This is a genomic window from Christiangramia sediminicola (genome assembly GCF_031344135.1).
Classification (GTDB): Bacteria; Bacteroidota; Bacteroidia; order Flavobacteriales; family Flavobacteriaceae; genus Christiangramia; species Christiangramia sediminicola.
In genome coordinates this window covers 461,373-576,715 of the sequence record NZ_JAVJIU010000002.1, presented here as the reverse complement: position 1 = coordinate 576,715, position 115,343 = coordinate 461,373, and the positions used below count along the sequence as shown (strand labels likewise).

Below are 115,343 nucleotides of genomic sequence, written 5' to 3'. Positions count from 1 at the left end.
GAATACAGGGGGGAATTTCAAACGGAATGGATATCTATTTCAAAGTGGCTTTTAAACCTGTAGCTACCCTAATGCAGAAACAGCAAACTATCAATTCTAAAGGTGAAGAAGTCGAGATGCAAGGTAAGGGTAGACATGATCCTTGTGTAGTTCCCAGAGCAGTGCCTATCGTAGAATCTATGGCAGCGTTGGTGCTAGCCGACTTTTACCTTCAGAATAAATCATCGAAAATCTAATATTTAGAAAAACTTAAACATGAAGAAACTTGCACTGCATTGGCAGATATTATTAGGAATGGCAGCCGGGGTTGTTTTTGCCCTTATCATGACTAATTTTAGTTGGGGAGCAGATTTTGTTAGCGACTGGATAAAACCATTTGGAAACATTTTCATCAATGCCCTTAAATTGATCGCAGTGCCATTGATCCTGGCATCTCTTATTAAAGGGATTTCAGATTTGAAAGACATTTCCAAGCTTTCAAAAATGGGAACCAGGACCATCGCAACCTACATCATTACAACCGTCATTGCTGTTAGCATTGGGTTAGTGATGGTGAACCTTATTGCTCCAGGAAAGGCAATTTCTGAAGATACCAGATCAGAACTTATTGCCAGTTATGAAGGAGACGCCAATGTTAGGATCTCCGATGCTCAGAAACAAAAAGATGCTGGTCCGCTTCAAGCCCTTGAAGACCTTGTGCCAAGTAATATTATTGGTGCAGCTGGCGATAATGGGAATATGCTACAGGTTATTTTCTTCGCTATATTCTTCGGAATTGGTTTGATCCTGATACCTGAAAAAACAGCCAAACCTGTAAAAGACTTTTTTGATGGCTTTAATGAAGTTATTCTAAAAATGATCGATCTTATAATGCTTACAGCGCCATACGGGGTATTTGCCTTACTTGCTGCACTTGTTGTGGAATCACCAAGCGCCGACCTTTTTGCTGCGTTAGCAATGTATGCTCTAACGGTACTAATAGGTTTAGCCCTTATGATAGGAGTTTATATTCTTCTGGTATGGGTTTTTACCAAGAACAAACCATCTTTCTTTATCAACGGGATTTCTCCGGCACAATTACTTGCATTTTCAACGAGTTCGAGTGCTGCTACCTTACCGGTAACTATGGAAAGAGTAGAGGAGCATATGGGAGTTCATAAGGAAGTTACCAGTTTTGTACTTCCAATAGGGGCAACTATTAATATGGATGGAACCAGTTTATACCAGGCAGTTGCAGCGGTATTTATTGCGCAGGCCTTTGGGATGGATCTAACTATTGGTGCACAGTTAGGAATTATTGCTACGGCTACTTTGGCTTCTATTGGTTCTGCAGCTGTACCTGGAGCAGGAATGGTGATGCTGGTTATAGTACTAGCACAGGCAGGTATTCCAGAAGCGGGACTTGCGCTTATTTTTGCTGTAGACCGTCCACTTGATATGTGCAGAACTACTGTGAATGTAACTGGTGATGCTGCTGTTTGCCTTATGGTAGCAAAATCTGTAGATATGATGGGCCCTCCAAACGTGAAAGACTGGGATGATAATTATCACCCGGAAACAGAAACCGTTTCAGAAAAGGCTTAATCCAAAAACTTAGATCTGAGTTCGGGAGTAGGGATCATGCATTGTTCCTTTTTCCCGAACCATTTATATCTATTATTTGCGATGAAATCGTATACACCGTCGCGAAGTCCTTCAGGCAAAAAAAGAAAGTTCTTTAAAAGAGAATAACCACCAGACATTTCTCTTGAGATTTCAAGGGCCGCGGTAGATTTTCTGTAATAAGCAACTCCCGGATCTATCATTATGATAGAATCCAGTTCTTCAGGGTTCAGTCCGCGTTCTTTTAAAAGCTTTTTACCAATTTCGCTTTGAAGGGAAGCAAACCTGAAGACATCTTTCTTATCATGCTTTATAATTCGCTGAATAGCGTCGTTGCAAAGATTACAAACCCCATCGAATAGAACGATCTTTTTATTTTCAGGTAAGTTATTCATAGACTATTTTTTAGCGGACTGTACAAGTTCTAATTGCTCTAAGCCAACAGAGGTAGTAAACATACCGTAATTTACAATTGCTTTACCTTTTTCTATAGTATCTATAGAACCTACAGCTTTACCATCTTCCAATCTAACCCTGTCCCCAACCTTTAGATTAGCTTTAGGTTTATTGGCTTCCTGTTTTTTTATCTGCTCTTCTTTCTTTTTCTCTTCTTTTTTCTTTTCCCTAATCGGTTTGATCTTCTTCTGAACCTCCTGTTTTAATTGTCTTTCCTGAGCCTTTTTACGCTTCTGCTCTTTAGCAGATTCTTTCTTCCGCTTGGAATTTTCAATTTCAACAAGCTTTAAAAACTCACCGATAAGTTCTTTTTTCTTCTTATTACTGAAGTATTTTTCACTTAGATCATTCACTTTCTGCCCTAAATAAATAAGACGCTGATTAGAGTCATATAACTCCTGATAATTCTCCAGTTTCAACTGGATTTTAGAATTGATTTCTTCCAGCTTTTCCTGTTGCGCAGCAGCTTTTTCTTCCTTGGTTTTTAAAGAATCTGTTGTTTTTCTCAGCACAGATCTTTCCTTTTGAAGTTTAGCAATACTGCGATCAAAACGAATTTTACCTCTTTCAACTTTCTTTTTAGACCTGTTGATCAGACTATATGGAATTCCGTTCTTCTGAGCAACTTCAAAGGTAAATGAACTTCCAGCCTCTCCAACCTGAAGTTTATAGATAGGTTCAAGCGTTTTATTATCGAACATCATGTTCGCATTGCTCATTTCTGGCAGTTCATTAGCAAGTTTTTTCAAATTTGCATAATGCGTGGTTAGAATACCATAAGAACCTTTTTCGTAAAATACTTCTAGAAATGTTTCAGCCAGTGCACCTCCTAATTCCGGGTCACTACCTGTTCCGAATTCATCAATAAGGAAAAGAGTTTTATCATCACACTTTCTAAGAAAGTAATTCATATTCTTTAGCCTGTAGCTATAGGTGCTCAAGTGATTTTCGATAGACTGGTTATCGCCTATATCGGTAAGTACTTTATTAAAAATACACATGCGGCTATATTCATGAACCGGAATAAGAATTCCGCTCTGCAACATCACCTGAAGCAAACCAACGGTTTTAAGCGTAATACTTTTTCCACCGGCATTAGGTCCTGAAATAACCATGATCCTGTTATCTGGCATCAATTCAATGCTCTGTGGGAATGTTTTCTCACCTTTCTTTTTATTGCTTAAATAGAGTAGAGGGTGATAGGCTTCCTGAATATGTAATTCACGTTCCTTCGTGATTTTTGGTTTAACTCCGTTGATCTTTTCAGCATATTTAGATTTTGCTGCGATCACATCCATATCACTAAGCAGATCCTGATAATCTATCAGAATTTCGCGATAGGGCCTGGTAAATTCGGTTAGCGCTTTTAATATCCTCTTAACCTCTTCCTTTTCTTCATACTCAAGATTATTAAGCTCTCTGGTAAACTGGTAAGTAGCTTCCGGCTGGATATAAACAATACTTCCTGTTTTAGAATTCCCCATGATTCCGCCTTTCACCTTTCGGCGATGCATGGAACTAACTGCAAGCACTCTTACATTTTCAACAACACTTTCCCTGATCTCATCTAAATAACCATAGGACTGGTAAGTGCTAAGAGCTGAATTAAAACTGGAGTTGATCTTTCCTTTTACTGAATTTATAGATCTTCTTAGATTCTGAAGAAGTGGAGAGGCATCATCTTTCATCTCTCCAAACCTGTCTATTACACCATTGATCTTATCAGTAAGTGTTAGATCAAATTCTATATGCGCTACAGTTTCAGATAACGCCGGATAATGTTCTCTGAATTTTTTGAAATATTTCAAATGAGAATTCACCGTTTCGGTAATGGAAGCCATTTTTCTGAAACCTCCAATTTCGATTACCGAACCTTCAATACCAAGCATTTTTATTTCCTGCTGAATAGAATCGAAACCGTGATTTGGAACAGGCTGATCTACTGTCTTAGAATCGAAATATTCTTTGGTCTGGTTGAGACCAAAAACTGTTTTTTTATAATTTGGATAAGGTTGAATACTAAGAGCTTTTTCTTTTCCCTGTCCCGTGATGCATAGATCGCTAATTTGATCACATACAACCGGAAACTCAAGATCATCAAGACTCCTTGAACTAATTTTTATCATATCAATTTTTCCCTACTTTTGAGGCGCTACAAAGTTACTTAATTCTCATGAACGTAAGAATACATCAAAGCTGGAAAAAGGAATTAGAACCTGAATTCGTAAAAGACTATTTCCGAAACCTTATAGATTTTGTAAAAACTGAATATTCTGAGGATAAATGTTTTCCTCCGGGATCAGAAATCTTTGCCGCATTTGATCATTCTACTTTTGAAGATACCAAGGTCGTGATTCTTGGTCAGGATCCTTATCACGGCGTTGGCCAGGCAAATGGGTTGTGCTTTTCAGTTAAGGATGGGATTTCATTTCCGCCTTCTTTGATCAATATTTTCAAGGAAATCGAAACAGACCTTAATAAACCGATTCCATCTACCGGAAACCTGGAAAGGTGGGCAGACCAGGGAGTATTACTATTAAACGCCACTTTAACTGTTAGAGCTCATCAGGCTGGATCACATCAAAAGAAAGGTTGGGAAACCTTTACCGATTCTGTTATCAAAATGATCTCAGACGAAAAAGAAAATCTTGTATTTATGCTTTGGGGTGGATACGCCAAGAAAAAATCAAAATTGATCGATTCTTCAAAACATTTAATTCTAACAACTGGGCATCCATCACCGTTAAGTGCCAATAGAGGATATTGGTTCGGTAATAAACATTTTAGTAAAGCAAATGAATATTTGCAGAAAAACGGAAAATTAAAAATTGACTGGTAATAAAAAAACCGACTATTACTATAGTCGGTTTTAATTTGAAAATTTTTAGATCTTAAAATCTATATCCCAGGTTAACCATGATCTGGCCAGTAAAAGTAGGGGAATCATTATTGAAAAGATTTCTTCCAAAACCTCCACTAAAATCTGCTTTAAAACCACCAGAGGAGATCAGCTTACCACCAATACCAAAACCTAAAGCAAAATCTGTGTACTTCATTTCATTTTGCTCTACCAGTTCATCTCCAATATAATAGAATTCTTCACCATAGTCACCATGTGAAAGCATTCCAAAAGCATGTACATAAAATCCACGAGCATAATTAGAGCTGAAAAAATGCTTGTATTTACCGGTTACAGCAAGATCTCTAGAGAATTCATCTGCAATCTCTTCATTGAATTGAACCCATAATTCAGTACTCCAACTTGAATCTTCATTTATATTACGTTCGTAACTTAAATCAAAGGCTCCAACAGCAATAAGGGTTAATGCGTTTATGCTTAATTCATTCTTGCCAAAATTTTCGTCTATGAGGAAACCTGTTTCTTTATCTCTTTCTCCATCCTCGTCTTCCTGTTGTGCCTGGATATTAAAGCAGAATAACAAGATAAACATGGGTAGTAATAATTTTTTCATGATGTAATAGTTTTTTGATTTGACGATCAAAAATATATTAATCCATTTAAAAACTATCGTTTAGAGCTAAAAATTATAGGGTGATTTGGGCTGAAAAATATATCTTCTAAAAGAGATGTTTTATAAGTGTTTGATTTACAGATCCAAGATAATTTTACTGAAAAGAAAATTTTAAAATTTTACCAAGATATTTTTTTAAAAAATTTCTATGAATTGAAATTTAGGCATAAAAAAAGCCGGTTTATAAACCGGCTTGAGTATTTAATTGGATTTATAGCATGCTGACTGTGGAAGATCCACCTATAAAGAGTTTATTTTCTAACACCCATAAATTACCTTTTTTGTCAAATGTAACTGCACTTGGATAAACCAGGTTTTCTGCAACTGTTTTTACGAAATTCCCTTCAGTATCATAAGCCGAAATTGTTCCTCCTCCCATAGGAATTTCCTCAACAAATGCCGACAGGAAACTGTTAGCATCAAATTCGACTATATAAAGCAACCCATCTGGACCCATTACAACATCAATTACAGAAGTTAATCCGCTGATAAGAACATTACATTCTGGAGAACCTTCAACTTCAGAACATACCATATTTATGCCGTCTGTAGGCATTTTCCAAACTCTGGAAATTCCAACCGGAAGTACTCCCGGAGTAGCACCTGATAATTCTCCAACATAAATGAATCCATCATCTGCAATTGCCACAGATGTTGGTACAGGCTGTACATAACAGGTGATGTTACTATCTCCATCTGTGGTTTGAAAAAACTCCATCCATTCACCTTCGTCATTCAAAGGAGGAGTTAATATTGCCTTCCAGTCAACATCACCCTCTGTAGTGGCCTGAAGAACTGTATTCCCGGCAGCATCTGCAACGAGAACTGTTTCGCCATCAAAAGCGGTGAGTTTATAAGGATTATTTTGTGGTCCTGCAGAAAATACAACCTGACCATTCTCGGTAAATTCTTCTTCACATTGCTGATTTTTCCATTGAGGACCTTCAAAAGCATCGGGATCGTTATCTCTTTCAAATTTTGCCAGATCTGCGACCATTCTCACTTTACCATTAGAAGCTCTGTATAATTCACCTTCCTGGGCCAGATCTACTCCTGCCGTGGTGAAGAAGGCGTTTCCTGCTCCAAGGGATTCTATACCGTTAATATCAGTATTTGTATTGAGATCTATGATTTTAGTGATCTCTCCATTTTTAATAAGTTGAATACTGCGATCACCTGAAAATTCATTTACACCTACCATGATACTTCCATCTGGAGTAGCTGAAATGTCGTAAACCAGACCTCCAGGAAATTCATAAGGAACTGCATAAGCATTTTTTCCCTTGAGGTCTGCCACTTCTAAAGGAATCTCGGAAGATTCTTTTTCACAAGCTGCAGTGAATACCGCTAGAAAACTAAGAATTAATAGTCTGGAGACTAAATGATTGGTTGAATTAGTTTTTGTTCTCATGTTTTAAATTTTAACTGGTTAATAAATGATTTATTGATATTTATTTAATTCTTCATTGATTTAAGCTGCCCCAGGAAACTCATGTTCTGATATTCATTTTTACGGAAAGAGGTTTTTTTCTGCTGAATGGATTGAGCGGTGAGTAAAACATCATTTTTTGATTTCTTTTTATCGGTATATCGCAATTCGGTTATAAGACCTTCAGAAAATTGTTCGACCAGTCTGTGGTCAATTTCTGGAATATTCAATTCCATAGGCCCGGAAAGCTTGAACAGATTGCTCATTTTTACTGGAGCTTCAGTAGTATGATACACCTGAACTATAAATTTATCGCTTTCAATTTCCAATCCTTTACAGTTATATCCTATAATCGTTTTTTCAGGAATCTCCCGAACTTTTAAATCATCATTGTTTTCAATGGCTTTAGGCTGTTTAATAGGATGGATTTGAAGGATTTTATTTGTATCTGTATGAACGAACATCACCATAGCATTTAGATTGATATCGAAAACCATGGTTGCGTCGTTAATACTCCCAGATTCTTTATTTTCAACACTGACGCCCTGATAATTACTATTGTTTTTAAGAAGGAATACAAGGTCTTGAGGATCTCCTTTTTGATTTGGCATTAGCATCTTTAAGCGGTATTGCCAATCGAAATCATAAGATTCCGGTAGATCTTCACTTCCCAAATCGCTATTCTTCAAATTTTCAGTCATCGTTTTTACCTCCGCGTGCGATGTCCCTTGCGATTCTGCCGTTTCATAATCGCTATTTTGTGTAGTATTACTTGAAGTTCCAGGTGGATTAGCATCGGCTCCAGCCATAATAAGATCCTGGAATGGCATTTTAACTTCAACAGCTTTTGGAATATTAACTTCTACTGGCTGATATTTAAAATCATAGGAACCTGATTTAATTCCTTCAGGAGTTTTGACATTTATTATGGCTTTAGATAATCTGTTTTTTTCATCAAATAAGACATAGCTGCCCGAATAATCAGGATCTGTATAATTAAATCGTAAACCTTCACTCGTATCACTTTCTATATAATCCTGATTTCTAAAGTGCTCGGGGCGATAAATAAAGGCCCATTCCACGATCATAAAAGTATTCAGGCTCATTCCCTGAGCTTTTGCTTTTTCTGTAGCCGCTAGCATTGGGCCAGATGGTAGCTGAAGTAGCGACATGCTCATAGCTGGCATCATAAAAGACATAGCGTCAGATCTCATTAGCCCGGTTTTTTCCCATCTATTGTTTGAATCATTGAAAGCATATTGAAAACCCTCACTATCTGTATACATTTCAGAATTTTTCTCTGGAGAGATTCCTCGCATGGCCAGATGATCAGCATCGAAAAAGAAAGAACTTCCTGCATTATTATTTTCGGCGGTTGTCACAACCACATCCATGGAATAGAAATCCCTTTTAGCTGGAGTGTTGATATGCATTGCCGTAGTATCGTAATCAATTGTACCCGAATTTTTCTTTATAGGACTTGGTGAGGATACCCCTTCGAAATTTCTATTTTTTGAATTATTGGCAAGGCTATCAAATGCTGCTTCCGTCATCTGTTCAGCCTTCTTTTCGGTCTTTTTCAGAAGAACTTTTTCAGCTGCATTCTCTGCCTTGTTCTTTAACTTCTTCAGTAATTGCGCTTCAGCATTTTGTCCTAATCCGATTAAAACAAAAAAAAGTAGTAAAATCTTGATTTTCATAAGAATACAATTAACCCGGGGAGAATTAAAAAACGATAAACAGGTTCATTTCAGACACTTAATGCCTTGGGGAATCATATAGTTCAGTTTACTGCTTCATAATAACTCTGAAGAGTTATTACAAGAAATTTAGCTACAAAATTATCCAGTAAGCTAAATTTGTAGTACTTTAAATACCTGATTATTAGTAAAATAGAAAGATACAGCTATCTTTAAACCCATAATTGTACAAAACGGACAACTGTTATAAATCACAAGATCATGATTTCAAATTTCGCAAAACCTATTGATTATCCTATTCCAGAACAGTTAGTAGAATTTGTTTTATATAGCATTTATGGTAAATCTGAAAATAAATTGAATGTTGTATATCCTATGTTCGCCAATGGTTTTCCCTTAATTGTCTGGGCTGAGGACATTCCTGAAATAATTACAGATTCGTTTAAAAGATTGCCAGAAAGTAAACTTAATATCGCAGGACAGATCTATAACAGTAATATATCTGTGGCTTTTAATGATCAATTTTTGGATGCCATTGGTGTTATTCTATCACCGGCTGCACCTTATTATCTTTTTCATCAATCAGCACAGATATTCTTGAATCGTTGGACAGGGCTTGATAAAGTTTCACCTATAAAAGCTGATAAACTAATTTCTAATACTGAAAATGCTGAAATTACCAGAGACAAACTGGAACGTATTTATGATTACCTGATCCAATTGGAAAAAAACAGGCTTGAGCCAATTCCATGGCTTGATAGATCACTCCGTAGAATTTTGGAAAGCCAGGGAGTTATCGAGATAAGAGAAATTATTGAAAAGGAAGAAATAAGTGAACGGCATTTTAGGCGAAAATTTCAGGAGATTATAGGAATGCCACCAAAATATTACTGCAAAGTGATACAGATTACTTCCGTTTTTCAGCTTCTCCAGCAAAAAGAAACAAGTGAAAATCTTACCCAGGTAGCTTTAGATTGCGGATACTTTGACCAATCTCATTTTATTAAGGACTTTAAAAAATATATTGGACTTAGTCCTAACAACTTTCTGAATAGTGAATATTCATTTATATCCACATATCTCGGAGCTCATTAAAAACTAACATATTAGATATTTGCAATAATTTTTTCTGAAGAAATTTTCTCTTCAATTAGATCCAGATCTAATAATTGCTCCTGGACTTCAGTTACATCTTCCTCACTGATCTGTTCCTGACTCCATCGGGTTAAATCAAGCCACTTTCTAATATCCTCCAGTTTCTGTCCGTATCTTTCAGATAGCTCAACATCAATATTTTTCTGAACTTTTAAATCTTTAGTTTCCTCATTTAACACAGAAAGCATTTTATGAAGAGATTCGGTTTTTGAATTTAATGCTTCTTCATTGGCAGCAATTACAAAGCATGGCCATGGAGTAGGGCAGTCGGCAATTAATCTGAAAGTTTTGTTATCTACCAGAGGTTTGGTTGTAAAATGTTCCCACATAAAATATTGAGCATCATCATTTTTCAAAGCTTCAATAGCTCCGTCAAGGTTATTGATGATTTCAAATTTCAGATCATTAATATTCCAGTTAAGATGCTTTGCGTTTACATATGCCATTAAATGAGAACCGCTACCCATTCGGCTTATAGCAGCCTTAGTATTTTTAAGATCCTGAATATTCTTATATGGAGACGCAGCATCTACATGAATTCCCCAGATTAACGGACTCGCTATATAGGTCTGAATGATTTTACTTTTATTGCCATTGATGATATCACGAATAATACCTTCGGTTAATATAACGGCTGCATCGATCTCTCCAGCACGTAATGCTTTACACATGGCTCCAGTACCTTCAGGAAATTCTTTCCAGGTCACTTCAACTCCTTCTTCCTGAAACTTATTCTTTTCGATACAACGATGCCATGGAAGATTAAAATGTTCTGGTACACCACCAACTATTATCTTTTTCATGATTTATGCTTTTTCTTCAGGTAATTGTAGATCTCGTATTGTGAACGAATTTCTTTCTCTCCTTTTTTTCTTTCAACGTAGGTATTCGATTCTTCCGGATCCTGAATTCTTGCCTTTACATTGTCCCTTAACTGGATGTTCAGTATTTCCTTGAATTCCTTTTTAATATCTTCATCAAGAACAGGGGAAATCACTTCAATTCTACGATCCAGGTTTCTATTCATCCAGTCTGCACTTCCATAAAACATCAATTCATCTCCGCCATTTTCGAAAATATAAATTCTTCCATGTTCAAGAAACCTATCAACTACACTTGTGATATAAATATTCTCACTTAATCCCTTAACTCCTGGAATTAAACATGTGAAACCTCTTATAAGCATTCGTATCTCAACTCCAGCATCACTAGCTTTATAGAGCAGATCTATCATTTCTTCATCTTCGAGGCTATTCATTTTAGCTGTGATCTTAGCCTTCTTGCCTTCACGTGCATTTTCGATTTCATTGTAAATTAGCTTTACAAATTCCTGCCTGGTAGAAAATGGAGAAATTAGAAGGTTCTTTTCTCTAGGAATGATCAATTCGCCCTCAAGTACTTTAAATAGTCTGTGCAGCTCCTTAGTAATATTCTTATTCGCCGTAAATATGGCATGATCACAATAAATTGCAGAGGTTTCCGCATTAAAATTACCAGTGCCTATATATGCATATTTTACATTCTCATCACCTTCCTGCCTGGAAATAAGCATGATCTTGGAATGTACCTTTACTTTAGGATAGCTATAAATAACATTTGCACCCTTTTCTTCAAATTTTCGTCCCCAGCTAATATTGTTTTTCTCATCAAATCTCGCTTTGGCTTCAACGAATACAGTGACGCGCTTTCCATTATCTAGAGCTTTCATCAATGAACTAGTCAGTTCAGATTCATCGGCTACACGATATAAAGAAATACTGATCTCAGTAACTTTTTCATCATTTGCGGCCATCTCAACAAATCTTTCTACATAAGAGAAAGACATATATGGAAAATGAAGGGATTGATCTTTCTTTGCAATATCCTCAAAATAATTTTTACTCTTATCCAGAGTATTATGGGGCAGTGCAGGTAATTTCTTGAAATGTAAATCTTTATTATTCGTAGGATCAGGGAAAGAAAAGAAATCCTTGAAATTATGATACTGACCACCAGGCATCATATCTATTTTGCCAAGTTTCAGAAGTTTTCTGACTTTCTTCTGAATATCCTTAGGCATTTCAGCATCATACAATAATCTTGTAGGCTGACCGTCTGTACGCTGTTTTAAGGATGTATATATCTTTTCAGCCAGCACACCTTCATAAATGTCATCTATATATAATTCTGCATCGCGAGATAATTTGATCTCGTAAATACCGGTAATATCGTTTTCAGGAAAGATCTTAAAAGCTTCGTGCCTAATAATTTCATCGAGATATGTAATACTGTGCTCGTCTGTCACATCGTCAATCATTACGAATCTTCCGCAATGTTCAACCGGAATATTTACAACACCTAATTTGTTTTCATTTTGAAAAGTGACCAGAAAGTAGAGAACAGAGTTTTCAAGAAATAGTTCATTTTCTTTCTTAAGATCCAGCATTATGGGCTTTATATGCTTTTCAATCTTCTCATTGAAATATGAATCGGCAAATTTTCTATGCGCCTTACTATAATGTTCAGCATCCAGAATATGAATTCCATTTATAGCAAGCTCTGGAATAATTTCTTTGTTGTATATATCACCGAAAGCGTCCTGCTGGTTTTTAACTTCCTGTATGATCTGTTTTGTGATCTTGGATGGACGAAGTGCTAGTTTCTTACGGATACTTTTCTTCACCCGTTTCATCTGGCGGAGTTGCGATACCCGAACTCTAAAATACTCATCAAGATTTGAAGAAAAAATGGCCAGAAACTTCATCCTCTCATAAAGAGGATTTAATTTATCTGTGGCCTCCTGAAGAACCCTCTCATTAAAACTCAACCAGTTTAGATCTCTATGTCTAAAGCGGTCTTTATTAGGTTGCTGCATGGAATGTAAATTGTTTGATCAAAAATACAAAGTAGACCATGCTTTGCTTTTAATATATTGTTAAATAAGCAGCCTAACCAGCGATCTTATCTAATGTATAAATAATAAGCTTATCCATCATTTCAGATGCATTCTCCAAAAATTCTCCTGTTGCACGATTCGCCAATACCAGGTTCATTGAAGCGGCATTATGACCCAGTAATTTTGATATTCCGTAAATACCTGAGGTTTCCATTTCAAGATTGGTAACCTTATGACCATTGAAGTTAAAGGCGGCAATCTTATTATTCATTTCAGGATCTGGAACTTCAGCCCTTAAAATTCTTCCCTGAGGTCCGTAAAAACCAACATTAGTACCTGTAAGTCCCTTAATAGTAGAATCTGAACTTAATTTTTCAATTAACTCCTTGCCTCCCTCAACAACATAAGGCAAAGCCTTCTTAGGAGACCAATCGGTTTGATCTACAAAGGCTTCAGCAATATCTTTTCTCAGGAAAGAATCATCTTTATAATAATGCATTAGTCCATCAAAGCCTAAAGCATATTCACTAACAATAAAACTTCCAATTGGAATTTCTTCGCGTATAGAACCAGTGGTACCTATCCTGATAATATCAAGACGGCTTAAGTCTTCCTTGATCTTCTTTTGCTTCAGATCTATATTAACCAATGCATCCAGCTCAGTGAGGGCTATATCTATATTATCTGTACCCATTCCAGTAGACATTACGGTAATTCTTTTCCCTTTATAAATACCGGTGTGCGTACAGAATTCACGCTTTTGTTTTTTTACTTCTATGGAATCAAAATGAACACTTATTTTAGATACCCTTGCAGGATCTCCAACAGTGATAACGGTATTGGCTAACTCTTCAGGCAGAAGGCCTAAGTGATATATAGAACCATCCTCATTAAGGATCAATTCTGAAGCTTTTAAACTCATTCTATAATTTTAATAATCGGTGTGTTTCAGATTCATAAAGAAAATCATACATTTTAGCTCCGCCAAAGATTTCTCCATTTTTCAATTCCCGGTAAAAGTTCTTTTTTCCCTGAACCGCCTGTTCACCTTTTTCAGTAAGTACGATTCTATCATCTTTTATTTCGTAAAAGATAGAAAGCTTGTCAAGTAACCTTTGCATCTGTGAATCGCTATATCCGTAATAGCCCTGATACTGCAACGCATAACCTAATAAATGATTAGAACTTTTTATATTATGACCTTCTATTAGTCTAAGAACATTTCTTTCCAGAGAATTGATACCGGTAATACTATTTGGAAATCTTTCTATATGTGCTCTAACACAACTGGATAAGTATTCAAAATTTGTATTTACCTTGATTTGTGGCTTCAATTTTAAAGGATTATCGCCACAATAAAGTTCCCAGATAAGTACAGCGGTTTCAATATCTTCAGTATTTAGCTGAATACTATTCTTATAATGATTCTCTAATTCTTTCAGACTTAATTGAGAAAGTGGTTGAAATTCTTTTTCTCCCTGTAGTTTCTTGCTACAAACCAGTGAAATTGGAATTTCCCTGTTCTTATCAGCAAGTATACTAATGGCCGCAAGCATATTTATGTGGCAAAAAAGATCAAATTCAAACCAAAGCACTACATGATCATAATTCTTTAAAAACTTTAAACGCTTTATTTCATTTATAAACCGCTCCTCGTAATTCTCTGCAGAAATATTATAGGTCTTTTGAAGAAATTTTTTTCGCAACTTGTAGAAGTCTGCATTGATATCTTTTTGCGTGGGACCCTCACAAAGTAATTCTCTCCATATGATAAGTACACCGGGCAAATTCAATTCCTGCATTTGCTCAGCTAGGCTATCACCATTTACTATGTGAAGGGTTCTTTTTTCCATTTTAAAGCATAAAAAAGCGTGTAAGATTAACCTCCAACACGCTTTACGTTATATCCTTCTTTCTTTAAGATCTGCATAATTTTTTCTCTGTCGTCTCCCTGGATGATGATCTCACCATCCTTAGTAGATCCTCCAACACCACACTTCTTCTTCAGCAGTTTACCTAAGGCTATTAGATCTTCATCCGGACCTTCGTAACCTTTGATGATCGTTACAGTTTTACCGCCACGACCTTTATTGCTGAAATGAGCTTCTAGCTGCTGGTCTTTAGGAGCAAGTTCTTCCTGGGATCCTCCTTCAGTATATTCAGATTCGTCAAAATCATCATTGGTGGAAAAAACGAAACCTCCCAGATCTTCGAGACCTAATTTCTTTTTTGCCATAATATTTATTTTGCAAGGCCTATCTCAACCAAACGCTGGTGAAGAAATTCACCTGCAGTGATGTCTTCATATTGTTTTGGGTGATCCTCATCGATACATTCTTCTAAACAATCTAATTTCATCTCACTTCTAGGATGCATAAAGAAAGGAATAGAATATCTTGGTTTTCCCCATTGCTCCTTTGGTGGGTTGGTCACTCGGTGTATTGTAGATCTTAATTTGTTATTAGTATGTCTTTCTAACATATCTCCAACATTGATCACTAATTCATCTTCTTGTGGTATGGCATCAATCCATTCACCATCTTTTCTTAATACCTGAAGTCCTCCGGTAGATGCACCCATTAAAAGCGTAATAAGGTTAATATCTCCATGAGCTCCCGCTCTAACTGCTCCTTTTGGTTCCTCCTGAATAGGAGGGTAGTGGATTGGTCTTAAAATACTATTTCCATTACTGGCCCAATGATCAAAATAATGCTCATCAAGACCAATATACAATGCCAAAGCTCTCAAAACATAAATTCCTGTTTTCTCAAGCATTCTATAGGCTTCCATTCCGGTATGGTTAAAATCTTTCAACTCTTCAACCTGAACGTTTTCTGGATATTCTTCTGTAAGATTAGCATCTTCAGAAGGCTCCTGACCAAAATGCCAAAATTCCTTAAGATCTCCTTCTTTTTTACCTTTAGCATGTTCCTTTCCAAAGGAGATATATCCTCTTTGACCGGCTAGGCCATCGATTTCATATTTCTGCTTTGTTTCAACAGGTAGGTCAAAAAACGATTTTACTTCTTTGTATAGTTCTTCAACAAGTTCATCACTAAGAAAGTGATTCTTTAATGCTACGAATCCAATCTCTTCGTATGCTTTTCCTATCTCGTTTACAAACTTCTCTTTGCGCTTTGGGTCTTCCGATAAAAAGTCGGCCAGATTTACGCTAGGTATATTATTCATTGCCATTTTTTAGCAGTATTATGTTATAAGGTAACAGGCAAAGTTAAGTAAAATTAAGGGATATGCCGTTCGTTTATATTTTTCTTAGCATATAGAAATTTAGTTACATTTGAGATATAAAATTATTTTATGCTCTCGAATACCACCAGATCCTCAGGAATAGAATACAATAGAAATGGCTTATCTAATGATGTTTTACTAGACCTTTACAGGTCTATGCTGAAACCCAGAATGATAGAAGAAAAGATGCTCATTCTATTAAGACAGGGAAAGATCTCAAAATGGTTTAGCGGAATAGGTCAGGAGGCGATTTCTGTTGGAGTTACGAAGGCATTAGAAAATGATGAATATATTCTTCCCATGCATCGTAATCTTGGAGTTTTTACCAGCAGGGAAATTCCTTTAAATCGACTTTTTTCACAATGGCAGGGAAAGGCGTCTGGCTTTACTAAAGGACGAGATCGAAGTTTTCATTTTGGGACGCAGGAATATAAGATCGTTGGAATGATCTCTCACTTAGGGCCGCAGTTAGGAGTGGCAGATGGTATTGCCTTGGCACATAAACTTAGAAATGAAAAGAAGCTAACAGCCGTATTTTCTGGAGAAGGAGGAACAAGCGAAGGAGATTTTCATGAAGCACTGAATATAGCATCTGTATGGGATCTGCCGGTTATTTTTTGTATTGAGAATAACGGTTACGGTCTATCCACACCAACTTCTGAACAATATCGTTGTGGAGATCTGGCTGATCGCGGTGTTGGTTACGGAATGGAATCTCACATAATTGATGGAAATAATATTACCGAAGTATTTTCAAAGGTTTCCAGGATCGCAGAAAGTGTTAGACAGAATCCCCGCCCGGTATTGATAGAATTCAAGACCTTCAGAATGCGAGGGCATGAAGAAGCAAGTGGAACCAAGTATGTACCCCAGGAATTGATGGATGAGTGGCAATTAAAAGATCCAATCCTGAATTTTGAAGGATATTTGATAGAGCAGGAAATACTAACTTCAGATTTAAAAGAAACTTACAGATCTGAAATTCTTGCCGAAATTGATGAAAATCTACAAATGGCTTTTGCAGAAGAACCGATTACTTCTAATTCAACTCAAGAATTAAATGACGTCTTCGAAGGATTTGAATATCAGGAAATTAGCCCCTCTTCAAATAATGGGAATATAAGATTCATCGATGCAATTTCGCAGGCTCTGAAAACTTCAGTTCAAAGACATGAAAACCTGGTTCTTATGGGTCAGGATATTGCAGATTATGGAGGTGTTTTCAAAATAACTGAAGGATTTGTAGAAGAATTCGGTAAGGATAGAATACGAAATACTCCTATATGTGAATCTGCAGTAGTCGGGGCTGCTATGGGGCTTTCTATAAATGGTATGAAAGCTATGGTAGAAATGCAATTCAGTGATTTTGTAAGCTCCGGATTTAATCCAATCGTGAATTATTTGGCCAAGGTCAAATACAGATGGAATCAAAATGCTGATGTGGTTCTAAGAATGCCTTGCGGTGGTGGAGTAGGTGCAGGTCCTTTTCATAGCCAGACGAATGAGGCATGGTTTACAAAAGTCCCTGGTTTAAAAGTGATTTATCCGGCATTTCCTTACGATGCAAAAGGATTACTTAATACCGCGTTCAATGATCCTAACCCAGTTCTGTTTTTTGAACACAAAGGATTATATAGAAGCATAAGGCAGGATGTTCCTGTAGATTATTATACCCTTCCATTTGGTGAAGCATCTTTAATTAAAGAAGGTGAAGAAGTAAGTATTATTACCTATGGTGCAGGAGTTCATTGGGCTCTGGATACATTAGCTGAAATGGAATATGATAAAGCAGATCTTATAGATCTAAGGAGTTTACAACCTTTAGATCTAGATAAAATATGCCAATCTGTTACCAAGACCGGGAAATGTATTATTCTAACTGAAGACTCTCAATTTGGTAGCTTTGCTTCTGAAATTGCCGCACAGATCTCTGAAAATTGTTTCGAAAGCCTGGATGCGCCGGTAATAAGAGTTGGAAGTATGGAAACGCCTATACCTTTTGCGGAAAATCTGGAAAAACAGTACTTACCTCAAGAAAGATTTCGGGAAAAATTAAAAGATTTAATAGAATATTAATAAGGCTATCTAAATTGCTTGAACTAATTAAGAATCCTTAACAAATCCACTGTTAAATTATTAATAATCTTTTGTTGAGGGAATACCCCTGCTGTAATTTAGAGTTAACTAATCAATTAATTCTATAAATTATGGTACGTTTAATCGTTATTTTTCTGATTATCGCAATCGTTGCTGCAATCTTCGGATTCGGTGGAGTTGCGGATGGTGCGGCAGATATTGCTAAGATCATTTTTTACATCTTCCTTGTATTATTAGTGATCTCGCTATTAAGTCGACTTTTCAGAAGATAATAAAAAGGACAATTCATATATCCAATGTGTTATTATGTAGCTCATAGTGCACATTGGATTTTTAGTTTAAAACAAATCTACAATGAAAAAGTATTTAATTTTATTTGCCGTTGCCGCTATTATGGCTGCTTGCGGTGGAACCAGTAAAGTGGCTAAAGAAGCCAGAAAAACTTTTGATGGTGACTGGACCTTAACTAGTATTACATATCCAAATAATCCTGGAGACTTTAATGTTACTCTTTTCAATGAAGCCTCTGCTTCATGTTTTGAAAATAGCACCTGGGATTTTGTTTCCAACAACAATCGTGGTACATATACTGTTAGCGGAGTAGGTTGTGACGGAGAAACCAACTATTTCATCTGGTCTATTGATGAAGAAAACACTCCTGCTGGAGTTTATGATTTCTTACTAAAACCGACTAATGATAGTTACAAATCTACAACTGGTAATCAGGGATTCAGACTTAATTTAAAAAGTTTAACTGATACTAATATGGTTTGGGAACAAACAGTAAGTCTTGACGGTTCTCCATTTACCATAAGAATGAATTTTTCTAAATAATAATTAAATTAAACAGAATAGCTATGAATACAGTTTTTAATAAAATGTTCGCAATATTAGTGGTATCCAGCTTATTATTTGGTTGTGAAGCAACTAGAAATGCGAATAATAAGCAAAAAGGTGCCGTAATTGGTGCAACCGGTGGAGCCGTTATTGGTGGTGTTATTGGTAATAACACTGGTGATGGTAATACTGCCTTAGGATCCATTATTGGTGGAGTTGTTGGTGGTGCTGCAGGTGCGATCATTGGTGACAGAATGGATAAACAAGCCAAGAAGATCGAAGAAGAAATTCCGGGAGCTGAAGTTGAAAGAGTTGGTGAAGGTATCAACGTAACTTTTGATGAAAGTAGTGGTGTTTATTTTGACACTGAGAAATATAACATCAATGCTAAATCGCAAACTACTTTAAATAAACTTGCTGATATCTTTAAAGAATACCCACAATCTAACATACTGGTAGAAGGTCATACCGATAATACTGGTAGTGATAGTTATAACTTGACTTTGTCTAAGAACAGAGCACAGGCGGTTACAGGATACCTGGTAGATAATGGAATTGACAGAGGTAGATTTACTACTAAGTGGTATGGTGAATCTCAACCAAAATATGATAACTCTACTGCAGACGGACGTTCTAAGAACCGTAGGGTAGAACTTGCTATTGTTGCCAATGAAGAACTTAAAGAACAGGCAAAACAGGAAGCTGAACAACAGAACAATGAGAACTAGTTTATTTTTATAAATAAAGTTTTTGAAGAATCCCGGGAGATATTCCGGGATTTTTTTGTCTATTTAAGTAACTTCAAATCGTGCTAAACACCCAGATCGCAATTATTGGCGGTGGACTTGCAGGTCTAACTGCAGCCATTCATCTTTCCCAAAAAGGTTTGAAAGTAATCCTTTTTGAAAAAGATGAATTTCCTCATCACAAGGTCTGCGGAGAATATTTATCCAGGGAAATATTACCATATCTCGAGTCTCTATCTATTGATCTTAAAAAATTAAATGCTCCGGTAATTAACAGGATGAAGTTTTCATCTGTTAAGGGTAAGATCGTTGAATCTGAAATGCAACTTGGAGGATTAGGAATTAGTAGGTATAACCTTGATAATCTTCTTTATGAAGAAGCTAAGAGCTCTGGCTGCGAAATAATTCATTCTAATGTTACAGCAGTCGTTTTCAAGGAAGGTCATTTCAATATTACTGCATCTGATTCGACTGAAGTAAGAGCTGAATTTGTTTTGGGTGCCTTTGGTAAACGATCTAATATTGATAAGATTCTAAATCGGGAATTTATTCAGGAGCAATCAGGTTGGCTTGCAGTAAAAGCTCATTACAAGATTAAACCAGAATTATACCCTATTAATCTTGTATCTCTGCACAATTTTAAAGGAGGATATTGTGGTTTATCAAGAACTGAAATGGATACGGTTAATGTATGTTACCTTGCTACCTATAAAAGCTTTAAGAAACACAAAAATACCGAAGAATATAAGTCCAAGGTTTTAATGAAAAACCCGAAACTCAAAGAATTTTTTCAAAATGCAAGGCTGGAATTTGAAAAAGAACTCGCCATCGCTCAGATCTCATTCGATAAAAAATCTTTGATTGAAAATCATGTTTTAATGATAGGAGATTCTGCCGGGCTAATTCATCCTCTTTGTGGGAATGGTATGGCCATGGCTATTCATAGTGCCAAAATTGCTTCAGAAAATCTTATCAGCTTTTACGAAGAAACCGATCTTACCAGAAGTGATATTGAAGATCAATATATATTAGAATGGAATCAAAATTTCAGAACCAGGATCAAAGCAGGAAGGATTCTACAAAAGATTTTGCTGAATCAGTCCTTGGCAGATTTCTCTCAAAAGATCATTCGTAGGTTTCCAGGCATATTACCTTATATTATCAAGAAAACTCACGGAAACCAGATCTATGTTTAGAATAGATACTTCAAAACGCACAGATGAGAGCGAGATCATGGATGATTTCGAGCTTCAAGGAAGGGAACTGGATAGAACCTTGAAGGATCTGGAGAATATTAATTCATGGCTGGGCGGAAATCAAATTACCATAAATGGAATTAAAAAGCTATTACCCGATACTAAAGCTACAATTCGTATTGTAGATATCGGTTGCGGTAACGGCGCTATTCTTAGAAAAATTTCAGACTGGGCGAAATCTAATTCTTATAATTTTGAACTGATCGGCGTAGATGCAAATCCTTATGCTATTGAAATCGCCAGGAACCTTTCAATAGAATATAAAAATGTCGAATTTCAGGAATTGAATATTTTCAGCGAAGTATTCAAGGATATGAAATTTGATGTTATCCTTTGTACTTTAACCCTACATCATTTTAAGGATAGACAGATTGTAGAGTTATTAAATCAATTAATAGATCAGGCGGAATATGGAGTAGTGATCAATGATCTTCATAGAACAAGAATGGCTTATATCCTTTTTCAGGCATTTTGTGCAGTATTTGTCAGTAATGAAATTGCCAGAAAAGATGGATTGATCTCCATTTTACGAGGTTTTAAAAAAGATGATATTATCGAATTTGCCAGGAAGATTAAGGGCTCTCATGAAGTATCATGGAAATGGGCATTTAGATATCAATGGATCATAAGACAGAATAATAATTTATGAGTGTACATATTACCAGAGTTGAAAAGGAACTACCAGAGTATTCAAGAGAAACAAAAGATGTGCTGCCATTGGTTGAAAACTGGCTGGAAGATCAGGATGATAGGTTTCGAAGAAAGATCCTTAAGATATTTGAAGGAGCAGGAGTAGATAAACGCTATTCTATAATGTCTCCCGAGGATGTTTTCACCGCGACGTCTTTTGAGGATAAGAACAATATTTATGTACGGGAAGTAAAAAAATTAGGAAAGAATGTACTTGATAAATCTTTAAAAAGTGCAGGCTGGGAGGAAGGATCTTTAGATTATATTATCACAGTTAGCTGCACGGGAATCATGATCCCATCGTTGGATGCATATCTTATCAATGCATTAGGATTAAGGCAGGATATTACTCGCCTTCCGGTAACGGAAATGGGGTGCGCGGCTGGAATCTCAGGAATGATCTATGCTTATAAATTTTTAAAGAACAATCCCGGAAAACGTGCTGCTGTCGTAGCAGTAGAAAGCCCAACTGCTACATTTCAATTGAATGATTTTAGTATGGCTAATATGGTAAGCGCTGCTATTTTTGGTGATGGAGCTGCCTGCGTATTATTGTCTTCTGAAGAAAACGCAACCGGCCCAAAAATTATTGGTGAAGATATGTATCATTTTTTCGATGCGACTCATATGATGGGGTTTGATCTTACAAACCATGGATTGCAAATGATCCTTGACCCTGCAGTGCCTGAAACAATATCTAATCATTTCCCGCAGATTATACATCCATTTCTTGAAAAGTATAATTCATCAATTGAAAAAGTAGATCACTTAATTTTTCATCCTGGAGGCAGAAAAATTGTGCAGACGGTTTCTGATCTTTTTGGTAACTTAGGAAAGAATATAGACGATACTCGGGAAGTTTTGAGACTTTACGGAAATATGAGTAGTGCTACCGTCCTTTATGTACTTGAAAGGTTTTTGCATAGAGATATCGATAAAGGAGAACAGGGAGTAATGCTAAGTTTTGGACCCGGGTTTTCGGCGCAGCGAATTTTAATTGAATGGTAATGGATTTTCAAGGAAAAGATTATTGGGCTTTAATCTTAGGCGGTAGCAGCGGCTTGGGTTATGCCAGCGCGAAAAAACTGGCTAAACACGGAATGAATATTATCATAATTCATCGTGATCGTAGAAGTGAAATTCCTGATATTGAAGAAGCCTTTGACGAAATTAGAGAATCCGGAGTGCACTTTGAAAGTTTTAATGCTGACGCCGTTAAACGAGAAAGTAGGGAAGATCTAATTGAAAAGATAAAGAGTATTCTTGGTGGAAAAGGTAAAATAAGAACATTGCTACATAGCATTGCCAAAGGGAATCTAAAACCTATGATTGGTGAAGATAGCCTTTTGGAAAATCTGGATTTTCAATTAACTATAGATGCCATGGCCTTGAGTCTTTACGATTGGACACAGGCTGTATTTAAAAATGACTTGTTTACCAAGGACGCAAGGGTGATTTCTTTCACCAGCGATGGTAATAAAAAGGCCTGGAAAAATTACGCGGCTGTTTCTGCCGCCAAAGTTACTCTTGAAGCGATTACACGAAGCATGGCCCTTGAATTTGCGAAATATGGTATTAGGGCAAATTGTATTCAGGCAGGGATAACGGTTACAAGATCATTCCAGATGATCCCGGGAAATGAAACCTTAAGAGTTCATGCTCTTAAGCATAATCCATTCCGTAGACTTACAGTTCCAGATGATGTGGCAAATGCCGTCTATCTGTTAAGCAAAGATGAAGCTAGTTGGATCACAGGAACTATAATTCCGGTAAATGGAGGTGAGCATTTAATGTAATTATACTGCCTTGAATAAAGAATCTATTTTAGAACTACTTCCTTATACTTCTCCATTTTTATTTGTAGACAGGATCCTGGACGTTGATGAAGATAAAATTTCAGGTGAATATACTTTCTCACCAGATCTTGAATTTTATAAAGGTCATTTTAAAAATAATCCTGTCACTCCTGGTGTGATTCTAACCGAATGTATGGCTCAGATAGGTTTAGTAAGCCTGGGAATTTATTTAATGGATAATTCAAATGATATCTCAGGCACCTTAAATGTAGCGCTAACTTCTTCAGACATTGAATACTTGAAACCTGTTTATCCAGGCGAAAAGGTGACTGTACATTCTGAAAAACAATATTTCAGATTTAACAAGCTAAAATGTAATGTGGAAATGAGAGACTCTGAAGCAAATCTGGTATGTAAAGGAGTGATTGCCGGAATGATCATTAAAAATTAATAATTCGTGGAGAGAAGAGTAGTTATTACCGGAATGGGAGTTACTGCACCAAATGGTGTTGATATTTCCAGTTTCGAAAAATCACTCAGAAACGGAAAAAGTGGTATTCGTTATTTCAAGCAACTTGACGAATTAAATTTTAGTTGCCAGATAGGAGGAAAGCCTGAGATTTCAGAGGAACTTTTGAATAAATATTTCACTCCACTACAATTACGAGGATTGAATAGTAGTGGAATTATTTACGGTGTTATCGCTGGTACTGATGCATGGAAAGATGCCGGATTAAAAATTGAACAAAATGATTATCCAGATTGGGATAGCGGGATCATATTCGGAACTGGCATTCTTGGGGTAGACAAGTTTAGGGAAGCAATCCATCTTATTGATGAGGGTAAAACCAGAAGACTGGGTAGCACTAGTGTATTACAAACCATGGCCAGCGGTATTAGTGCCTATTTAGGTGGAATTTTAGGATGTGGCAATCAGGTTACCACAAACTCCTCTGCTTGTACAACAGGAACTGAAGCTTTGCTAATGGGATATGACCGTATAAAAGCTGGAAAAGCAAAACGTATGCTGGTAGGTAGTTGTGGAGATCATGGCCCTTATATTTGGGGCGGTTTTGACGCCATGCGTATTCTTCCGAATAAATATAATGATGAGCCTGAAAAAGCATCCAGACCTATGAGTGCATCTGCCAGCGGATTTATTCCCGGTAGTGGTGCAGGAGCTTTAGTTTTGGAAGACCTGGAATCTGCTAAAAGAAGAGGAGCAAGGATCTATGCTGAAGTGTTGGGAGGAGATATAAATAGCGGTGGACAAAGAGGTGAAGGAAGCATGACGGCTGCCAATAATGAGGCTGTAGAACGATGCATTCAGAATGCATTGAAAAATTCGAATATTTCATCCAATGATGTAGACTTAATAAATGGTCATTTAACCGCAACAAATCGAGATTCAGTTGAAATCATCAACTGGACCAAAGCCCTAAATAGAACTAAAAATGATTTTCCGATGATCAATTCCATAAAAGGAATGACTGGTCACTGTCTTAGCGCTTCTGGTTCTATAGAATGTGTAGCTTCGGTTCTACAGATACACCATAAATTCATTTTTCCGAATATCAACTGTGATGATATACATCCGGAAATATTAAAATTGATAGACCAGGATAAAATTCCACGAGAGCAAAAAGAACAGGAGATCAATGTTCTCGCAAAAGCAAGTTTCGGTTTTGGGGACGTGAACGCTGTAGTGATTTTTAAAAAATATATTGCTTAAGATATACCTATGAATAAAGATGAGATAATTAACAGGCTTAGAAATATCGTGAAACCATATGTTCAAAGAGAAGAAGGGCTTAATGATTTTAATGAAGAAACAGACTTTCTAAACGATCTTCAAATAAACTCTGCAAACCTTGTAGATGTTGTGCTTGATGTAGAAGATGAATTTGACATTGAGATAGACAATGATTCAATGGAAGGTATGCTTACCGTTGGTGATGCGAAAGATATCATTCAGAAAAAACTATCACTAAATTGATTGGCAATGATATTATAGATTTAAAGCTGGCTTCAAGATCAGATAGATCCTTAAGTCCAAGATTTTTAAATAAAATATGTTCTACTAAAGAAATTGAGGAGATCAATAACACTTTAGACCCTCAATTATTAGTTTGGAAATTCTGGTCATTAAAAGAAGCTACCTATAAGGCTCACCAGAGAAGATTTAATTTAAAGAGAAAGTTCAATCCTGCATCTTTCCATTGCTCTATTAGTTCGAAAAATAACGCAGTTGTACAGATAGATGAATTTCAGTATAATTTAAATTCTGAAATCACTACAGATTATATTCACAGCTACGTAGAGTCTGGTTATATTGATCTTGGTATATATTCCGGTCTTAAAAAATCCCGCCACCAGATAATTTCAAGAGTAGGGGAGCTTTTAAGTATTCCTCCAGCATTGATCGATATCAAAAAAAATGAGAATTATGTTCCTTCTCTTGTGCTAAATAGAACAGATAAAACTCTACCAATTTCCCTGAGCCATCACGGCAGTTTTACAGCTTTTCTAATTCCGTTAATTAAGTCCTAAAAGCAGTTAAACATTTAAAAACTAGGTTGACCTCTACAGCCTTCTTTTGTATCTTCAATCATCAATTAAAAATCATTTATATATGAAGACAGTAGATAAAATGGAGGTGCTTCACAGCCAGTCGGCAGAGTTTATAGAACAAGGTGAACAGGGAAAATTCTTAAAATTGATTCCTGACACTTTTATCATAAAGGGAGATGAAGAAAACGGAGTTTTCAATCAGGGATATGCAATCAGGCATTTGAATCGTAGAGATATGATCCTTATTGATGTAGTGGAAAAATCTTCAAAAGCAGCAGTTAAAAAGTTGGTGGAAGAAGGTTATAATATTAAGGGTATTTTGATCACTTGCGATGGAATCCTTAATACAGCATATTCAGATCTGAAAACTATTTCTGAAGACGCTGGTGGTGCTCCAATTTATGCTCATCCTAGAAATAACTTCAAGGATGATTTTAAAACAAAAGATATTACTGCGAAAGATAAAGTTCTGGATAGTTTTGATATCAATATTTTTGATTTACCGGGAAGTGAAGGTGCTTCAGTTGTAGTTTATACTGAAATCAATGACGGAATGTTATTTCCAGGAGAAGACGCTGTTGGATCTGACTATGATTCTGAATTGAATACTTTTATAAGACCTGAGAAAAAGAATGCAAATAACGATTATGGCTTAGCTGAAAGCTGGGCTGCGTTTGATACAGAATTTACATTCCTGTTTCCACGTAAAGGAAAACCAGGCTTTAATCTGGAAGAAGGAAATCAAATTGACATTTTAAATAAGCTTGGTAAAAGCTAATTTTATATAAATATAATTTTCCGAAAGGGCTTTTCGAAAGAATCTGTTTGACCATGATTGCCTTGAATTCAGCAAATCCGTTAAACTAAATTACTTTAGAAATGCCCTTTACTATTTATTAGGAATTCGATTTTTCTTTTCTTTCTCTTTCTTACTGTTCTTCTACTTCTTCAGCATCTTCCGTAGAAATTAATGGATGATCCTTGATATTCAATCCAACTATAAGAATAACATTTGTAATTGTTCCGTAAAGCATCATTACAACCGCAATAAAGCCACCACCTAATAAAGATGCTAGACCTAAACTCGCATAATAAATTGTTTCATACCAGCTGCTGCCAACTTCCTGTGATTCACTAATTGGGAGATTCAGCAATAGAAAAGCGATTACCGCGGCCACTATAAGAATAGTATCAGACTTAGCGATCATGAGTACATCTTTATAATGACGGTCTGTCAATCTGGATTCTGAAGATCTGCTTAATCCAAGTAAAGTAAGCATTAAAGCCAGAATGGTTGTAGAACCTAAAATTACCGTATTGCATAGCATATTGATTCCGGACATGGAATTTTTCAATAATTCCATGGCTTTGTAACCTGAGATTTGCCCTAGAATAAAAGTTCCTGTTCCCATAACGATTGTAGAAACGATTCCTCCTACGATGGCTCTTTTTACTATTTGATTCATTGATTAAAATATTTGCAACTAAATATAGAATAAATTGAAAATAACAATTCTTGTTGAATTCAAGATGATTCGTGCTTTTAAAACTAAGGTTCTGTTAAAAAGACCTGTCTTTCCTATGAAAGTTGGTAAATTAAAGATTAAAATTTCCAACTATGTCAAAACTCAATGTCACTCAAAAGCTTATTAAAGAACACCTGCTCAAAGGTGAGATGGAACCCGGTAAAGAGATCGGGATCAAAATAGACCAGGCGCTTCTTCAGGATGCAACTGGAACTTTAGTACAGCTGGAACTCGAAGCGATGGGACTGAAAAAGGCCCAGACAGAAGTCGCAGTTCAATATGTTGACCATAACTTATTACAAACCGATTTTAAAAATGCAGATGACCATTTATTCTTGCATTCAGCAGCACAAAGATTTGGCTTATGGTATAGCCGGCCGGGAAACGGAGTAAGCCATCCCGTGCACATGCAACGCTTTGGTAAACCCGGTAAAACCATGGTAGGATCTGATAGTCACACTCCTGCTGCAGGTTCACTTGGAATGCTCGCTATTGGTACCGGCGGCCTCGATGTTGCAGCGGCCATTGCTGGACAACCTTATTTTGTGAAAATGCCTAAAGTAATGGGTGTTAAGCTTACCGGTAAATTACCAGATTGGGTTAGTGCAAAAGATGTAATCTTGGAAATGCTAAGAAGATACGATGTGAAAGGCGGTGTAGGAAAAGTAATTGAATATTATGGAGATGGTTTAAAACATCTTAGTGCGATGGATCGTCACGTAATTGCAAATATGGGTGCTGAATTAGGTGCTACTACTACAGTGTTTCCAAGTGATGAAGAAACAAAAAGGTTTTTAAGATCACAGGGGAGAGAAGAAGATTGGGTAGAACTTAAAGCAGATGAAGGATGTAAATATGATTTCGAGGATGAGATCGTACTCAATGAGCTTGTTCCACTTATTGCCTTACCTACAAGTCCTGGAAATGTAGTTCCGGTAAGAGAGGTTGAGGGAAAAGATATAAGCCAGGTCGTTATTGGCTCTTCTGCCAATCCGGGATTGAGAGACTTCTGGATCGCAGGAGCAATGGTAGAAGGGAAGTCGGTAAATAACGATGTTTCTTTTGATATAAACCCAACTTCCAGGCAAATGATACAGAACATGATCGATAATCGCGCCTTTGCCAATCTAATCAAAGCGGGAGCAAGATTTCACCAGTCCGGTTGTATGGGCTGTATAGGTATGGGACAGGCTCCGGCATCTGGAACGATTAGTTTAAGAACAATGCCTCGAAACTTTCCTGATAGATCTGGAACTAAAGATGATCAGGTACATTTATGTAGTCCTGAGACTGCAGCGGCTTCAGCATTAACAGGAAAAATTACCGATCCTAGGGATATGGAGAAACTTTACAATATGAAGTATCCTAAGTTCAAACATCCAGATCTTGAGATCATAAATACTGAAATGCTGGTTGCCCCACCTGAAGATGGAACCGGTATTGAACTAAAAAAAGGACCAAATATTAAATCCTTACCATATATAGAACCAATGGAAGAAAAGTATGATGTTCCAGTTTTATTGAAAATGGGAGATAATATTTCAACAGATGAGATTCTTAAAGCAGGAGAAGAGGTATTGCCATTCAGAAGTAATCTTCCGGAGATCAGTAAATATTCATATACGGTTATTGATGAGTCTTTTTACGACAGGGCCATGGATGCAAAAGATGAATTTGGCGGTCATATTGTAGTGGCAAAAGATAATTATGCTCAGGGATCAAGTAGAGAACATGCTGCAATAGCACCAAAATATCTTGGTCAGGTAGCTGTTATCGCTAATTCCTATGCCCGAATCGCCTGGCAAAACCTGGTGAATTTTGGGATTCTGCCATTGGAGTTTATTGATATTAAAGACTATGATAAAATTGAACAGGGCGATATTATTTCCTTTAAAAATCTACGTGATGATGTGAAGAAAAGAAATAATATCAAAGTTATAGTCAAAAAAGATAATGGCAAGGAAGAGGAATTCGAAACCAAACATACTATGAGTGATCGACAGATAGAGGTATTACTTAAAGGTGGTATTATTAATGAATTTAAAGATAAACTGGAAAAGGAAGATTTGAAAGCGTAGGTTTTCTAATTTATCTATATATAAAAAAAGCCCTTTCAAACGAAAGGGCTTTTTAATTCTCTATTAATCAATTAATGTGTGCTCATTTTAGCTTTACGCTTTTCACACTGTCTGTCAAGATCTCTAACTGTTTCGGCAATAGAAGCTTCAAATGAATCTTCGTTTGATTGAGCAAAGATCTCCGGTCCCGGAGCACTTAATCTAATTTCGGTGATATAACCATTAGGCTTTTGATTTTCATCTCTTTTGAAGTAAATATTTGCTCTTACGATCCAATCATATTTATTTTCGATCTTATTCAGTTTTTTCTGAGTAAAAGCTTCAAGATTCTGACTCTTGTCAATATTTACAAATTCAAATATAGTTTCCATAATTTTTCGGTTTTTCAATTGATTAAATAAACTTATTTCTTCAAGTTTAGCCATAGTTCTTAGGCTAGATTTGGCAAAGTTTTAGGAGTATTTTTAGACTTGTACGCTATAAGCATAAATTGAACATAATCCAGCGGTAAATAGTGTGAAATAATCTTTGAGGTGTTGAATAATGCTTAATTTTATAGAACTATGAAAACAAAGGATTTACAACAAAGAATGATGAAAAGAGCTATTAAATTAGCTCGGGAAGGAAGGGATATGGATAATGGAGGTCCATTTGGTGCAGTAATTACAAGGGGAGATGAAATTGTAGCCGAATCCCGTAACGAGGTGTTGTGTAAAGGTGATTGCACACAGCACGCAGAATTAAGAGCAATCCAAAGAGCTTGCAGGAAATTAAAAACAAGAACATTAAAAGGTTGTGTGCTTTTTACCAGTTGCGAACCGTGTATGATGTGTCTTGGAGCAGCTTATTGGGCAGATATAGATTATATATATTATGCAGCTTCTGCCAGAGATGCTAAAAAATATGGTTTTAAATACAGTGAAATGTATTATAATTCTGATAATAATGCTCGCCATGATGAATTCAAGATGATTCAAATCTGCAGAGATAAAGCGGTAGAGTTATGGGAAGAAGTTCAACAGGAGGAGTTGCATGCATAAATTAGTAAAACATATATCTTGCGATAAAATTAACTGCAACTAGAAAAGAAATTTAAATTGAAAGAAAAAGAAGAAAAGGTTGACGAGGAGTTGAAAAATTCCTCGTCAAATGATTCTACCAGGACTAAGACCCACGGTGAGATATTAAAAGAACAAATAGTTGAAGGCTGTAAGACTTATGACAGGAGTAAACGAAGTATTTTACTAAGTTCATTTACGGCCGGTTTAGAAATAGGTTTTAGTTTTTTAATGCTTTGTTCATTATTTGGATTTCTTGAAGGCAAAGTTGCTGAAGAAAGCATTTTCAAGTTAATGGCTCTGGTTTATCCAATAGGTTTCATCCTTGTAGTTCTGGGTCAATCAATTCTATTTACAGAACAAACTTCATTATTAGCCTTACCGGTACTTAACAATAAGCGGAGTATTTTAAGTTTATTCGGAATTTGGGGAATCGTGATACTAGGAAATGTTATTGGTGGTATTCTGATCGCTCTTACCTTATCCTGGGTTGGTCCCAATCTTGGATTATTTGATGCTGAGATCATCGCAAAAATAGGGAAGCATTATGTAGATTATAGTCTTCCTACCATCCTGGTGAGCGCAATTTTGGCAGGATGGTTAATGGGTTTACTTAGCTGGCTGGTTACCTCTTCAAAAGAAACTACTTCAGAAATCTTTATCATTTATATCATTACCGCTGTTATGGGATTCACCGGTCTACACCATAGTATTATCGGACAGATCGAGATATTTGCCGGAATGCTGGTTTCTCCTGAAATAGATTTTGTTGTTTATTTAAAAACATTATTTACAGCATTAGCTGGTAATGCACTGGGAGCAACGATCTTTGTGGCTTTACTGAAATATCGAGCATTCATATTCAACGTCAAAATGCCTTAACTGCTGTTAAATCATCATTAAACCTGAAGACATTCGAAAGACAAATCCTTAATTTAGGAAAAACAATAATTATGAATAAGGAAAACAATAACGAACAAGCCGACTGGCAAAAGAATTCAGGAAGACCATCTAATTTCCATGAAAAAGATGAAAAGCTTAAGAAAGATGGAGATGGGAATCTAAAAGTTAATAAGAACAGTGATGGATTGTCTGATGAAGAAAACAAAACTATTCAGGGTACTTTGGACTCCATTAGTGAAGAGGATGATGATTAGATTATGAAAATGAATTACTATCTCATATTGACGATTCTCGTCATCAGTTTCGCTTCCTGTAGATCCAGTAAAAAATTAACTGATAACGACCTGAAAGAGTTTCAGGAATTAGAAACTTTAGTGGAGAACAGGCAATTTGAGATAGTAAATAACTTTGCAAATTCTCAATTAGGCAACAACATCAGCATCATAAATACCGTAAATTTTCTCAGAATGGATAAGGACAGTGTTAATATAGATCTGCCTTTTTTTGGTAGGAGATTCTACGGTAATCCTTCGGAAAAGGAGGGAGGCATTGTTTGTAAAGGCCTGATTGAAGATTATAAAATAAAGGAGCAACCAGATAAATCTCGAATACAAATAGAATTTAAAGCGACTTCAGAAAATAATGAGGATTTCAACTTTCTGATCTTTATATACTCAAATGGTAAAGCAGATACTTCCGTAAATAGTTCTGAAAGATCAAGAATTTCTTATCGGGGAGATTTTTCAAAATTAGAGGAAACCTTTAATTAATTACATTTCCTTCAGAAATTTCAAAGCATCGATTAAATTGGTGAAATGCTGTATCTCACCATCTTTATAGAAAATACGTTCAATTGCGATATTTGTAACTCCAGTATTACCATGGGTTACTATACAAAAGTTTTGCAAAGATTTATTTTCAGAAAAAAACCTGGTCCAGTCCTGGGCGATAACTGTATAATCATGAATACGGTTAGCCATGTAATTTAAACGAGAATCTATACCGTAAAACTTTTCAGCCAATTCAATTACCTTTTTACCAGATTCCCAACCATAAACCATTCCTTCAGCTATCTCTGCGATAATTGTATTCCTGAGAAAATAAATATCTCCGAATTCCATATGATGAATTTCCTTTATAGAATTCTGCGGAACGTAATTCACTATAGAATTTGGATGAATAGCCACTTATTTAAAAATTAGTGAACTACAAATTTAAGAGTTTAATAATCAATTGATTAGGTTTTCTAATTCTTTATTGATTAAACAACGGTTATAATTATTTGATTATAAGGATATTAAGTGAATTTTTCTATAGACTTCATATGTAACCTAATAGCGGAACAAATAAAACTAGAAATAATCTATTTTACATAATATAAATTATAGTTCAAGATTCTTCCTAAAAAAGAGGGTGGCAAAACCCTCTCTTTTATAAAATATTGCATCTAATTCATTGACAATGAGCTGTCTAATGGAATAGAACAAATACTCGGCTATAACAAAAATACTAATTTTTTGAGCCTTGTAATATTTTAAATGAATTTTTTAGGAAAAATTTGCGATGTCAGAAGTTTAAATCATACAATATACCTATGATTACGTGGGTTAAATACCCTGATAACCAAAGGAAAAAGACAATTAAAAACTTTTGTAAAAAATTGAAATTTAGATTCTTTTCAAACCAATGAATTAAAACGAAAAAATAATCCATTACGAAGGATTTTCGTTAGAATTCCCTTGAATAGAATTAACAAAAGTAAGGATTTCAATCTCCTTGGAATTTAAGATAACTTCAACCCTAACGCCATTCCCATGCGTATTTACGCCGTAAGAAGGTTGCCCCGCTATATAGATTTTATTACCTTTTTTAAGGTGATTGAGTAATTTCTGAGGATGTTTTGAGGAACGACGAAAAATAGTGTACCAATTAGTACTTTCTTTTTCTTCCCCGGTTTCTCGATCATTCCATCTTTTTGTAGAAGCAACTGAGAAACGAGTTAAAAATTTATTTTCTGATTCTTGTTTACATTCGGCATCAGAACCGATATAGCCTGTAATTTGTAATATTTCCATGTTTAAGATTTTTTAAACTAAAAAATCTCTCACAGCATCGTCAATTATTCATTTGCAATAAATCAAAGAACTTACAATCACAAATTTAAGAGGATTTTTAGAAAATGAAAGAATATTCCTTAAAAAATACCAAAAAATAGGTTAAAAGGCTGATATACAGATGTTAGCAATCAACCATTAAAGTATAACTTTAAATAAAAAAGTAAAACACTGTAATTCAGTTATTTAGGTTACGAGTTTTTTAACATAAATCCTGAAATTTTAGAAAAACGTCAATATTCTAGTTTTCAATGTTTTAAGTGGTAAAAGGTTGCACATGTGCAACTTGGAAGCGGGTGTTACTTGTACCCGCTTTTTGAAGTAAACCAAGTTGTTATTTTAGGAATGTATAATGACTTTTATTTTCATTCTGTACTTCGGGGAAGTATTCCCCCTGAAATGCATAGAAATCTTCTCAAAAGTCGTACAACTTCAACTTAAGATCAATTCAAGCCCTTCGGGTTTGCTCAAAAATAATCTCCACCCCTACGGGGTAGTATTTTTTTTGGCAAAAATTGCCTATAAGCCGAAGCCGTACGGTTAAGCGTTCAGATTTTAGGCCTTTAGGGGGAAAAATATTTTTTTTTAACCAAACCCGACTGTTATGGACATTCTTTTTACTGGCGAATCTGCCGAATGGTTTGAGCGATCAAGCAAAAAGGTTGAGGAAATCAACCGTAAACGAAATAGGAGCAATTTTGTGAGCTTTTCTCGAAGGCCTTACCCCTTTCGTATAGACGAAATTATGATTGACCTTAAAACAGAGGAAAAAATCTTTGTTGAACATCGTAAAGATGAAGAACCGATTATTTATTCTAAAGAAGAAAACAAATGAAAGAGCTAGAAAATTATTTATTGGAGAGGATAGAAGAATTAGAAAAGGAATCTAAATATGCTATTGGAAACTCATTGTTTCATTTAAATGCTCAAGTAGCTGAATTAGCTTACTTATCTATAAGGTTATTAAAACCAGATTCACAAGTAAGATTGAGGATAAAATCACTATTTGATAAACTTCATAATATTTAAGATGAATATAATTATACGTGATCTTTCAGATGATCAAAAAGAAGCCTTAGAAAAGGCAAAATCTTCTTTAAATGAAAAAACTAATTCCAAGGCTGTTTTAAAAATGCTGGAGAATTATGAAAATGATCAGTTAGCATTAAAAAAAGCTATTCAGCGTTTTGTAAATGCAGAACGTGAACTCAGAATGTATAAAGAAACCATTAAGCAGATTCAATGGAATATTCAGAGCGGTTTACCAGAAAAGGAAGATGATTCTGAATTTTATTAATTGATATCATTTTTAGCTGATATCTTCCGGAAGATTTCTGCAGTATTTGTCATTTTGATATCATTTTTGAATTTTTGGCGGTTTGGTTCCGGGTAGATATCGAGCTGGCCGCCTGTTTTTTGATATCAAAAAAGAAACCCCCTGATATTTTCAGAGGGTTTTAATTTTAGTGATGTCTTGGACTTTTTGAATATGACCAGGGGATTTTATCAACTCTCATTGCATCCTTTTTTGCCTGATCCTGCGTAATTGAAAAACCGATTACATGTGCTTTTAATTCGCCTGTGCAACCTGAACACCATTTTTCAGACTTTTCTACTTCAGAAACTATAAGTCTAAACCTATACTCCTTCCCTACTTCTAAGCCTTTTGCATCGATTTCTAAATGCTTGGCGTAATCTGAAGTAGTTACTTCAGCAATATTATCTTCTATCTCGATAACAGAACCAACTGCAGTAATTTCTATCATTTGGTTGTTCTGCCCTATACAAGTAAATGCAGTAAGGGTAAGCAAAGCGATAAACGCTAAAATTTTAAATCTTTTCATTGTTTGATATTTAGTGAGGTAAAACATTTATTTCGTGGCCTAAAAACAAACCTTCAGGGGAAGAAGGATCGCCATTTAAATTTTTAAATTCTGCTGCGGTGAATAATTGACTACCGATTTGTGAACCTTCAGATATTTGGATTATAGGTTTTTCATTAAAAGTAAGATCAGCAGTTCTAACATCTGAAACGGTGAGTATTCCAAAGAAAAACCTATTTTCTTTTTCTTTCATTTCAGCCATTTCAGCGCCTACTAAAAATTTCTCTTCATTATCGATTCTATAATCTGGAAACCTTTTTTTTAAGGCTTTTTTTACAAGTGTTACACTGTCTAAAGTATAGTCCATAATTTTATTTTTATGCGTATTGTATAATGTTTGATGTATCCCAACCTTTTGCAATTAAATTATCTAATGCAGCTTGCCCTGTTGCCGTCCACTGATAATCTTCAGTCAATTCTAAATAGCCGTTTTCAATGCCGTTGTTATCGAGATCAGTTAATAATTGATCTACATTTTTAGCCGGGGCATACTGGGAACCATAACGAGCATAAAAATTGTTTAACCTTACATAATTCAAAGACGGGCAATTTTGAACATCTAAACTTTTAACAGCATTGACGTTTCTATTATGGTCTAATTCTAAGTGAGAAAGATTAGGACAATCTTTTACAACAAAATCTAAACTTCTATCTCTAGGGTAACTATTTGTTTTAAAAAGCTCTAAATTTTGTTTTGCTATTACATTAACAGGCTCATAATTTTGATTAATACCATAGGTTAAAGAAAGTTCTTTAAAATCAATAGTATTTAATAGCTGTTGAATTAGCGGTACACTTCCGTAATTGATACGCCACTTCAAATTATGAGGTATATTTTCCATACCGTAAATAAATTCTGTGTAACCAATTTGAATAATGCTATCAAAATCAAAAGCATCAAAATTCCAATTGTCAAAATAAATTGCGAATAAATTTTGATTTGTACTTTGATTTAATCTAATAACTCGATTATCGGTAGCCCAGAACGTTGCTTCTTTATCTAAGGCGCTTTTAATTTCTGATAGATCAACACCGGCGGACATGTGATGAGCTTCATTAGTTTTCTCATATATTAAAGCTGTACCTTCTTTAATTCTTAAAAGATGATTTCTCTCAAGATTTAAAGCTATATAATTAATGTCCTCAGAATTCGTTGAGAACAATCTATAATAATTATAATCAATCACAGGTTGATCTCTTATGACATTAAAATCGCCTGTGTCTTCATCGCGAAAAACGGTGCATGATGTGTGTTCAGGTATTAAGTTTCCTTCATATCCTGTAACTGTAACACCTTCGCCAATTAAACGGCATTGGCAACCACCGTAAACAACTATTTTTAAAGTAAAATTAGACGGTAATTCTGCTGTAAATAGCAAAGTACAATCAGACTTAACTCTAATTGTTACATTGTTCATTTGAGCCGTTATGTAAGTGTCTTCATTTACTGATATAGGATCAGGTATTGAGCCACCTTTATTTTTAACTTTAAAATATCCTAAAACACTCATTAATTATCGTTTTTCATGTTTTTCCATACTTGGTAAATTGTCCAAACGGCAACACCTAAAGAAGCTATTGCACCAACCAAATCCACATATTGGATTTCCTTTGGCTTATTGATTTTACTTTCAAACATTTTCTGTATTTCTTTTTATTCGAGTTCCGAAATAAAACGGCAAAATGATCATTGCTAAATCTTTAAAAAGATCAACGATTCGAGTTACTAAAACTTCGTTTTGTTGTGGAATATCAAAATACAATAGACCGCCAAGACCTAATAAAATGATAGATATAACCGCAGCTGAGAAATAGTAAACAAACCTTTTTGAAAACTTATCGTCCTGCCTTAATGCTTCTACTTGCATTTGTCGGGCATTTTGAGTGTCTTCAATTTCTAATTTGGCCTTTTCCATAGCCTTGTCTTCTAAAGCCAGTAGAAAAGCTCTTTTCTTTTCTTCTTTACCTTTGAAGATTTCGCCAACCATTTCAAGGATTTGGCTCTCACCTTCTGGCGTTTTACCACCGAGAATTTTACTTAATGCGCCCCCTAGTATTTCGAACATAATCTTTTAATTTAAAGCATAAAACAGCGATAGTAAGTATTGATATAATCGCATTAAACCAAGGCTTTGCTTCTATCAAATAATTTTGAGAAATCGAAGCAATTGAAAGAAATAGAAATTTATAATCGTTCATTATTTCGCTTTCTTAAATATTAAAATTGACAGGAGAATTAGGAAAAATCCTAAAGCTCCGTGAACAAGTCCTTTTTTTTTAAAAGTTCCGTCGGATCAAGCGGACTTTTTCGGCTAGTATCTGAAACCTTATAGATTTCCACATGTACATGCGGAGTAATACCAGGGTATCTTTTTTCAATAGCCTGAGCAATTCCAATAAATTGATCTTCAGGAACCGAATCACCAACATCGAAAGCGTCATCCAATTCAGAATATAAAATTCTACAGATATGCTTATCACCTGTAATTTCTATATATCTATACTCTAAAGTATCCCCGTAGCAATAACCATATTTGGTTATTTTTCCTTTGAATGGAGCGTAAACGTAATCGCCCGGATTGGCCACTAAGTCAACTCCTTTATGTGTTCTAGTACCACCAGAACGAGAAGCACCGAAATGACCAAACCCGTGACGGTCACCCTCTCTGAATTCATGTATATCAAGAATTTTCATGCTGTAAAAAATCTGTTATTGTTTTTCGTTTTAATGCTTTCTTTTCTTCAAGCTTGCAATGCGCACTTTTCCTGTACACAAAATATTCTTTCACCTGATAAGCTATAAAACACAATGCAATAGCAGGAGAAAGAGCGACAATCGTCGCAAGCAGTATAACTATAAGACACACAGCAGCGACTATCAATAAACAAAGGTCAATCAGTTTTATAATTTGTTTCATTTTAAGCTATTTTGGTAAAGGGAAAATCTGTCGCAAGCCTTTGGATATCTTCAGTACTTAATTCGTAATTAAGCCAATCAGTTAAATTATACTGAGGTGAAAAAGGAGTTCCGACATTACCGAAATTTTTATCATACTGGCGATAACCAAATGCATTATGGGTTTTATCATAATCAGCCTTATTCTTAAACTTTTTGAAAACTGCCCAAATCGCTTCTTCATCAGTGCCCATACTATTCATAGAGACCTCTAAACGTGTTGCCAATTCATTAGCTTGGTCATCTGTAATTGTTGCGCCGGATTCTGATCTATGGCCCATTCCGATATCACTGCGACCATCAACACCATTTTGATTTATTTTAAAAATTGAATCTCTAAAGAGAATCAATATCAATACAGGTATTAGCCAGATTTGTTTAAGTAGGAATGCCATTTTGAATAATTTTTAAAGTGTCATTTTCATGATCAAAAGCAGTTACCAATGTTGAGGGTTCAATATTGAATACATTTAAATCATTCATCCTTTCAAATTCTTCTTTATTGATTTCAAAAGATTGACCGAAAGAACCAGGAACCGTTTGCGGCAAATCGATTGTATTATCTATTTCCTCGCTTTCAGATTCATTCTGACTCTGACACTCGCAAAGAAATCCTTTTGCCATTGGCGCAACCTTTTCCCAAAACAACAGCAGTAACAAAGCAAACAGCAACGCCCATTGTTCTAATGAGCCTTGCTTATTTGCCGTCGTATTTATTTTAGAATATCGCTGCATTATTAAAATTTGAATGCTTTTGTAGCTCTTTTCTGTGAAGCCTTGGCGAAGTATTTAACGCCTTTCAACTTCCCAGATTTATTATATTCTTTCACCTTTTTAGCATAGCGAGCTTTTTTATTACTGTTTTTCATGGTTACTGATCCAGAGGTTTTAGAACCTCTTTTACTACCCCATTTATTTTTAATTTTTGCCATCTTGCCAAGTTTTATTTTTTTAACATTTAGATTTTTAAAAGTCCTTTTTTAACTGCCAGAAGAATTCCACCGCCCAGCATTAAAAGACCTGATCCTGAGGAATTCGCCTTTACAATTGGTTTTCCATCTTCACCAATTTTAATAGTAGAAGAAGAAACAGTTGAAAAATCAACAGAATACGTTTTTAGAGATACAGGAAGTTTCAACATATCATGCTCTAAAATTCTGCCGTCCATATCACCCAAATCAATCACGTTGTAATCAATTGGAGACGCCTGAATAGTATTCACATTTATCGTAACTCCTTGATTTTTGAATTGTCTTACAATTTCTGCAGGGTAATCGTTCAAAAGTTTTTTAAACTCATCCCTAGCCCAAGAATTAGCAATTTTAGAACTCTTTGCATTGGAATGATTTTGATAGAGTTTATCATACAAATGCATATTGAAAGTAAGCTTTACTGAAAGCTCATTTAATACTTGTTCTAAATTGCTATTATTTACACTTTGCAATGTTTTTTGAACCCAAGGGTAAACATTGTTGTGAAACTCTTGCTTTCTTTTCTCTGGCGTCATTGCGCCCCATGATCCAATGCCATATTTTGAAACAGCGTCAATGCGATCCTGAAGCCCTAATTGGTCAAGTACATCTTTAACCAATGCACCCCCAGGAATAAGAGAAGCAGCACCTTCCAATGCCATGTTGGCGGCCGCCCCGGTGTTAAAACCGTCTGAGCCTTGAGCACCTGCGGAAACTGCGGAATTTGCAAGACTTCCAAAATCAAAAGAGGAAGTAGATGAACCAAACGCAGAAGTGCTACCACCAAAATTTAAATCGCTTAAAAAACCCATAATAATATTTTAGTAAAGCCCTTCTTCTTTCTCTGGTGTCATAATACTTGACAAGTTTTTCAATGCGAAAAAATATAGAATCGGCATTGCTAAACGTGCAAGAACTCCTTTGTGAATCTTTTTATAGATCAACTGGGTTTTATCTTTGCCTTCGTCTTTTGGTGAAAGCGCATTTTCTTCCCATGATTTAACGTCCTGTTTTAAGGCGTTGTAACCATCAGAATCAACCAGATGAAAAGCTTTAATTATTTTTAAAAAAACGTCGAATAAATACATAATAGAGAGTGGATTAAAAGAAAAAGACCGCCGAAATTAGGCGGCCTTTTACTAACTAGAAATAAAACAAACTAACCGACCAAAGTTGTCTTTATATTCTTTCGTATGCTACTACGAGAATTTTTGCGGATTCCAAAACAGGTTTATCAAAGTCAGCTTCAAGCCAAACATTGTCTAACGGTTTACCCTGATAGATTATAAGGTCTTCGATATCCGTCTGATCATTGTCATCAAACATGTGTTGATTTTGAACGAACAGCGCAGTATCTGTGAAGGACTTATCAAAGTTATTCGCGCGGATTTTACCAAGTCTTACTTTAGCCTCAGTACTTCCTTGATAATCTTTTGAAAGATCAGTCAAAGCAACCACCTTAGCGACATTGTTTCCCAAATCACCGTCAAAGAATTCTTTATCCTTTCCAACAGGGTACGAACGAACCACCGGGAATACATTGGTACCATCTTTCACCTGAACCGTCTCAAATTCAATAAGACTATCCATTTTTCTTACGGAATCATAAGCCGCAGAACCAACGGTAATATTTGCTATAAGCTTATCACCTTCCCTTAGTGCAATCGCAAAAGGATTGAAATCTAAATAGTGATTATACCCCTGTGAGGTAGAAGCTTTCGCATGCTTATATTTAATGCTCTGAGCATACATTCCTATAAGGTTATCAGCAAGATTACCTCTCATAATCTTCACTTTCCTTTGCCCTCGTCTTTGCAGCTCTAATTCGATTGAGATTCGGTTTAAATCAACAATTGGGGCAGCCTCTAAAATTGGGTTACCGTCTGCGTCATTAACTCCACTGTTTTTCATGGCCTTAACCCTTAGGTTAATTGCCCCAACAGTTTCTTTTGTAATCTCAATTGGATAAGGCGTATCAAAATTTAAAATCTTTCTCATCGTCTAAATTTTAAATCCAGTCTTTTACAACAGGAATATTTGACAATTGCGCCTTAATTTCTTCGTGGAATTTTACAGCCGCCAAAACAACACCACCTAAAAGCAGCCCTGTAAACAGGTTCATTCCAAAATATTTTTTCTTTGTACGTGCCATCTTAAAATTTTTATTAATACTTCGATTGCAGACACAAAGAAAGGGGCGAAATGCCCCTTTTATCAGTTTAGTACCTATATTGGTTTTATTGGGTACTTTTTAAAATTATATGTGTATCAGTAGGAAAGAGGTAATACATATTATTAAAGCGTTCAATTGCTTTAATTTCATGATATAGTTTAAAATAATCAAAAAAATTAAAAACCAAGTCACATAAATGATAGTTTGAAAATCTTTGAACTTTATCATGATGATCATTTCTAAGCTGTCTCATCCATTTTACAATTATATCCTGTTCAGTTTGTTTTGTCATTTTGATATGATTTTAAACATTCCTGGGTTTTGGTTCCGGGTAGATCATGAAACTTTCAGCCGTGGAATGATATCATTTAAATAAATAAGAATTAGATTTTGGTAATGAACGTGTTAAATTAAAATCAGAATGCTTTTTAAGTAGAAGAAAATAATTTGTTGTTTTTCCCTGATAATCTCTGATTTCAAGAATTTCAAAAAATTCACCATTATTTTCAGGAGATATAAAGTCTCCTACTTTAAATTCCTGAAGATTTATTTTTCTTTTTTTCATAATTCAATTGCGTTTTTAGTGCCGTTAGTTTTATTAAGCTCATTGAGCCAATACAATGATTTATATTTCACTTTCATTTCCTGAAATTCATTGATAATTCGTTCAAGAGTTCCAGTCTGGGTTTTCTCGCCCAAATCGTCTTTAAGCTTAAGCAATATTTGCTTCGTCTCTGGGGTCAAAGGGATTGATGCCATAGTCTTCGGATATTAATTTAAGATTGCGGTAAAATTTCTTTTGGTATTCAAGGCCGGAAGTTTTCCAGTAATAGTCTGAAAAATCAGTTTTCATGATGACAGCTTCACTTACGTTCATGGTATTATCATATATGTCAAACATGCGTAAATCTGCCCTTAAACGGCTTCGGGTACTCTTATGCGTTCCCATTTCATTAAAAATATTATCAAGAGATTTATGATGAACATATAACTGTGTTATAATAGAGCCTAAAACTGTCTGGTTGATGGTCTTCATTCCTTCCTCCATCAATTCTTTTCTAGATAATAATTGAGTTGCTTTAGAAATGATAGGGCCATCTACATGAATATAATTTCCTTCAAAGGTTTTCACCTTAACTCTTTTACGTTTATACTCTCCATTTGGTTGAATGCATTTCCAATGGTTAACAGAATTATATATCTCAACTTTCTTTTTAACCTGCTCATTGTGATGTTTAATTTTACTCATAACATCGTCATAAGGTTCAATAACATCGATGGTATATTCACTTATAAAATCACTAAGCTTTTTTACACATTGCTTTAAAAAGAAGTCATCAAAATGCGCCGTATCATGCTTACCAATACCAGTATAAGCGTATTGAAACTTTGTGATTTTATATTCATTGGTAATTGAATTATGATCACTTCCAGACCTTAAACCATGCCTTTTTAAAGTTTGATTATCTCCGACAATCAATACCAAGGCACGGTTTAAATATTTATGCATCATTTTATAATTCCTGCGGTCATGCCTTGTTATTTTCGTTGGGTCTTTTGCCTGATTATTTAAAACTGAGGCTGTATTCTTATAGCGTTTCATTGCATCGAAATGAACCGGGTCGTTACGCCTAAAACAATGCCTTTTGAAAAGGTTAGCGAAAAAAGCCCCTTTCAGAGAAACCTCATACCTTAAAATTTTGTCCATTTCTTTTTTTAAGAAATTGACTTTATAAGGCACTTCGGAGTTAATATGATCAATGACTTTTTGAAGTTTGTCTTTATTCTTTTCCGAAAGCATATAATCGTTACCCTGTCCTTTGGCTTTAAAATGCCCCCAGATTTCGGCATGATGATCACCGTAAAACTTTTTGTTTTCCGGGTTCGAATATCGATTTATCATTTTTTCGATATACTCTCGATTGATTTTTAAATGCTTCCTCAAGTCGCCATACTTCGATTCACTGTATTCGGTGCCTTTGTGATAAATCTTATAATAAGCCCCTACACTTGATTTAAAATCTAATGTGGTATCATGATCCATTAAACCCTCATTTAGCTTCTTTTTGCGACGTTTTTTATTAATCTTTTTAAGATTGTCTAAAACTTTTAAAGCTTCTTCCTTGTCCTTGAAATACATGTTGTAACAAAGGTCAAGGCGAGTTATTTCAATGTAATTTTCGTCAGGTAAAACTTCCACTCCAAAATGATGACATAGATCAGTAAAAAACTTTTCTATGAATTTTCGCAGGCGTTCATATAAATGTTCCTTCTGGAATTTCCATTCGTTAAATTTTAAACCATGTTTAAATTTTAAGTCTGAATTTTCCTGTGGAATAAATTGAGCCAAAGAATGACCGTATAGATACTTTGGTATAGAGACCTGAAAGTCGATATATCCAGCATTTGGATTTATGAAAAACGTAGCGTCTGAAAAACTTGAAGGCACACGATATTCACCGTTAATGCCTTTGATAACATCTTTAGATTTTTCACCATGCACAAAACGCATGCGGTCTTTTACACTCCAATGCTTGGTTAGTCTGGGTGCATTTTCAAGAATATGCACCGTTTCTGCGTCAGTTTCTTCGTAAGTTTCACGCTCACGGCTATAATGAACCGTCATCGTAAAATCACGATCTTTTGCAGCCATCATTTTTTTATATAAATCATTATGAGCAGGAACGGCGTAGGGAGATAAACCATTTTCAGATTTAATTATATTGAGCGTTCCTGTCTTAATGTCATTGATGGCATGTAGTCTTAAACCTATGGTGTCAAGCATAAGTAAAACCTATTTTCCAAATAATATTGAAATATCTGCAAAAGCTTATCATTGTAATCGCTAGGATCAAAATCATCATTTTGATAAAGCGAATACATTTGTTTTAAACTTTCTTCAACTGATTGTGGTGATACATTCAGCTGCAGAGAAGCCATGAAAAAGAAGGTATTAATTATGAATTGGTGCATTTTTCCAGTAGTTTTTTGTGTTAGACTCATTTGTGAACGTAGCAATGACTAACATGTCATTGGGCTTGATTTTTCGGAGTTTGATTAAAATTTCCCTGTAAGTGTCCAATTCGCAATTTTTATCCAAAAAAGCGATAGTTGGTGTAAGGTCGTCAAGTCGTTTTAGTTCTAAGTCAACACAAAGTCTCCGACCAATTAGCGCACCTTGTTTATTAGGTGCCCCGGGGTCGAACTCTGCAAAAATGTATTTTTCACCAGGTCTTATTTTTCCCCGGTTTTTATCTACATGAATAAAGGTCTGTCCGTTATGTTTTTCTTCGGACGTTGTTAATATTAGATTGCTCATTTTGCCGTTTTTGAGTATTTATATGCCTTATTTTATCGTAAGGTTGATTAATAAAAAGACTTCTTTTATAGTTATTAAAAGAGTCTTTCAAAATCTGCAAATGAGTAATCAATGGTGAAGTCTGGGAAGTGATTGAATAATTTTTATAAACTTGCCCAGTAGAATGTAATTCAGAAACAATTTCAATTAAAATGTCAAAGCAATTATTAACGTTCTGAAATACGAAAGCATTTTTATTTCCTGAAGAAAAACTTTTAAAAATAAAATCGAAACGATTATCATATAAATGAAAAAGATCGTTGTATTTTCTTATTTCTGAAGGTTGTAGCTGAAAATATGATTGTCTGTAAAGAATATTTACAGAAGGCTGTAAATGATTCAACATCTTAATATTTTCACGAAGGATTTTCTTTAGTTTAAGTAAATGTTTTTTAGCCTTCGTTTTGGTATCAAATACAAGGAATTTGCCTTTTCCTAAATGTATTTGATATTTGTTTTTGTACTGTATAATCTCTAAGTCTAAGTGCTTCATATAAAGCACTTAAAAACAAAAAAAATGCCGATTGAGAGATTTTTTAGGAGCAAGCGTTATAAATTTATTTTCTAATTTGATTTTCAGTATGTTAGCTTAAAACATACTATAAATTATAGTGCAAATAGGTGTTATTTGGTATTTATAGTTTCATTTAATTTCAACATCTCTAACTTAGGTTCTATATATCTCTTGCAAAAAGGTCTTTCTGGATCTTTTAGGTAATAATTCTGAATTTGCTTTCTGGAAGCTATAAATTTGCCAAAATTATAAGCTCTGGTAATTATGCATTCAGGAAATAAATTTCTAATGTCATTTAATATATTATTTACAGTTTTTTCCTGATTCTTATGAAAAGTATATACTGCAGATAAATATTTATCCCGCATACTATGATTAGATGTACTCTTGTGAGTTTTTAAATGAATTTCGATAAGTTTATGTAATTCTACCTGATCTGGATCATAATTGATAAGAACTCCTTCATAAAACCTATCAGGATCTGAAGATGTAGAAATATATCCTTGACGAACTTCTTCGACACCTTTAATAGATTGAAATACGGCCTCAGTACACCAGTGACAACCACCTCCAAATCCTATTTCAATAAGTTTTTTAATAATTATTAATCTATAATAGTTCCGTCTTCTCGAAACATAACATCCTTATTCTTACCTTTTTGCTTGAACTCAACATCATAAAATTCACCTTTTTTGGCATTTTGAACGTGCTCTACTTCAGTAATTTCATGATCCGAATATTTCTCCTTGATCACTTTTTTAATAGCATCAGGTAATTCTTCATCTTTTATATCGTTTTCAGTTTCCACCCAGGTACCATCAGCATTAAAATCTGCCCTGTATTTCTCTCCATCTTGCTTAAAATGAGATTCCCAGTAACCATGTTCATCCTGTTCCCAATCCGGATCATTTTCGCCTGGATATTTCTTTTGAAAAGCCATTTGTACTGCTTCGGGAGCAGTGTTTTTGCTATCAGATTTTTTATCCTTGTTTTCCTGACAGCTCAGTATTCCTACGCTCAATAAACCTGCTACTACTATTGATATCCTTTTCATAATTGATTAGTTTTCATTTATGTAAAATTAGAAAGCTCATTAAGCTTTTCCCGTCAATGAAATCATAATTTTTAAATTCACGAACCTAAAAATTTGATAATTTTATAATATTCCAAATAGCTCAAAAAAATGATCAAGCTTATAAGAACAAATGCATCGAATTCAGATTTTATTGAGCTGGTTAAGAAGCTTGACGATTATTTGGCTGTTTGTGACGGCGATGAACATGAATTTTACGATCAATTCAATAAACTTGATTCACTAAATCATGTAGTGATTTTATACCATAAAGATCAGGCGGTGGGATGTGGAGCTTTTAAGAAGAAAAATGCCCGTGTTGCTGAGATAAAACGAATGTATATTGATGAAGGCTATAGAAATAATGGATATGCCTGTATCATCTTAAAAGAACTGGAAACCTGGGCGAAAGAACTTAATTATTTAAATTGTATTCTTGAAACAGGTCTAAGGATGACTGAGGCAGTGAAATTTTATAAAAAAAATAATTATAGGGTTATTCCTAACTATCCGCCGTTTGAAAATATAGAGAATAGCATTTGCTTTGAAAAAGCATTGAACGAATAAAAAAAGCGCCGAAGATATAACGGCGCTTTTCAATTTTACTCATTTTTAATTTTTATTCACCTGCAGCTTGCTGATCCTGAGCTTCAAGCTTTTCAGCATAAATGTCTAGTTCTACAACTGGTTTGCCTAGTTTTTTCACTTCTTCAAACTGAGTAGCTTTATCACCAACAACCACATAGATCATTTCCTGTTCATTCAGATATTCATTAATTACTTCTTTAAAATCTTCCTGATCCATTGCCATTAGCGCTTTTTGTTTTTCTTCAATAAAATCCTCAGACTTATCATATTTACTCATATCACGAAGAATTCCAAGCTTGGCACCAAGGCTTTCAAAAGCTCTGGTATTTTCTTTTAAAAGTTTATTCTGAGTAAGTTCTACTTCTTCCTCACCGAAATCATTGGCATAATTTTTCACCATTTCCTGAATGATCTCAAGAGAAGCTAATGTAGCGTTCGCACGAACACTTGTAGTTATGTAAAATGGAGAAACCTCAAGGTTTTCAGAAACTCCTGAATATGCACCATATGTATAACCTTTTTCAATTCTAAGGGTCTGGAATAATTTTCCGTTAGATCCCCCACCTAATATTTCATTGGCAAATACAAGTTCATTTGCGTCTTCATCCTTTTCAGAAAGCGCTAATTTCCCGATTAAAATAACCGATTGCTTTGCATCTGGTACATCAATAAAATATAGTGTTCCAGCTTCACCTTTTGCAGCGATCCTGTCATTTTTAATTTCTGGGGCCTTATTATTCCAATTTTCAGCCAGATCTCCAAGAACCTCCTCTACTCTATTCTTTTTAATTGAACCGGCTACGTGGAAGCTGGCATCTTCAGGTGATAATTTGGAATAATAATTCTTTAGATCATCCATGCTAATCGCCTCGGCAGTTTCAAGAGTTCCTGAACCTGGAATACCGAAGCTGTTTTCAGGACCATATAATAACTCGTAAAAAGCAAGAGATGCAATTGCTCTAGGATTCGCCTCCTGACCTTTTAGATTAGTTGCAAGCGCTTTTTTAAGTCGATCGTATTCGGCTTTGTCCCATCGAGGCTCCAATAAGATCTCTTCAACAAGTTTCATGGTTTCATCAAAGTTCTTAGAAAGACAAGTTCCTGAGATTCTGAAATCTTCATTAGAGGTGTACATATTAATGCTTGCACCTAACAATCCTATCGCTTCCTCAAGTTCTGCAGGAGTTCTTGTTGCAGTTCCCTGCATCATTAGATCGCTTAGAAGAGATGCAACACCAGCTTTGCCCTTAGGATCCAGCAATTGTCCACCTGGGATACTGATCTCGAATTGTACTAAAGGAACTTCATTATTTTCAATTCCGAAAACTTCCATGCCGTTAGCCATTTCTGATGTCCAAACATTTGGAGCTTCAAAAAGTGGAAGTTTACCAAAATCAGGTTCACTTCGGTCATATTTAGAAGGAGTCTTTTCATATTCAGCTTCCTCTCCCTGGCTTACTTCTTCGCTGGCAACATCGTTCTTAACCTCCTCGATCCATACTTCAGCCTTCTCTGAACCCTCTACAGCAAGTTCCGTTTGTCCTTTAGGAACAACACTGGTCATTACATAGTTCTGATCTTTTACGTACTGGTTATAAACTCTCATTACATCTTCGCTCGTCACTGCATTGGTAAGTTTTGCCGTAGTAGCCAAATATCCTGGATCACCATTAAATTCATTGTCCTGTACTAGCTGAAATGCCTTATTCAGAACAGTACTTACGCCTTGATAGAGTCCAGTTTCAAGTTCAGCTTTGATTCTTTTAAGTTCATCCTTGCTAACTCCGTTCTGCTCAAATCTCTTTAGTCCGTTTTCTATGGCTAGTTTCACGCTGTCCAGATCTGTATTCGCATTTGCTCTAACTCTGAAAATAAATTCTCCAGCTAACTCACTACTGCTTTGATACGTACCAATATTTGGTGCTAACTTACCTTCTTCAACGACCGTTTGATATAGTGGAGATTTTTTACTTCCGCTAAGTAACTGTCCAAGAATTCTCAAGGCATACATGTCCTTATTGTAATCTTCTACCGTTGGGATCACAATTCTCAATTCTGGAAGCTTGGCAAAATTATCTTCGAAATAAAGAGATTTAGACTTTTCAAGACTTACCGGTTTTGGATCTAATGAACTTACTTCAGGTCCACTTGGGATTTCACCAAACCATTGCTGAACTAATTTTTTAGTTTCTTCTACATCAATATCTCCAGCAATGACCAGAGAAGCATTTGCAGCTCCGTAATATTTATTGTAAAAATCCTTTACATCATCTAAAGTTGCAGATTGTAGATCTGGCAACTGACCTATAACAGTCCAATTATAAGGATGCCCTTCAGGATAAAGATTTTTTCTAATGATCTCATCAGTATAACCATATGGCGCGTTATCCACACGTTCTCTTTTTTCATTCTTAACTACCTGCTTTTCTCTATCCAATGCAGCCTGAGTTACCGTATTGATCATATAACCAAACCTGTCTGAATCTATCCACAGGATCTTTTCAAAAGCATCTTTTGGTACTACTTCATAATAAACGGTTCCATCACTCCAGGTTCCGCCATTTCGGCTTCCACCCCACTCCGGGATCATTTTACGGTTAGCGCCTACAGGAACATTTTCTGAATCATTAAAACTCATATGCTCAAAGAAGTGAGCAAAACCGGTCTTACCTGGTTTTTCTCTATTAGATCCCACATGCATCATGGTAGCTACTGCTACTATAGGATCACTATGATCTTCGTGTAAAATCACTTCAAGACCATTGTCTAAAGTAAATTTTTCGTAATCTATTTTAAATTCGGATTCCAGGTTAGATGGGTCTCCGGTTTGAGAAAGAAGGCTACCGGAAATCAGAAATACCGACGCCAGCAGCAGATGAAATTTACGCATTATGTAATTTTTAAGGTTATAGCCTTAAAAATATAAAATTTTAATCGAAGCTTTTACGGTTAACCCTATTAATAATGGATTATTGCTCAGTTTCTAACTTTAGATTTTGAAAATTAAATTTCGAACAATTTTCATTAAAACGTTTTCTCTCCTTTATTTAAGACAAAATACTTTCAGAATATAATTATTCAGAAAACTCTTTTTTGCTGAAAAGTATTCCGAAAGGTTTTAGCTCATTAATATTAAGAAGAACTACCGTAATTATTCCCATGACTGGAATTGCAAGTATCATCCCAATAACTCCCCACACCATATTTCCAAGAATTACAGAAACAATCACAAAGAAAGGATGAACATCTACCCTCTCTCCTACTACATAAGGTTGCAGCACATAACTTTCCACAAATTGTGTAATGGTGAAGGTTAATGCTATACCAATAAGCACTGTCGTATCTCCTGAGCTTAAAAAACCAAAGGCCACGGCCATCGTGAAACCAATAATATTTCCTACATAAGGTATTAATGTAAGCACAGCAGCTATAACACTTACCAGTATAAAGTTATCTACACCTGAAATACCCAGACCAATGGAGTATAAAACGGCCAGTAATCCCATCAAAATTAATTTACCCAATAAATATTGCGGGGCAACTTTTGCAGATTTTGTTATGATGGTTTTCACGGTATCCCTACGCTTATCAGGAAATATCCTGAGGAAAAAACCTTTAAAGACATCTCTGTAATTTAATAGGAAGAAAACATATACAAAGGTGAGTAAATAGTTCGCTAGAAAACTAGACAGCCCGCTCATAAATTTTGTGATCTTATCGCTGGTGTTTGAAGGGGCTTTCGATGATTCGTTCTTAGCTTCTTTGATATCCTCCTCATCCAGCGGAGTATGCTCCAAGGCAAAATTCTTGAATTGCTCTATTTTGGGTTGCATGGTCTTTTTTATTTCAGGCCAGTCTTCAGCAAAAGATCTTATCTGAAAAGAAACGAGGGCCATAAGTCCAATGGAAATTGCAAACAGCAGTAGACTATTAAGAATTGCTGCTACTGGTCTTTTCATTTTTTTCTCCATAAGCTGGGAAAGAGGTAAAACAACAAGACTCAATATTATGGCTGTAACTAATGGTGCAAAAAAGCCTTTTGCCTTTGTAAGCCCCAGGAATAAAAAGTATATACCTAGAATAAACGCTGTACCGTAAAGGAGCAAATTCTTTTTAGTGATCATGTGGTTAGTTTTCTGGTTGGAATTATCAATATCGTAAATGTTTTGTCCACATTCTATTAAAGAAATCAAAAAGCCTTATAATCCTCATTTGGATTCTAACAAAAAGACCATCATTTATAAGAACAATTTCAACTTCTTAACCTTACTATCTATCGTATTAGGTAAGATCTAAATTTTAAATGCTTGGGAAATAGCTGATATAAAACAAAAAAGCCATCCTTCCGGATGGCTTTTCATTTTAAAGATATATCTAATTAGTCGATTACTTCAACATTAATAGCGTTTAATCCTTTTTTTCCTTGCTCAGTTTCAAACTGAACTCTATCATCTTCACGAATATCATCGATCAAACCACTAGAGTGTACAAAGATGTCTTCATTAGAACCTTCAGTTTGAATAAAACCAAAACCTTTAGTTGTATTGAAAAACTTTACTTTACCTTCTTGCATTACTTTACTTATTATATTGTTTAAAATTGCCGATCATATTTTAGATCATTCGGCTTATGATCATATTTTTAAAGGTCAGAGACCTAAAAAAACTTAGTCAATTACTTCAACGTTTACAGCGTTAAGGCCTTTTTTACCTTGCTCAACTTCGAACTGTACTCTGTCATCTTCACGAATTTCGTCAATAAGACCACTTGAGTGTACGAAGATATCTTCGTTTGAATCGTCAGCTTTAATAAAACCAAATCCTTTGGTGTTATTGAAAAACTTTACTTTACCTTCTTGCATTACTTTACTTGTTATATATTATAAAACTGCCGTCCCTGTTTAGAGATCGTACGACATCCAATCTTCATCATCTGCAGATCTCTAAAGACTCTGAAAATAATTAGTCAATTACTTCAACGTTTACGGCGTTAAGTCCTTTTTTACCTTGCTCAACTTCGAACTGTACTCTGTCATCCTCACGAATTTCGTCAATAAGACCACTTGAGTGTACAAAGATGTCCTCGTTTGAATCATCAGCTTTAATAAAACCAAATCCTTTGGTATTATTGAAAAACTTTACTTTACCTTCTTGCATTACTTTACTTATTAATTGTTATAAAACTGCCGTCTTTGCTTAGAGATTGTACGACATCCAATCTATATTATTATCCTGCTCTTAGATTATCCATCCTTCCTAACTGACGAAGCATTTTAAAATGTTCACCAACGGCTGAGACAAAATTATGATTGTTATGGTAAGGCAAACCGTATTCTTTTGCGGTTTGAGCTACAATATGAGAGATCTTTCTATAATGAACATGACAGATATTTGGTAATAAATGATGCTCTATCTGGTAATTAAGTCCACCAATGCACCAGGAAAATAACCTGCTTTTTGGGGAAAAATTACTGGTTGTAAATAATTGATGACTAGCCCAATCTCCTTCAACAACCCCTTCTTCATTTGGTAGAGGATATTCGGTTGTTGGAACGATATGCGCCAACTGGAATACCGTCGTGATCATTAGACCGGTTACAAAGTGCATGCTTATAAATGCTAGCAACACCACCCACCATGCCTGTGGGGACATGATCATAGGTAATATCAGTACAAAAGTAAAGGATAAAGCTTTCCATCCAATTACTTTCATTAGCTCCATATTGAAAGTTTTTCCTCCTTTGAAGAATCCCATCTTTTTAAAGCGAGCCATTCTTACGAAATCTTTAGCTGTAACCCATGATACAGTAGATAATCCATAAAAGAACCAGGAATAAATGTGCTGAAATTTATGGATACCATGTCTTTTAGTGTGAGGTGTAAACCTTAAAAAGAACGGTGGATTAATATCATCATCGGCCTCCTCTATATTCGTGAAAGTGTGATGTAATACATTATGCTGGATTCTCCAGATACTAGCGTTAGCTCCAATTAAATTAAGCGTATAACCTAAATATTGATTTACTTTCTGATTCTTGGAGTAAGAATTATGAATTGCGTCATGCATAATTCCCATTCCTATCCCGGCCATTCCAAAACCACTGGTAATATATAATGCAAATAAAAGCAAAGTGCTTTCAACTATTCCCGTGTTTATGATAACAAGAGGAGTTATGAACACAAGAAGCATCAAGACTGTCTTTATAATCATGCTGGTATTAGCATGCTTACTAATATTGTTAGTCTTAAAATAAGAATTCACCCGACTTCTTAAGGTCTTGGAAAATTCTGAGGCTCTTCTTTGAGCAAATTTTGGATTATTGATATTGGTACTGTTTAATGATTTTGTCTAAATACTGAAGTAAACAAAACTTGGAATATCCTGAACGGATCTACTTAAGTGAAGAAACTAAATTATTTTTACTCTGCAAATGTACACTTTAATAATCAGCGTACACTACAATAATCTATTAATTTTCAATTAATTACAATTCAGGATAAGTTTTGCTGGTAGAAACAGTAAAATACTGTTTATTAAAGAATTAGATTTTCTTTACTCTAACGGCGTTAAGCCCTTTCATTCCTTGTTCAAGTTCAAAACTCACTTTGTCGTTCTCATCGATCTCATCGATTAGTCCGCTAACATGAACAAAATATTTTTCACCGGTTGTTTTCCCAATAATAAACCCGAATCCTTTAGAGTGATCGAAAAATGAAACCTTTCCTTCAGTATCTGTGATGATCTCCTCCTCTTCTCTATCCTCTTTTTTAGGGATAGCGATCTCGATATCTTCAGCTTCTACTTCTACTTTCTGAGTTGGATCTGGTGGAGTATCGGTTAGATTTCCATCTGCATCAACATAGGCGATCATATCTTCAAATGATCCTCCTTTGTTAGAATTCTCTTTTCTTTCTAAACGCTTGGCTTCTTTTTCCTTACGTTTCTTAAGCTTCTTTTTTTCTTTCTCTCTTTTGTTTTGGGTTTGTCCGGATCTTGCCATTCACTATAATTTAATTAATATTCGTTTCCAACTTCAATGCTTTGAACCGTCTAAACGAATACCAGGAAAATTTAATGTGTAAGATTATCTTTTGAAGGTTTAATTCAGAGAGAGCAATGGCCAGTTTTGGCCTGCATCAAAATTTTTGTAAAGATAGTCATAGCAATTCGATAATAAAAGATTTAAGGCTGAGACTTATTAAAATTATTCTTTCTCATGCAAATACTTGAAAACAGCCGTAAAATCAAGATCGGCCATATTCTTATGCTTTGCTAAACCATAGACTTCTTTCGCTGTGTTGGTTAGCGGACTTGGCTGACCAAGTTCATAAGCAGTCTCAGTGAACAAATGCAGATCTTTCTGAAGATGCTTTAACGGAAAGTTTGCTTCATATTCATTATTTTCAATTCTTCCTCTAAAAGCATTGATTATAGGAGCTGTTACCGGAGTTTTTAAAAGAATGTCCATCCCGGTTTTTTTATCAATTCCCATGGCCATTCCTAAATTCAGACTTTCAGAAAAAGCGAGAATACTTTGACCCAGCAATTGGTTGATCATGATCTTCATTGCCGAACCTTTTCCAGCAGAGCCAATATGAATGGCATCTTTACCCATTTTCAGAAAAAGATCTTTTACTTCCTCAAAATCATCCTTCTCCCCTCCTACCAGAAATAACAATTCGGCATCTTCAGCAGGTTGTTTAGATCCTGAAACCGGTGCATCCATAAATCTAACCCCTGATTTTTCAGCTTCCTTATTCATTCGCTCACTAAAGGATGGATTAACAGTGCTGGAATCTATCCAAATTGAACCTTCCTTCATATTCTGAAGAAAACCATCATTGCCAAGCGCGATCATTTCAACAATATCTGGTTTTTCAAGCATTGTAAACAATACATCTACATATGCTCCAAGTTCAGATGGAGATTCTGCCCATTCTGCACCATTCTTAATGAGTTCATTTGCTTTTTCCCTGGTACGATTATGAACCTTTATATCGTAACCAGCTTTTAAAAGATTGGCTGCCATTCGGCTACCCATTATTCCTAAACCTAAAAATCCAATTTTCATGATCTAATTATTTTGATTCAAATTTAATCTATGCAGATATAGTCTCCAACGGCTATTAGATTTTAGCAAAAGTTTATGAGGCAGAAAAGTGATTTTTCAAGCTCTGGCAATTATCTTAAAAATAAAAAAGATGAAAGCAGTTGGATTTAAAAAATCATTACCTATTAATGATCCAAAAAGTTTTGAGGATGTAGAAGTTGAAAAGCCGGAACCCGAGAAAAAAGACCTTTTGGTAAAGATTAAAGCAATCTCGGTTAATCCCGTAGATTATAAAATCAGGCAAAGTGCGGCTAAAGATAAGGAGCTTAATTCTCCAAAGATTATCGGCTGGGATGCTTCTGGAATTGTAGAAGCAGTTGGTGACGATGTTGAACTTTTTAAAGTTGGAGATGAAGTTTATTATTCTGGTGATATTACAAGATCTGGTTGTTATGCTGAATATCAATTAATAGATGAAAGGATCACAGGCCATAAACCTAAAAGTCTTTCCTGGGAAGAAGCTGCGGCTTTACCCTTAACTTCACTTACCGCCTGGGAATCAATTTTTGACAGGCTTAGAATTAGAGAAAATGAAGGAAAGGATAAAACCATTCTAATCATTGGTGGTGCAGGTGGTGTTGGATCTATCGCTATCCAGATCTTAAAAAAGTTAACTAATTTTAAAGTTATCGCGACCGCTTCACGTGATGAAACCAGGAGTTGGTGCGAAAAAATGGGTGCAGACGAGATCGTAGATCATCATGACCTGATGGAGAGCATGGGAGATTACGAGAATGTAGATTATATTCTGAATTTTGCCGATACCTCAGGAAACTGGAAAGCGATGACAGAACTTATTGCTCCACAAGGAGGTATTTGCTGTATCGTGAATAATACAGATCAGGTAGACCTTAATTTACTGAAGAATAAAAGCGTAAGTTTTCACTGGGAATTGATGTTTACCAGAAGTATGTTTGAAACAGATGATATGATCAGGCAACATGAGATACTGAATAAAATATCAGACTTAGTTGATGAAGGTGTTTTAGTTTCTACTATCAATGAAAAATTTCAAGGATTGAATTCAGAAACTATCAAGGAGGTTCATAGGCTTCAGGAATCTGGAAAATCGATAGGTAAGAATGTGATCAGTTTTTAAAATAAAACTACCTTTTCTAATAATGAATGAGAGAAGTTTAGAAATAAAAAAAGGTCGGAAAGTTTCCGACCTTTTTTATTTTGTATTCTAAATTCTCTTATGCGTTCTTTTCAAAAGATATTTTAGCGTTTACTGCATATGAAGTGATGGCATCTCCATTTACCTGAGCCTTCATTTCTTTTACATAGACAGATTTGATATTATTTATTGATTTAGCCGCCTCTTTTACCGCATTTCTGGTTGCTTCATCAAAACTCTTATCAGAAGTTGCTATAACTTCAATAACCTTTACAATTCCCATAATTTCAAATTTTTTAATTGGACTTTATTCTTTATGAATTTAACCAATATGCATTTGAATATGAAATGATTAACACAAGATTACCAGAATGTCTGTTCTTATTTTTGAAGCTTTTCAGGTTTGATGGGCACTAAGTACACTGGAACTTTTGTCTTTTCCAGAATATGGCTTGCAGTTGTTCCCATCAGAACTTTTTCAAGCACAGAATGACTATGAGTTCCCAGGACGATCATATCTGCTCCCCAATCTTCGGCATATTGTAGAATCGCAGTTGAAGTGGGACCATCTGCCATGTGTGTGGTGACACTTGGATCATTTAAATGATCAGCAGCAGTTTCAACGAAATTTTTAGCGACTTCCCGTAGTTCGGCAATCACATTAAGATCTACGGCTAGTTCATTATAACCTTCATAACCCATAAAGCTTGGATAGTTGACACCATAATAACTCACGTCTGCAAGGACATGGATCAAACAAACATCAGCTCCCAGTTTTTTCGCTAATTCGTATCCGCTGCGAACTACTATTTCAGAATTTGGATTATAATCCAGACCTATTAGAACCTTTTTCATTATATAAGTTTAAAATTGGTTCTTCTAATTTAACCAAATTCAGTTGACCTACTCATCCGGTTTACCTGAATTTGCGTCTACAGGTTCATTAAATGCTATAAATAAAACGCAAGGACCGGAATCTCCACATTTGGCAGTATGTGGTTTTCTGGCAGGACCATAGGCATAACTTCCGGTTTTCAGTATTGTTGGCTCTTCACCTTCATAGGTTACCTGCATTTCTCCGGATAATAAGATCATACGTTCAGCAGAAGTGTGCCAGTGCATTGGTATAGATGAATTAGCTGGAACTTTAAACAATACATCTGTATTTGCTTCTGAAGGATCTCCCTGAAGAACAGAAATATTGCAGCCATCAGGCATAAAATCGGGGCAGCCACCCCATTCCAGATTTAGATCATCAAAATTGATGGAAACAGAATTTTCCTGGGCATAGGAAGTAAAACAAATAAAAAGCGAGAGTAATAAAATGATCAGGTAACTGGTTCTAATTATCAACGCGGAAGTTTTCATAATATCAGAATTTAGAATTAGCAATCCGGGGCAATAAAACCACATATAAAATTAAAAGTTACTGCTTATCTAATTTTGAAAATATAGGTGAAAACCCTTATAAAAATGATTATTTAGATATACTCGTAAAATCATGTAATTCAATTAAAAAGGCCTTCAAATTTTATAAAATTCCTTCATTTTGGAGTATCTTTAATCAGTTAATCCATAAAATTTCAGTTGTATGAAAACTACTCGAGAAATAGCAAGGGAGGCAAGTCACAAAAGTCTGGTTCATGTTCTTACTAATCTTCTGGAAAAGAATTATGATGCAGAAAAAGGCTATAAAAAAGCCATGGAACATACAAGTAATCTTGATCTACGACAATTTTTAAAGAATCAGGCTGTACAAAGAAATCATTTCGCTACAGAAATCGATAAACAAATCCACCTTCTTAATGAACATCCAAAGGAAAAAAGCAATGGTAGTACTTTGGGAAGTATTCATAGGTTCTGGATGGAGATCAAAGGATCTTGGGCAAAAAAAGATGATGAATCGATACTGGAAGAATGTCTTAGAGGTGAAAAAGCCAGTTTAAAAGAATATGAAGAACAGTTGAAAAATCATATGTTTACACTGGAGATTAAGGAATTGCTGGAAAGTCACAGAGATGCCATTCAAAAGACTTTAAGGCAGATAAAGATCCTTGAAGATCTTGAAGACTAATGAAAAAAGCCGGGAAAATCTCCCGGCTTTTTTGTTTTTATAAAATTTATCTAGTTCTTAACTACGATCAATTCGGCTTTTGCGCCGGTCAACAGATTCCATTCTTTTTTGGCTAACTGCTCTCCTTTTTCACTGAGAACTCTTAGTTCTGCCGTGTTTGGTCCTGAACTTCCCTGATTTAGAGCCACAAATTCAATGCTATTAAATCCATCCTGAAGATTGACCAGGATAGGTGTAAAACCAGCCGTAAGACTTACACTTCTGGCGACAAGTTCTCCATTCACAAATATCTGTACCTTATCTCCGTCTATATATTGATGGTCGCGACAATAAACTTCTACAAACCTTCCCTGTGTTACTACACTTCCAAGGCTCTGATCATTTCTGTATTCTTCTTTAACCTCATTATCTTTACTCCAACGCTCCTTGACTGCATCAGCTTCGGTTAATAAACCTTTTGGGTTCTCTCTTAGATCTATAGGTTTAGGCTTTTCCTTCAAAAATCTACTTTCCGTATTGGTTTCCTCCTTCTTAAGAATAGGAAATCCGGTAGAACTGGATTCTTCAGCCTTTATGATAGGACCTGTATTAGTCGTTCTGGGAATATCGATTTGAGCGAAACCACTCGCGCTAATCAATAAGCCTAAAATTAAAAGTATAATTGATCTCATTAAATAATTTCTTAGGTGAAGAATATATCAAAAATACAGCCAAATTCTAAATTTCTGGACAATAGAGCCTAAACTTTTGTCTGTGCCCATTTCCCTCTTCTGAAGAACCATAAGCTAATAAGCGCATGCAGTGAATGGCAAAAAGAGATAGAAATGAAAATTCCGAGCATTCCTAGATCAAAGTATTCCGCTAGGAAATAAGCCATAGGAATTTCCAATAACCAGAAAACTCCAATATTTATAAATGATGGCGTTTTGGTATCGCCTGCTCCATTAAAAGCCTGGATCATTACCATTCCTATACCAAAGAAGATGTAGCCAAGAGCTATGATCTTTAAGCCTAGAGAAGCGATAACCTGCACTTCTTCATTTGGTGTGAACCAAGAAGCGAAAATATTTCCAAACAATAAATAGAGCAGGGTTACAATAGCGAGAAACCATGCATTGTATTTCGCAGTTAACCAAACTGATATTTTAGCTCTTCTTATCTTATGCGCACCCATATTCTGACCTACTAAGGTCGCTGCAGCCGCAGATAAACCCCAGGCGGGCATCAGGCTGAACATCAACACTCTAAAAGAAATCGTAAACCCTGCAACTGCACTACTACCAAATTCAGCTACGATCCTGGTTAAAAATATCCAGGCAACAGAATCAATTAAAAATTGCCCCATTCCGCCAGCAGAAATTGAAATTATCTTTTTGATCGTTTTTAGTTGAATAATCATGTTCTCTTTCAGGATCACGAGACTATGTTGAGAATTCAGCAAGTGATAAAGCTGGTATAACACACCTATACTCCTACCGGTTGTTGTTGCAATAGCAGCACCCTCGATGCCAAATCCGGTAAAATTACCTATTCCGAATATAAGTATTGGATCGAGAATAATATTCAACCCATTAGATAACCAAAGAGTACGCATTGCCAGATGTGGTAAACCTGCACCTCGAAATGCACCGTTGATGAGAAAAAGCAGCATAATTGCCGTATTTCCGGCAAAAATGATCTTTGTATAATTCACTCCTGTTCTTAAAACACGCTCTGATGCACCCATGAGACTAAGTATCTCTTCAGCATAGAACCAACCTATGATTCCAAGAATTATGGAAATTAATCCACCAAAGATCAATAATTGAAAGGCAGTACTACCAGCAGTTATAAAATCCTTTTCACCAAATCTTCTGGAAATCATTGCGGTAGCCGCCATACTTATTCCTACACCTACGGAGTAAATTATAATAACTACGGCCTCGGTTAAGCCTACAGTTGCCACGGCATCTTCACCTAATCTTCCAACAAAAAAAATATCTACAACTGCGAATAAAGACTCCATGATCATTTCCAGAATCATGGGTACAGATAAAAGAAGGATTGCACGTTTGATATTTATTTTCGTGTAATCCTGTTCTTTTCCAGAGATAGCAAGCCTTAAAAGCCCAATGAATTTCTTAAAATTTTTTAACCAGGTCAATTTATCGTTCTAAAAGATTTTAAATTTAGTAAAGTCAAGGTTTAAAATTTCAAATTCTTTCAGCTTAGTATCAAAAACATAAGCGGATAAGGTCATTAAGGACTTATCCGCTTTTGCTATTCTATGATCTACGTTCTCTTTTTCCTTCAGATAAAATTATTCACCAGGAAAACCAGCACTAGCTTTTACTTCTTCGATCTGCGCAGTATGGCGCTCCGTATGTCCTGCCAGAAATAGGAGAGTTTGATAACCATCTACAGGACCAAATGGAAATTCCGTAATCATGATGCTACGCATATCTACATTTGAATCTTTTAACCAGTCGGTAATCTCTTCTCTCTGGTCTATAAAAGCTTTTATTGCTTCATCTGAAGTCATAAATTCTCCCGTAGGTTCAAACTGTCCCTGAGTTTTCATTTTCTGACTTCGATTGGTGATCAACTGCATTACCTCCTCATCTGTCATTGCAGCTTTAGCATCGGCTTTGGACGCATCGGCTCCCATATTACTTGATATTAAAGATTTCAATGAATTTTCAACAAGATTAATATGCTCTACGATCTCAGCTACAGACCAGCTCTCGGCATCAGGTTTATATTGCATTTGTTCTTCAGATAGATCTTGGGTACTATTTATTAACGCCTCTTCGGTTTCCTCCAGATATTCATAAATATCCTTTTCATTTTCACTTTTACAAATTGTGTCCGAATCTGCACGAATTGGATTTCCAATATAGATCGCTCCGAATAAAATAAAACTAAAAAATGTTGCTAATGTTTTCATATTTAATTAATTAAAGTTCTTATTTAAAGTTTTAAATCAAATCAATTTTTATGCTTTTTTAATCTGGGTAACATATGTTCTCAGCTCTTTTACTTTACCCTTATTACCCGAAAATATATAGATATCGCAAAAGGCATATTTCCTCTTTTTCCCTGGTTCAACTTGAAATTCTACCACACCTTCCACTATAGATCTTTCCTGATGAGATATCATTTCACTAACTGTAATCTGCATAGGTCCGCCATGTTTCATTCTATCCAGAGAGCTTTCAAATTCAGATCTTCCGGAAATGATCTTTTCTCCGACTATGATCCATCGAATATCATCTGTCACACTATCTGCCAGAAATTTAGTATTACAATCGGCAAAGGCTTCGTTAAGTTTTCTTAATAGTTTTTCTCTTCCCTCCATACCTGAATATTTTACGAAAATTGAACACTTTTAATTGTAGGTATCTGAAAGCTAATCTTTGATTAGCATTCCATTCATCATTTCACATAATGGGGCATTTAAATTGTGATTAGTCTAAATATAAACGACTGACCTTTTGTTTGTTACAATCTAAATTTACATCATTATTTTAAATAAAAAATATTTAATGATCTGAGCTTATGAACATTGCATCAAATCATCAGCCTATAGATTTGAATAGATCTGCTAGCATTTAGCTACGGTTTATGTTCTAATAGGAAAAGCTTAAATTTGAACTGAAATCATTAAAATATCAGCATGCAGGTTCAGGAAATTCTCAAAAATAATTCTATTGCAAACAGGTTTATTTCTCAATTAAGAGATACTGGCATTCAAACGGATAGAATGCGTTTCAGAAGGAATATTGAAAGGCTTGGAGAGATTATGGCTTATGAATTAAGTAAGGAACTTGAATATGAAAATAAAGAGGTTAATACACCTTTAGGAAAGTCTGAAGTTCCTATGCCGAAAAACGAGCTGGTGATCTGCTCGATCTTAAGGGCTGGTTTGCCTTTACACCAGGGAATCCTTAATTATTTTGATGATGCTGAGAATTCATTTATTTCAGCTTACAGACATCATCCAGATAATGATGAAAAATTTGAGATCCTGGTAGAATATCTTGCGTCCCCTTCTCTTGAAGGTAAAACCCTGATCCTGGCCGATCCTATGCTTGCTACAGGAAGATCTTTCAGCAATGTTTTAAATGCGTTGGGATCTATGGGAAAACCGGAAAAAATTCATCTTGTATCTGTAATAGGATCAGATGAAGGTGTGGAATATCTAAAATCTGAATTTCCAGAAAATTCAAAACTCTGGATCGCTACCATAGATCACGAACTTGATAAGAATGGATATATAGTTCCCGGACTGGGTGATGCCGGAGATCTATGCTTCGGAAATAAAATGCAGCATTAGAAAGGGTATCCAATAGCGAAATTAAAGACTGGGTTACCAAAATCATTTACCCATCTGTCTCCCATTGGTTTTCGTGGGTCATGCATGGGAAATGCGAGGTCAAACCTAATGACGAAGCTTTGAATATCTATTCTTAATCCAGCTCCTGCTCCTATTCCCAGTTCATTCAAAAAGTCTGAATCAAATTTCCCTGTTCCATCGCTATTTGCATTGGTAGTTTCCGGGTTTGCTTTAGAGGTCCAGACGTTCCCTGCATCTATGAAGAATGCACCATTCAAATAAGTGACAATAGGAAATCTGTATTCTGCATTGGCTTCAAACCTAATATTTCCTGTCTGATCCCTGAATCCTATATTAACAGGATCATCTTCAGGATTATCAGGATCTACAGGGTCATCTTCAATTAAATTGTCTTCAGCAGGATTATAAGTTCCTGGGCCAAGAGATCTTGTTCTAAAAGCTCTTACACTGTAAGGCCCGCCAGAAAAATACTGTTTACTAAATGGCAGCACATCAGAATTGCCATAAGGATGTCCATAACCCGCAAATAAACGGGTCGCGATTACCTGCTGCTTGCCTAATCTCAAATGATAACGAATATCCATATCCAGCTTAGCATATTGCGCATATTCCAATCCAAGAACTTCCTTATTACCATCTTCAGCTTCCTTGCCGAATAAGCTCATAGTATTCCCCGCCATGTCAAAATTAGTATTCAAAAAGAACGCATGCCTTTTACTGGTGTCTATCAATCCATTATAAATGAAAGAATAAGTTAAACCAGCAATAAATTCCTGGTCGAAACTACTTTCCAGAAATGGGTTTTCATCCAGGGTGGCCTGAAATTCTGGAGTAACATTACTTAAGCTTACATAGTTTAAACTTATCGGGTTAAACTCATGCGTTACATACCTATTTGCATTCCAGTAATAACCAAATGAGGCATTTAACGAGGTAAGCGTAAACAACTGACTTCTTCTCAAATAATCACCGCCAAGACTGATTTTCGTTTTTGGAATATCATACTTAAAGAAATTCTTGCTGAATTTTACCGGAAATAAAAGCCGCGGAATAATAAGATCATTCGTTAATCCCAATTGCAGTGAATTTCTTCCAGGTAAGTTTCCTGTCCCCTGCTGAAACTCATAACCTAGATTGGCTGAAATATTCAGACTTTCTCCACCTTTAAAAAGATTCCTGTTCAAAAATGATAAGGCGAGATGTGGCCCGGTAAAGCTGTTTGACTTAGTCACTGCCTGCAATTCCGCCCTGATAGCACGTTTTTTAAGTGGAGATAAATAGATGTTAGCTTCCAAAAGACCTAGATCGTCTCCGGCAAGAGTATCAATTTCATCATACCTTATATTCACAAATTTATAGGAACCTATAGAACCTAGTCTCCTGCTGGTGTTTCTTGATTTTTCAGGATCGTAATAATCTCCGGTTTCAATTAATAAATATGGATCCAGATATTCTGGTTTAAAGAAAAGCTCATCCTGAAAATAGTTCTTATCCTTAAATCGCTTGTAATTTTTGGTCACAGAATCTTCATCAACGTTGTAATTCACATAAACATTCACGTTCGAGATCTGGTAAGGAATCACAGATTTAGAAGGAACATCCTTTTTCAGTCTTAGAAATAGATCAAATTTCTTTTGATCATATTGATTGGTATCAGATTCGAAAATCAGGAATCCAGGGTTGAAATTATAATATCCTTTCTTTTTAAGATCAATATCTATACGCTCCCTTTCAAGCTTTAATTTTGGCAAGTCAAATCGCATACCATTTTCCAGGATGGTTTCATCGAGATCTTTCTGAATATCCTTGTAAACCAGCATGGAATCTGTATCCAGCTGATAAGTTTCCATAGTGTAGGGAGTCGGAACAGTAAGCGTGTATGAAGTTGAGGCTGTTTTATTCTTTTCATCTTTCTCAGAATCTGAACTAACCCGGCTATAAAAGAAACCTCTATTTTCGAGTCGGTTTAGAAGTAGATCTTCAGTATTCGTTAGATCCACATCTGATAAATAAACCGGTTCCTCTCCTATTTTCTTATTTAGAAATTTATTGATGAATCCAGGTTTTTCACGCTGAGCTTTGTAATGGTAATACAGTCCAGGACGTGCTCCCAGAAATTCTGTATTGGGTTTTGGTCGCAGAACACTTTCTAATTCAGCTTTTAGTTGCGGTCGATCTTTGATCGTAGTATCAGATTCAATTTTTATCTCTGCGCCTGTATAAAGAAACTCTTCTTCAGGAATGAACTTTTCAACGCTACAAGCCTGAAATAAAAGTATCAGAATAACTATTATGCTTATATCTCTAATTCTCATCTGTCGTAGATTCTTCTTTTTTCGATGTATCAGCCTCCTTATTTTTCACGCTCTCCATCACGGCCTTTTCAAACATATCCTGGAACTTATTGAATTCTTTGGTAAAGATCAGTGCAATACCACTTACCACCAATTGACCGTCGATCACATTTTCATACTGATTTTTACTAAAACCTTTCAATCTCCATACACCATTTTCATCCAAAAGGTACGAGATACTCACATTACCAATCATAGGGCTAGCTTCCTGGCCTTGCTGATTCCCTCCCTGGATATCAACTTCGCTACCTACTTCCACGATCAAACGATCTTCTAAAAAGGCTTTCTGAGCGCTAATTCCAAGCTGTGTGCGTTCTTCCGGGTTAGCTCCCTGATAGTCTGTAAAGCTGTCTACATTAAAATTCAGCTGGACTCCGCTCTCTCCTAGAATCTTATTGGAAAGCATATTCAGTTGGTCTGAAAGCGCAGAATTAAGGTTGTCCCTGGCCACTGCAAGAGTCCCTCCACTACTCCCGTCACTACCAGACTCAGGGAAAAATCTATTCAGTACTAATAATGAGAAAACCTGTTTATTCAATTCCTGTTCCTGGTTATTAAGCTGCTGAACCCTTCCAAATATTTCTCCACCGGCAACACCCTGCTCTTCTTCAGGCAAATCAAGGCCAAAGGAAATTTTGGGTTCCATTAGATCACCATCTACATTTAGATATACCAGGAATGGAAGTTCCTGCATATATCGTTGTTGCTGGCCAGCGCTTAATCCGGAAGTTTGAGAAGCCATAAGCGAAGAGGCAGAAGTTTCAACCTTATAAATAGCACGAACATCCAGTTGTGCATCAAAAGGATCTCCAGCCCATGAAACACGACTTCCATCTGCGATTTCAAATCTTCTTTTTACAAGGTTATAGAGGCTCATTTCATAGAAACCGTCATTGATCTCGTAAATTCCTGTAAGCGCTGTACGCCCATTAGGATACATATTAAAAATAAGGTCTCCTTCTCCTTCAACCTGGAATTTATCTCCGGTTTCAGGATTAATGATCACATTAAAGGTCGCCCCTTCATTTACAGATATTCTTGAAAATATATCATATCCGGAAACCACGTAAGATTCTTCCTGAGTTTGGGATAGTATATCATCTGGATTTTCCTTGTTCACAAAGATCACGATCCCATCTCTTTCCTTTATCTGAAGTTCGGTTTCTGGAACCACATAGGTGAAATTGGTGCTTTCTTTAATGTCCATATTCATGTTCACCTTAGGCAGGTTGAGATCTCCGTTGATCTGTGCATCTACATCTACCACAGCACTACCATAAAAAAGGTCATTATCCTCTTCGGTAGAATTAAGAAGTTTGAAGTTTTTTGCCTGAACGTCCAGATCGAATCCAGGATTTAAAAGATCTACCGTCGTTACTTTTCCATCTACTACGATCGAATTATTATTCGCATCATTGATGTTGAATCGCTCAAAATAGATCGCATCATTATCAAGTCGAAGCTGTTCTTCAGGTAAGATAAAATCTGCATTTAACATTGCAATATTGAACTTCGCATTGTTGAAATCCAGGTTACCTTCATACTCCGGTTCCAGAAGAGTTCCATTCACTTTAAAATTTCCGGAGAACGTACCGCTACCGTTTCTAATTTCACCCTGAGAGAAACCTTCCAGAGCTGTCATTTTAACTTCGTTAAGATCAAGATTCATGTTTAGGATGGCAGAAGGATCTGCAGCTTCGTAGGAACCGGTGAGGTCAAGATCTACTTCACCGCCTTTTACAGCCATTTCAAAATCATAGTTACTAAAACCGCTGGAATTACCTTTCAAGCTTAATGTATTCAAATCAACATTCATCACTTTGAACTGATTAACAGCCATATCTGCCAAAATACCTGTCTCTCCAAAAGGTTCTTCATAAACGATATTACCATTTAGCTGCCCAGTTGCCAGTTGATCTTCCGGATTCAAATAATTAAGAAATGCCGCTAACTTGAAGTTTTTAAAATCAAGGCTTAAATGCTCTTTTTCAACATTTGGCTTATTGTTGCTCAAGATCATTTCCTGATCATTTCTGAATAAGCGGAAGTTATCAAAGCTTAGATACTCGGTTGCGTAGCTTAATTGATTAGAATTATCAATATTCCATGAATTCTTATTCAGAATAAGATCCTGAGGATCTACATGAAATTTTAAAGTATCACCCTGGAAATTAAGTTCAGATTTCACGTGAACCAATTGCTCTTCTTCGTAGGTAGATGAAAAGTCAAGATTTAATTTTCTATTTAGAACATCACCTTCTAATACAGTTCTCTTGATAGCCAACGGTCCTGCATTTAAAGCATTAAAGGCGAGACTAAAATTAAGATCTGAGGGATCTGATCTCATATCCACCTTCAGGCTGTCTATTTCGCTGCTGTAAAAATTAATGAATGGGACCGAAATAGAAGCATCAAGTTCACGTTCGTTCTCCCTGAAATCTACAACTACGTCTACGGTATCCAGTTCTTCAAGATTCACCAGGAAAACTTCATTTAGAATAGGCGCCTGGCTGATCTTCGCATTCAATTTTAGATTTACCGGACTAACGATTGAATCTTCCTGGTAGTTTTCAGTAATATATCTTTTGAAATGCCTGTTGATAGCTTCAGAAAATGCCACCGGGCTTGCATTAGATTGAAGATCAAGATCTAACATCCTGTTCTGGATCTTCACCGAAGTGGTGTCTTCCCGAACATACGCTGCAGCATCAAAACTACCTAGCAAGTAGGTCTTATTGTTATAAACCGCTACTCCATCAATTATTTCAGCCTGAAGTTCGTAATCTTTGCCATTCCCTTCATACCAACCTTCCAGCGTAAAACCGGTTTTTATATCCTTTTGAGTAATACCTAGCGCTCCCAGATTGGCGCCATCCATATACAGATTAAAGTCGAATCTTGGAGAAACCGAATCAAGTTTTATGGTAGTTTGAGCTTCCATATCCAGGTTTTCATCCTGGTAAATCAGATTAACCGGGCCTTGACCATTCTCAAGCTCTCCATTTATATCAATATTTCTGAATTCATATTCCTTATATGTAAATGAACTAATCTGAGATTCCAGACTTGCATTCAGGTCATTCACAGAACTACCGCTTCCGGAAGCTTTTAAATTCAACTGAATATCTCCTAAAGCATCATTTTGTAATAGGCTTCCTAGCGCAATACTATCTCCCTGAATTTCTGCATCAAAAACGATCTTATCACCCATATTGAAATCTCCGTCGATTTTCAAGGTTCCATCGGAAGTTACAAGTGTAGAATTGGTTCTGATTTCAGAAGTATTTCCGGCAAACCTCCCTGTGATAGATAATTCTTCCGGAAGTTTTAAACCAAGATCCTCCTCTTTTACAAACTTTAGCATATCACTTCTTCTAGATCTCATTCTAACATTTGGAAGATCAAAGGCTAGCCTCTCGGGATCCTGAAGATTTACAATTCTACCATTCCCTGTAATTTGTGTCCTACTCCAATTTAGATTTAGAGAATTAAGGCTAATATTATCAAGTTTTCCGTTGGCGCTCAGACTACCTCTAATAGGTGAGTCATCTAATGATTGCATATAAGGATCTTGTCTTAAGGCGGGTTGGAATCTGTATATATCTCTTATATTGAGATATACATTATTAAGATTCAAGTTTAGATTAGCCTTACCAGGTTCTTTCATAAAATCATTTAGACTGGTATAAGTCAGCTCCATATTTCCTGAAAGGCTATTGGCATTAACCGCAACATCCAGATCTGAAAATTTCATATTCTCGTTAGTAACTGTCGCCTGGATATTGAATTTATTTACTTCTATACCTGAACCTTCCTTAAATTCCAGCTTCTGAATTCCTGCATCTGCAAGTCCTTCTTTATAATTTATATTTTCAGCAATAAATACAAGGCTATCTAATTTTACAGCATTCGGATTGAAAGATCCTTTTTTCACTACTGCAGAATTTACGGTATATAGAAATGAATTATTATCTAAATTAATATCTGCAATCTGAACATTCCATTGAGGCCATTCAAAACCAGAATTTGTTTCTGGAGTGCTTTCAACCTGTTCTGCCTTCTGCTGCATCTTTAAACTAATATCTGAATCTGAAAGTTGAATTAGATCACTTGCAATCTGGTTAGATTTCAAGTCAAATTTTGAATTTTCAAGGTTCAGCGAAGAAATACGAAAATCTGTATCCAAAGAATCAGGTACTGATCTATAAAAACCATTAATAGTAGTAAGCTTTATATTTTCAATATCCAGAACCGGCATTGGAGCAGGCTCTTCATCACTTTCAGGAAACGCTTTGGTTTGCTCATATTGAATTTGGGCATTGGCAAGAATAGCATTGTTTACCTGGAAGACCATATTCTCAAGATCTGTTTCCGTAAATTCAAGTTTTAGATCATCAAATCTTATTCTCGTATCTATTCCCGATACATCATCCTTATACAATAGATCAATCTTTTTCAGATCTATATCTCCAATAGAAATATTCATTGGAGCGGCAGTTGTATCTGTTGGTGTCGTGGTTTGGGTTGTATCGCTGGCAAAGGAATTCATCAGGAATTCGTAATTGAATCCTTCAATAGAATCTTTTCTAATGATCCTTGCCTTCAAATTCGTTGCGTCAAGTCCGTTAAGACTGAAACTATTTCCTTTTATCAAAGGCCAAATTGGAATATTGGCTGAAATGCTTTCAGAATAAACAATCGTATCGCCAGCAGGATCTTCTATATAAAGCTTATCAACTTGAATATCACCATTGAACTGGATAAACAGCTTTTCTAGTTCTATTTTAGCGCCAGTATCCTTTTCTATAGAAGAGATAAATTTGTCTTTAATAATATTCTGACCCCACGGACTCCTTACAAACAAAATGAGCAGAATCAAAAAAATGAGAATGCCGAGGAATACCTTTCCTATGATTTTAAAAATTTTAAAGAATTTCCTTCTGGCTTCTGTCAATGAGTAGATTTTAAAGAATTTCAAAGTTATCGTTTAGACACTATACTGCGAAACTAGGTTTTCCTAATTTCTAATAAACTTGTGTTAAATTCAGCTATAACCAGGTTTATATAATGCCTTTCAATCATTGGATCACGTATAAAACTGTGGAGAAATTATACACACTTTTTAACATTTTCCACATTTTTATTAGAATCTCCACAAATTAGAAATAGATAGAAATTTGAGCAACTGAATATTAGTAAAACTAATTGCATAAAATTGCAAAGCCTTTATTTTCAGTATATAAAAGATATTTTTGATCTGTAATTTTATTGAAGAATACATGCCCCTTGGAAGTAAATCGATTGTGTTGGCACTATTATCGCCCTAACTGAAGTGATTAGTCAAACTAAATAATCAAACTAATTTAAAATTAAAAAATCCGATTTATGAAAAGAGTAATAACTGTAACCGCTTTAGCAGCCACTATGCTAACATCATGTGTTTCTAAGAAAAAATATGTTGCACTTGAAGGTGAGTTGAACGATACTAAAAGTACACTTCAGAAAACACGTGTTGAAAAAGAAGAAATTGAACAAAAGTATGCACGTATAGAAGAAAGAGTTGCAGACTATAATGCAAAGATCAATTCTCTTAGAACAGAAAATGAGGGAATGATGGAAATGAATGACCTTACGGTTATGTCTAAGAACACTAAGGAGAAAATGAAGAGCACGATCGCTAAAATAGATCCTGAAAAGGTGAAAGGAGCGAAAACACTTGAAGATTCTATTAATCTTGCTGTTTCTTACAACCTAAAGCAAAACATTTCTGAAGATGCAGATTCTGAAGATATTGACATTAGCGTTGATGAAACTGTAGTAATGATCAATGTTTCAGATAAACTTTTATTTGGAAGCGGAAGTTACAGAGTTACTAAAGAAGCTCAACCATTATTGAAAAAACTTGCTGAAGTGATCAATAGTGAGCCAGCTATGGAAGTAATGATCGAAGGTCATACTGATGATAGAACTATGGTTAAAGAATCTTACCTAAAAGATAACTGGGACCTTAGTGTTAGAAGAGCTACATCTATTGTAAGATTATTACAGGATAAATATAATGTTGAGCCATCTAAACTGATTGCTGCCGGTAGAAGCAGTTACCAACCATTAGTTGAAAATACTAATAAAGATAATATGGCTAAAAACCGTAGAACAAGAATTGTAATTATTCCTAATCTGGATAAATTCTTTGCAATGCTTGAAGGTGATGCAGCTGTAGCTAAGAACTAAATTTACCCCACATATATTTTAAAAAAGGAAGGCTTTAAGCTTTCCTTTTTTTGTTTATAGTTTTATCAAGTAGAGTTATTTTATATCAGAAAGTAAAATATAGAACTAATCAATAACCCCATTATAGCAATAATCCCTGTCATGAGTGTCCAGGACTTGAAAGTTTGTTTTTCGGAAAGACCAAGATATTTTCCAACCAGCCAGAATCCACTGTCATTTACATGAGAGAAGCCAGAAGCACCTGCGGCAATCGCTATAACTATTAAAGCGATTTCTGGTGAAGATAACTCAGCTGAAGTTAATATCGGAGCGGTTATTCCTGCAGCCGTGATCATAGCTACAGTAGCCGATCCCTGAAGCAATCTAACAATTAAAGCTATTGTGAAACCGAATAATAACGGATTAAAAAAAGTGCCTTGTAGTGATTCTGCGATCATTTCACCAGCACCAGTAGTTATAAGAATTTGTTTAAAAGCTCCGCCGGCACCAGTTAATAAGATAATTATTCCGGCTGCTTCAAAAGACTTTACGGCTGTCTTATTAAGAAACTGTTTTCCCGCTCCCCTTTTAATTCCTATAAAATACCAGGCAAGCAGATTGGCAATGATCAGGGCAGTAAAGGGATGTCCTAATAAGTTAATCCAGTAAAGGACAGGTTCTGAAATATAATTATCGGGTATTAAAGGACTACTTAATACCGTATTGATCACAATAAGTACTATAGGAACACATATGATTGCTAATATAAGCCAGGGAGATGGCAAATCATTTTCATTATAAACGTGAGACTCTGCGAAAGATGGAGGTTCAATTTTCATCCTTTTAGAAAGAAACTTTGCCAATATTGGTCCGCTAATAATTGCAACAGGAATCCCTGTAAATATTCCAAATAGTATTACCCATCCAAGATCTGCTCCAAGAATGTCTGCCACTGCTATAGGACCCGGTGTTGGCGGAATGAAAGCGTGAGTGATTGTAAGACCGGCGAGTAAAGGCATGGCATATAATACCAGTGATTTTCCAGTTTTTTTACTAAGAGCATAAGTGATTGGGACTAATATGATAAATGCAACATCAAAAAATACCGGAATTGCGACTAAAAAACCGGTTAGCATCATAGCCCAGGGAGAACGCTTCTCTCCTGTTTTATTAAGTAAATATCTGGCGAGACTGTTCGCACCACCAGATTGCTCCAGAATACCTCCAAATAATGCTCCCAGACCAACTACGGTAGCTACAAAACCTAAGGTTCCACCCATACCTTCCTGCATGGTACTTAAAATTTCAGAAGCTGGTAATCCGGCAAAAATACCAACAAGAATGCAAACTATAAGCAATGCAAGAAAAGCCTGAATTTTAAGTTTTAGTATGAGAAATAATAGAATTGCAATTCCGCCAAGTACTGCTAATAGAATTTGAAGATCCATAAGTTATTCTGGTTTCCAATTCGAATGAAAATACTCTCCTTCGGGTTTATCAGTCCGCTGATAAGTGTGAGCGCCAAAATAATCTCTTTGGGCCTGGATAAGGTTTGCTGATGTAAATTCTCTGGTAAAACTTAGGAAATAATTCAATGCTGAAGAGCTGGCCTGCATAGGGCATCCATATGCTAAAATGGCTGGGATAACCCGGTTGAATGTTTCCTGTCTCTCATTTAACATAAGCGCTACGGAAGGATTTAATAATAGATGATTATTAGTCTCAGGATTTAAAACATCAGCCAAATCCTCCATAAAAGTAGATCTTATAATACATCCGTTTGTCCAGATCCTTGCGATTTCAGATAAATTTAAATTCCAGCCATACTCGGTAGAAGTTTTCCTTAGCAATTCCATACCAGTACTATGGTTTATAATGGAAGCAGATCTAAATGATTTATAAAGATCATCACTAGATATTTCCTGATCATCTTTACTGTTTACTTTATAAATTTTCTGTATTTCCTTTTTTTGAGGTTTAAAAACAGAAATATTCCTGGCAAAAACTGAAGCTGTTATTGTATCAAGCGAGACACCTTCTTCTAATGCTGCAATTGTTGTCCAGCCACCAGTACCCTTTTGACCAGCGATATCTAAAACCTTATCCAGTAAATATTCTTCACCTTCCTTTTTAATTAGAATGTGCGCCGTAATTTCAAGGAGAAAGCTTTTTTCCAACTGGTTCCATTCCGTAAATATTTCAGAAATTTCATGTGGTGTACGATTCTGGAAATATCTCATGAAGTAATAGAATTCAGCTATAAGCTGCATTTCTCCATACTCAATACCATTATGTACCATTTTCACGAAATGGCCCGAACTTCCTGGTCCAATATAGTTGCAACATGCTTTTCCCTGTAGATCTTTTGCCGCTATTTCACCAAGTATATCTCTAACCATCTTATAACCATAAAGGGAACCTCCAGGCATTATAGAAGGACCATTTAGGGCGCCTTCCTCCCCTCCGGAAACACCAACGCCTAAAAAATGTATACCTAATTCGTTTAATCTTTTAAGTCTTCGCTCAGTATCTTTATAATGGGAATTGCCGCCATCCATGATTAAATCACCCTGATCCAATAGAGGAATCAATTTTTCAATTATACCATCAATAGGCTCACCGGCTTTGATCATCATAAGGATTTTTCTGGGAGAGCTTAAATTTGAAACGAATGTCTTAAGCTCGTCAAATCCCTGAAGATTTGAAATATTTGAGTGCTCGTTTATAAATTTTCGAGCAATATTTTTATTCGATTCATCTTCTAAAGGATCATAAACTGAAACTGAAATGTTTTTTCCAGCCAGGTTTAAAGCAAGGCTCTTTCCCATCACTCCCAGACCGATTATTCCAATTTCAGGGATTGATATTTTTGCAATAATTTCTTTTAATGATTCTTCGGGAGAATTTTCAACCTTTATATGAATACCATAGTCAGGCGGTTCAAGAGTGTCATATTGTGATTTTAAAAGATCTGGATCGAAAAAATGTAATTTTCTTTTCTTGATCCTATCAGCAATGATGCTGAAATCTTCATAAAGAAATACCCATTCCAAGTCTCCCTTTGCCTCAATCGCGAGTTGTTCCCGATATTTTTCTTTTAAAGCAGAGCAAGCCAGAACACCTCCTTCTGAATTCTGCCATTTCGGAATTTTAGATTGTAATTTTCCAAGCCATTCTTCCCTATCTAAGTCGTTTAGTGGAATTCCATTCTGCATTTTCTCCTTATTAGATAAAGAGTGAAAATCGTCGGCATCATAAAACGGGATAGAGAGTTTTTCAGCTAACATAAGCCCAAGCGTTGTTTTACCTACGCCAGAAACTCCCATTAAAACATAAACCCTGCTCAAAATCTGGCTATTTTTTGTTTCGAATGAAAAAATCCATAGAATACTTACCCGCTCCGCTAATCGCTAAAAGAATAAAGCCTAGCATAAATAAAATTGGAAGTTCCTGTTTGGAAAAGCCATCTGGCACATGAACGATGAATGCTGCTACGGCCATCGTAATTATTAGCGGGATTGCAGCAAACCTGGTTAAAAAACCGATGAGTATAAAAACCGCACAAACAAATTCTGCGAAAACCGTTAGCGTGTAAGACAATTGTTCTCCTATTCCTATGGGATCGGCAAACTGAATTTCGTCAGATCCAAAAAAGTCTACCAGCTTGGGAAATCCATGGGTAAGCATTAAACCGGCAATTCCTATTCTGAATATTAACAAACCCAGATCTACATTATTTAAACTTAAATTAGTTCGGTAAGTATTATTCATAAAATTTTGATTTTCAACTAAAATAGAAAATTAAAGGAATAATAAGGCAGTTCTAGTTCTTACATAGTTAAAATATTTCCTTCAAAAATTATCAGAATAAGACCCCATTTAACTTCATTAAAGTTTATAAAAATGCACTTCATCGATTTATTTAAGCATTTCATCGATTTATTGAATTTGTTTTATATCTTTAGGTATGTTGATGAGAAGAAATATAATTTTCACCTTTTTTATAATCCTGTTTGTTTCGATATATAGTTTCGGGCAAAATAGTGCATCAGCGACTTTTACGGCTTCAGTAAATATTGTAGAACCCATATCGATACAAACTACTGCTAACATGAATTTTGCAAGTATCGATGCACGCAATGGTGGAACGGTTATATTAAATCCTGACCACTCCAGAATTTCTACTGGTGACGTTCAACTTGATAATTCTGCCAACGTATCCGCAGCTACTTTCGAGGTAAATGGACAGAATGGATATTCCTACAATATTAATATCTCACAGAATTCATTCCGAATGGTAAATGGAACCAGTGAGATTGTAATCAGAGACTTCAATACAAATTCCAATAAGTCCACCTTAAATTCAGATTCTCAGACGATTAATGTTGGCGCTACCTTAGATATTCAAGCAAATCAGGAACCTGGTCTTTACACTACTCCTACTCCAATTGAAATCATGGTGAGTTACAATTAAGCAATGGCATAAATCAATTGTAAGTATTTTCTTGTCATTGAATTTATTTTTCCTTCAAATTCTTTCCTAAAATTTTAATGCAAAACATTTCAGTTCTTCAGCACACCCCTATTTATTAGAGTTTAATCGTGAATATTTAATAATTAGCATTAAAGTCAACTAACTAAATCTACCATTCAACGATTATAAATCACCACTCAACGAATAATTTTGGTGGTTCCTTAAAGATACACGCATATTTACTTCCCAAATCAAACTACAAAACCTACTAAAATGAAAAAAATTACCCTGCTCGTAACTGCATTAATGCTAAGTGCCATTGGATTTTCACAAAATACACAAACTGGAACTGCAGATGTAAACGCAGTCCTTGTTTCTCCAATCACAATTGAAAAAGGGACAAACGGACTTAATTTCGGATCTTTTACTAAATCTTCTGTTGCTGGATCTGTTACTGTAACTCCTGGCGGAGTTAGATCTTTTACCCAGACAGATATGGAAGTATCAACTGGAAGTACGCCTACAGCTGCAGATTTCACAGTTACCCTAGAAGATGGTGAAACTTACAGCGTTACTACAGCTGTCACACAGGATCCAAAAAATGCTGATGATGCAACTTTAACTTTAAGGGATGTTATTACAAATCTAGAAAATGAGACCACTGGAAATACTGCAACTTCATTCACGGTAGGAGGAACTTTAGACGTACCTACAACTGCAGCTGCAGCAACCTATACAGGAGAAATTTCTGTTACAGTTACTTACGAATAATATAAATTATCAAGAGCTGCCTGCGGGCAGCCCATAATTTATTATCCAGGTAAATGCGTATAGCTCTCTTATATTTACTTTTATTTTCCACAAGCTTTCTTTACTCTCAAAATTCAGCTAATACTAGCGTTAGATCAACCGCGGTAGTTGTTGAACCGATTGAAATAGAGAAAAATGTAGATCTACATTTTGGAAATGTGATCAGCAGCTTTAATCCAGGGAGACTCATTCTTTCTCCAGATGGAAACAGAACAACTTTTGGTGTTGATATATCGTCGGCAAATCCAGGAGAAGTGAGTGCTGCAGAAGCTATAGTTACTCACGGAAGTTATGACTATACCGTCACTCTTCCTGAAACTTTTAAACTCTATAACCAGAACAATCCGAATCAATTTTTAATTATTGATGAATTCACAGTCTCTCCGGAAACATCTGCTGAAAATTATGATGTTCTAAAAATTGGTGCAACTTTAAATATTCAGGCTAATCAGTCTGGAGGTTTATACACAAATAATTCCGGTTTTACAGTGACTGTGACTTATAACTAAACGCCCCTAAATTATTTCTTCCATGAAGAATCGAATTACTGCAGTTATAGGGCTTTTCATTTTATTATTTCCTTTAAGCATATTAGCACAGGGAGATTTAATGATCATGCCGAAAAGAATCATTTTCGAAGGAAATGAAAGATCCCAGGAAATCAATTTAATCAATACGGGAAAGGATACCGCTACTTTTGCGATATCCTTTATTCAGTATTTGATGGATGAGAATGGTGAATTCACTCAGGTTTCTGAACCTGCTGAAGGACAGAAATTTGCCGATCCATTTCTGAGGTTTTTTCCAAGAAGAGTTACCCTTCCTCCTCAACAAGCACAAACCGTTAGATTACAGGTTACGCGCACAGGTGAAATGAGTGATGGCGAATACCGCTCACATGCATACTTCAGAGCTATTGAAAAGCAAACCGCATTAAAGAGTGAGACTGAGGAAGAAAGCCAGGACAACATCTCCATTAATATTAAAACAGTTTTTGGAATAAGCATTCCCGTGATCATACGAAGAGGTGAAACTGAAGCAGGTATTCAACTTTCTGATATTTCATTTAATAAAGAAGCAAATACGATCTCTCTTGTTTTAAACCGATCTGGAAATATTTCGACCTATGGAAATCTTAAAGTAGAATTGAGACGTTCAGGAGATGAATTGAAAGAAGTTGGTCTTATAAAGGGTATCGCTGTTTATACTCCTAACTCGAAACGTAACTTTTCGTTTGAACTTCAAAACAAGGATAAGGTTGATATTTCTGGAGGTGATCTCATCATTTCCTACGAAACTAGTAAAGGAAAAGTATATGACGAACAGGTAATCTCTGTCGATTAAAATGCTAAAATCTCTCCGGAAATATTTTATACTATTTATTGCCTTAATTTTCAGTTCTACGTTAACTAGTCAGATATTTTTTGATGGTATAGACAGGGGTAATCTTTATACGGTAGCGGCCGGTAGTACTGAAGTTTATTCCACTGGTTATTTCGATAAAAAAGACAGTTATCTAACTGTAGATGGAACGCTTATCATTCAGGGAGATCTGAATCTTGCTAAAAAAGATAGCTGGCTAAAAATGGGAAGGAAAGGTATCCTCATCGTTTATGGGAATCTTAATATTTCTAATACTGTTGATCTTGAACTTCAGAATTTAGTCATCGTACACGGTAATATTATTGGATCTTCAGGAGGTGGTAATTCCGGAGTCATTAAAATTACCGATACTGGATTTTACAATTTTGGTACAGTTTCAAATGTTCCGTTAAATTCATGTGGTGCGACATACACTTCTACAAGCACCGAAACGAACACATGTCATTATGGTGACGAAACCAGCTATATCAATAATTACGAAAATGGTTTTTCTGATGAAGAAAAAGATCTTTTATCCTGCTATTCATTATTAGATCCAACAGACAAGGAAATTTGCCTGGGAAGTAATACGATTTTTACCACTACTAATGATCCTGATCTAACATACACCTGGCAGGTTCGTTCAGCCTTGAATACAGATTTTAGCGATATTTCAGGAGCTACCGCTTTTCAGTATGCAATTGAGACAACTACTACCGCAATGGATCTAAATGAGTATCGTGTAATTGCAAGAACTACAACGGCGGGTACTTGTAAAATCGCAATTTCTGAGCCTGCAACCCTTGATGTGGTGATCGAAGCAAAATGGACAGGAAATACAGATGCTGACTGGAATAAAACTTCTAACTGGTTCTGTGGAGAATTACCTGTTCTTACCAAAGATGTTTTAATTCCTGCTGATGCAACGAATTTCCCTATCCTAAGTACGGGTTCTTCTGGTTTTGCCAATAATATAGAAGTTGAAGACGGCGCTTCTATTGAAGTTCAGAATAACGATCTGGAACTTGCTGGTAATTTAAATGTGACAGATAGAAGTTTAAATTTAATTTCTGGAAAGTTGATCTTTTCAGGAAGTACTACTCAATATCTAGGGTCAGAATTGATTTCAAATACTATTGAAGATATTGAACTTAATAATTCTTCCGGACTTATATTGAATGATTCTATTGCGGTTACTGGAAGTGTATTATTAACCAACGGAGATCTAACTGCAAATTCCAATTTAAATCTGATTTCTTCCAGTTTGCAAACTGCGCTGATCGATGGATCAGGAACAGGTAATATTATTGGCTTGGTTAGCATGCAACGCTATATAGATCCTGCATTCGGGTATAAATATTTCAGCTCACCTTTTTCAGATACCATGGTTGGAGATTTTTCGGCTATGGTAGATTTCGCTTCAGCATTTCCACACTTTTATAGATATAACGAAGATCGGGAAGACTCTAACGGTAATGATGCTACAGGCTGGGAGGCTTATACAGATCCCACATCTTCTCTTGATCTTATGAGAGGATATGTAGCGAATCTTGGCAATGAAACTGTGGCGAAAAACGTAACATTAACCGGTACAATAAATAACGGTAGTTATTCTAAAAATCTAATGAATAACAACGGTACATATACAAAAGGATTTCACCTGGTTGGGAATCCTTACCCCTCACCTATAGACTGGAATGCTTCCAGTGGTTGGACCAGAACAAATATGGATGCTGCCGCATATTTCTTTTCAGCAGATAATACAGATCAATATACCGGAAGTTATACTTCGTATGTAAACGATATTTCGAGCTCTGGAACTACCTCTTCCGTAATTCCTTCCATGCAGGGTTTTTTTGTTCACGTAAAGGATGGAACCACAGGAACCTTTGGAATGAATAATAACGTTAGAATTAATGATTATGACCAGGAATTCTTCAAAACACCAGAAATTCAAAAATCTTTAATCCGAATTTCCGCTAAATTCAGTGATCAGGAGAAAGAAGATCATATGGTTGTTTACATGGAGAATTTTTCTTCGAAAGATTTCGATGGATCAAAAGATGCATTAAAACTTTTTAATACCAGCGATGATCTGCCGAATATATATGGAATCGCAGGAGACAAAGAATTATCTATTAACGCTATTCCTGATTCTCAATTAATGAGTAAAGAATGGCTTCCGTTAGGGATGGAATTGAAAAGGAATGGAAAATTGACCATTTCAATTAAAGACTTTGAAGGCCTGGACAGCAGTATTCGAGTTTTTCTAATCGATACAAAAACTAATTCTTTCACAGATCTTATTAAAGAGATTTTCGAATTCAATGCAAGCACAGGTCGAATAGACTCCAGGTTCTATTTGAGTTTCACTCAACCTGACTTACCTGAATTTGATGATAAAAATCATTTATTTGATGTGATAAGCAAGGAAAGGGATATCCTGGTTAAAACAAATGTCTCAGATAATGAAAAAGCTTATTTCCAATTATGGTCTATAGACGGTAAACTTCTGGAACAGAAAATTTCTACCGGATCTTCTGAAATTGCTTTCACTAATATTAAGGCAAAAGGGATTTACCTTGTTAGCTATAATTCAGGAAATAAAAGAGAAGTTCAAAAAGTAATTGTGAAATGATGACTATATCTCCTAAACATACAGGCTTTTTTCTCTTTATGATCTTAGCGTTGATCATTTCAGGTGATCTAAGCGCACAGGAGAATCCACCCATCCCAACAAACGTGGAAGTTAACCCGGTGAATGTTATGAATTTCGGTTCATTTCTAGTGAATGCCGATGGTGGAACATTAAGTATGGATTATAATAGTATCAGGACTCCTGGCGCCGGAGTAATGCTCATGAACAGCGGAGAACCTGCAGCAGCTGCTATTTTTGATGTATATGCAAATCCGGGGACGATTTTAAGAGTTTCTCACAGCTCTCCTTTTATGCTTTCAGGCACAGGAGGAGGAACAATAACACTTAACCTGGATAGTTTTCTGGCAAATGGAGAAGAGATCCTGGACGGTTTTTTTATAACTACTGAAAATGCAGAAATTCCAAACACTGTTTTTATTGGAGGTACTCTTACCATGGGGCAATCTGAAGCCAGCCCGCCAGGCAGATATAGCGGGACTATTACTTTGACATTTATTCAAGAATAAAGAAGAGAATATTTAAATGACCAGATCGTTTTTCTCTTTTTTGAGGAGGTATATTCAGAAACTGCTAATTGCATTTTTTCTGCTGATTTCTCTGCAATCATTTTCGCAGGATTATCCCGGATATGACGAGCTCACTGTAGAAATGAATATCCCTCAATACGGTGTGGTAGAGATTCCAGTTGCCATAAAAGGTGAAACGGCTTATATCTCAATTTCTGATCTCTTCGATATTTTTCAGTTGAAAAATGATATAGATATTGCTGAAGGAACGGCTCAGGGATATATTATCTCTCCAAATGCAAATTACGTAGTAGATACCCGGAATTTCGAGATCACATATCAAGGTGAAAAAACGGTCATATCAGAAGATGATTTTATTCGTACACCCACCAGTCTATATTTAAAATCAGATCTATTTGAGCAAATCTTCGGCCTGAATACAGATTTTAATTTCAGACAATTAGCAATCGACTTCAATACTGATATCGAACTTCCTGTTATAAAGGAAATTAAGCTTGCTAGGGCACGCGATAATGCCGGGAAATATCAAAATAACATTGAAACCGATACTATTGTAGAAAAGAACTACCCCTTATTAAAAGGAGGTTTGATAGATTGGGGTGTTATTGGAACTCAGCAAACAAATGGTTTCAATGATAACAGGCTCGTTCTTGGTTTTGGAGGGATGGTTGCCGGAGGAGAAACCACCGTACGTTTAAATTACTCTGACAGGATTCCGTTTCAATCAAGAAACCAGTTCTACCAATGGCGTTATGTAAATAATAATAGTCCTGTATTTAAGCAGATTACCGCAGGTAAAATCTTTACAGGCGCAACCTCTTCCTTATTCGCACCGGTTGTAGGAGTGCAATTCAGTAATTCACCTTTAACTAACAGAAGATCTTTTGGAACATACGTTTTGAGCGATTATACCGAGCCTCTCTGGACGGTAGAATTATATGTAAATAATGTTCTGATTGATTACGCTAAGGCTGATGCTTCTGGTTTTTATACCTTCGACGTTCCTCTAATGTACGGTAATACGAATGTAGACCTTAGATTTTATGGACCATACGGAGAAGAAATAACAGAATCCAGGAATATCAATATACCTTATAATTTTGTTCCGAAGAATGAATTGGAATATACCCTCAGTGCAGGTGTAGTTGAAGATGAACAAAATAGACAGTTTTCAAGATTCAATCTTAATTATGGATTAAGTAACAGTATTACCATCGGTGGTGGTGTAGAATATTTATCTGAAGTAGAAAGCGGTGAGTACATGCCGTTTTTCAATACTTCGATCAGATTGCTTAACAACCTTCTATTTACTGGTGATTATACATTCGGAGTTAAAGGAGAGGGACTATTAACTTACAGAACACCTTCTAATCTTCAGTTCAACCTTAGTTATGCGAAATATCACGAGGAGCAGACAGCTATTAACTATAATTACCTTGAAGAAAGAAAATTTAGTGTTTCAGCGCCTTTAAGAAACCGTAAATTCAACCTTTTTACAAGATTCAGTATAAATCAGATAATACTTCCTTCTACAACATTTACTACCAGTCAGCTATTAATGTCTGGTAATTTTTTTGGTGTGAGTACAAACTTATCTGCTTATGCACTTCATAATGACAGGCAGGACAACCCCACTATATATGCAAGTTTAGGACAAACATATAGATTGCCTTATAACATTTACTTTTCGCCCCAAATTCAATATGATATAAGTGATGAATCATTGAGAAACATTAATCTGGAATTCCAAAAAGTGGTATTTGATAAAGGATTTCTGAATTTCTCATTTGAAAATAATTTTCTTAGAGATGCCTTTGTATTTGAAGTTGGGATGAGATATTCATTTGATTTTGCCCAAACTGGCATCACTTCTAGAATTGGTAACAGGAATTCCTCGTTTATCGAAACGGCAAGAGGAAGTATTCGGCTGGATGACAATAATGGTGATGTAATGTTCAGCAATCGTAGTGCGCTTACTCGTGGTGGAATATCACTTATGGCTTTTCTTGATTTTGATAATAATGGTAAAAAATCTGAACTAGAACCTCTGGTCCCAGGTCTTTCTTTAGAATCGAATCCTGGGATCGTAACCTATAATGACGATAAAACGATTCTAAGGATCAGTGATCTTCAACCTTATGTAATAATGAAAATTCAGGTAGATGAAACCAGTCTTGATAATATCGCCTGGAAAATCGAAGATCCTGTTATTGAAGTAGAAAGCGTTGCTAACTATTATAAACCTATTCATGTTCCGGTAAAAGTGTTAGGTGAGGTTTCTGGGTTTGTCAATTTAAAAGACAAAGAAAGCATTCGCGGAATTGGAAGAATCCTCGTGAATATCAAAGATAACCAAGGTAACGTGATAAAATCTTTACTTACTGAGGGTGATGGATATTTCTATCATTTAGGACTTTCTCCTGGTATTTATACAGCTGAGATAGATTCAGCCCAACTTCAGAATCTTAATTTTAGCAGTAGCGAAGCTATAGAATTCGAGATAGAAATAAGTGAATATGGAGACATTGTAGATAATATTGAATTCACTTTAGAAAAGAATCAGTAAGAGATCTTGAGAATCTTAAGTTTTCTAACTTCGTTTCCCAACTTGAAATCGGTCTCCTCTCCTACTTTTTTGCCGGTTACAGCCTTTGCTATAGGTGCTACAAAGGCGATCTTTTTCTTTTTGATATCTGCCTCATCAACACCTACGATCTGAAATTCCTGTTTTTGATTTGATGTTAGATTCTGTAATTCCACAATGGCGCCAAACCTGACTTCATCGCCAGGTTGTTCTTTTGGATCTAAAAGCCTGGCAGATTGTAACCTTTCGGCCAATAAATTGATCTTTCCATCAATAAGGCTCTGGGATCTTCTTTTTTCAGTTTCGTTTTCTGCTTCTACATGAGCTCGTTGATGTTCAAGCTCCTTTAATTCCTGCTTTAATTCTGCTAAACCATTTGGGGTGACATAATTTGTAACTCCCTCAGGTAAAGCAGCTCTTGGAGGAACAATTAGTGGTTCTTCCTGATCTTCCTCTTTTACAAATCCCCTGCTCATACTCTTCTATTTATCAATAATCTATAATATCCAATTTAGTTCTTCTACCCAAAACCTGAATCATAAATATTTCAGAAAGAATGACAGTGAAACGAACTTAAAAGTATTTTTATATGATCAATTACTGATTTATGAGCTTTGAGATCATCATATTGTTCGTTATAATTCTAGTGGTGATCTTTCTTTTCGCACTTGAAGTATTTCCTGTAGATAAGATCGCATTTTTTATAATGGTTAGTTTACTAATCACAAATCTTATTAGTCCTGAAGAAGCCATCTCCGGATTTTCAAGTCCGGCAACAATAACGGTTCTTGCTCTAATGATCATCGCTATTGGCCTGGAAGACAATGGCGTAATAGATTGGCTCGCCAACGGATTGAAAAAACTACGAGGCCTGCCCCTATTTTTCATGGTGCCCGTTTTTATGTTTATCGCCGGAGGAATTTCTGCATTTATAAACACTACCGCGGTAGTACTTGTTTTTGTGAAGATCATTAATGAGCTCACCGAAAAATATGATATTCCCAATTCTAAATTATTATTGCCCATATCATTCGCTGGAATAATTGGTGGAAGCTGTACACTAATGGGAACTTCAACTAACCTGATCGTTAACGCCGTAGCGGTTAAAAGAGGTGTGGAAAGATTTAGCTTTTTTGAATTTACCTGGCTGGGAGTAATATTTTTGGTAATCACCATCGTAATAGTAAGTCTGATGGCTCATTTTTTACCGAAAAAGCAAAAGAGCAGTATTTCCAATGTATATGATCTTGATGAATTTATTACCAGGGGAATTGTTACCAAAGATTCAGAATTGATCGGTAAGAATATTCAGGAAGTTTTTGGCAGCGAGAACGAAGGTATTGAAGTCATAAGAATGAAAAGGGCAGCTATAATCAATGATCACCCAGGAAAATATACAACCCTTAAAGAAGGAGATCAGCTATTACTAAGATGTAGCATTGAGCAATTGATCAAACTTAAAGAATCTGGAGATTTAACCATTATCAAAAAGTCACATCAGGATAAAGCCGAAGAAATCGAGCAGCCTGATGAAAATCTAGAAGAAAATATTCAGGTTGTTGAATTACTAATGCTTCCTAATTCTCCTTTAATAGGTAAAAGCATTAAAACCGTAGGTTGGTATGATCTTCATGGCGCTGTTCCTTTAGCGATAAGAAAACGTAGAAGCCTTAGAAATCCGGGCCGTAGGATCTTTGATAAAAAATCTGACGATATAGAATTACGCGTTGGAGACAGGCTTCTTGTAGAAGTGACTGAAAACGATCTGGAGCATCTCAGCAAAATGGATAATATCAGTATTCTCCAGGAACATAGGGACATTAATATTACAACTATCTGGAAGCGAAATCTCACGTTCGGAATCCTGTTGCTGGTTATTGGTCTCTCTGCATTTTCAATTTTCCCTATTCTTAAAAGTGCTTTAATAGGTTGTTTCTTAATGATCTTTTTAAAATGTATAGACCTGGGTAAAGTATATTCACAAGTCAACTGGCAGATCATATTCTTACTCGCGGGAATGATCCCTCTTGGGGTTGCCATGAGTAATACAGGAGCAGATCAATGGATCTCAGACAATCTACTTTTACTATTTGATGACAAAGGTAATTTCATGATCATCGGTTTATTATTTCTAGTAACTATGTTTCTCAGCGGATTCATTTCCAACAATGCGACTGCGATCATCATAGCGCCTATTGCCATCACTATCGCAACTTCGCTTCAGTTAGACCCTAAACCTTTTATCCTGGCCGTCCTATTCGCAGCTAACTTTAGTTTGTTTACCCCTGTAGGTTATCAAACCAATACGATCATCTACGGAATGGGTATTTACAAATTCAAACATTTCCTCTTGATTGGAGGAGTTGTATCTATTGCTCTCTGGATAACGGCTACAATACTTCTTTCCGGGCTGCTTTAAAATGTTATTTTTGAAAAAAGTTTTAAATGCCAAAACTACTTGTTATAGGTTATGTATGGCCTGAGCCGAAATCATCTGCTGCGGGTACCAGGATGATGCAATTGATCAATTTTTTTCGTTCTGAAAATTATGAAGTAACATTTGCGACCACCGCACGTGAAACCGATAATATGGTAAACCTGGCAGAACTGGATATTTCAATAGAAAAAATTAAATTGAATGATCCGGAATTTGATCTATTCTTGAAGAATCTTATGCCAGATGTTGTGCTTTTCGATCGCTTTATGATGGAAGAACAATATGGCTGGCGCGTTGATTCTGTATGTCCCAAAGCAATAAAAATACTGGATACCGAAGATCTGCATTTCCTTCGAAATGCCAGACAGCAGGCATATAAAGACGAAACGGAAGTAGAAAAACATATATCTGAATCTGATCTTGCTAAAAGAGAGATCGCAGCAATCTACAGGTGTGATTTAAGCCTGATCATTTCTGAAGTAGAAATAAAATTACTGGCTTCTCAATTTCAAGTTCCGAATTCATTGTTGCACTATCTTCCTTTCTTAATTGATAAAATTTCAAACAAAGAGATAAGCGAATTACCAACATTTTCAGAAAGAAAAGATTTTATAAGCATTGGGAATTTTCTACATGAGCCTAACTGGAATGCAGTATTATATCTAAAAGAAAGGATCTGGCCAGAACTGAGAAAGAGATTACCTAATGTGAAAATGCATATCTACGGTGCATATCCTTCTCAAAAAGTTTTAAACCTTCATAATCCCAAGGAAAATTTCATAGTTCATGGCTGGGCTGAAAATTCAATGGAAGTGATGCGTAATGCTTGTGTTTGCCTTGCTCCTATTCAGTTTGGTGCCGGATTAAAAGGAAAGCTGGTAGAAGCTATGGAAAATGGCACCACCTCAGTTACATCTACTATTGGCGCGGAAGGAATCAATGGCTACCTGGAATGGAATGGTTTTATCTGCAATTCAGATAAAGAATTTATTGAAAAGGCGGTAGAATTATATACCGATGAAGATTTGTGGGTGGAAAAACGATCGAATGGCTTTAAGATTATTGAAGCTCGTTTCAATAAGAAAGAGCATTTAAAAAAATTTAATAGCCAGATTCAATTTCTGAAGGAAAATTTAGAATCTCATCGTTCCACTAATTTTACTGGACAGATGTTGAAACATCATATTCATAAAAGCACCTATTTCATGTCCCGATTCATAGAAGAAAAAAATAAGAACAAAAATTAAAAAACCGCCTTCAGCATAAGCATTCCGGCGGTTTTCACTACACAAAAAACAGTTTAATCAAACTCTAACCAAAACTGTCAAACAGTTTTTAATTGATTTGCAAATAGCTTGGAATTTAGCTTTTGCAAGACCTCTACTTTATTCCTGGTATCAACAAGCAGAGAAATATTGTTATTACTTCCTCCGTAAGAGATCATCCTTACAGGCACGTCCTGCAAAATTTCGAATAATCTGGAAGTACTTCTTTCTTCAATTAATCCTTCGCCAACCACACAAATGATACTATGCTCTGCATCTACACTTATTTCACCATATTGATCTAATTCCGTAAGAATTTGATTTAGGTTAGTTGTATCATCTATAGTAAGAGAGATTGCAATCTCCGAAGTGGTGATCATATCTATGGAAGTTTCATATTTGTCAAAAACCTCAAAGATCTTTTTTAGAAAACCATGAGCCATCAACATCCTGTTAGATTTGATCTTGATCGCTGTAATTTCATCTTTAGCTGAAATCGCTTTAAGACCTTTTCTTTCAGCCATTGCGCTAATGCAGGTTCCAGTTGCCTCAGGAGTAAATGTATTTTTAAGATAGACCGGAATGTTCTTTCCAATTACCGGCGATATAGTTTGAGGATGTAAGATCTTAGCTCCGAAATAAGCTAACTCAGCCGCCTCTTCAAAACTTAATTGAGAGACAGGACGCGTATTTTCAACAAACCTTGGATCATTATTATGCAAACCGCTAATATCTGTCCAGATCTGTATTTCAGTCGCCCTGATCGCTGCCCCTAGAATTGTAGCTGTATAATCACTTCCTCCTCTTTTCAAGGTGTTTATATTATTGTTTGCGTCAATTCTAACAAAACCCTGGGTTATGATAATTTCATTTTCAGCATTCTTTTTCAGGCAATCATTCAAGAGCTCTCCAACCAGTCCAGTATCTGGATTTTCAAGGTTCTCAACATGCATAAAATCCCTGGCATCCAATAAGGTGTTATTTAGTGACTCAAAATTCAGAAATGAACTGAATATAAAAGTTAATAAGCGCTCGCCAGTAGTTACGATCTTAGAATCAACTTCGGTTGACCAGTTTCCTGAACAAACTTGATTAAGTTCAAGGAGCTGCTCTGTGACATTCTCTTTTACTGAAAAATTGAAATCCGGATCAGAGATCAATTCATCTATAAGATCAAAATGCTTGGTTTTTAAAAATTCCAGTTTTTCAGAAATATCATTTTCAGAAGAAATCTTAACTGCTGCAGATAGATCTACCAGATGATTTGTAACTCCAGACATCGCTGAAAGTACCAATATCTTATTCCCGGTAATATCTGAAATGATATTTTTTACATTTCTTATACTCGCGGTAGAACCAACTGATGTACCTCCAAATTTTAAAACTTTCATATCTGATAATTTCAGGCTGCATAGGTATTATTAATCTGAAGTGACACAAAAATTATATTTCATTTTATATACATTTGTACAAAATGTTCAATAATTAACAATGAAGACGATCACCACTTGTGTTCACGACATCATCAGACACCAACCATTTCTAGACGATGCTATCGCACGAGATATTGTGAATTTTAGCGGCCTGGCTGCAGATATACAGGCGCAGGTAGAAAAGGAAATGAGAAAACCTGTAAAACAAGGAAGTATCACCATGGCTTTGAGACGCTATGCTCCCAGCAGAACCAAGGTAAATATGCAAAGCCTGCGTGAATTAGGTGATATTATTGTTCGGTCAGGAATTACTGAATATACTTTTCTAAATTCGAAAACTATCATATCTAATAAGATCAAACTTATGGATGCTGTGAAGGATCAGACCGGAGTTTATCTTAATTATTCCAGTAACTATCAGGAAAGCAATATTCTGGTTTCTTCTTCTTTAACCGATCTAGTTGAAAAATGTTTCAGAAGTGAAGTAAGGGTTTCGATAAAGGAAGAACTCTCTTCTATTACCATAGAACTACCTAAAAATAGTTCACAAAGCGTTGGGCTCTATTTCTATATATTCAAATTACTGGCCTATGAAGGCATTCCAATCTTTGAGATGATCTCAACTTCAAATTATTTCGCATTATTCCTGGAGAAGGAATACGTAAACAAGGCATTTTTACTGATGAATGAGATCAAGCAGTGATCTACCAATATTCAAGATAAACACCTGTCATTGCCACTATTGCTAATACAATAACAACTGCAATCGCAACGTAAATTGTTTTATTTATTCCCTGTCTGGAAGTGCGGAAAAACTCGAGATCAGACTTTCTGTTTGATTTATCCTGAGAATACATTTTTGGTTAGTTAGTTCGAAAACGGCACACAATATACTAAAAATCAAAGACTTAAAACAATATGAATTAAAGTTTTCATAATGTGAGTGTTTTTAAATAAAACAGCATCTAAATTTAGATTCAAATTTCAATGCTATGAAGAATATTATTCGGGCGATACTTGCAGGTTGGGGTGCGAAAAAACTAGGAGGTGGTTGTGGTTGTTTCGGTGTGATTGTAGTTTTTATAATTCTATGGATACTTCTAGGTTATCTTGGCTTAGGAAGCTAGTTATAGTCTTTCATCAAAGTAGCCCACTCCATTGATTTTAAGGTTCTAACCAGGACCGGGTTAATCTTTTCCAGTAATTCAGAATTCTTCGGAAAAGCATAACTGTAATAATCCTTTTTAAGGCTTTGCCCTAGAATTTCCAGGTCATCTGAAAGACCAAGCCTTTCAATTTCAAATTTCAGAATGGGTTCATCATAAACAAAGAGTTTCGTATCTTCATTCAGGACAGCATTCAAACCGTCTACTCCATTATTCACAAGAACATTTTCAATATTATAAAGGTCTAGTAATTCCTGTGAACTTGAACTTTTTACAGTAGTAACATCAAATCTTTCGAGATCCTGGATATTGGTAATCTCTTCATTAATACTTTTAACGGTTAATGATGAGGCGATACCAGCAGTAAAACTTGAAATAATAATCACGGCCATAAACATCCAGATCAAACCAATTACTCTACCTCCGGTTGTTTTAGGAGATTTATCACCATAACCAACTGTGGTCATGGTAACGGCACTCCACCAGAAGCCCTGCATGATACCTTTAAAACTACCACCAAATTCTTCATGATTCTTTTTTCGTTCAAATAACCAAACTAAAATTCCGAATATAAAGATCACTAGCAGCAATAAAGCGACTACAGAGAAAAAGTCCCAGCTGAAGAAATTCGTTATATGCTTCAAAAAAGTGGATTCTTTTTTCTTTGCGACACTGGTATGTGAAATAAAATAAGGCTGTGAAAAATTCATTCTGGTCATACGATTATCGGTAACCGTAATGGGATTCACGCTAAGATCTACTTCACCACTTTCCACACCATCTAGTAAACTTCCCAGGTCTTCATATTCTTTGAATTCATATGCCACCTGAAGTTGTTCATTGACCATTTTCCAGGAAGCAATACTTAAGCCAGCATATCCATTTGGGCGCTTTTCAACGAATGGAGGAGTTTCTGTAATTCCGATGATGAGCTTATTCCTGACCTTTAAGGAATCTGGAGTTTGTGAAATTCCTTTGAATGAAAATGATAGAAATAGTATTAATAAAATTGAATTACGGACAAAAGACATCGAAATTATTTAAAATTCGAATATAATATAAAGAAATCAGTCTCCAATTATTTTGGAAGTGAGTCCTTCTCGAAGATGTAAGAGATATTGATTTTCTTTCTCCCGAATTTCCTGGCTCTTTCCACATCCTTACCCATGTAGATATCAATTCGGTTTCTCCAGCGGTAGTGCATTTTATCTTTTATTAGAAAAACACTGTCAAAACCTTCGATCTTAATTTTTGAATTGTGATCCAATCCCATACGAAGCAGGTCTCTGGAAACGGCAATAGCATTCATTCCTGGTTTTAAAGTATCGCCCCAGGCGGTAATGCTAGGATGACCTTCGGTTTGATATTCTACGGAATTATAAGCTGTAGCTGTTACACAAATGGTATCCCAATCTATATCTTCATCTGAGGAACTGAACTCTTTACAGGAAGTTAGAACAATTAGAATAACAATAAGGATCGAAGCACTGTAATAGTACCTCGATCCTTTTAAAATTTTGGAAGTTTTTAATTTCATTGAATGTTACAAAGTAAATCCATCCGGATATTCTCTCTTTACAAATTGATTTGCCTCATCAAAATTAGTCACTTTCATATTTTCTGAATCCCAGATCATTTTGATATCTCTACCTGGATAGAATGTTTTAACCTCGTTTGAATCCTTTATTTTTCTGGTCTTTTGAATATCATAACCTCGTATAGCAAGATTCGCGATCAAAAGAGATTCGGTTAAAGGTCCTGCTATATCAAATGGAGAACTTACTTCTTTTTGCCCATATCCTGCAATTGCTGCCTCCACCCATTGCGCATAGTGACCGTCCATTCCACCTTTCACTCTTTCATATTTTTGTGGAACATTCACTTCATCAGTTTTAGAGGTTGGTAGCAATCTAGGGTTTAAACCATAGGTGCCACACATCATTTTACCCTTATCTCCTATAATTAGAGCGCCATTTCCTCCATCACCAAATACTTCTTCAGGACCAAGTTCTTCCGGACGCATTGGTTTAATTCCACCATCCATCCAGTGTAACGTAATATCTTCAGAATTCGTATCCTTTCCATCAAAACTCATAATTACATGACTCGAAGGCGGACAGCTTTCAGGGAAATAACCTCTCTGAAATTCATCCACATAAACACTACCAACACTACATTCAACTTCTTTTGGATATTTTAAACCAAGAACACTAAATGGTGGTTCAATTAAATGACATCCCATATCACCGAGGGCTCCTGTTCCATAATCCCACCAGCCTCTCCAGTTAAACGGTACAAGACCATCAACATATTCTTTGTGAGGTGCTGTTCCTAACCATAATTTCCAGTCTAATTCCGGCGGAACTGGCGATGAAGCTTTCGGCCAGGAAATTCCCTGTGGCCATACCGGTCTGTCTGTCCAGACATATACTTCATTTACGTTACCAATTAATCCGGCATCATACCATTCTTTCATTTTACGAACTCCATCACCAGAAGCTCCCTGATTACCCATTTGAGTCACCACTTCGTATTTCCTGGCAGCTTCAGTAAGTGCTCTGGCTTCGTAGATATCATGCGTTAAAGGTTTCTGAACATACACATGCTTACCACGTTCCATAGCAGCCATGGTTTGCACTGCATGGTTATGATCTGGAGTTGACACACAAACTGCATCAAAATTCTTTGATTCTTTATCTAATAGCTCCCGGTAATCTTTATAATACTTAGCTTTTGGGAAGCGTTCTCTGGATTTTTTTGCCCTTCTGTCATCTACATCGCATAAAAAGGCAATTTCTGCCTTACCACTTTTGTAAAAGCTATGAAGGTCTGATTCTCCTTTACCTCCAACACCAATTCCGGCAATTAATAATTTATCACTTGGTGCGGTAAATCCCGGGCCTCCTAGTACATGTCGCGGGATGATCATAATTCCACTTGCTGCAATAGCCGATTTTTTCATAAAGTCTCTTCTAGACTCCACACCCGTTTTTTTCTTGCTTTTACTCATGGTTTAAAGTAATTAGTTTGACAGAGTTATGTATTTATTAATATGTTATTGCAACCAATTTAATGAAAATATGACAAAATGCGTCATCATCGGTTATTCTGTCGGGTTATTTGGCATTCGGCAGGGTACTTGCTCAAGTTGGTATTAAATGGCTGAAAATTATTTTATAGCCAAATTTAAAATTGAAAAAATACTTTTTATGAGTCAAGTAAAGCAAAATGACGCCGTTAAGGTACATTACACAGGGAAGTTAGAAGACGGTCAGGTTTTCGATAGTTCAGTAGAACGAGGAGAGCCAATAGAGTTCACTCTAGGCCAGGGTCAACTTATCCCAGGTTTTGAAGAAGGTCTTATCGGTATGGAAGTAAATGAGAAGAAGACCATCAATATACCAAAAGAAGAAGCTTACGGCGAGCCAAAAGCTGAGTTGATCCAGGAAGTTGAAAAAAGTCAGCTACCTGAAGAACTTAAGCCGGAAGTTGGAATGCCACTTGTTTCTAAAGGACCTGATGGTCGTGAGATCAATCTTGTTGTAACAGAAGTTAAAGATGCTAGTATTGTAGTAGATGCTAACCATCCCCTTGCTGGTAAAGATCTTGTTTTCGATCTAGAAGTAGTAGAGATCAAGTAATATCCAGTACTATAATATCAAGAAGCCTGAAAATCATATTTTCAGGCTTTTTTGTTTTCTGGCATTTGCATCATTGGTTAAGGTTATTATAATTCTTTTCTAGTTCAGGCTTTGCTCCTTAATTTAGAGTAAATCAATAAAAATTAAATTATGAAAAGAAAAGGATCGGCCGTATGGAAAGGCTCATTGAAAGAAGGAAACGGAACGGTAAGCCTAGAAAGCGGAGTTCTGCAAGATGCTCAATATTCATTTAAGACTCGTTTTGAGAATGGCAAGGGAACTAATCCAGAAGAATTGGTTGGAGCTGCTCATGCGGGATGCTTTAGCATGCAGTTGTCTGCTTTTCTAACTGAAGATGGGTTTGAACCTGATAAAATAGAAACTATTTCTGAAATCACTTTTGAGGATGGCGAGATCACAAAATCTCATTTAATTCTGGATGCAGTGGTTCCGGGAATTGATAAAGAAAAATTTGATAAGATCGCGAATAAGGCTAAAGAAGGCTGTCCGTTATCAAAATTGCTTAACGCAGAAATCACATTGGAATATGATCTAAAATAAGATCTATTCAATTATGAAATATACAGGCCTCTAGAAATAGGGGCTTTTTTATTTTGATATTTTCAGGGATTCGAAGACAAGATTTTTTAAATCTAAATTCATCTTATTTTCATTAGCCCATTTTTGATTTATTTCCAGTTCTATCCCGCAATATTCAGTTCCGAATTTCTTTCGAAGATATGTTGTAAATCCGTCAGCTTTACCCAAATAAGGATAATTGAATCTCACTGAATAACCGAGGTTTATCAATTTCATTTTTTTCTTCCATTCACTGCAAAATTCTTTTTCCCGAATTCTGGCAGGATCATATAAAAGTCCAATATCACAGTTTCTTTCAATTTCATTTAGGATTGGAGTAAAACTATGAACTGAAATATGTATGATTTTTTCTCCATTCTTGAGCCAGGAAGCTATTTTTTTTTCAATTTCATCCCGGTAAGGCTGATAGAGTTTTTGAATAAGAAATTGTTTATCCTCATTTTTGAGGTCCTGAGAAAACCGGGAAAAAAGTTTTGGATGATGCAGTGATCTGTTAGTTTCAATCAGCAATCTACCAACTCTTTGATATTTACTAAAATCAGCCAGCGGTTCTAAGTACTTAAAGAGATCAAAAGCACCTGGATCAAAAGCTTCATGTGTTTCCAGAACATGATTATCAAATTTGAACAATTCCTGGTAAAATTTTGGAATATCAGAAAATGCATGTTCACATGTCAGTAAAAATTTCATGGCCGGAACATCCTGTTGTCCTGAAGGCAATCTGCAAGCTTTGCATATACTTTCTGAATATTTTCCGTGGAAAAATCGTTTCGTAAAGCTTTTAGAATTCTTGTGGAAAGACTTCCGTTCTGCAGTAGAAATTCAATATGTTTCTGGTGATTTTTATCCAGCTTCTCTCCTATTCTGGCATAAAGATTTTTCCAGATTTTCTTCACATCTGCATCTTTCTGAAGATCAAAAATGGCCAGGTATTTCTTATCGATAATCAAAGTAGTTTCAGCGCTTTTGATCACATCATTGAAAATATCAAATAATTGATCTTCATGCCAGGACTTCTGATCTTCCAGAGAAACCAGTTCTTCACTTACCAGTAATTTTAGCACTTCAATAATAAAAGCTGCAATAGCTATATCTGCAGAAGGGTTTTCCTGAATATCTATTACTCTAATCTCAATGGCATTCCTGTCAAACCTGGAAATGGCACCGCGGGAATTCAGAAAATGATGGTCAAGAATATTTTCAGTATCAAACGATTTTATGGCGGAAGTAATTGGTTGAAAAATTACCCGATGATAATCTGCTTTATTAAAGACCTGTTCCGGAATTACCTTACCAGTCATGTGAGGAATTTCTTTTTGATTGGTTTTATAATACTCCATGCGCATATCCTTGAAACCTGTAAACTTACCATCAAGTACTGGTGAACTGGCTGAAAGTCCCGGGATTATGGGAAGCAATATTCTAATTGCTGCATGAAGCTTTTCGAATTCAGCATCATTGAAGAAAGGTAGATTAATGTGCATACTTTGTACATTGCTCCAGCCATGCCCATTACAATCAAAAATCTTGTTGTACAATGAGTAGATCTCATTATTATCATGCTGCCACAATTTAGTTTCAGTATGTGGATCCATTAAAGGATGTGAAGCTGATGGAAGAAGACAAATTCCCCTTTTTTCCAGGTATGAATTGATCTCTTTTATATTTTCTAAAAATAGTGCATCAAGCTCCGACAGGTTTTTTGTAGGGCCATTGGTTTTCAACTCAACTACATGGGCTACCAGCTCATTGCTCCACTCAATTTTTCCATTTTCAATATCAGAAGTAATCGAACCATTTTTTGCAATAAAAAGTTGATCAACGCCTGGATTAATTTTGAGATCAGACTTATTAACTAACATATATTCAAGTTCAATCCCGAATACTTCAAAAAGATGATATGCCATTATATTTTATTTTCTAAGCGGTTTTTCAAAGCCATCAGAATATCTGAATAAACCTGGTCACCGTAATAACCGTCTTCTACTCCCGCGTCTATATTTGGATTATCGTTGATTTCTATAACCAAAGCTTTCCCGTTCACTTCTTTAATATCGATTCCGTAAAGTCCTTTCCCCATTAATTTGGCCGCTTTAAGGGCATTTTTAAGGATTTTTTCCGGAACTTGCTCAATAGGTAAACAATCTGCATTTCCATCCTGATCGTCTTTCTTCTTGGCATCCCAGTTATAGATCTGCCAATGTCCTTTAGCCATGTAATATCTGCAGGCATAGAAAGCTTTCCCATCTAGAACTCCAATACGCCAGTCATAATCTGAAGGTGAAAATTCTTGTGCGATCACAAGTTCAGACTTTTTGAGCATGCTTGTTACCAACTCCAAATATTCTTCTTCTGTTTTGGCCTTTTTTACACCAAAGGAAAAAGTTGAATCAGGTGATTTTAATACTACCGGTAGTTTTGTGATCTCCAGTACAGCATCAATATTATCCTTATGAACGATCACCGTTTTTGGTGCAGGAATCCTGGAATTCTCCAGGGCTTCTGCCATAAAAACTTTATTGCAACATTTTAAAATGGCATCTGGATAATCTACAATAGCAATATCTTCCTGCTGAGCTTTACGGGCAAAAGCATAAGCTTCATTATTAACTTCGGTACTTTGCCTGATCAGCAATGCATCAAACGCCGATAATTGGGAAAGATCTTTAGGGCCAAGAATTTCAGTATAAAAACCAAGTTTCTCCCCTATTTCCATGAACTTTTTAAGTGCTTTTGCATTACTTGGCGGAGCCACATCTCCAGGTTGAACCAAGATAGCAAGATCATATTCAGAATTATTTGCCTTCGGAGTATCGTATCGCTTTTTCGAAAAATATTGTTCAGCAAAATACAACATGCTTTCTTTATGGTCTTCCGGGATTTCAGATTCCGAGATCGCTTTAATGCTCTTAATATTCCATCTTGTGGTATAATTGAATTTTACACGTAAAAATGGTATTTGAAAATGCCGGAAAAAAATCGCGCTCAATTCCTTATACTTCGCTGCTACATTCTGGCCAAAATAGATGCTTAAAGTAAATTCCTGAGACTTTATATTCTTTAAAGACTGCTGAATTAGATCATCAAAATCTTCAGAAACGATCTTTACCAGTTTAGGTTCTCCAAGGTCTACGAGATTCTTCACGGTTGGTATTGCTAAATGACCTCTCGCCTCTGCTAGAAGTGAAACGTAATAACCTTTAGATTGATAGGAATAATCCTTACATAAATTAAAGATCCTGGCTTTCTTCAGTTGAGAATATTCAGGATTGGTAAGGTAATCTTTGGACGAAATGATCTTAAGATTCTCAGAAGAGATCGTCCAGGTCTCCGGCTGATTTACAATAATATATTTATTCATTAAAAATGAAAATGTTTGATCAAATGTATATTAAAATCCAATCCGATTTTAGATTTTAAGTATAGCTTAATATTAATTCTTAAATTCAGGTTTTTAAATAACAACCCACTTTTTATGAAACTAAAACTTACCGGAATTTTCCTTTTTTCAAGCCTGCTAGGTATTAATGCTCAATCCACAGACCAAAATCTTATGGCTAAAGCGAAAAAATTACACCAGGAAGCAATTACTATAGATACTCATAATGATATTAATGTAGACAATTTTACGGAATCCAAAAATTACACGATGGACCTTGACACACAGGTAAACCTTCCGAAAATGGATAAGGGAGGTATGGATGTGACCTGGCTAATTGTTTATACTGGTCAGGGAGATCTTGATGAAGAAGGATATAAGGCAGCGTACGAGAATGCTATAAGCAAATTTGAAGCGATTCATAGACTTACTGACCAATACGCTCCGGAAAGAATTGGATTGGCCACAAATTCTGAAGAAGTAAGAAAATTGGTTGCTGAAGATAAAAAAGTTGCAATGATAGGTGTTGAAAATGCTTATCCCATTGGTACTGACCTGAACAGAATTCAGGAATTTTACGATCGTGGCGCGAGATATATGTCTTTATCACATAATGGGCATAGCCAGTTTAGTGATTCGAATACCGGAGAAGAAAATGATGAATGGTTGCATAATGGATTAAGCGATCTTGGAAAAGAGGCTCTTGCTGAAATGAATCGGCTTGGAATTATGATAGATGTTTCACATCCTAGTAAAGAAGCCATCAAGCAAATGTTTGAATTTTCAAAAGCTCCACTTATCGCTTCACATTCTTCTGCACGTGCGCTTGGCGATGTTAGCAGAAACCTGGACGATGAGTTGCTGGAATTGTTTAAACAACACGGTGGTGTGGTGCAAACCGTTGCTTTCAGATCTTATCTTGATCCTGAAAAATACCAGGTATTTGCAGATTCAAGTAAACTGATCTATGAAAAGAAAGCAAAGGAAATGAACTTTAAGTTGCTTGAAAGGGATTCGGTTAGAGAACTTTCAAATGAGGAGCGAAAAGAATATTATACTACCTATAATCAGATCCGTACTGAATCGAAGCCCGAAATTGAAAAATTGAAAGAAAGAGTTGATCCTGTAAATGTTTCAGATTTTGTAGACCATATTGATTACCTGGTAGAGAAAATTGGAATAAACCACGTTGGAATAAGTTCAGATTTTGATGGTGGCGGAGGAATTGATGGCTGGGATGATGCTTCAGAAACCCTGAATATTACCGTTGAATTGGTAAAAAGAGGTTATAGCGATGAAGAGATCAAAAAACTTTGGGGTGAGAATCTTCTAAGAGTGATGGATGAAGTAAGCGCCGTTGCAGAAACAATTCAGAAATCCTAATCAGTTAAATTTCACTTCCAGAATATTTGCTGGTCCTGAAATAGATTCATTAGAAATAAACATACGGCCGGACGGACTGAAACAGATTCCTTCCGGCTGTTCAAATTCTTCCGGATCCAGCAAATGCAATTCCTTTATTTTCCCATCCAGTTGAACTATCAAAACTTTCTGAAATTCAGCATCTAAAACATATAGTTCACTATTATCAGGAGAAAATGATAAATCTGAAGGTCTTATAAGTTTTCTGGGATTTTGTGTTCTTAGAACGTCAAATTTAGGATCACTATATTCTATTCTTAGAATGGGCTCTCTCTGTAGCTTTTTAGTAACCGGATCGAATGCATATACGCCCTTATATCCGCCTTCATTATTTAAATTCCTTTCCTTCACAGACAACCAGAGTTCACCATTCTGACTAACCGCAAGACCTTCTATATTATTCCTGTATTCAAATTCAAGATCATAGGTATCAGTATTTAATTGTGCACTATCCAGAGATTTAATATTGAACAATTTGCCATTACTTTCTGCTACCCAATATTCACCATCCTTGTAACATAAGGCTTCATAATCTCCATCATCTGCAAATTTGTATTTACTGGTAACTTTCGATTTTGCAAGATCATAAACGTAAATAATCCCGTCTTCATCCTGCACACAAGCTACTTTTTCATCTCCAACCCAATATAAACCTGAAATTTCTTTAAGCTCCTCGGGAAGTTTCCATCGCTTTACAATTTCATATGATTTCGTGGAATCATCGTAATCATAATCGTTCATTTCATAAATGGCATAAACTATTCCAGATAAGAGTAAAACAAAAACTACAATTCCTATGACCCACTTATTCATAAACCGATTTTAGAAAACTAAAATTACATTAATGAATATGCGCCTCAAAAAGATTAACATTACTTTGAAATGGCACTTACTTCCACTTCGCTATCTATCTTTCTGAAAATCAGCTATTAGTTAAAAATATGTTAAATCGGTACCTTTTATTACATAGTACTGTAACGGTTTTATTTTACTGTCGTCTATTAAATAGAAACAATCATTAAAATCATCAATCATGACAATTTCATCAGGTAACACAAAGAGTAGAAAATCATTTATGAACACCGAAGCAAATTCAGCAACAGGTTTTATAAATCGAAGAAGATTCGCTTAAGCAATCAAAAAACATTCATCAATCATCAAAATCATCAATTATGACAACTTTATTAAGCAACACCAAAAGTAGAAGATCATTTATGAGTACAGAAGCTAGTTCAGAAAAACATAGCTTACTAGGTAGAAAAAGATTTTCCTAATCATCAACCATTAAAATTCATCAATCATGAAATCTCTAGACAGCATCATCCAGGATTTTGGAACGAGCAAAGAAGGTGGTCTTACTCATCGCAGACCATTTTTGAACCTTAAGGAAACCAGCGGCCATATCAATTGGTATAGTCGTAGGACCTACGCCTAAGCATTCATCAATCAAAAAATTATCATCATGACAGCTTTATCAAATTTAATCCAGGAATTCGGAGTGACAAATGACTCTGGACTTACACACAGAAAACCATTCCTTAATTCAAAAAGTTCAAGCGGACGTTCTTGCTGGTATAATCGCAGACGCTACGTGTAGAAAACTAAAATCTATCGTATGAAAACCTTTTCAACCTAGCCGGTAAATTCACGTTTACCGGCTATAATTTTGGTTAAAAAACATTAAAATTAGCTTAAAATTTAACCATCTGGCCTAAACATTTGTTTATTTGCAGCATTTACCTTCAACAAATGTTAGAAACGATAAAAAGACACCCCAAATTAAAGTGGGCATTAATTATTGTAACCAGTTTAATCGCTCTTTTCTTTTTATTTTTCGGGAGCATATACTTTGGAATGTGGGGAAAGATTCCCAGCACTAAAGAACTTACCGAACTAAAACAAAATAAAGCTACTCAGGTTCTTGCATCTAATGGAGACCTGATTGGTAAATTTTATATTTTCGACAGGCAGCCAATAGATTTTGAGCAGCTTCCACCCTATCTTATCGAAGCTTTGATCGCAACAGAAGATGTTCGATTCTATGAACACGACGGGATTGATAATCGAAGTTTACTAAGAGTTTTCTTTAAATCTATTTTACTTCAGGACGATTCTGCGGGAGGCGGTAGTACTATCACACTTCAATTAGCAAAGAATATTTATGGTAGACGTGATTTCGGAATGTTCGGGATCGTGATCAATAAAATGCAGGAAGCGGTTATCGCTAAAAGACTGGAGAATATTTATTCTAAAGATGAGATCATCCAGTTATACTTCAATACTGTTCCTTTTAGTGATAATACTTATGGAATTGAAAGCGCCTCTTTGAAGTTCTTCAATAAACATACTTCAGAACTTAGGCTTGAAGAAGCTGCAGTTTTGGTGGGAATGTTAAAGGCCAGTCACTACTACAACCCAAGAATTTTTCCAGAACGAAGCAGACTAAGAAGAGATGTTGTTTTAATGCAAATGGCTAAATACGGTTATCTTACTGAAACCGAAGCCGAAGAATCTAAAATGCAGCCTTTGGTTCTGGACTATAAAAGTTATAGCAATAATAAAGGTGTTGCTCCTTACTTTAGAGAACAAATAAGAAAGGATGTAAGTAAGATCCTGGACACCCTGAAAAATAAGGACGGACAAAAATATAACATCTACCGCGACGGACTTATAGTTCATACAACCTTGAATTACGATATGCAGATCCTGGCTGAAGAAGCCATGATAGAACATATGTCTGAACTTCAGGAGGAACACGAGAAATCTTATGGTAATTATGCACCTTGGGTAAGAAACAAAGATATTCTTAATGATGCGATCAAAAGATCTGAGCGCTATCAAAATCTGCAAAAAGAAGGATTGAGCGAAAAAGAGATCCTGAAGAAACTGGAGGAAACTCGACCGACAGAATTATTTCAGTACGATGGTATGGAAACGAAGAACGTAAGTACCATAGACAGTATTTCTCATTATCTGAAGTTTTTAAATTCCGGTTTACTTGCTGTCAATCCTGAAAATGGAGCCGTCCAGGCCTGGGTTGGTGGTGTAGATTTCAGATTCTTTAAATATGACCATGTGGCGCAAAGTAAAAGACAGGTTGGTTCAACCTTTAAACCATTTGTATATACTGCTGCCATTGAAAATGGAATGGATCCCTGTTCTTATTTCTCTGTAAGGGAGGTCACCTATGATGATGGCTGGACACCTTCTAATTCATCTTCTGAAGGAGATGATCCAAATATGAATTATAATTTAAAAACAGCTTTAAGCAGGTCCATGAACACCATTGCCGTAAAAGTCCTAATGGAGACCGGGATTGGTAATGTTATTAACCAGGCTCGAAGAATGGGAATAGAATCTGATTTGCCACAGGTTCCATCTATAGCCTTAGGAACTGCTTCATTGAATCTGGAAGAACTTACTTCAGCATATACAAGTTTTGTAAATAACGGGCATTATTCCAAGCCATATTACATCACTAAGATCGAAGATGGAAACGGGAATAAACTGGCAGAATTTAAACCTCAAATTTCAGCGACCAAAGCCTTTTCTGAAAATACCAGAAAGATCATGCTGAACATGATGCAGGCGACAGTAAATGAAGGTACGGCTACCAGGCTGAGATACAAATACGGATTGCAGAACGATATCGCCGGGAAAACTGGTACCACACAGGATAATAAAGACGGATGGTTTGTTGGGATTACGCCGGAACTAGTTTGTGTAACCTGGGTTGGATCTGATGATCATAGAATAGGTTTCCGAAATACGGCTATTGGTCAGGGAGCCAATTCGGCGCTACCAGTATTTGCAAAACTGATGCAGAAGATGAATTCAGATTCGCAATTCAATGAAATCACCAATGCCAGATTTCAGGCATTACCTTCAGACCTTGCTGTAATGATGGAATGTCCTCCTGAAGAAAGAGATAACTTCTTTGAACGCCTGTTCTCCGGTAAGAAGGATAAGCGCTCAAATGATAAGAATAATGAAGACGAAAAGGGTAAAAAGAAAAAGAAAGGATTTTTTAAACGTATTTTCGGCAGTAAGGATGATAATTAAAACTCCTTATTGATCTGCATTCTTAGTTTACGAGAATAATCTTCTTCCAGCCAGTCACGGTAATTTTTAGTGCTTTTACTAATACAGTAAGAATATTGTTTGATTCGTGATGAAATATCATCTTTAAGCTCCTTAGCAAGGATCCTTGCATCAAACACGTCTTCACTGTTTTCAACACACATTTTCACGTGCTGCTCCATAGACCATTCAAGAACGGCTTTAGACTTCAATCCTTTTTTGATCACTTCATCGTAAGCCTCTTCTATATTGAAAGTTACATTCTCAGTTTTTGAGAACTGCTCTCTAATTTCCGGAGGCATTTCATATTGAAATTCTCTTTCAATATCCTCATCACTAAGAAGATTTTCAAAATAGAAATCTGGAGATCTGAAGATCTGTTTCCAGTCTACCGCAGTGCTCCAGTGACCAAATCTCGCCATATTATTCCCAAGATCTATCACATTGAATTCTTCCTTGTTTTCCAGCACTCGCGAACCACGACCAATCATCTGGAAATACAGGGTAAGAGATTTTGTTGCTCTATTCAGAATAATGGTCTCTACTGTAGGTTCATCAAATCCAGTGGTAAGAATACTAACCGAAGTTACAATAGCATCTGGAGTATTTTTGAACCATTTTAAAATATCCTTACGATCCTGCTTGCTGGTAGTATTGTCCAGATGCCTGATTGGAAGTCCGGCGTTTTTAAAGGTATAATATACCTCTACCGAAGTATTGATTCCATTATTGAAAATAAGTGTTTTCTTGCCCTTAGACCTTTCGTAATAAGCCGTAAGTAGTTTTTCCTGCATGCTATAATTAGAATACAGTTCTTCTGAAGACTTCACGGTATAATCACCGTTCATACCAACCTTCAGATTAGTTAGCCCAACATTATAACTGTAAATATTGGCCCTGGCAAGAAAACCTTTTTCTATAAGAGAAGAGATAGAGTCTCCAACAATAAGTTCTCTGTAATTATCCTTCATCGGAAGTTTAATATTTGAACTTAACGGCGTCGCTGTTACTCCAAGTATAAAACACTTTTCGAAGAACTTAAATAGTTTTCTAAAAGAGTTGTAGTGAGCTTCATCAATGATCACCAGGCCTATATCTTCAATTTCCAGCTTTTCATCATTCAGGCGGTTATTAAGTGTTTCAACCATGGCAACGAAACACATATAATCATCCTGATCTGGTAATTCCTTTACCTTACTATTAATGATTTTATTACGAACACCGAATCCTGAAAGCATTTTTGAAGTCTGCTTACATAATTCTATCCTGTGGGTTAGAATTAAAACTTTCTTATTCGTTCGCTGAATATACTCTCTTGTCATTTGAGAGAATATCACAGTTTTTCCTCCACCTGTAGGTAGCTGATAAAGAAGGTTGTAATTTTCAGGATGCTCTTCAATTACCCCAAAGATCTTATCAATATCCTTTTGCTGATAATCGTATAATTCCTTGTCTACTTTCTTCTTTTCAATACCAAATGTTTCTGACGCCATAGATTTTTTTAAGTAAGCAATTTTGCAAAAATAAGCCATTTTAAGCATTACTCAAAAATTTATTGAAGTTTATAAACCCTGAATTTTCAAACTAACACAGAAAAATATCGTAAATTAGCACGAACCTTTTCGAGGTTAATTTTTTCATACCCTGAAACAAATGACTCTGTAATCCCCCGGAATTTTATTGATTAAAAATCCGGTGAATTGACTTCAGCAGAACATTTATATACCAAATATTCAAGAACACTTTCTAATTGTGAACTATTCTCGGGCCTTAATAAGGAAGAATGGTTAGACTTTCTTGCAAATTTCCACGAAGAAAAATGGAGCAAGAATACCTGTATCATCAATCATCAAAAATTCCTGTTTCATTTTTACATCATCACCTCAGGTAGATTGAAAATGTATAATGTAGATGACATTAGCCACAAGGAGCATACTTTATTTCTCCTGAAAAAAGCAGATGTATTCGATCTGTTTTGCTTGCTGGATGGTATTAAACATAAGGTATACTATGAATGTCTGGACAATATTAAGGTCCTTGCTATTTCCATGGATCAGTTAAGATCATGGTTAAATAGAAATCCCATTTTTTACAAACACTTCCTCTCCTATTCTGCAAAGATCATGAGAACACTGGAAGAAAATGTCTCCCAGCTCATTTTTGCAAATATTTCTACCAGGCTCCTAAAATTACTGGTAGATAATGTAGATCATAAATCTAATCAGCTGGAATTGATCAATGATCTTCCAAATAAAGAACTTGCCCACCTTATCGGTTCTACCCGGGCTGTTGTAAACAGACATTTACAGGAACTGAAGAAAAAAGGGTCTATCTCTATTGCCAGGAACCAGGTTGAAATCAAGGATATTAATCTTCTTCTTCAGGAGTTGGAGAACAATGTTAAAAATAGAAAATAATTTTCTTGTGCTACCTAAGTGATTTTGGTTCAGACTCTTGCATATTATCTTAGCTACACTTAATTACATTATTCATCAATTATAAACTTAAATCATGAAAAAATTAATCACTTTAATTTTAGTAGCAGGATGGGTGTTGACTTCCTATTCTCAAGAAATTATTCAACTGGATGAAACCAGAGTGAATTTTGATCCAACCGCAGAAATTGTATTTGAAGACTATGCAAACGGTATAGTGAAAGTTAAAGAAAAGTATCAGACTCAATTTCAATCTGATGCGATTGCATTTATGAAAGAGAATTTTGATATTTCGAAGTTTCTGGACGCTCAGGATGGTCTTTCAGGCGACATTGTCGTTACGGCAAGAAGTTCAAAAGGTTACCTAATGGCAACTTATAATGAAGACGGAGAGATCATAAAGAATTATCAAAAATTCAAAGACATTGCACTACCATATGATATTAGAAATCAGCTCTTTTCCTCACATCAAGGATGGACTATGACGTCTAATAAGTACATCGCCTCTGGAAACGGAGAACAATTAGATAACCAGAAATATCTGGTTCGTCTTGAAAGAGGTGGCGAAAAAACGAAAGTGAAACTGGCCCCAAGTGCATCAGTTAGAGGGGTAGCATCAATCGATTAGTAAATAATACGAAGGCTGTAAAAATTTTAGCGGCTGTCTAAATCTCAAGTGACAGTTCAATAATGTTAGAATGTAATAGTAGTTAATAAAAATGATCTCTCAGATCAAAAGCAGAGTTAGTGCTAATTTTTCTACAGCCTTTTATTATTTCTTAAATAAATCTGATGATAAATATCGATCTCCCCTGTCGCAAACAATACTAACTACAAGACCGCTGTCCAGTTCATTACAAAGTCTTACCGCAGCTGCAGCAGCTCCTCCACTACTCATACCAGCAAAAATACCTTCTTCTTCTGCCAGTCTTCTACTCATTTCAATTGCTTCCTGTTCATTTACTTCTAAAACCCTGTCCACTTTTTCAGGATTAAAAATCTTTGGAAGATATCCTTTTGGCCATTTTCTAATTCCGGGAATTCTTGCATCATCACTAGGCTGAACTCCAACGATCTGAATATCCTTATTCATTTCTTTCAAATAAGTACTAGTTCCCATTATGGTTCCGGTGGTACCCATAGAAGATACAAAATGAGTTACCCTATGATCTGTGTCTCGCCAGATCTCGGGTCCGGTAGTTTTGTAATGTGCTTGCCAGTTATCGTCATTCCCAAACTGATTCAACATAAAGTAATCACCAGATTTCATTTTATCTTCAGCATAATCCCTGGAACCTTCAATTCCCACATCGGCATCGGTTAAAGTTACCTTAGCGCCATAAGCTCTCATTGTCTGAACTCTTTCAATTGTAGAATTCTCAGGCATTACCAATTCAATATCCAATCCAAAAATTCCTGCGATCATCGCCAATGCTATACCGGTATTACCACTGGTTGCTTCAATTAGTTTTGTATTCTTATCTATATCACCTCTATCAAGAGCGCTTTTAATCATGTTATAGGCAGCACGATCTTTCACACTACCTCCTGGATTTTGTCCTTCCAATTTAAAATAAAGATCGACACCAGGTTTATCTACTAGTCTTTTTGATTTTACAATTGGCGTGTTCCCTACAAGATCTATGATTGAATCATTCATTTGTCGTTATTGTTTTTAATATTAATCTGAGGTGTATGAGAAACCATGGAATTCTTTGGAACTGACTTGGTTAACCATACGTTACCACCAATCACGCTATTTTCTCCAATTACCGTATCACCTCCGAGAATAGTGGCATTTGCATAAATTGTCACGTTCTTCTCAATTGTTGGGTGGCGTTTTACATTTTTTAGAGTTTTATTTACTGTAAGTGCTCCTAAAGTAACACCCTGATATATTTTCACATTATCTTCTATCACCGCCGTTTCTCCAATTACAACACCTGTTGCGTGGTCAATAAAAAATGAGTTCCCGATCTTCGCTCCTGGATTTATATCTGTACCAGTCAGACTATGAGCACATTCGGTCATTAATCTTGGAACTAATGGCAGTCCGAATTTATAGAACTCATGACTCAACCTGTATGTCGCGATCGCGAAGAACCCGGGATATGAAAGATAAACTTCTTCTACCGAATTAGCTGCCGGATCGTTCTTGGCGATTGCTTCAGCATCAAGATTAAGCTTTTGTAAAAGTTCAGGAAGCTTATTCAGGTAATCGCTCCAGATATCCTGGCAAGGTGATCCCGGTTCCCAGCATACCAGTTTAGCCAGGACTTCGAAATCCATACCTAACTCCATCAAATTATCTTTTACAGGTGTTTGCTTATCAAACAGTGTATAGAATAATTTCCTGGTAAATGCTTCTGTTTTTTCCTTAATGCTGAAATTGAGATTGGGTAGTTTTTTTTGGTCTTCAATCTCCTTAATAACTTTTTCTAAATTCATAGCGACGATTTAGTCTCATTCAAATTTAATTAATTACAATGAACTCAAAAAGCTTATTATTACAAGCTTCACGGGATATATAAAAATTAGATAATTTATAGTTAAACAATTATTAAGGAGAAAACAAGGGAAGCATTCCTGGTGTAAATTAGGAGTATAAATTTTAATATAATGGCACAAGAGAAAAAACCGAAAAATGATCAGAAGAGCCAGCCTAAGCAGACTCCAAAATCGAAAGAACAAGGAAAACCTAAAAAGTAATTTTTAGTGAATTTAATTGTTTTAGCAAGCCACCTCTAAAGGGTGGCTTTATATTTAATGTTATCTAATCAATGAAAAGTATCCGGTTTTATCTTCAAAACCCTCTATTTTAATTCGATACCAGTAATCGTCTGCAGGAAGATTTATCCCGTTATACACGCCTTCCCATATAAAGCTACTCCCTTCGCCATATTTTAAAAGCTTCCCGTACCTATCATAGATCTGAACTTCTGAACTACCAAAAAACTCGACTCCTTTAAGCTCAAACCTGTCATTATACCCATCGTTGTTTGGAGAGATCATTTGAGGCACCACGATATGAGCAAACTCAATAGTATCTATTTTGCACCCTTCAGAATCTTTAATATAAGCGGTGTAAATTCCACCGGAAATATTATTAAATAAAGGAGAATCCTGATAATTAATACCGTCTAAAGAATATTGAAAATCACCCTCAAAAATTGGAACTATTTCAACTTCAATTCCATTTGAAACTACCTCTTCTATCTGGGCGTTGTCAACCACAGCTACAACAAAATTTTTAGTGGTAAAGCAGCCCGGAGCAGAAATGACATCTACAGAATAAGTCCCTGGCGAATCGATTGTAATAGACTCTGTAGTTTCACCGTTATTCCAACGGTATTCATAACCTTCTACTCCAACACTTAAAGTTAAATTGGAATCCGGACAAAACCTTAGCTCTTCATTCTGTAAAGCTGGTAGCGGAATAAAACTAAGAGTAACAGGAGTTCTAGAACTTGGATTACAATTGTAGTCAGGATTTACAGCTTCAGCATAAAAAGTTCCACCTTCTGTAGGAAAATAGGTATTTGTATCTTCTGCCAGCAAATTACCCCCGGTTTCTTCATCATACCAATTCACTGTTTCATTACCTGCCACGTTAACCCTTAAAGCAGGTGCCGATTCATTCTGGCAGATAGTAAGGTCACCCTCGCTCTGGGGTGCTTCCGGAGTATCAATGATTTCAACCTGGAAGGGTTCAGAAGCAGAGCTACATACATTGCTAGCCAGGTTATTTGAGTCTTCTGCGACTTTCACTCTAAAATAAACTGTATCATCGATTAGAGAAGTATCATAAGTATCAGAATTTGCTCCCGGAATATCACTCCAGTTTTCAGAATCCTGACTGATCTGCCACTGGTAAAATTGCTGATCATACACAGAGCTATCTGCATTAGCTTCTAATTTGACGCTAATTGGTGAATTCTCTTCACATACCTGAATAGAATAACCGAAACCGTCCTCGGTAGAAATTGTTGTAAGATCTCCACATGATCTAAAGATAATGTCATCTATGGCCAGGTCATTTCCGCAGCCACCTTCTCCATTATTAAACATTTTTAAAATAATCGCGTTCTGTCCCGGTTCAGATCTAAAAGTGAGTGCAAATTGTTCCCATTCTGGATTCGAAGTGGAATTAATTGAAGGGGTGTCACCAGCTTTGATCAAAAAGGAATCGGTTTCGTCCCAGATCTCAAACCTCACGTTATTTGGTATTCCGCCTCCTTCACAAACATTACTATCCAGATCGTAAATGTTCATAAGAAAGGCTGAAAATTCATAGGTTGTATTCTCACAAAGGCCGGAAATCTCTTTTCTATAGAACCTCCCTGCTGTGAAATCGGCATTCACAATTAAGGCCCTTCCTCCTGAAAAATTGGTATTTGGTAAATTTTGATGCCATGAGGTGATTTGATTTCCAATAGTACTTGAAATGGTATACTCTCCATCCTGCGGATCCTGCCGAACGAAATTGTAATTGGTTATTCCCGGGGCAAGCTCATTTCCGGTTCCAGAACCCTGACCAAAATCTTCATGAAAAATTGGATCGCCTTTACTTCCTTCACAAAAACCCAATTGAGCATTAATGGAAGAAATGAAGAATAAGAAAACCAATGTAAATAAATACTTCATTTAAGAGTCTAAAGAAAACGGTCGTTTAATTGATCAAATTGATAGGAATTGGTCCAGTTCTGCTCTTCAGATTCTTTTGTGATCTGATATATTCTATTATTAAATTCTGCAGAGATACCTTTATCTATTACAAAATTGACAGCCTGCTCGAAAGATTTGAAAATGCTCTTTTGAAATGATTCGGTAATATTTTCCTTATCCTTAGAATATGTTTGAGCAATTTCAACATTATAGAACATCACATCAGCAAGTGAATGGGATTCCATTTCTAACTTCAAAAAATGTTTTATTAGTTTATGAGCGACAGACCTCCGAGTTTTTGGTCTTCGGTTATTAGGAGGAAAATACTCTTTAGATATTTTAAATTTTGCTTCTTTAACCAGTTTATCCTCATTAGGATTGAATACAAAATTATAGAAGGTCTTCACATCATCAAAACGAGTGTAGAGATCAAGTATCTGCTCTTCAAGATCTTCCTTCTCCAAAGACGCTATATATTTTTTTAAAGCTCTTTTACTCATGTTCCCTGCTATTTAATCTTTCAACATTCTCCAGCAATTTTTCTGAAATATCCAGCAACCACTCTAACTGGCCTGTTACCAGATGAGCTTCCTGAAGTTTAAGTCTCATATGCTCATCTATTTGTTTCTTGCCAGACTTTATTTCAATATCTCTTTCCTTTGCCAGATCATCATACTTTTTTTGAAGTGATCTTCCTGCTTTTGAAACCTGGTCAATTCCACTTTCAGCTTTTCTTTGATTCTCAAGTATACTAACTGAATTCTTTAAATTAAAAGTGATCGCTTCAGTATAGGTCTCAAAATCTGAAGATGCGCTGGTGGTTGGATGATTTCGAATATAAGTTCCCAAAGAAGCAGAAGCCGTTAAAAATGTATGATTTAAACTTACAATTTCATAAACTGAAGTTACTCCTCGTTGCTTTGATTTTGGTTCCTGAGTCATTCTCTGAAATGCACCACTTAAATTTCCCATTTCAATAAAAGCCTTCTTTCGGGCTAATTTATAGGTCAGCGGTAAATTCTCTTTTTCATGATAATATTTATCGATCTGGTCCAGATATTCCCGGTTCGCATTTACCGATGTCGCGATCACATTATTTATATTCTGAGATTCCCATTTTGGCCATAAGATCAAATTCCCAAAAGCTGCCAGGCCAGCGCCGATCAAGGTGTCAAATACCCTGTATTGAATTACATTTAAAACTTCAGGTTGAAGTAAGGCATAAATAAAAATGATACTTAAAGTTATAAATATCGCCGCCGTAGTATAATTTCTTTGAATTAAGGAAAAAGCCAGGGTTAAGGATAATATTCCCAGAATTGCATAAACCATAGTATTCTGGGTAAGAATTACGATTCCAACAGCCAATGCTCCACCAATTAATGTCCCGATTATCCTTTTCCTTGTTCTCACTTTGGTCAGTCCATAATTCGGCCTCATAATTACCACTACCGTAAGAAGGATCCAATAGGAATTCTGAACTGAAAAATAATCGCCTATAAGATATCCTATTAATACTACCAATGACAATCTAAGTGAATGCCTGAAGATGGCTGAACTAAAATTGAAATTATTGACTAGGGTTTTAAAGCTATAATCCTGCTGAGTTAGAAACTGCTGTACCTCTTTGTCTTTGATAAAGATCTTCTTATTGCTTTCGAGGTTTCTAAGAATCCTATCTATGTTATTTATTTTCTGCGCCTGTCTTGTTTGATAATCAAAGAGATTTCTAAGAAGCAACATTGCCTCCCTCCTCTCTCCGATTTCAATTTTACTTCGGAATTCGTGCAAGGTTTGCTTTACTTCCTCTAATTTCTCAGGAACTCTATTTTTAGGCATTTTTGTATGCTTATGAACAGCAAGGCCTATTTCTTCCAACTGATCTGCCAAGAGCAAGGTGAAATCTCCGAATACTTTTAAAGTTTTCTCATCATTCTGAAAAGAACTGCGCATTCTCTCGTAGTCTATCGGGTGAGCCATGGCTAGCTCCAAAATATCTACCAGGTCTATGAAAACCAATAATCTTTTTCGAGCATAACCAGAACTACCGGAAGTTTGCCGTGATCTTATAAGGATATCTCTCAGACTTTCATGATGATCATTTAGATCTGTTTGTAACTGAAATAATCTTTTCTGAAGCTCAGGATTTTGATGATCAGATCTTAAAAGTTCAATTCTAAGCCTTAAATAATCTGCGGTGATCTCCATGGTTTCAGCAAGAAGCTGTTCAGTGGCTCGTTCAGGTTTAATAAAAAACCAACCTATGCTAATTAGTAAATACCAAATTCCTCCTGATAAAATGAGTAATGATTTTTGCCAAATCTCGATACCTGAAGAAAGATTAGCAAAACTTAAAACCACGGCTAATAATCCTGCAAATGTTACCAAAGATGCCCTGAATCCATAAACCGATAAATAAGAAATGGAAAAGATCATAAGGATAAGCATCGGTATGATCATCCAGACATATGCAGCAGCATACCCCGCCAGAAGAAAAGATGTCGCGCCTAAAATTGCAGCGGCTACAACACCATAAACTTTGTGTTTAAAACTTCCAGGAACGTCGCTGGGAGAAGATAATAGACAGCCCATGGCAATACTAACACCAATTTCGAGGTTGCCAATATTAGAAAATATTAGAATAGGTAAAACTATAGAAATGGTAAGAACGATCGCTTTTGAAAAGTCGGTACTTCTCAAAAATTTTATAAAGTCGTTCTTATATCTAGTGATAAGGATCTTCAAAATCTAAGTTATTTCAAAGATTGAAATTAAAGCTTTAACCTCAATATATCATAGCTTTCCTGCACTTTTCAATTTTAAGGAGAAATTGGCATTCCTTATTTGTTGGATAGCTCATTTCAGATTAATTTGAGAAAAACATTAGTTATGAACGAGCAAATAATATTAAAATCAAGACCTAAAGGAAAACCGGAATTAAAAGATTTTGAATTTCAGGAATTTGAAGAAAAGAACAGCCAGGATCTTGTTCTTGAAACTAAATATATCTCGGTTGATCCATACCTGAGAGGTAGAATGCGTGATGAAAAATCTTATATAGAGCCATTTAAAGTTGGTGAACCATTGGAATCTATGGTGGTAGCAGAAGTTACTGATTCTAAAATCGAAGATTTTAAAAAAGGTGATCACGTAATAGGAATGCTGGACTGGAAGAAAAAGCAGCATCATTCCGGAAAAGACCTGCGAAAGATCGATCCTAACATGGCTCCAGCTTCAGCCTATTTGGGAGTTTTAGGATTAACCGGACTTACGGCTTACCTGGCTCTAGATAAAATTGGAAAGTTGAAAAAAGGAGAAACCCTTTTAGTGTCAGGTGCTGCGGGAGCCGTGGGAAGTGTGGTTGGTCAAATTGGAAAAATTAAGGGTTGTCGTGTAGTTGGGATCGCCGGAAGTGATGAAAAGATCGAGCATATCCAGAAAAAATTCGGTTTTGATGCTGGTATCAATTATAAGACTACAAAGAATATGAAAGATGCGATTAAAAAAACCTGTCCAGATGGTGTAAATGTATATTTTGATAATGTAGGTGGGGAAATTCTTGATGCAGCATTACAAAACATCAATAAAGCTGCACGGATAATTAATTGTGGAGCGATATCAATTTATAATGAAACTGAAGTTCCAACAGGACCAAGACCAGAGGGAATTTTAATTAAGAAGTCGGCTTTAATGCAAGGATTTCTAGTGAGAGATCATATGGAAGATTATCAAAAAGCGATCTCAGATCTTGCCGGCTGGTTAAAGTCTGGCGATTTGAAGTATGATGAAACTATTGTTGAAGGTTTTGATAAAACACCGCAAGCCTTCATCGACATTTTTGATGGTAAGAACCTTGGAAAAATGGTAGTTAAAGTATAAAACAAAAAAAGCCCCGTTTTCGGGGCTTTTTAATTTATTTAGATGATATTTTATTGCTCTTGTTCTGTAGGCATGATATAAACATCGTTAATATTTGCACGTTTTGGCTGTGATAAGGCATAAAAGATAGATTCAGCAATATCTTCAGCTTCCAGTGGTGTCATTTCTTTAAAGTTAGATAACAATCCTTCCTTAATTTCTTCATCTGTAATCGTATCGGTAAGCTCAGTAGAAACGAATCCCGGTTCAATAGAGGTTACATTTATATTGAATTTTGGTGCTAATTCCTGTCTCAAACCTTCAGAAAACATTCTAACTGCAGATTTTGTTGCACAGTAAACCGCTCCACCCGGATACATTTTTCTTCCTGCACTTGATGAAATATTAATGATATTACCGCTCTTTTGCTCCATCATGGTTGGTAATACCGCGGCTACACCATTAAGTACACCTTTAATATTTACATCTACCATAGTATCCCATTCTTCTGTATGAAGATTTTTTACATATGATAATGGCATTAACCCGGCATTATTAATAAGACCATCTAAAGAATTAAACTCTGCCTTAGTTTTTTCTACCAGGTTTTTAAAGTCATTCTTGCTGGTCACATCTCCAGGAACTACCAATGCTTTCCCCGCATTTTCCTTATCTATTTTCGATTTTAATTCCTTAAGTCGATCTTCTCTTCTTGCCGTTAAAACCACATTTGCTCCCTCCTTAGCTAATTTCAAAGCTGTTGCTTCTCCAATTCCACTAGAGGCTCCTGTGATTACGTAAGTTTTTCCTTTAATACTCATTGCAATTTATTTTTTGTTTTTTCAAAATTAACCGAAATACGTGGGAAACCCCTTTAAAATAGAAGGGTTTGTAAATACTTTAACCCGGTTTATTAAGTCTTGTTAAAATCGAATAAAAAAAGTCCGGCAGATTATGCCGGACTTTTTACATAATTATTATTGCTATTATTTTTTTGGTGGTTGCGATGGTCGAACCTCAATTTTACTTGGCAATGTTCTTGGATTCATCTTTAAAAGATCTCCTACCAATTCACCAATATCTTCACTCTGTATTTTCCACGCATCAGCCTCAGATGGTTCATGATCGTTAAAGTGAGTCGCAACTGATCCTGGCATGA

At 35.8% G+C, this 115,343-nt stretch carries 120 protein-coding genes (2 of these 120 cut by a window edge); 50 read left to right on the top strand and 70 right to left on the bottom strand.

The features are described from left to right. Both aroC and RE431_RS06590 read left to right on the top strand, forming a co-directional pair. Nucleotides 1–236, top strand: the final stretch of a protein-coding gene (gene aroC, locus RE431_RS06595; protein ID WP_309561175.1) for a chorismate synthase. Its footprint begins 829 nt before the window's first position; 236 of the gene's 1,065 nt are visible here — the last part of the coding sequence; its start codon lies beyond the left edge, outside the window; it ends in the stop codon at nucleotides 234–236. Between the two features lie 19 nt (nucleotides 237–255). Continuing rightward, nucleotides 256–1,584 carry a dicarboxylate/amino acid:cation symporter gene (locus tag RE431_RS06590; protein ID WP_309561174.1) on the top strand — a complete coding sequence of 443 codons (1,329 nt, stop codon included), beginning with the start codon at nucleotides 256–258 and terminating at the stop codon, nucleotides 1,582–1,584. Here RE431_RS06590 and RE431_RS06585 read toward each other — a convergent pair. Continuing rightward, nucleotides 1,581–1,997, bottom strand: a complete 417-nt coding sequence (locus tag RE431_RS06585; RefSeq protein ID WP_309561173.1) for a thiol-disulfide oxidoreductase DCC family protein — start codon at nucleotides 1,995–1,997, stop codon at nucleotides 1,581–1,583. The genes RE431_RS06590 and RE431_RS06585 overlap by 4 nt on opposite strands. Before the next feature lie 3 nt (nucleotides 1,998–2,000). Then, nucleotides 2,001–4,184: an endonuclease MutS2 gene (locus tag RE431_RS06580; RefSeq protein ID WP_309561172.1), complete on the bottom strand. Its 2,184-nt coding sequence runs from the start codon at nucleotides 4,182–4,184 to the stop codon at nucleotides 2,001–2,003. Between the two features lie 47 nt (nucleotides 4,185–4,231). Here RE431_RS06580 and ung point away from each other — a divergent pair, with 47 nt between their 5' ends. Beyond that, entirely contained in the window at nucleotides 4,232–4,897 is a 666-nt protein-coding gene (gene ung / locus RE431_RS06575; protein ID WP_309561171.1) for a uracil-DNA glycosylase, read from the top strand. Between the two features lie 52 nt (nucleotides 4,898–4,949). Here the strand turns inward: ung and RE431_RS06570 are convergent, their stop codons facing one another. From RE431_RS06570 to RE431_RS06560, 3 genes are all read right to left on the bottom strand, one after another. Further along, nucleotides 4,950–5,531, bottom strand: coding sequence for a hypothetical protein (locus tag RE431_RS06570; RefSeq protein ID WP_309561170.1), 582 nt, complete (start codon nucleotides 5,529–5,531; stop codon nucleotides 4,950–4,952). A gap of 271 nt (nucleotides 5,532–5,802) precedes the next feature. Next, complete coding sequence (locus RE431_RS06565) at nucleotides 5,803–7,002, bottom strand: ScyD/ScyE family protein (RefSeq protein ID WP_309561169.1); 1,200 nt, start codon at nucleotides 7,000–7,002, stop codon at nucleotides 5,803–5,805. A gap of 44 nt (nucleotides 7,003–7,046) precedes the next feature. After that, nucleotides 7,047–8,720: a DUF4412 domain-containing protein gene (locus RE431_RS06560; RefSeq protein ID WP_309561168.1), complete on the bottom strand. Its 1,674-nt coding sequence runs from the start codon at nucleotides 8,718–8,720 to the stop codon at nucleotides 7,047–7,049. Nucleotides 8,721–8,981: 261 nt separating this feature from the next. Here RE431_RS06560 and RE431_RS06555 point away from each other — a divergent pair, with 261 nt between their 5' ends. Beyond that, nucleotides 8,982–9,815, top strand: a complete 834-nt coding sequence (locus RE431_RS06555; RefSeq protein ID WP_309561167.1) for a helix-turn-helix transcriptional regulator — start codon at nucleotides 8,982–8,984, stop codon at nucleotides 9,813–9,815. Between the two features lie 11 nt (nucleotides 9,816–9,826). Here the strand turns inward: RE431_RS06555 and RE431_RS06550 are convergent, their stop codons facing one another. From RE431_RS06550 to RE431_RS06525, 6 genes are all read right to left on the bottom strand, one after another. Then, nucleotides 9,827–10,678, bottom strand: a complete 852-nt coding sequence (locus RE431_RS06550; RefSeq protein WP_309561166.1) for a substrate-binding domain-containing protein — start codon at nucleotides 10,676–10,678, stop codon at nucleotides 9,827–9,829. Then, the gene (ppk1, locus tag RE431_RS06545) at nucleotides 10,675–12,729 is read right to left on the bottom strand and encodes a polyphosphate kinase 1 (RefSeq protein ID WP_309561165.1); all 2,055 of its coding nucleotides are present in this window, start codon (nucleotides 12,727–12,729) and stop codon (nucleotides 10,675–10,677) included. The genes RE431_RS06550 and ppk1 overlap by 4 nt, the downstream gene beginning before the upstream one ends. 73 nt (nucleotides 12,730–12,802) lie before the next feature. Then, on the bottom strand, nucleotides 12,803–13,672 hold the full coding sequence (locus RE431_RS06540; protein ID WP_309561164.1) for a nucleoside phosphorylase: 870 nt from the start codon (nucleotides 13,670–13,672) through the stop codon (nucleotides 12,803–12,805). 1 nt (nucleotide 13,673) lies between these two features. Further along, the gene (locus RE431_RS06535) at nucleotides 13,674–14,603 is read right to left on the bottom strand and encodes a DUF1835 domain-containing protein (RefSeq protein WP_309561163.1); all 930 of its coding nucleotides are present in this window, start codon (nucleotides 14,601–14,603) and stop codon (nucleotides 13,674–13,676) included. Nucleotides 14,604–14,629: 26 nt separating this feature from the next. After that, nucleotides 14,630–14,986, bottom strand: a complete 357-nt coding sequence (locus RE431_RS06530; RefSeq protein ID WP_309561162.1) for a translation initiation factor — start codon at nucleotides 14,984–14,986, stop codon at nucleotides 14,630–14,632. A gap of 5 nt (nucleotides 14,987–14,991) precedes the next feature. Further along, complete coding sequence (locus RE431_RS06525; RefSeq protein WP_309561161.1) at nucleotides 14,992–15,939, bottom strand: isopenicillin N synthase family dioxygenase; 948 nt, start codon at nucleotides 15,937–15,939, stop codon at nucleotides 14,992–14,994. A gap of 129 nt (nucleotides 15,940–16,068) precedes the next feature. On the opposite strand from RE431_RS06525, the gene RE431_RS06520 reads away from it, so the two are divergent. The 13 genes from RE431_RS06520 to RE431_RS06460 all read left to right on the top strand — a co-directional run bounded on the left by RE431_RS06520 (nucleotide 16,069) and on the right by RE431_RS06460 (nucleotide 26,770). Beyond that, nucleotides 16,069–18,075 (top strand): alpha-ketoacid dehydrogenase subunit alpha/beta, encoded by a 2,007-nt coding sequence (locus RE431_RS06520; RefSeq protein ID WP_309561160.1) that lies wholly within the window; start codon nucleotides 16,069–16,071, stop codon nucleotides 18,073–18,075. A 131-nt stretch (nucleotides 18,076–18,206) separates the two neighbouring features. Then, on the top strand, nucleotides 18,207–18,368 hold the full coding sequence (locus RE431_RS06515; protein ID WP_309561159.1) for a DUF1328 domain-containing protein: 162 nt from the start codon (nucleotides 18,207–18,209) through the stop codon (nucleotides 18,366–18,368). A gap of 82 nt (nucleotides 18,369–18,450) precedes the next feature. Continuing rightward, the gene (locus RE431_RS06510) at nucleotides 18,451–18,930 is read left to right on the top strand and encodes a lipocalin family protein (protein WP_309561158.1); all 480 of its coding nucleotides are present in this window, start codon (nucleotides 18,451–18,453) and stop codon (nucleotides 18,928–18,930) included. A gap of 23 nt (nucleotides 18,931–18,953) precedes the next feature. After that, entirely contained in the window at nucleotides 18,954–19,661 is a 708-nt protein-coding gene (locus RE431_RS06505) for a YiaD family glycine zipper/OmpA-like lipoprotein (protein WP_309561157.1), read from the top strand. Between the two features lie 80 nt (nucleotides 19,662–19,741). Then, nucleotides 19,742–20,875: an NAD(P)/FAD-dependent oxidoreductase gene (locus RE431_RS06500; protein ID WP_309561156.1), complete on the top strand. Its 1,134-nt coding sequence runs from the start codon at nucleotides 19,742–19,744 to the stop codon at nucleotides 20,873–20,875. After that, on the top strand, nucleotides 20,868–21,584 hold the full coding sequence (locus RE431_RS06495) for a methyltransferase domain-containing protein (protein WP_309561155.1): 717 nt from the start codon (nucleotides 20,868–20,870) through the stop codon (nucleotides 21,582–21,584). Before RE431_RS06500 ends, RE431_RS06495 begins: the two co-directional genes overlap by 8 nt. After that, nucleotides 21,581–22,633 (top strand): type III polyketide synthase, encoded by a 1,053-nt coding sequence (locus RE431_RS06490; RefSeq protein ID WP_309561154.1) that lies wholly within the window; start codon nucleotides 21,581–21,583, stop codon nucleotides 22,631–22,633. Before RE431_RS06495 ends, RE431_RS06490 begins: the two co-directional genes overlap by 4 nt. Then, nucleotides 22,627–23,421, top strand: coding sequence for an enoyl-ACP reductase FabI (locus tag RE431_RS06485; RefSeq protein ID WP_309561153.1), 795 nt, complete (start codon nucleotides 22,627–22,629; stop codon nucleotides 23,419–23,421). The genes RE431_RS06490 and RE431_RS06485 overlap by 7 nt, the downstream gene beginning before the upstream one ends. A gap of 10 nt (nucleotides 23,422–23,431) precedes the next feature. Then, nucleotides 23,432–23,872, top strand: coding sequence for a 3-hydroxyacyl-ACP dehydratase FabZ family protein (locus tag RE431_RS06480; protein ID WP_309561152.1), 441 nt, complete (start codon nucleotides 23,432–23,434; stop codon nucleotides 23,870–23,872). A 6-nt stretch (nucleotides 23,873–23,878) separates the two neighbouring features. After that, a complete protein-coding gene (locus RE431_RS06475) occupies nucleotides 23,879–25,153 on the top strand; it encodes a beta-ketoacyl-[acyl-carrier-protein] synthase family protein (RefSeq protein WP_309561151.1) in 1,275 nt (424 codons plus the stop codon). Nucleotides 25,154–25,162: 9 nt separating this feature from the next. After that, nucleotides 25,163–25,417 (top strand): acyl carrier protein, encoded by a 255-nt coding sequence (locus RE431_RS06470; RefSeq protein WP_309561150.1) that lies wholly within the window; start codon nucleotides 25,163–25,165, stop codon nucleotides 25,415–25,417. Next, entirely contained in the window at nucleotides 25,414–25,971 is a 558-nt protein-coding gene (locus RE431_RS06465) for a 4'-phosphopantetheinyl transferase family protein (protein WP_309561149.1), read from the top strand. The genes RE431_RS06470 and RE431_RS06465 overlap by 4 nt, the downstream gene beginning before the upstream one ends. An 82-nt stretch (nucleotides 25,972–26,053) precedes the next feature. Continuing rightward, complete coding sequence (locus tag RE431_RS06460) at nucleotides 26,054–26,770, top strand: hypothetical protein (RefSeq protein ID WP_309561148.1); 717 nt, start codon at nucleotides 26,054–26,056, stop codon at nucleotides 26,768–26,770. Between the two features lie 151 nt (nucleotides 26,771–26,921). Here the strand turns inward: RE431_RS06460 and RE431_RS06455 are convergent, their stop codons facing one another. Continuing rightward, the gene (locus RE431_RS06455; protein ID WP_309561147.1) at nucleotides 26,922–27,458 is read right to left on the bottom strand and encodes a hypothetical protein; all 537 of its coding nucleotides are present in this window, start codon (nucleotides 27,456–27,458) and stop codon (nucleotides 26,922–26,924) included. 152 nt (nucleotides 27,459–27,610) lie between these two features. Here RE431_RS06455 and RE431_RS06450 point away from each other — a divergent pair, with 152 nt between their 5' ends. Then, nucleotides 27,611–29,596, top strand: coding sequence for an aconitate hydratase (locus tag RE431_RS06450; protein ID WP_309561146.1), 1,986 nt, complete (start codon nucleotides 27,611–27,613; stop codon nucleotides 29,594–29,596). A gap of 71 nt (nucleotides 29,597–29,667) precedes the next feature. On the opposite strand, the gene RE431_RS06445 is transcribed toward RE431_RS06450, so the two are convergent. Continuing rightward, the gene (locus RE431_RS06445) at nucleotides 29,668–29,967 is read right to left on the bottom strand and encodes an HPF/RaiA family ribosome-associated protein (protein WP_309561145.1); all 300 of its coding nucleotides are present in this window, start codon (nucleotides 29,965–29,967) and stop codon (nucleotides 29,668–29,670) included. Nucleotides 29,968–30,159: 192 nt separating this feature from the next. On the opposite strand from RE431_RS06445, the gene RE431_RS06440 reads away from it, so the two are divergent. The 4 genes from RE431_RS06440 to RE431_RS06425 all read left to right on the top strand — a co-directional run bounded on the left by RE431_RS06440 (nucleotide 30,160) and on the right by RE431_RS06425 (nucleotide 32,327). Further along, nucleotides 30,160–30,636, top strand: a complete 477-nt coding sequence (locus tag RE431_RS06440) for a nucleoside deaminase (RefSeq protein ID WP_309561144.1) — start codon at nucleotides 30,160–30,162, stop codon at nucleotides 30,634–30,636. Between the two features lie 57 nt (nucleotides 30,637–30,693). After that, complete coding sequence (locus RE431_RS06435; protein ID WP_309561143.1) at nucleotides 30,694–31,536, top strand: formate/nitrite transporter family protein; 843 nt, start codon at nucleotides 30,694–30,696, stop codon at nucleotides 31,534–31,536. A 71-nt stretch (nucleotides 31,537–31,607) separates the two neighbouring features. Then, entirely contained in the window at nucleotides 31,608–31,811 is a 204-nt protein-coding gene (locus RE431_RS06430; protein ID WP_309561142.1) for a hypothetical protein, read from the top strand. Nucleotides 31,812–31,820: 9 nt separating this feature from the next. Next, nucleotides 31,821–32,327 carry a DUF4251 domain-containing protein gene (locus tag RE431_RS06425; protein WP_309561141.1) on the top strand — a complete coding sequence of 169 codons (507 nt, stop codon included), beginning with the start codon at nucleotides 31,821–31,823 and terminating at the stop codon, nucleotides 32,325–32,327. Here RE431_RS06425 and RE431_RS06420 read toward each other — a convergent pair whose 3' ends face one another. Together RE431_RS06420 and RE431_RS06415 are read right to left on the bottom strand one after the other, a co-directional pair. Continuing rightward, the gene (locus RE431_RS06420) at nucleotides 32,328–32,744 is read right to left on the bottom strand and encodes a hypothetical protein (protein ID WP_309561140.1); all 417 of its coding nucleotides are present in this window, start codon (nucleotides 32,742–32,744) and stop codon (nucleotides 32,328–32,330) included. 525 nt (nucleotides 32,745–33,269) lie between these two features. After that, nucleotides 33,270–33,632, bottom strand: coding sequence for a single-stranded DNA-binding protein (locus tag RE431_RS06415; RefSeq protein WP_309561139.1), 363 nt, complete (start codon nucleotides 33,630–33,632; stop codon nucleotides 33,270–33,272). A gap of 643 nt (nucleotides 33,633–34,275) precedes the next feature. Here RE431_RS06415 and RE431_RS06410 point away from each other — a divergent pair. From RE431_RS06410 to RE431_RS06400, 3 genes are read left to right on the top strand one after another with little or no spacing between them, the layout of a single operon-like run. Then, nucleotides 34,276–34,506, top strand: a complete 231-nt coding sequence (locus RE431_RS06410) for a hypothetical protein (RefSeq protein ID WP_309561138.1) — start codon at nucleotides 34,276–34,278, stop codon at nucleotides 34,504–34,506. After that, entirely contained in the window at nucleotides 34,503–34,700 is a 198-nt protein-coding gene (locus tag RE431_RS06405) for a hypothetical protein (protein WP_309561137.1), read from the top strand. The genes RE431_RS06410 and RE431_RS06405 overlap by 4 nt, the downstream gene beginning before the upstream one ends. A 1-nt stretch (nucleotide 34,701) precedes the next feature. Further along, nucleotides 34,702–34,968, top strand: a complete 267-nt coding sequence (locus tag RE431_RS06400; RefSeq protein WP_309561136.1) for a hypothetical protein — start codon at nucleotides 34,702–34,704, stop codon at nucleotides 34,966–34,968. Between the two features lie 166 nt (nucleotides 34,969–35,134). Here RE431_RS06400 and RE431_RS06395 read toward each other — a convergent pair whose 3' ends face one another. From RE431_RS06395 to RE431_RS06310, 18 genes are all read right to left on the bottom strand, one after another. Then, nucleotides 35,135–35,515, bottom strand: a complete 381-nt coding sequence (locus RE431_RS06395; protein ID WP_309561135.1) for a hypothetical protein — start codon at nucleotides 35,513–35,515, stop codon at nucleotides 35,135–35,137. A gap of 10 nt (nucleotides 35,516–35,525) precedes the next feature. Then, nucleotides 35,526–35,915 carry a hypothetical protein gene (locus RE431_RS06390; RefSeq protein ID WP_309561134.1) on the bottom strand — a complete coding sequence of 130 codons (390 nt, stop codon included), beginning with the start codon at nucleotides 35,913–35,915 and terminating at the stop codon, nucleotides 35,526–35,528. Continuing rightward, nucleotides 35,872–37,065 carry a hypothetical protein gene (locus tag RE431_RS06385; RefSeq protein WP_309561133.1) on the bottom strand — a complete coding sequence of 398 codons (1,194 nt, stop codon included), beginning with the start codon at nucleotides 37,063–37,065 and terminating at the stop codon, nucleotides 35,872–35,874. The genes RE431_RS06390 and RE431_RS06385 overlap by 44 nt, the downstream gene beginning before the upstream one ends. 120 nt (nucleotides 37,066–37,185) lie before the next feature. Beyond that, nucleotides 37,186–37,620, bottom strand: coding sequence for a hypothetical protein (locus tag RE431_RS06380; protein ID WP_309561132.1), 435 nt, complete (start codon nucleotides 37,618–37,620; stop codon nucleotides 37,186–37,188). Between the two features lie 182 nt (nucleotides 37,621–37,802). After that, nucleotides 37,803–38,249 carry a M23 family metallopeptidase gene (locus RE431_RS06375; RefSeq protein WP_309561131.1) on the bottom strand — a complete coding sequence of 149 codons (447 nt, stop codon included), beginning with the start codon at nucleotides 38,247–38,249 and terminating at the stop codon, nucleotides 37,803–37,805. Further along, on the bottom strand, nucleotides 38,236–38,472 hold the full coding sequence (locus tag RE431_RS06370) for a hypothetical protein (RefSeq protein ID WP_309561130.1): 237 nt from the start codon (nucleotides 38,470–38,472) through the stop codon (nucleotides 38,236–38,238). The genes RE431_RS06375 and RE431_RS06370 overlap by 14 nt, the downstream gene beginning before the upstream one ends. Nucleotide 38,473: 1 nt before the next feature. Beyond that, nucleotides 38,474–38,905 (bottom strand): hypothetical protein, encoded by a 432-nt coding sequence (locus tag RE431_RS06365; protein ID WP_309561129.1) that lies wholly within the window; start codon nucleotides 38,903–38,905, stop codon nucleotides 38,474–38,476. Then, nucleotides 38,889–39,245: a hypothetical protein gene (locus RE431_RS06360; protein WP_309561128.1), complete on the bottom strand. Its 357-nt coding sequence runs from the start codon at nucleotides 39,243–39,245 to the stop codon at nucleotides 38,889–38,891. The genes RE431_RS06365 and RE431_RS06360 overlap by 17 nt, the downstream gene beginning before the upstream one ends. 2 nt (nucleotides 39,246–39,247) lie before the next feature. Further along, on the bottom strand, nucleotides 39,248–39,442 hold the full coding sequence (locus tag RE431_RS06355) for a hypothetical protein (RefSeq protein ID WP_309561127.1): 195 nt from the start codon (nucleotides 39,440–39,442) through the stop codon (nucleotides 39,248–39,250). 26 nt (nucleotides 39,443–39,468) lie between these two features. Continuing rightward, nucleotides 39,469–40,293, bottom strand: coding sequence for a hypothetical protein (locus RE431_RS06350; protein WP_309561126.1), 825 nt, complete (start codon nucleotides 40,291–40,293; stop codon nucleotides 39,469–39,471). Between the two features lie 9 nt (nucleotides 40,294–40,302). After that, nucleotides 40,303–40,569, bottom strand: coding sequence for a hypothetical protein (locus tag RE431_RS06345; protein ID WP_309561125.1), 267 nt, complete (start codon nucleotides 40,567–40,569; stop codon nucleotides 40,303–40,305). A gap of 91 nt (nucleotides 40,570–40,660) precedes the next feature. After that, the gene (locus RE431_RS06340; protein ID WP_309561124.1) at nucleotides 40,661–41,479 is read right to left on the bottom strand and encodes a hypothetical protein; all 819 of its coding nucleotides are present in this window, start codon (nucleotides 41,477–41,479) and stop codon (nucleotides 40,661–40,663) included. A gap of 10 nt (nucleotides 41,480–41,489) precedes the next feature. After that, nucleotides 41,490–41,633 carry a hypothetical protein gene (locus RE431_RS06335; RefSeq protein WP_309561123.1) on the bottom strand — a complete coding sequence of 48 codons (144 nt, stop codon included), beginning with the start codon at nucleotides 41,631–41,633 and terminating at the stop codon, nucleotides 41,490–41,492. 385 nt (nucleotides 41,634–42,018) lie between these two features. Continuing rightward, nucleotides 42,019–42,219: a hypothetical protein gene (locus RE431_RS06330; protein ID WP_309561122.1), complete on the bottom strand. Its 201-nt coding sequence runs from the start codon at nucleotides 42,217–42,219 to the stop codon at nucleotides 42,019–42,021. A gap of 147 nt (nucleotides 42,220–42,366) precedes the next feature. Continuing rightward, nucleotides 42,367–44,439 (bottom strand): phage/plasmid replication domain-containing protein, encoded by a 2,073-nt coding sequence (locus RE431_RS06325; protein ID WP_309561121.1) that lies wholly within the window; start codon nucleotides 44,437–44,439, stop codon nucleotides 42,367–42,369. Between the two features lie 168 nt (nucleotides 44,440–44,607). After that, on the bottom strand, nucleotides 44,608–44,973 hold the full coding sequence (locus tag RE431_RS06320; protein ID WP_309561120.1) for a hypothetical protein: 366 nt from the start codon (nucleotides 44,971–44,973) through the stop codon (nucleotides 44,608–44,610). A gap of 663 nt (nucleotides 44,974–45,636) precedes the next feature. Further along, entirely contained in the window at nucleotides 45,637–46,056 is a 420-nt protein-coding gene (locus tag RE431_RS06315; protein WP_408914509.1) for a peptide-methionine (S)-S-oxide reductase, read from the bottom strand. Nucleotides 46,057–46,130: 74 nt separating this feature from the next. Next, nucleotides 46,131–46,580, bottom strand: a complete 450-nt coding sequence (locus RE431_RS06310; RefSeq protein WP_309561119.1) for a PepSY-like domain-containing protein — start codon at nucleotides 46,578–46,580, stop codon at nucleotides 46,131–46,133. Nucleotides 46,581–46,709: 129 nt separating this feature from the next. Between RE431_RS06310 and RE431_RS06305 the strand changes: the two genes are divergently transcribed. Next, nucleotides 46,710–47,165 (top strand): GNAT family N-acetyltransferase, encoded by a 456-nt coding sequence (locus RE431_RS06305; protein WP_309561118.1) that lies wholly within the window; start codon nucleotides 46,710–46,712, stop codon nucleotides 47,163–47,165. 52 nt (nucleotides 47,166–47,217) lie between these two features. On the opposite strand, the gene RE431_RS06300 is transcribed toward RE431_RS06305, so the two are convergent. From RE431_RS06300 to RE431_RS06265, 8 genes are all read right to left on the bottom strand, one after another. Then, on the bottom strand, nucleotides 47,218–50,076 hold the full coding sequence (locus RE431_RS06300; protein WP_309561117.1) for a M16 family metallopeptidase: 2,859 nt from the start codon (nucleotides 50,074–50,076) through the stop codon (nucleotides 47,218–47,220). A 184-nt stretch (nucleotides 50,077–50,260) separates the two neighbouring features. Then, the gene (locus tag RE431_RS06295) at nucleotides 50,261–51,310 is read right to left on the bottom strand and encodes an AI-2E family transporter (protein ID WP_309561116.1); all 1,050 of its coding nucleotides are present in this window, start codon (nucleotides 51,308–51,310) and stop codon (nucleotides 50,261–50,263) included. A 254-nt stretch (nucleotides 51,311–51,564) separates the two neighbouring features. Further along, nucleotides 51,565–51,759 (bottom strand): cold-shock protein, encoded by a 195-nt coding sequence (locus RE431_RS06290; RefSeq protein ID WP_309561115.1) that lies wholly within the window; start codon nucleotides 51,757–51,759, stop codon nucleotides 51,565–51,567. Between the two features lie 93 nt (nucleotides 51,760–51,852). After that, complete coding sequence (locus tag RE431_RS06285; protein ID WP_011709462.1) at nucleotides 51,853–52,047, bottom strand: cold-shock protein; 195 nt, start codon at nucleotides 52,045–52,047, stop codon at nucleotides 51,853–51,855. Between the two features lie 100 nt (nucleotides 52,048–52,147). Further along, entirely contained in the window at nucleotides 52,148–52,342 is a 195-nt protein-coding gene (locus tag RE431_RS06280; protein ID WP_011709462.1) for a cold-shock protein, read from the bottom strand. A 70-nt stretch (nucleotides 52,343–52,412) separates the two neighbouring features. Beyond that, nucleotides 52,413–53,375, bottom strand: coding sequence for a fatty acid desaturase family protein (locus tag RE431_RS06275; protein WP_309561114.1), 963 nt, complete (start codon nucleotides 53,373–53,375; stop codon nucleotides 52,413–52,415). A gap of 352 nt (nucleotides 53,376–53,727) precedes the next feature. Then, entirely contained in the window at nucleotides 53,728–54,186 is a 459-nt protein-coding gene (locus RE431_RS06270; protein WP_309561113.1) for a cold-shock protein, read from the bottom strand. 204 nt (nucleotides 54,187–54,390) lie between these two features. Next, the gene (locus RE431_RS06265) at nucleotides 54,391–55,257 is read right to left on the bottom strand and encodes an NAD(P)-dependent oxidoreductase (RefSeq protein ID WP_309561112.1); all 867 of its coding nucleotides are present in this window, start codon (nucleotides 55,255–55,257) and stop codon (nucleotides 54,391–54,393) included. Between the two features lie 130 nt (nucleotides 55,258–55,387). On the opposite strand from RE431_RS06265, the gene RE431_RS06260 reads away from it, so the two are divergent. Next, nucleotides 55,388–56,395 carry a zinc-binding alcohol dehydrogenase family protein gene (locus RE431_RS06260; protein ID WP_309561111.1) on the top strand — a complete coding sequence of 336 codons (1,008 nt, stop codon included), beginning with the start codon at nucleotides 55,388–55,390 and terminating at the stop codon, nucleotides 56,393–56,395. A 97-nt stretch (nucleotides 56,396–56,492) separates the two neighbouring features. Here RE431_RS06260 and RE431_RS06255 read toward each other — a convergent pair whose 3' ends face one another. From RE431_RS06255 to RE431_RS06245, 3 genes are all read right to left on the bottom strand, one after another. Next, nucleotides 56,493–56,696, bottom strand: a complete 204-nt coding sequence (locus RE431_RS06255) for a dodecin family protein (protein ID WP_309561110.1) — start codon at nucleotides 56,694–56,696, stop codon at nucleotides 56,493–56,495. Nucleotides 56,697–56,794: 98 nt separating this feature from the next. After that, on the bottom strand, nucleotides 56,795–57,268 hold the full coding sequence (locus tag RE431_RS06250) for a universal stress protein (RefSeq protein WP_309561109.1): 474 nt from the start codon (nucleotides 57,266–57,268) through the stop codon (nucleotides 56,795–56,797). A 48-nt stretch (nucleotides 57,269–57,316) separates the two neighbouring features. Then, on the bottom strand, nucleotides 57,317–57,781 hold the full coding sequence (locus RE431_RS06245) for a cupin domain-containing protein (RefSeq protein ID WP_309561108.1): 465 nt from the start codon (nucleotides 57,779–57,781) through the stop codon (nucleotides 57,317–57,319). A 223-nt stretch (nucleotides 57,782–58,004) separates the two neighbouring features. On the opposite strand from RE431_RS06245, the gene RE431_RS06240 reads away from it, so the two are divergent. Continuing rightward, nucleotides 58,005–58,487: a ferritin-like domain-containing protein gene (locus RE431_RS06240; RefSeq protein ID WP_309561107.1), complete on the top strand. Its 483-nt coding sequence runs from the start codon at nucleotides 58,005–58,007 to the stop codon at nucleotides 58,485–58,487. A 50-nt stretch (nucleotides 58,488–58,537) separates the two neighbouring features. On the opposite strand, the gene RE431_RS06235 is transcribed toward RE431_RS06240, so the two are convergent. From RE431_RS06235 to RE431_RS06220, 4 genes are all read right to left on the bottom strand, one after another. Then, on the bottom strand, nucleotides 58,538–59,158 hold the full coding sequence (locus RE431_RS06235) for a hypothetical protein (protein ID WP_309561106.1): 621 nt from the start codon (nucleotides 59,156–59,158) through the stop codon (nucleotides 58,538–58,540). Nucleotides 59,159–59,226: 68 nt separating this feature from the next. Continuing rightward, on the bottom strand, nucleotides 59,227–60,630 hold the full coding sequence (locus RE431_RS06230; RefSeq protein WP_309561105.1) for an MATE family efflux transporter: 1,404 nt from the start codon (nucleotides 60,628–60,630) through the stop codon (nucleotides 59,227–59,229). 156 nt (nucleotides 60,631–60,786) lie between these two features. Further along, the gene (locus RE431_RS06225) at nucleotides 60,787–61,413 is read right to left on the bottom strand and encodes a DinB family protein (protein WP_309561104.1); all 627 of its coding nucleotides are present in this window, start codon (nucleotides 61,411–61,413) and stop codon (nucleotides 60,787–60,789) included. A gap of 48 nt (nucleotides 61,414–61,461) precedes the next feature. Further along, on the bottom strand, nucleotides 61,462–61,824 hold the full coding sequence (locus RE431_RS06220; RefSeq protein WP_309561103.1) for a nuclear transport factor 2 family protein: 363 nt from the start codon (nucleotides 61,822–61,824) through the stop codon (nucleotides 61,462–61,464). Nucleotides 61,825–62,142: 318 nt separating this feature from the next. On the opposite strand from RE431_RS06220, the gene upp reads away from it, so the two are divergent. Beyond that, nucleotides 62,143–62,802, top strand: a complete 660-nt coding sequence (gene upp / locus RE431_RS06215; protein ID WP_309561102.1) for a uracil phosphoribosyltransferase — start codon at nucleotides 62,143–62,145, stop codon at nucleotides 62,800–62,802. Here the strand turns inward: upp and tamL are convergent. Both tamL and RE431_RS06205 read right to left on the bottom strand, forming a co-directional pair. Continuing rightward, nucleotides 62,799–65,138: a translocation and assembly module lipoprotein TamL gene (gene tamL, locus RE431_RS06210; protein WP_309561101.1), complete on the bottom strand. Its 2,340-nt coding sequence runs from the start codon at nucleotides 65,136–65,138 to the stop codon at nucleotides 62,799–62,801. The two genes, upp and tamL, sit on opposite strands and share 4 nt — an antisense overlap. Continuing rightward, on the bottom strand, nucleotides 65,128–70,131 hold the full coding sequence (locus RE431_RS06205; RefSeq protein WP_309561100.1) for a translocation/assembly module TamB domain-containing protein: 5,004 nt from the start codon (nucleotides 70,129–70,131) through the stop codon (nucleotides 65,128–65,130). The genes tamL and RE431_RS06205 overlap by 11 nt, the downstream gene beginning before the upstream one ends. A 431-nt stretch (nucleotides 70,132–70,562) precedes the next feature. On the opposite strand from RE431_RS06205, the gene RE431_RS06200 reads away from it, so the two are divergent. Beyond that, the gene (locus tag RE431_RS06200; RefSeq protein ID WP_309561099.1) at nucleotides 70,563–71,408 is read left to right on the top strand and encodes an OmpA/MotB family protein; all 846 of its coding nucleotides are present in this window, start codon (nucleotides 70,563–70,565) and stop codon (nucleotides 71,406–71,408) included. A gap of 80 nt (nucleotides 71,409–71,488) precedes the next feature. Here the strand turns inward: RE431_RS06200 and RE431_RS06195 are convergent, their stop codons facing one another. From RE431_RS06195 to RE431_RS06185, 3 genes are read right to left on the bottom strand one after another with little or no spacing between them, the layout of a single operon-like run. Then, the gene (locus tag RE431_RS06195) at nucleotides 71,489–72,835 is read right to left on the bottom strand and encodes a GntP family permease (protein ID WP_309561098.1); all 1,347 of its coding nucleotides are present in this window, start codon (nucleotides 72,833–72,835) and stop codon (nucleotides 71,489–71,491) included. Between the two features lie 3 nt (nucleotides 72,836–72,838). Continuing rightward, a complete protein-coding gene (gene gndA / locus RE431_RS06190) occupies nucleotides 72,839–74,734 on the bottom strand; it encodes an NADP-dependent phosphogluconate dehydrogenase (protein WP_309561097.1) in 1,896 nt (631 codons plus the stop codon). Between the two features lie 7 nt (nucleotides 74,735–74,741). Next, nucleotides 74,742–75,158, bottom strand: a complete 417-nt coding sequence (locus tag RE431_RS06185; RefSeq protein ID WP_309561096.1) for a DoxX family protein — start codon at nucleotides 75,156–75,158, stop codon at nucleotides 74,742–74,744. Nucleotides 75,159–75,354: 196 nt separating this feature from the next. On the opposite strand from RE431_RS06185, the gene RE431_RS06180 reads away from it, so the two are divergent. From RE431_RS06180 to RE431_RS06150, 7 genes are all read left to right on the top strand, one after another. Next, the gene (locus tag RE431_RS06180) at nucleotides 75,355–75,861 is read left to right on the top strand and encodes a DUF4402 domain-containing protein (protein WP_309561095.1); all 507 of its coding nucleotides are present in this window, start codon (nucleotides 75,355–75,357) and stop codon (nucleotides 75,859–75,861) included. Nucleotides 75,862–76,134: 273 nt separating this feature from the next. Beyond that, nucleotides 76,135–76,632, top strand: a complete 498-nt coding sequence (locus RE431_RS06175; protein WP_309561094.1) for a DUF4402 domain-containing protein — start codon at nucleotides 76,135–76,137, stop codon at nucleotides 76,630–76,632. Nucleotides 76,633–76,685: 53 nt separating this feature from the next. After that, nucleotides 76,686–77,180 carry a DUF4402 domain-containing protein gene (locus RE431_RS06170; protein ID WP_309561093.1) on the top strand — a complete coding sequence of 165 codons (495 nt, stop codon included), beginning with the start codon at nucleotides 76,686–76,688 and terminating at the stop codon, nucleotides 77,178–77,180. 22 nt (nucleotides 77,181–77,202) lie between these two features. Then, entirely contained in the window at nucleotides 77,203–78,015 is an 813-nt protein-coding gene (locus RE431_RS06165; RefSeq protein WP_309561092.1) for a fimbrial biogenesis chaperone, read from the top strand. Nucleotide 78,016: 1 nt separating this feature from the next. Next, nucleotides 78,017–80,671, top strand: a complete 2,655-nt coding sequence (locus RE431_RS06160) for a T9SS type A sorting domain-containing protein (protein ID WP_309561091.1) — start codon at nucleotides 78,017–78,019, stop codon at nucleotides 80,669–80,671. After that, a complete protein-coding gene (locus RE431_RS06155) occupies nucleotides 80,668–81,198 on the top strand; it encodes a DUF4402 domain-containing protein (protein ID WP_309561090.1) in 531 nt (176 codons plus the stop codon). The genes RE431_RS06160 and RE431_RS06155 overlap by 4 nt, the downstream gene beginning before the upstream one ends. A gap of 16 nt (nucleotides 81,199–81,214) precedes the next feature. Next, on the top strand, nucleotides 81,215–83,785 hold the full coding sequence (locus RE431_RS06150) for a hypothetical protein (RefSeq protein ID WP_309561089.1): 2,571 nt from the start codon (nucleotides 81,215–81,217) through the stop codon (nucleotides 83,783–83,785). On the opposite strand, the gene RE431_RS06145 is transcribed toward RE431_RS06150, so the two are convergent. Continuing rightward, nucleotides 83,779–84,279, bottom strand: coding sequence for a GreA/GreB family elongation factor (locus RE431_RS06145; RefSeq protein WP_309561088.1), 501 nt, complete (start codon nucleotides 84,277–84,279; stop codon nucleotides 83,779–83,781). The genes RE431_RS06150 and RE431_RS06145 overlap by 7 nt on opposite strands. A gap of 131 nt (nucleotides 84,280–84,410) precedes the next feature. On the opposite strand from RE431_RS06145, the gene RE431_RS06140 reads away from it, so the two are divergent. Continuing rightward, entirely contained in the window at nucleotides 84,411–86,222 is a 1,812-nt protein-coding gene (locus tag RE431_RS06140; protein ID WP_309561087.1) for a sodium:proton antiporter, read from the top strand. A gap of 26 nt (nucleotides 86,223–86,248) precedes the next feature. After that, the gene (locus RE431_RS06135; protein ID WP_309561086.1) at nucleotides 86,249–87,487 is read left to right on the top strand and encodes a glycosyltransferase family 4 protein; all 1,239 of its coding nucleotides are present in this window, start codon (nucleotides 86,249–86,251) and stop codon (nucleotides 87,485–87,487) included. Nucleotides 87,488–87,564: 77 nt separating this feature from the next. On the opposite strand, the gene RE431_RS06130 is transcribed toward RE431_RS06135, so the two are convergent. After that, nucleotides 87,565–88,896: an aspartate kinase gene (locus tag RE431_RS06130; RefSeq protein ID WP_309561085.1), complete on the bottom strand. Its 1,332-nt coding sequence runs from the start codon at nucleotides 88,894–88,896 to the stop codon at nucleotides 87,565–87,567. 100 nt (nucleotides 88,897–88,996) lie between these two features. Between RE431_RS06130 and RE431_RS06125 the strand changes: the two genes are divergently transcribed. Both RE431_RS06125 and RE431_RS06120 read left to right on the top strand, forming a co-directional pair. After that, nucleotides 88,997–89,641 (top strand): hypothetical protein, encoded by a 645-nt coding sequence (locus tag RE431_RS06125; protein ID WP_309561084.1) that lies wholly within the window; start codon nucleotides 88,997–88,999, stop codon nucleotides 89,639–89,641. Between the two features lie 289 nt (nucleotides 89,642–89,930). Beyond that, the gene (locus tag RE431_RS06120) at nucleotides 89,931–90,065 is read left to right on the top strand and encodes a hypothetical protein (RefSeq protein ID WP_309561083.1); all 135 of its coding nucleotides are present in this window, start codon (nucleotides 89,931–89,933) and stop codon (nucleotides 90,063–90,065) included. Here the strand turns inward: RE431_RS06120 and RE431_RS06115 are convergent. The 3 genes from RE431_RS06115 to RE431_RS06105 are packed head-to-tail and all read right to left on the bottom strand — an operon-like array spanning nucleotide 90,062 to nucleotide 93,114. Further along, nucleotides 90,062–91,135: a transporter substrate-binding domain-containing protein gene (locus tag RE431_RS06115; RefSeq protein ID WP_309561082.1), complete on the bottom strand. Its 1,074-nt coding sequence runs from the start codon at nucleotides 91,133–91,135 to the stop codon at nucleotides 90,062–90,064. The genes RE431_RS06120 and RE431_RS06115 overlap by 4 nt on opposite strands. 47 nt (nucleotides 91,136–91,182) lie before the next feature. After that, nucleotides 91,183–91,641 carry a 3D domain-containing protein gene (locus tag RE431_RS06110; RefSeq protein ID WP_309561081.1) on the bottom strand — a complete coding sequence of 153 codons (459 nt, stop codon included), beginning with the start codon at nucleotides 91,639–91,641 and terminating at the stop codon, nucleotides 91,183–91,185. Between the two features lie 6 nt (nucleotides 91,642–91,647). Next, the gene (locus tag RE431_RS06105) at nucleotides 91,648–93,114 is read right to left on the bottom strand and encodes a Gfo/Idh/MocA family protein (RefSeq protein ID WP_309561080.1); all 1,467 of its coding nucleotides are present in this window, start codon (nucleotides 93,112–93,114) and stop codon (nucleotides 91,648–91,650) included. Between the two features lie 199 nt (nucleotides 93,115–93,313). Between RE431_RS06105 and RE431_RS06100 the strand changes: the two genes are divergently transcribed. Then, complete coding sequence (locus RE431_RS06100; RefSeq protein ID WP_309561079.1) at nucleotides 93,314–93,745, top strand: FKBP-type peptidyl-prolyl cis-trans isomerase; 432 nt, start codon at nucleotides 93,314–93,316, stop codon at nucleotides 93,743–93,745. A gap of 150 nt (nucleotides 93,746–93,895) precedes the next feature. Further along, complete coding sequence (locus tag RE431_RS06095; protein WP_309561078.1) at nucleotides 93,896–94,306, top strand: OsmC family protein; 411 nt, start codon at nucleotides 93,896–93,898, stop codon at nucleotides 94,304–94,306. Nucleotides 94,307–94,354: 48 nt separating this feature from the next. Here RE431_RS06095 and RE431_RS06090 read toward each other — a convergent pair whose 3' ends face one another. Genes RE431_RS06090 through RE431_RS06080 form a run of 3 tightly spaced genes read right to left on the bottom strand, consistent with a single transcriptional unit; the run spans nucleotide 94,355 to nucleotide 97,706 of the window. After that, nucleotides 94,355–95,065, bottom strand: a complete 711-nt coding sequence (locus RE431_RS06090) for an N-formylglutamate amidohydrolase (protein ID WP_309561077.1) — start codon at nucleotides 95,063–95,065, stop codon at nucleotides 94,355–94,357. Next, nucleotides 95,032–96,252: a glutamate-cysteine ligase family protein gene (locus tag RE431_RS06085; RefSeq protein WP_309561076.1), complete on the bottom strand. Its 1,221-nt coding sequence runs from the start codon at nucleotides 96,250–96,252 to the stop codon at nucleotides 95,032–95,034. The genes RE431_RS06090 and RE431_RS06085 overlap by 34 nt, the downstream gene beginning before the upstream one ends. Beyond that, nucleotides 96,252–97,706: a RimK family protein gene (locus RE431_RS06080; protein WP_309561075.1), complete on the bottom strand. Its 1,455-nt coding sequence runs from the start codon at nucleotides 97,704–97,706 to the stop codon at nucleotides 96,252–96,254. The genes RE431_RS06085 and RE431_RS06080 overlap by 1 nt, the downstream gene beginning before the upstream one ends. A gap of 114 nt (nucleotides 97,707–97,820) precedes the next feature. Between RE431_RS06080 and RE431_RS06075 the strand changes: the two genes are divergently transcribed. Further along, entirely contained in the window at nucleotides 97,821–99,107 is a 1,287-nt protein-coding gene (locus RE431_RS06075; RefSeq protein ID WP_309561074.1) for a dipeptidase, read from the top strand. On the opposite strand, the gene RE431_RS06070 is transcribed toward RE431_RS06075, so the two are convergent. After that, complete coding sequence (locus tag RE431_RS06070; protein ID WP_309561073.1) at nucleotides 99,108–99,959, bottom strand: SdiA-regulated domain-containing protein; 852 nt, start codon at nucleotides 99,957–99,959, stop codon at nucleotides 99,108–99,110. 487 nt (nucleotides 99,960–100,446) lie between these two features. On the opposite strand from RE431_RS06070, the gene RE431_RS06065 reads away from it, so the two are divergent. The 3 genes from RE431_RS06065 (at nucleotide 100,447) to RE431_RS06055 (ending at nucleotide 103,208) form a co-directional block, all read left to right on the top strand. After that, on the top strand, nucleotides 100,447–100,581 hold the full coding sequence (locus tag RE431_RS06065) for a hypothetical protein (protein WP_309561072.1): 135 nt from the start codon (nucleotides 100,447–100,449) through the stop codon (nucleotides 100,579–100,581). A gap of 27 nt (nucleotides 100,582–100,608) precedes the next feature. After that, nucleotides 100,609–100,743, top strand: coding sequence for a hypothetical protein (locus RE431_RS06060; RefSeq protein WP_309561071.1), 135 nt, complete (start codon nucleotides 100,609–100,611; stop codon nucleotides 100,741–100,743). Between the two features lie 152 nt (nucleotides 100,744–100,895). Further along, the gene (locus RE431_RS06055) at nucleotides 100,896–103,208 is read left to right on the top strand and encodes a penicillin-binding protein 1A (protein WP_408914508.1); all 2,313 of its coding nucleotides are present in this window, start codon (nucleotides 100,896–100,898) and stop codon (nucleotides 103,206–103,208) included. Here RE431_RS06055 and RE431_RS06050 read toward each other — a convergent pair. Next, complete coding sequence (locus RE431_RS06050) at nucleotides 103,205–104,719, bottom strand: DEAD/DEAH box helicase (protein WP_309561069.1); 1,515 nt, start codon at nucleotides 104,717–104,719, stop codon at nucleotides 103,205–103,207. The two genes, RE431_RS06055 and RE431_RS06050, sit on opposite strands and share 4 nt — an antisense overlap. Nucleotides 104,720–104,926: 207 nt before the next feature. On the opposite strand from RE431_RS06050, the gene RE431_RS06045 reads away from it, so the two are divergent. Together RE431_RS06045 and RE431_RS06040 are read left to right on the top strand one after the other, a co-directional pair. Then, nucleotides 104,927–105,643 carry a Crp/Fnr family transcriptional regulator gene (locus RE431_RS06045; protein WP_309561068.1) on the top strand — a complete coding sequence of 239 codons (717 nt, stop codon included), beginning with the start codon at nucleotides 104,927–104,929 and terminating at the stop codon, nucleotides 105,641–105,643. Between the two features lie 94 nt (nucleotides 105,644–105,737). Further along, nucleotides 105,738–106,289 carry a hypothetical protein gene (locus tag RE431_RS06040; protein WP_309561067.1) on the top strand — a complete coding sequence of 184 codons (552 nt, stop codon included), beginning with the start codon at nucleotides 105,738–105,740 and terminating at the stop codon, nucleotides 106,287–106,289. Nucleotides 106,290–106,433: 144 nt separating this feature from the next. On the opposite strand, the gene cysM is transcribed toward RE431_RS06040, so the two are convergent. The 5 genes from cysM to RE431_RS06015 all read right to left on the bottom strand — a co-directional run bounded on the left by cysM (nucleotide 106,434) and on the right by RE431_RS06015 (nucleotide 113,071). Further along, nucleotides 106,434–107,321: a cysteine synthase CysM gene (gene cysM, locus RE431_RS06035; protein ID WP_309561066.1), complete on the bottom strand. Its 888-nt coding sequence runs from the start codon at nucleotides 107,319–107,321 to the stop codon at nucleotides 106,434–106,436. Beyond that, entirely contained in the window at nucleotides 107,318–108,109 is a 792-nt protein-coding gene (gene epsC / locus RE431_RS06030; protein WP_309561065.1) for a serine O-acetyltransferase EpsC, read from the bottom strand. The genes cysM and epsC overlap by 4 nt, the downstream gene beginning before the upstream one ends. 321 nt (nucleotides 108,110–108,430) lie before the next feature. Continuing rightward, the gene (locus tag RE431_RS06025) at nucleotides 108,431–110,305 is read right to left on the bottom strand and encodes a T9SS type B sorting domain-containing protein (protein ID WP_309561064.1); all 1,875 of its coding nucleotides are present in this window, start codon (nucleotides 110,303–110,305) and stop codon (nucleotides 108,431–108,433) included. Nucleotides 110,306–110,313: 8 nt separating this feature from the next. Continuing rightward, a complete protein-coding gene (locus RE431_RS06020) occupies nucleotides 110,314–110,826 on the bottom strand; it encodes a DUF6155 family protein (RefSeq protein WP_309561063.1) in 513 nt (170 codons plus the stop codon). Further along, nucleotides 110,819–113,071 carry an FUSC family protein gene (locus RE431_RS06015; protein ID WP_309561062.1) on the bottom strand — a complete coding sequence of 751 codons (2,253 nt, stop codon included), beginning with the start codon at nucleotides 113,069–113,071 and terminating at the stop codon, nucleotides 110,819–110,821. The genes RE431_RS06020 and RE431_RS06015 overlap by 8 nt, the downstream gene beginning before the upstream one ends. 144 nt (nucleotides 113,072–113,215) lie before the next feature. On the opposite strand from RE431_RS06015, the gene RE431_RS06010 reads away from it, so the two are divergent. After that, nucleotides 113,216–114,205, top strand: coding sequence for an NADP-dependent oxidoreductase (locus RE431_RS06010; protein WP_309561061.1), 990 nt, complete (start codon nucleotides 113,216–113,218; stop codon nucleotides 114,203–114,205). A 50-nt stretch (nucleotides 114,206–114,255) separates the two neighbouring features. On the opposite strand, the gene RE431_RS06005 is transcribed toward RE431_RS06010, so the two are convergent. Next, nucleotides 114,256–115,005, bottom strand: coding sequence for an SDR family oxidoreductase (locus tag RE431_RS06005; RefSeq protein WP_309561060.1), 750 nt, complete (start codon nucleotides 115,003–115,005; stop codon nucleotides 114,256–114,258). A gap of 165 nt (nucleotides 115,006–115,170) precedes the next feature. After that, nucleotides 115,171–115,343, bottom strand: the 3' end of a protein-coding gene (locus RE431_RS06000) for an SDR family oxidoreductase (protein WP_309561059.1). It continues 538 nt past the right edge of the window; the window shows 173 of its 711 coding nt (coding positions 539–711); the start codon falls outside the window, past its right edge; its stop codon occupies nucleotides 115,171–115,173.

Coding starts and splice junctions, on each gene's coding strand:
- RE431_RS06590 (WP_309561174.1), top strand. CDS start 256: ATGAAGAAACTTGCACTGCATTGGCAGATATTATTAGGAATGGCAGCC.
- RE431_RS06585 (WP_309561173.1), bottom strand. CDS start 1,997: ATGAATAACTTACCTGAAAATAAAAAGATCGTTCTATTCGATGGGGTT.
- RE431_RS06580 (WP_309561172.1), bottom strand. CDS start 4,184: ATGATAAAAATTAGTTCAAGGAGTCTTGATGATCTTGAGTTTCCGGTT.
- ung (WP_309561171.1), top strand. CDS start 4,232: ATGAACGTAAGAATACATCAAAGCTGGAAAAAGGAATTAGAACCTGAA.
- RE431_RS06570 (WP_309561170.1), bottom strand. CDS start 5,531: ATGAAAAAATTATTACTACCCATGTTTATCTTGTTATTCTGCTTTAAT.
- RE431_RS06565 (WP_309561169.1), bottom strand. CDS start 7,002: ATGAGAACAAAAACTAATTCAACCAATCATTTAGTCTCCAGACTATTA.
- RE431_RS06560 (WP_309561168.1), bottom strand. CDS start 8,720: ATGAAAATCAAGATTTTACTACTTTTTTTTGTTTTAATCGGATTAGGA.
- RE431_RS06555 (WP_309561167.1), top strand. CDS start 8,982: ATGATTTCAAATTTCGCAAAACCTATTGATTATCCTATTCCAGAACAG.
- RE431_RS06550 (WP_309561166.1), bottom strand. CDS start 10,678: ATGAAAAAGATAATAGTTGGTGGTGTACCAGAACATTTTAATCTTCCA.
- ppk1 (WP_309561165.1), bottom strand. CDS start 12,729: ATGCAGCAACCTAATAAAGACCGCTTTAGACATAGAGATCTAAACTGG.
- RE431_RS06540 (WP_309561164.1), bottom strand. CDS start 13,672: ATGAGTTTAAAAGCTTCAGAATTGATCCTTAATGAGGATGGTTCTATA.
- RE431_RS06535 (WP_309561163.1), bottom strand. CDS start 14,603: ATGGAAAAAAGAACCCTTCACATAGTAAATGGTGATAGCCTAGCTGAG.
- RE431_RS06530 (WP_309561162.1), bottom strand. CDS start 14,986: ATGGCAAAAAAGAAATTAGGTCTCGAAGATCTGGGAGGTTTCGTTTTT.
- RE431_RS06525 (WP_309561161.1), bottom strand. CDS start 15,939: ATGAATAATATACCTAGCGTAAATCTGGCCGACTTTTTATCGGAAGAC.
- RE431_RS06520 (WP_309561160.1), top strand. CDS start 16,069: ATGCTCTCGAATACCACCAGATCCTCAGGAATAGAATACAATAGAAAT.
- RE431_RS06515 (WP_309561159.1), top strand. CDS start 18,207: ATGGTACGTTTAATCGTTATTTTTCTGATTATCGCAATCGTTGCTGCA.
- RE431_RS06510 (WP_309561158.1), top strand. CDS start 18,451: ATGAAAAAGTATTTAATTTTATTTGCCGTTGCCGCTATTATGGCTGCT.
- RE431_RS06505 (WP_309561157.1), top strand. CDS start 18,954: ATGAATACAGTTTTTAATAAAATGTTCGCAATATTAGTGGTATCCAGC.
- RE431_RS06495 (WP_309561155.1), top strand. CDS start 20,868: ATGTTTAGAATAGATACTTCAAAACGCACAGATGAGAGCGAGATCATG.
- RE431_RS06490 (WP_309561154.1), top strand. CDS start 21,581: ATGAGTGTACATATTACCAGAGTTGAAAAGGAACTACCAGAGTATTCA.
- RE431_RS06485 (WP_309561153.1), top strand. CDS start 22,627: ATGGTAATGGATTTTCAAGGAAAAGATTATTGGGCTTTAATCTTAGGC.
- RE431_RS06470 (WP_309561150.1), top strand. CDS start 25,163: ATGAATAAAGATGAGATAATTAACAGGCTTAGAAATATCGTGAAACCA.
- RE431_RS06460 (WP_309561148.1), top strand. CDS start 26,054: ATGAAGACAGTAGATAAAATGGAGGTGCTTCACAGCCAGTCGGCAGAG.
- RE431_RS06455 (WP_309561147.1), bottom strand. CDS start 27,458: ATGAATCAAATAGTAAAAAGAGCCATCGTAGGAGGAATCGTTTCTACA.
- RE431_RS06450 (WP_309561146.1), top strand. CDS start 27,611: ATGTCAAAACTCAATGTCACTCAAAAGCTTATTAAAGAACACCTGCTC.
- RE431_RS06445 (WP_309561145.1), bottom strand. CDS start 29,967: ATGGAAACTATATTTGAATTTGTAAATATTGACAAGAGTCAGAATCTT.
- RE431_RS06440 (WP_309561144.1), top strand. CDS start 30,160: ATGAAAACAAAGGATTTACAACAAAGAATGATGAAAAGAGCTATTAAA.
- RE431_RS06430 (WP_309561142.1), top strand. CDS start 31,608: ATGAATAAGGAAAACAATAACGAACAAGCCGACTGGCAAAAGAATTCA.
- RE431_RS06425 (WP_309561141.1), top strand. CDS start 31,821: ATGAATTACTATCTCATATTGACGATTCTCGTCATCAGTTTCGCTTCC.
- RE431_RS06415 (WP_309561139.1), bottom strand. CDS start 33,632: ATGGAAATATTACAAATTACAGGCTATATCGGTTCTGATGCCGAATGT.
- RE431_RS06410 (WP_309561138.1), top strand. CDS start 34,276: ATGGACATTCTTTTTACTGGCGAATCTGCCGAATGGTTTGAGCGATCA.
- RE431_RS06405 (WP_309561137.1), top strand. CDS start 34,503: ATGAAAGAGCTAGAAAATTATTTATTGGAGAGGATAGAAGAATTAGAA.
- RE431_RS06400 (WP_309561136.1), top strand. CDS start 34,702: ATGAATATAATTATACGTGATCTTTCAGATGATCAAAAAGAAGCCTTA.
- RE431_RS06395 (WP_309561135.1), bottom strand. CDS start 35,515: ATGAAAAGATTTAAAATTTTAGCGTTTATCGCTTTGCTTACCCTTACT.
- RE431_RS06385 (WP_309561133.1), bottom strand. CDS start 37,065: ATGAGTGTTTTAGGATATTTTAAAGTTAAAAATAAAGGTGGCTCAATA.
- RE431_RS06380 (WP_309561132.1), bottom strand. CDS start 37,620: ATGTTCGAAATACTAGGGGGCGCATTAAGTAAAATTCTCGGTGGTAAA.
- RE431_RS06375 (WP_309561131.1), bottom strand. CDS start 38,249: ATGAAAATTCTTGATATACATGAATTCAGAGAGGGTGACCGTCACGGG.
- RE431_RS06370 (WP_309561130.1), bottom strand. CDS start 38,472: ATGAAACAAATTATAAAACTGATTGACCTTTGTTTATTGATAGTCGCT.
- RE431_RS06365 (WP_309561129.1), bottom strand. CDS start 38,905: ATGGCATTCCTACTTAAACAAATCTGGCTAATACCTGTATTGATATTG.
- RE431_RS06360 (WP_309561128.1), bottom strand. CDS start 39,245: ATGCAGCGATATTCTAAAATAAATACGACGGCAAATAAGCAAGGCTCA.
- RE431_RS06355 (WP_309561127.1), bottom strand. CDS start 39,442: ATGGCAAAAATTAAAAATAAATGGGGTAGTAAAAGAGGTTCTAAAACC.
- RE431_RS06350 (WP_309561126.1), bottom strand. CDS start 40,293: ATGGGTTTTTTAAGCGATTTAAATTTTGGTGGTAGCACTTCTGCGTTT.
- RE431_RS06345 (WP_309561125.1), bottom strand. CDS start 40,569: ATGTATTTATTCGACGTTTTTTTAAAAATAATTAAAGCTTTTCATCTG.
- RE431_RS06340 (WP_309561124.1), bottom strand. CDS start 41,479: ATGAGAAAGATTTTAAATTTTGATACGCCTTATCCAATTGAGATTACA.
- RE431_RS06335 (WP_309561123.1), bottom strand. CDS start 41,633: ATGGCACGTACAAAGAAAAAATATTTTGGAATGAACCTGTTTACAGGG.
- RE431_RS06330 (WP_309561122.1), bottom strand. CDS start 42,219: ATGAAAAAAAGAAAAATAAATCTTCAGGAATTTAAAGTAGGAGACTTT.
- RE431_RS06325 (WP_309561121.1), bottom strand. CDS start 44,439: ATGCTTGACACCATAGGTTTAAGACTACATGCCATCAATGACATTAAG.
- RE431_RS06320 (WP_309561120.1), bottom strand. CDS start 44,973: ATGAGCAATCTAATATTAACAACGTCCGAAGAAAAACATAACGGACAG.
- RE431_RS06310 (WP_309561119.1), bottom strand. CDS start 46,580: ATGAAAAGGATATCAATAGTAGTAGCAGGTTTATTGAGCGTAGGAATA.
- RE431_RS06305 (WP_309561118.1), top strand. CDS start 46,710: ATGATCAAGCTTATAAGAACAAATGCATCGAATTCAGATTTTATTGAG.
- RE431_RS06300 (WP_309561117.1), bottom strand. CDS start 50,076: ATGCGTAAATTTCATCTGCTGCTGGCGTCGGTATTTCTGATTTCCGGT.
- RE431_RS06295 (WP_309561116.1), bottom strand. CDS start 51,310: ATGATCACTAAAAAGAATTTGCTCCTTTACGGTACAGCGTTTATTCTA.
- RE431_RS06290 (WP_309561115.1), bottom strand. CDS start 51,759: ATGCAAGAAGGTAAAGTAAAGTTTTTCAATACAACTAAAGGTTTTGGT.
- RE431_RS06285 (WP_011709462.1), bottom strand. CDS start 52,047: ATGCAAGAAGGTAAAGTAAAGTTTTTCAATAACACCAAAGGATTTGGT.
- RE431_RS06280 (WP_011709462.1), bottom strand. CDS start 52,342: ATGCAAGAAGGTAAAGTAAAGTTTTTCAATAATACCAAAGGATTTGGT.
- RE431_RS06275 (WP_309561114.1), bottom strand. CDS start 53,375: ATGCTTCTTGTGTTCATAACTCCTCTTGTTATCATAAACACGGGAATA.
- RE431_RS06270 (WP_309561113.1), bottom strand. CDS start 54,186: ATGGCAAGATCCGGACAAACCCAAAACAAAAGAGAGAAAGAAAAAAAG.
- RE431_RS06265 (WP_309561112.1), bottom strand. CDS start 55,257: ATGAAAATTGGATTTTTAGGTTTAGGAATAATGGGTAGCCGAATGGCA.
- RE431_RS06260 (WP_309561111.1), top strand. CDS start 55,388: ATGAAAGCAGTTGGATTTAAAAAATCATTACCTATTAATGATCCAAAA.
- RE431_RS06255 (WP_309561110.1), bottom strand. CDS start 56,696: ATGGGAATTGTAAAGGTTATTGAAGTTATAGCAACTTCTGATAAGAGT.
- RE431_RS06250 (WP_309561109.1), bottom strand. CDS start 57,268: ATGAAAAAGGTTCTAATAGGTCTGGATTATAATCCAAATTCTGAAATA.
- RE431_RS06245 (WP_309561108.1), bottom strand. CDS start 57,781: ATGAAAACTTCCGCGTTGATAATTAGAACCAGTTACCTGATCATTTTA.
- RE431_RS06240 (WP_309561107.1), top strand. CDS start 58,005: ATGAAAACTACTCGAGAAATAGCAAGGGAGGCAAGTCACAAAAGTCTG.
- RE431_RS06235 (WP_309561106.1), bottom strand. CDS start 59,158: ATGAGATCAATTATACTTTTAATTTTAGGCTTATTGATTAGCGCGAGT.
- RE431_RS06225 (WP_309561104.1), bottom strand. CDS start 61,413: ATGAAAACATTAGCAACATTTTTTAGTTTTATTTTATTCGGAGCGATC.
- RE431_RS06220 (WP_309561103.1), bottom strand. CDS start 61,824: ATGGAGGGAAGAGAAAAACTATTAAGAAAACTTAACGAAGCCTTTGCC.
- upp (WP_309561102.1), top strand. CDS start 62,143: ATGCAGGTTCAGGAAATTCTCAAAAATAATTCTATTGCAAACAGGTTT.
- tamL (WP_309561101.1), bottom strand. CDS start 65,138: ATGAGAATTAGAGATATAAGCATAATAGTTATTCTGATACTTTTATTT.
- RE431_RS06200 (WP_309561099.1), top strand. CDS start 70,563: ATGAAAAGAGTAATAACTGTAACCGCTTTAGCAGCCACTATGCTAACA.
- RE431_RS06195 (WP_309561098.1), bottom strand. CDS start 72,835: ATGGATCTTCAAATTCTATTAGCAGTACTTGGCGGAATTGCAATTCTA.
- RE431_RS06185 (WP_309561096.1), bottom strand. CDS start 75,158: ATGAATAATACTTACCGAACTAATTTAAGTTTAAATAATGTAGATCTG.
- RE431_RS06180 (WP_309561095.1), top strand. CDS start 75,355: ATGTTGATGAGAAGAAATATAATTTTCACCTTTTTTATAATCCTGTTT.
- RE431_RS06175 (WP_309561094.1), top strand. CDS start 76,135: ATGAAAAAAATTACCCTGCTCGTAACTGCATTAATGCTAAGTGCCATT.
- RE431_RS06170 (WP_309561093.1), top strand. CDS start 76,686: ATGCGTATAGCTCTCTTATATTTACTTTTATTTTCCACAAGCTTTCTT.
- RE431_RS06165 (WP_309561092.1), top strand. CDS start 77,203: ATGAAGAATCGAATTACTGCAGTTATAGGGCTTTTCATTTTATTATTT.
- RE431_RS06160 (WP_309561091.1), top strand. CDS start 78,017: ATGCTAAAATCTCTCCGGAAATATTTTATACTATTTATTGCCTTAATT.
- RE431_RS06155 (WP_309561090.1), top strand. CDS start 80,668: ATGATGACTATATCTCCTAAACATACAGGCTTTTTTCTCTTTATGATC.
- RE431_RS06150 (WP_309561089.1), top strand. CDS start 81,215: ATGACCAGATCGTTTTTCTCTTTTTTGAGGAGGTATATTCAGAAACTG.
- RE431_RS06145 (WP_309561088.1), bottom strand. CDS start 84,279: ATGAGCAGGGGATTTGTAAAAGAGGAAGATCAGGAAGAACCACTAATT.
- RE431_RS06140 (WP_309561087.1), top strand. CDS start 84,411: ATGAGCTTTGAGATCATCATATTGTTCGTTATAATTCTAGTGGTGATC.
- RE431_RS06135 (WP_309561086.1), top strand. CDS start 86,249: ATGCCAAAACTACTTGTTATAGGTTATGTATGGCCTGAGCCGAAATCA.
- RE431_RS06130 (WP_309561085.1), bottom strand. CDS start 88,896: ATGAAAGTTTTAAAATTTGGAGGTACATCAGTTGGTTCTACCGCGAGT.
- RE431_RS06125 (WP_309561084.1), top strand. CDS start 88,997: ATGAAGACGATCACCACTTGTGTTCACGACATCATCAGACACCAACCA.
- RE431_RS06120 (WP_309561083.1), top strand. CDS start 89,931: ATGAAGAATATTATTCGGGCGATACTTGCAGGTTGGGGTGCGAAAAAA.
- RE431_RS06115 (WP_309561082.1), bottom strand. CDS start 91,135: ATGTCTTTTGTCCGTAATTCAATTTTATTAATACTATTTCTATCATTT.
- RE431_RS06110 (WP_309561081.1), bottom strand. CDS start 91,641: ATGAAATTAAAAACTTCCAAAATTTTAAAAGGATCGAGGTACTATTAC.
- RE431_RS06105 (WP_309561080.1), bottom strand. CDS start 93,114: ATGAGTAAAAGCAAGAAAAAAACGGGTGTGGAGTCTAGAAGAGACTTT.
- RE431_RS06100 (WP_309561079.1), top strand. CDS start 93,314: ATGAGTCAAGTAAAGCAAAATGACGCCGTTAAGGTACATTACACAGGG.
- RE431_RS06095 (WP_309561078.1), top strand. CDS start 93,896: ATGAAAAGAAAAGGATCGGCCGTATGGAAAGGCTCATTGAAAGAAGGA.
- RE431_RS06085 (WP_309561076.1), bottom strand. CDS start 96,252: ATGGCATATCATCTTTTTGAAGTATTCGGGATTGAACTTGAATATATG.
- RE431_RS06080 (WP_309561075.1), bottom strand. CDS start 97,706: ATGAATAAATATATTATTGTAAATCAGCCGGAGACCTGGACGATCTCT.
- RE431_RS06075 (WP_309561074.1), top strand. CDS start 97,821: ATGAAACTAAAACTTACCGGAATTTTCCTTTTTTCAAGCCTGCTAGGT.
- RE431_RS06070 (WP_309561073.1), bottom strand. CDS start 99,959: ATGAATAAGTGGGTCATAGGAATTGTAGTTTTTGTTTTACTCTTATCT.
- RE431_RS06065 (WP_309561072.1), top strand. CDS start 100,447: ATGAAATCTCTAGACAGCATCATCCAGGATTTTGGAACGAGCAAAGAA.
- RE431_RS06060 (WP_309561071.1), top strand. CDS start 100,609: ATGACAGCTTTATCAAATTTAATCCAGGAATTCGGAGTGACAAATGAC.
- RE431_RS06055 (WP_408914508.1), top strand. CDS start 100,896: ATGTTAGAAACGATAAAAAGACACCCCAAATTAAAGTGGGCATTAATT.
- RE431_RS06050 (WP_309561069.1), bottom strand. CDS start 104,719: ATGGCGTCAGAAACATTTGGTATTGAAAAGAAGAAAGTAGACAAGGAA.
- RE431_RS06040 (WP_309561067.1), top strand. CDS start 105,738: ATGAAAAAATTAATCACTTTAATTTTAGTAGCAGGATGGGTGTTGACT.
- cysM (WP_309561066.1), bottom strand. CDS start 107,321: ATGAATGATTCAATCATAGATCTTGTAGGGAACACGCCAATTGTAAAA.
- epsC (WP_309561065.1), bottom strand. CDS start 108,109: ATGAATTTAGAAAAAGTTATTAAGGAGATTGAAGACCAAAAAAAACTA.
- RE431_RS06025 (WP_309561064.1), bottom strand. CDS start 110,305: ATGAAGTATTTATTTACATTGGTTTTCTTATTCTTCATTTCTTCCATT.
- RE431_RS06020 (WP_309561063.1), bottom strand. CDS start 110,826: ATGAGTAAAAGAGCTTTAAAAAAATATATAGCGTCTTTGGAGAAGGAA.
- RE431_RS06010 (WP_309561061.1), top strand. CDS start 113,216: ATGAACGAGCAAATAATATTAAAATCAAGACCTAAAGGAAAACCGGAA.
- RE431_RS06005 (WP_309561060.1), bottom strand. CDS start 115,005: ATGAGTATTAAAGGAAAAACTTACGTAATCACAGGAGCCTCTAGTGGA.